The 114,791-nt window shown below is 70.2% G+C and carries 103 protein-coding genes, 5 tRNA genes, 1 other RNA gene and 1 pseudogene (2 of these 110 running past the window's edge); 43 read left to right on the top strand and 67 right to left on the bottom strand.

Features of this window, described 5'->3' with window-relative positions; translation table 11 throughout:
• Together OG700_RS20945 and OG700_RS20940 are read left to right on the top strand one after the other, a co-directional pair.
• On the top strand, nt 1-576 hold the 3' portion of the coding sequence (locus tag OG700_RS20945; RefSeq protein ID WP_405615781.1) for a Leu/Phe/Val dehydrogenase. The gene continues 534 nt to the left of window position 1, outside the view; the window shows 576 of its 1,110 coding nt (coding positions 535-1,110); the start codon falls outside the window, past its left edge; the stop codon is at nt 574-576.
• A 311-nt stretch (nt 577-887) separates the two neighbouring features.
• A complete protein-coding gene (locus OG700_RS20940; RefSeq protein WP_189111161.1) occupies nt 888-1,136 on the top strand; it encodes a DUF3073 domain-containing protein in 249 nt (82 codons plus the stop codon).
• Nucleotides 1,137-1,231: 95 nt separating this feature from the next.
• Here OG700_RS20940 and purM read toward each other — a convergent pair whose 3' ends face one another.
• The 9 genes from purM to purS all read right to left on the bottom strand — a co-directional run bounded on the left by purM (nt 1,232) and on the right by purS (nt 10,573).
• Entirely contained in the window at nt 1,232-2,302 is a 1,071-nt protein-coding gene (purM, locus tag OG700_RS20935) for a phosphoribosylformylglycinamidine cyclo-ligase (protein ID WP_405615779.1), read from the bottom strand.
• Between the two features lie 157 nt (nt 2,303-2,459).
• The gene (purF, locus tag OG700_RS20930; protein ID WP_405615777.1) at nt 2,460-3,977 is read right to left on the bottom strand and encodes an amidophosphoribosyltransferase; all 1,518 of its coding nucleotides are present in this window, start codon (nt 3,975-3,977) and stop codon (nt 2,460-2,462) included.
• Nucleotides 3,978-4,121: 144 nt separating this feature from the next.
• Nucleotides 4,122-4,949 carry an META domain-containing protein gene (locus tag OG700_RS20925; RefSeq protein WP_405615775.1) on the bottom strand — a complete coding sequence of 276 codons (828 nt, stop codon included), beginning with the start codon at nt 4,947-4,949 and terminating at the stop codon, nt 4,122-4,124.
• Between the two features lie 87 nt (nt 4,950-5,036).
• Nucleotides 5,037-5,831: a sterol carrier family protein gene (locus tag OG700_RS20920; RefSeq protein ID WP_405615773.1), complete on the bottom strand. Its 795-nt coding sequence runs from the start codon at nt 5,829-5,831 to the stop codon at nt 5,037-5,039.
• Between the two features lie 10 nt (nt 5,832-5,841).
• Nucleotides 5,842-6,693 (bottom strand): M23 family metallopeptidase, encoded by an 852-nt coding sequence (locus OG700_RS20915; protein ID WP_405615771.1) that lies wholly within the window; start codon nt 6,691-6,693, stop codon nt 5,842-5,844.
• Nucleotides 6,694-6,736: 43 nt separating this feature from the next.
• Entirely contained in the window at nt 6,737-7,267 is a 531-nt protein-coding gene (locus OG700_RS20910) for an ArsR/SmtB family transcription factor (protein WP_405615768.1), read from the bottom strand.
• 125 nt (nt 7,268-7,392) lie between these two features.
• A complete protein-coding gene (gene purL, locus OG700_RS20905; protein ID WP_405615766.1) occupies nt 7,393-9,651 on the bottom strand; it encodes a phosphoribosylformylglycinamidine synthase subunit PurL in 2,259 nt (752 codons plus the stop codon).
• Nucleotides 9,651-10,331: a phosphoribosylformylglycinamidine synthase subunit PurQ gene (purQ, locus tag OG700_RS20900; protein ID WP_405615764.1), complete on the bottom strand. Its 681-nt coding sequence runs from the start codon at nt 10,329-10,331 to the stop codon at nt 9,651-9,653. The genes purL and purQ overlap by 1 nt, the downstream gene beginning before the upstream one ends.
• A complete protein-coding gene (gene purS, locus OG700_RS20895; RefSeq protein WP_078076409.1) occupies nt 10,328-10,573 on the bottom strand; it encodes a phosphoribosylformylglycinamidine synthase subunit PurS in 246 nt (81 codons plus the stop codon). Before purS ends, purQ begins: the two co-directional genes overlap by 4 nt.
• Before the next feature lie 410 nt (nt 10,574-10,983).
• Between purS and OG700_RS20890 the strand changes: the two genes are divergently transcribed.
• From OG700_RS20890 to OG700_RS20855, 8 genes are all read left to right on the top strand, one after another.
• A complete protein-coding gene (locus OG700_RS20890; RefSeq protein ID WP_405615762.1) occupies nt 10,984-11,310 on the top strand; it encodes an Lsr2 family protein in 327 nt (108 codons plus the stop codon).
• 128 nt (nt 11,311-11,438) lie between these two features.
• A tRNA-Gly gene (locus OG700_RS20885) sits at nt 11,439-11,510 on the top strand.
• 40 nt (nt 11,511-11,550) lie between these two features.
• Nucleotides 11,551-11,623: transfer RNA gene (locus OG700_RS20880), tRNA-Gly, on the top strand.
• Between the two features lie 133 nt (nt 11,624-11,756).
• On the top strand, nt 11,757-12,734 hold the full coding sequence (locus OG700_RS20875) for an ABC transporter ATP-binding protein (protein ID WP_405615760.1): 978 nt from the start codon (nt 11,757-11,759) through the stop codon (nt 12,732-12,734).
• Nucleotides 12,731-13,543 (top strand): ABC transporter permease, encoded by an 813-nt coding sequence (locus tag OG700_RS20870; RefSeq protein WP_405615758.1) that lies wholly within the window; start codon nt 12,731-12,733, stop codon nt 13,541-13,543. The genes OG700_RS20875 and OG700_RS20870 overlap by 4 nt, the downstream gene beginning before the upstream one ends.
• Before the next feature lie 136 nt (nt 13,544-13,679).
• A complete protein-coding gene (locus tag OG700_RS20865) occupies nt 13,680-15,104 on the top strand; it encodes a sensor histidine kinase (RefSeq protein ID WP_405615756.1) in 1,425 nt (474 codons plus the stop codon).
• Nucleotides 15,101-15,745, top strand: a complete 645-nt coding sequence (locus OG700_RS20860) for a response regulator (RefSeq protein WP_405615754.1) — start codon at nt 15,101-15,103, stop codon at nt 15,743-15,745. The genes OG700_RS20865 and OG700_RS20860 overlap by 4 nt, the downstream gene beginning before the upstream one ends.
• A gap of 22 nt (nt 15,746-15,767) precedes the next feature.
• Nucleotides 15,768-15,840 (top strand) — tRNA-Gly (locus OG700_RS20855).
• 60 nt (nt 15,841-15,900) lie between these two features.
• Here the strand turns inward: OG700_RS20855 and OG700_RS20850 are convergent.
• The 6 genes from OG700_RS20850 to ffs form a co-directional block, all read right to left on the bottom strand.
• Nucleotides 15,901-16,800: a phosphoribosylaminoimidazolesuccinocarboxamide synthase gene (locus OG700_RS20850; RefSeq protein ID WP_405615752.1), complete on the bottom strand. Its 900-nt coding sequence runs from the start codon at nt 16,798-16,800 to the stop codon at nt 15,901-15,903.
• Between the two features lie 90 nt (nt 16,801-16,890).
• Nucleotides 16,891-18,348, bottom strand: a complete 1,458-nt coding sequence (locus tag OG700_RS20845) for a N,N-dimethylformamidase beta subunit family domain-containing protein (RefSeq protein WP_405615751.1) — start codon at nt 18,346-18,348, stop codon at nt 16,891-16,893.
• A gap of 379 nt (nt 18,349-18,727) precedes the next feature.
• On the bottom strand, nt 18,728-20,518 hold the full coding sequence (locus OG700_RS20840) for a hypothetical protein (protein ID WP_405615749.1): 1,791 nt from the start codon (nt 20,516-20,518) through the stop codon (nt 18,728-18,730).
• A gap of 339 nt (nt 20,519-20,857) precedes the next feature.
• Nucleotides 20,858-22,126: a phosphoribosylamine--glycine ligase gene (purD, locus tag OG700_RS20835; RefSeq protein WP_405615747.1), complete on the bottom strand. Its 1,269-nt coding sequence runs from the start codon at nt 22,124-22,126 to the stop codon at nt 20,858-20,860.
• A gap of 156 nt (nt 22,127-22,282) precedes the next feature.
• Nucleotides 22,283-24,565, bottom strand: a complete 2,283-nt coding sequence (locus OG700_RS20830) for a DNA polymerase III subunit gamma and tau (protein ID WP_405615745.1) — start codon at nt 24,563-24,565, stop codon at nt 22,283-22,285.
• Between the two features lie 42 nt (nt 24,566-24,607).
• An RNA gene (ffs, locus tag OG700_RS20825) (signal recognition particle sRNA small type) lies at nt 24,608-24,706 on the bottom strand.
• Between the two features lie 72 nt (nt 24,707-24,778).
• On the opposite strand from ffs, the gene OG700_RS20820 reads away from it, so the two are divergent.
• Nucleotides 24,779-24,866, top strand: a tRNA-Ser gene (locus tag OG700_RS20820).
• A gap of 80 nt (nt 24,867-24,946) precedes the next feature.
• Here OG700_RS20820 and OG700_RS20815 read toward each other — a convergent pair.
• The 11 genes from OG700_RS20815 to OG700_RS20765 form a co-directional block, all read right to left on the bottom strand.
• On the bottom strand, nt 24,947-26,188 hold the full coding sequence (locus OG700_RS20815) for a tyrosine-type recombinase/integrase (RefSeq protein WP_405615743.1): 1,242 nt from the start codon (nt 26,186-26,188) through the stop codon (nt 24,947-24,949).
• A gap of 8 nt (nt 26,189-26,196) precedes the next feature.
• Entirely contained in the window at nt 26,197-26,436 is a 240-nt protein-coding gene (locus tag OG700_RS20810) for an excisionase family DNA-binding protein (RefSeq protein WP_405615741.1), read from the bottom strand.
• Nucleotides 26,429-27,748 (bottom strand): replication initiator, encoded by a 1,320-nt coding sequence (locus tag OG700_RS20805; RefSeq protein WP_405615739.1) that lies wholly within the window; start codon nt 27,746-27,748, stop codon nt 26,429-26,431. The genes OG700_RS20810 and OG700_RS20805 overlap by 8 nt, the downstream gene beginning before the upstream one ends.
• Before the next feature lie 153 nt (nt 27,749-27,901).
• The gene (locus tag OG700_RS20800) at nt 27,902-28,204 is read right to left on the bottom strand and encodes a SpdD protein (protein WP_405615737.1); all 303 of its coding nucleotides are present in this window, start codon (nt 28,202-28,204) and stop codon (nt 27,902-27,904) included.
• Between the two features lie 13 nt (nt 28,205-28,217).
• Entirely contained in the window at nt 28,218-28,412 is a 195-nt protein-coding gene (locus OG700_RS20795; RefSeq protein ID WP_405615735.1) for a hypothetical protein, read from the bottom strand.
• A gap of 12 nt (nt 28,413-28,424) precedes the next feature.
• Nucleotides 28,425-28,616, bottom strand: a complete 192-nt coding sequence (locus tag OG700_RS20790; protein ID WP_405615733.1) for a mobile element transfer protein — start codon at nt 28,614-28,616, stop codon at nt 28,425-28,427.
• Nucleotides 28,616-28,801, bottom strand: a complete 186-nt coding sequence (locus tag OG700_RS20785; RefSeq protein ID WP_405615731.1) for a hypothetical protein — start codon at nt 28,799-28,801, stop codon at nt 28,616-28,618. The genes OG700_RS20790 and OG700_RS20785 overlap by 1 nt, the downstream gene beginning before the upstream one ends.
• A gap of 17 nt (nt 28,802-28,818) precedes the next feature.
• On the bottom strand, nt 28,819-29,436 hold the full coding sequence (locus OG700_RS20780) for a DUF2637 domain-containing protein (RefSeq protein ID WP_405615729.1): 618 nt from the start codon (nt 29,434-29,436) through the stop codon (nt 28,819-28,821).
• Nucleotides 29,437-29,441: 5 nt separating this feature from the next.
• Complete coding sequence (locus tag OG700_RS20775; protein ID WP_329077704.1) at nt 29,442-29,645, bottom strand: hypothetical protein; 204 nt, start codon at nt 29,643-29,645, stop codon at nt 29,442-29,444.
• Nucleotides 29,646-29,733: 88 nt separating this feature from the next.
• A complete protein-coding gene (locus OG700_RS20770; RefSeq protein WP_405615727.1) occupies nt 29,734-31,107 on the bottom strand; it encodes an FtsK/SpoIIIE domain-containing protein in 1,374 nt (457 codons plus the stop codon).
• 5 nt (nt 31,108-31,112) lie between these two features.
• Nucleotides 31,113-31,463, bottom strand: coding sequence for a hypothetical protein (locus OG700_RS20765; protein WP_329077702.1), 351 nt, complete (start codon nt 31,461-31,463; stop codon nt 31,113-31,115).
• A gap of 193 nt (nt 31,464-31,656) precedes the next feature.
• On the opposite strand from OG700_RS20765, the gene OG700_RS20760 reads away from it, so the two are divergent.
• Nucleotides 31,657-32,175: a proline dehydrogenase gene (locus tag OG700_RS20760; RefSeq protein WP_329077701.1), complete on the top strand. Its 519-nt coding sequence runs from the start codon at nt 31,657-31,659 to the stop codon at nt 32,173-32,175.
• Nucleotides 32,176-32,213: 38 nt separating this feature from the next.
• Here the strand turns inward: OG700_RS20760 and OG700_RS20755 are convergent, their stop codons facing one another.
• The 3 genes from OG700_RS20755 to OG700_RS20745 all read right to left on the bottom strand — a co-directional run bounded on the left by OG700_RS20755 (nt 32,214) and on the right by OG700_RS20745 (nt 34,508).
• Nucleotides 32,214-32,942, bottom strand: a complete 729-nt coding sequence (locus OG700_RS20755) for a GntR family transcriptional regulator (RefSeq protein ID WP_405615724.1) — start codon at nt 32,940-32,942, stop codon at nt 32,214-32,216.
• A gap of 90 nt (nt 32,943-33,032) precedes the next feature.
• Nucleotides 33,033-33,416, bottom strand: coding sequence for an ATP-binding protein (locus OG700_RS20750; protein WP_405621840.1), 384 nt, complete (start codon nt 33,414-33,416; stop codon nt 33,033-33,035).
• A 351-nt stretch (nt 33,417-33,767) separates the two neighbouring features.
• A complete protein-coding gene (locus OG700_RS20745) occupies nt 33,768-34,508 on the bottom strand; it encodes a GntR family transcriptional regulator (RefSeq protein WP_023540501.1) in 741 nt (246 codons plus the stop codon).
• Nucleotides 34,509-34,595: 87 nt separating this feature from the next.
• Here OG700_RS20745 and OG700_RS20740 point away from each other — a divergent pair, with 87 nt between their 5' ends.
• Entirely contained in the window at nt 34,596-35,690 is a 1,095-nt protein-coding gene (locus tag OG700_RS20740; RefSeq protein WP_405615721.1) for a DUF1152 domain-containing protein, read from the top strand.
• 349 nt (nt 35,691-36,039) lie between these two features.
• On the opposite strand, the gene OG700_RS20735 is transcribed toward OG700_RS20740, so the two are convergent.
• From OG700_RS20735 to OG700_RS20725, 3 genes and pseudogenes are all read right to left on the bottom strand, one after another.
• Nucleotides 36,040-38,430 (bottom strand): hypothetical protein, encoded by a 2,391-nt coding sequence (locus tag OG700_RS20735; RefSeq protein ID WP_405615719.1) that lies wholly within the window; start codon nt 38,428-38,430, stop codon nt 36,040-36,042.
• Complete coding sequence (locus tag OG700_RS20730; RefSeq protein ID WP_405615717.1) at nt 38,427-39,737, bottom strand: esterase/lipase family protein; 1,311 nt, start codon at nt 39,735-39,737, stop codon at nt 38,427-38,429. Before OG700_RS20730 ends, OG700_RS20735 begins: the two co-directional genes overlap by 4 nt.
• Nucleotides 39,738-40,558: 821 nt before the next feature.
• Nucleotides 40,559-40,711, bottom strand: a pseudogene (locus tag OG700_RS20725) (site-specific integrase); the annotation flags it as partial.
• 684 nt (nt 40,712-41,395) lie between these two features.
• Between OG700_RS20725 and OG700_RS20720 the strand changes: the two are divergent.
• Nucleotides 41,396-42,187: an alpha/beta fold hydrolase gene (locus OG700_RS20720; protein WP_405615715.1), complete on the top strand. Its 792-nt coding sequence runs from the start codon at nt 41,396-41,398 to the stop codon at nt 42,185-42,187.
• Nucleotides 42,188-42,268: 81 nt separating this feature from the next.
• Here OG700_RS20720 and OG700_RS20715 read toward each other — a convergent pair whose 3' ends face one another.
• Nucleotides 42,269-43,804: an alanine/glycine:cation symporter family protein gene (locus tag OG700_RS20715; RefSeq protein WP_405615713.1), complete on the bottom strand. Its 1,536-nt coding sequence runs from the start codon at nt 43,802-43,804 to the stop codon at nt 42,269-42,271.
• A gap of 502 nt (nt 43,805-44,306) precedes the next feature.
• A complete protein-coding gene (locus tag OG700_RS20710; RefSeq protein WP_405615711.1) occupies nt 44,307-45,464 on the bottom strand; it encodes a Dyp-type peroxidase in 1,158 nt (385 codons plus the stop codon).
• A gap of 87 nt (nt 45,465-45,551) precedes the next feature.
• Between OG700_RS20710 and OG700_RS20705 the strand changes: the two genes are divergently transcribed.
• The gene (locus tag OG700_RS20705; RefSeq protein WP_405615708.1) at nt 45,552-46,907 is read left to right on the top strand and encodes a right-handed parallel beta-helix repeat-containing protein; all 1,356 of its coding nucleotides are present in this window, start codon (nt 45,552-45,554) and stop codon (nt 46,905-46,907) included.
• A gap of 48 nt (nt 46,908-46,955) precedes the next feature.
• Here the strand turns inward: OG700_RS20705 and OG700_RS20700 are convergent, their stop codons facing one another.
• Nucleotides 46,956-47,699, bottom strand: coding sequence for a hypothetical protein (locus tag OG700_RS20700; protein ID WP_405615706.1), 744 nt, complete (start codon nt 47,697-47,699; stop codon nt 46,956-46,958).
• A 229-nt stretch (nt 47,700-47,928) separates the two neighbouring features.
• Between OG700_RS20700 and OG700_RS20695 the strand changes: the two genes are divergently transcribed.
• On the top strand, nt 47,929-50,454 hold the full coding sequence (locus OG700_RS20695) for an SdrD B-like domain-containing protein (protein ID WP_405615704.1): 2,526 nt from the start codon (nt 47,929-47,931) through the stop codon (nt 50,452-50,454).
• A gap of 199 nt (nt 50,455-50,653) precedes the next feature.
• On the opposite strand, the gene OG700_RS20690 is transcribed toward OG700_RS20695, so the two are convergent.
• Nucleotides 50,654-51,109, bottom strand: a complete 456-nt coding sequence (locus OG700_RS20690) for a DUF1801 domain-containing protein (RefSeq protein WP_405615702.1) — start codon at nt 51,107-51,109, stop codon at nt 50,654-50,656.
• Between the two features lie 243 nt (nt 51,110-51,352).
• On the opposite strand from OG700_RS20690, the gene OG700_RS20685 reads away from it, so the two are divergent.
• On the top strand, nt 51,353-52,165 hold the full coding sequence (locus OG700_RS20685; RefSeq protein ID WP_405615700.1) for a VOC family protein: 813 nt from the start codon (nt 51,353-51,355) through the stop codon (nt 52,163-52,165).
• A gap of 196 nt (nt 52,166-52,361) precedes the next feature.
• Here OG700_RS20685 and OG700_RS20680 read toward each other — a convergent pair whose 3' ends face one another.
• Entirely contained in the window at nt 52,362-52,772 is a 411-nt protein-coding gene (locus tag OG700_RS20680) for a Fur family transcriptional regulator (RefSeq protein WP_405615698.1), read from the bottom strand.
• A gap of 318 nt (nt 52,773-53,090) precedes the next feature.
• Here OG700_RS20680 and katG point away from each other — a divergent pair, with 318 nt between their 5' ends.
• Nucleotides 53,091-55,322, top strand: coding sequence for a catalase/peroxidase HPI (katG, locus tag OG700_RS20675; protein WP_405615696.1), 2,232 nt, complete (start codon nt 53,091-53,093; stop codon nt 55,320-55,322).
• 150 nt (nt 55,323-55,472) lie between these two features.
• On the opposite strand, the gene OG700_RS20670 is transcribed toward katG, so the two are convergent.
• The gene (locus OG700_RS20670) at nt 55,473-56,123 is read right to left on the bottom strand and encodes a response regulator (protein ID WP_405615694.1); all 651 of its coding nucleotides are present in this window, start codon (nt 56,121-56,123) and stop codon (nt 55,473-55,475) included.
• Nucleotides 56,120-57,313 (bottom strand): sensor histidine kinase, encoded by a 1,194-nt coding sequence (locus OG700_RS20665; protein ID WP_405621838.1) that lies wholly within the window; start codon nt 57,311-57,313, stop codon nt 56,120-56,122. Before OG700_RS20665 ends, OG700_RS20670 begins: the two co-directional genes overlap by 4 nt.
• A gap of 398 nt (nt 57,314-57,711) precedes the next feature.
• Between OG700_RS20665 and OG700_RS20660 the strand changes: the two genes are divergently transcribed.
• Nucleotides 57,712-58,494: a class I SAM-dependent methyltransferase gene (locus tag OG700_RS20660; protein ID WP_405615692.1), complete on the top strand. Its 783-nt coding sequence runs from the start codon at nt 57,712-57,714 to the stop codon at nt 58,492-58,494.
• Here the strand turns inward: OG700_RS20660 and OG700_RS20655 are convergent.
• Nucleotides 58,472-58,891, bottom strand: coding sequence for a winged helix-turn-helix transcriptional regulator (locus tag OG700_RS20655; protein WP_405615690.1), 420 nt, complete (start codon nt 58,889-58,891; stop codon nt 58,472-58,474). The two genes, OG700_RS20660 and OG700_RS20655, sit on opposite strands and share 23 nt — an antisense overlap.
• A 111-nt stretch (nt 58,892-59,002) precedes the next feature.
• Here OG700_RS20655 and OG700_RS20650 point away from each other — a divergent pair, with 111 nt between their 5' ends.
• From OG700_RS20650 to OG700_RS20635, 4 genes are all read left to right on the top strand, one after another.
• Nucleotides 59,003-59,665 (top strand): NAD(P)-dependent oxidoreductase, encoded by a 663-nt coding sequence (locus tag OG700_RS20650; protein WP_405615688.1) that lies wholly within the window; start codon nt 59,003-59,005, stop codon nt 59,663-59,665.
• Between the two features lie 75 nt (nt 59,666-59,740).
• Nucleotides 59,741-60,712, top strand: a complete 972-nt coding sequence (locus OG700_RS20645; RefSeq protein WP_405621836.1) for a LysR substrate-binding domain-containing protein — start codon at nt 59,741-59,743, stop codon at nt 60,710-60,712.
• Nucleotides 60,713-60,826: 114 nt separating this feature from the next.
• On the top strand, nt 60,827-61,993 hold the full coding sequence (locus OG700_RS20640) for an NAD-dependent formate dehydrogenase (protein WP_405615686.1): 1,167 nt from the start codon (nt 60,827-60,829) through the stop codon (nt 61,991-61,993).
• Between the two features lie 45 nt (nt 61,994-62,038).
• A complete protein-coding gene (locus tag OG700_RS20635) occupies nt 62,039-62,692 on the top strand; it encodes a hypothetical protein (RefSeq protein ID WP_405615684.1) in 654 nt (217 codons plus the stop codon).
• Between the two features lie 6 nt (nt 62,693-62,698).
• Here OG700_RS20635 and OG700_RS20630 read toward each other — a convergent pair whose 3' ends face one another.
• The 7 genes from OG700_RS20630 to OG700_RS20600 all read right to left on the bottom strand — a co-directional run bounded on the left by OG700_RS20630 (nt 62,699) and on the right by OG700_RS20600 (nt 72,648).
• On the bottom strand, nt 62,699-64,984 hold the full coding sequence (locus tag OG700_RS20630) for a bifunctional serine/threonine-protein kinase/ABC transporter substrate-binding protein (RefSeq protein WP_405615682.1): 2,286 nt from the start codon (nt 64,982-64,984) through the stop codon (nt 62,699-62,701).
• Nucleotides 64,985-64,987: 3 nt separating this feature from the next.
• Nucleotides 64,988-67,294, bottom strand: coding sequence for a bifunctional serine/threonine-protein kinase/ABC transporter substrate-binding protein (locus tag OG700_RS20625; protein WP_405615680.1), 2,307 nt, complete (start codon nt 67,292-67,294; stop codon nt 64,988-64,990).
• Entirely contained in the window at nt 67,291-68,151 is an 861-nt protein-coding gene (locus tag OG700_RS20620; RefSeq protein WP_405615678.1) for a hypothetical protein, read from the bottom strand. Before OG700_RS20620 ends, OG700_RS20625 begins: the two co-directional genes overlap by 4 nt.
• A 162-nt stretch (nt 68,152-68,313) precedes the next feature.
• Nucleotides 68,314-70,062, bottom strand: a complete 1,749-nt coding sequence (locus OG700_RS20615) for an asparagine synthetase B family protein (protein ID WP_405615676.1) — start codon at nt 70,060-70,062, stop codon at nt 68,314-68,316.
• Nucleotides 70,063-70,139: 77 nt separating this feature from the next.
• Nucleotides 70,140-70,655 (bottom strand): hypothetical protein, encoded by a 516-nt coding sequence (locus tag OG700_RS20610; RefSeq protein ID WP_405615674.1) that lies wholly within the window; start codon nt 70,653-70,655, stop codon nt 70,140-70,142.
• An 11-nt stretch (nt 70,656-70,666) separates the two neighbouring features.
• Nucleotides 70,667-71,482, bottom strand: a complete 816-nt coding sequence (locus OG700_RS20605; protein WP_405615672.1) for a hypothetical protein — start codon at nt 71,480-71,482, stop codon at nt 70,667-70,669.
• 53 nt (nt 71,483-71,535) lie between these two features.
• Nucleotides 71,536-72,648, bottom strand: a complete 1,113-nt coding sequence (locus tag OG700_RS20600; RefSeq protein ID WP_405615670.1) for a hypothetical protein — start codon at nt 72,646-72,648, stop codon at nt 71,536-71,538.
• Nucleotides 72,649-72,719: 71 nt separating this feature from the next.
• On the opposite strand from OG700_RS20600, the gene OG700_RS20595 reads away from it, so the two are divergent.
• The gene (locus tag OG700_RS20595; RefSeq protein WP_405615668.1) at nt 72,720-73,439 is read left to right on the top strand and encodes a hypothetical protein; all 720 of its coding nucleotides are present in this window, start codon (nt 72,720-72,722) and stop codon (nt 73,437-73,439) included.
• Nucleotides 73,440-73,453: 14 nt separating this feature from the next.
• Here OG700_RS20595 and OG700_RS20590 read toward each other — a convergent pair whose 3' ends face one another.
• Together OG700_RS20590 and OG700_RS20585 are read right to left on the bottom strand one after the other, a co-directional pair.
• Nucleotides 73,454-74,215 carry a TetR/AcrR family transcriptional regulator gene (locus tag OG700_RS20590; RefSeq protein ID WP_405615666.1) on the bottom strand — a complete coding sequence of 254 codons (762 nt, stop codon included), beginning with the start codon at nt 74,213-74,215 and terminating at the stop codon, nt 73,454-73,456.
• A 243-nt stretch (nt 74,216-74,458) separates the two neighbouring features.
• Nucleotides 74,459-75,208 (bottom strand): SDR family oxidoreductase, encoded by a 750-nt coding sequence (locus tag OG700_RS20585; protein WP_405615664.1) that lies wholly within the window; start codon nt 75,206-75,208, stop codon nt 74,459-74,461.
• Between the two features lie 298 nt (nt 75,209-75,506).
• Between OG700_RS20585 and OG700_RS20580 the strand changes: the two genes are divergently transcribed.
• Nucleotides 75,507-75,923 carry a YciI family protein gene (locus OG700_RS20580; RefSeq protein WP_405615662.1) on the top strand — a complete coding sequence of 139 codons (417 nt, stop codon included), beginning with the start codon at nt 75,507-75,509 and terminating at the stop codon, nt 75,921-75,923.
• A gap of 42 nt (nt 75,924-75,965) precedes the next feature.
• Nucleotides 75,966-77,237: an RNA polymerase sigma factor gene (locus OG700_RS20575; protein ID WP_405615660.1), complete on the top strand. Its 1,272-nt coding sequence runs from the start codon at nt 75,966-75,968 to the stop codon at nt 77,235-77,237.
• 41 nt (nt 77,238-77,278) lie between these two features.
• Here OG700_RS20575 and OG700_RS20570 read toward each other — a convergent pair whose 3' ends face one another.
• The 4 genes from OG700_RS20570 to OG700_RS20555 form a co-directional block, all read right to left on the bottom strand.
• The gene (locus OG700_RS20570) at nt 77,279-78,199 is read right to left on the bottom strand and encodes an SDR family oxidoreductase (protein ID WP_405615658.1); all 921 of its coding nucleotides are present in this window, start codon (nt 78,197-78,199) and stop codon (nt 77,279-77,281) included.
• The gene (locus OG700_RS20565) at nt 78,196-78,846 is read right to left on the bottom strand and encodes a TetR/AcrR family transcriptional regulator (RefSeq protein WP_405615656.1); all 651 of its coding nucleotides are present in this window, start codon (nt 78,844-78,846) and stop codon (nt 78,196-78,198) included. The genes OG700_RS20570 and OG700_RS20565 overlap by 4 nt, the downstream gene beginning before the upstream one ends.
• Before the next feature lie 80 nt (nt 78,847-78,926).
• On the bottom strand, nt 78,927-81,305 hold the full coding sequence (locus tag OG700_RS20560) for a protein kinase domain-containing protein (protein ID WP_405615654.1): 2,379 nt from the start codon (nt 81,303-81,305) through the stop codon (nt 78,927-78,929).
• Between the two features lie 102 nt (nt 81,306-81,407).
• Nucleotides 81,408-83,696: a germacradienol/geosmin synthase gene (locus OG700_RS20555; protein WP_405615652.1), complete on the bottom strand. Its 2,289-nt coding sequence runs from the start codon at nt 83,694-83,696 to the stop codon at nt 81,408-81,410.
• 165 nt (nt 83,697-83,861) lie between these two features.
• On the opposite strand from OG700_RS20555, the gene OG700_RS20550 reads away from it, so the two are divergent.
• The 4 genes from OG700_RS20550 to OG700_RS20535 all read left to right on the top strand — a co-directional run bounded on the left by OG700_RS20550 (nt 83,862) and on the right by OG700_RS20535 (nt 87,583).
• A complete protein-coding gene (locus OG700_RS20550; RefSeq protein WP_405615650.1) occupies nt 83,862-84,455 on the top strand; it encodes an HhH-GPD-type base excision DNA repair protein in 594 nt (197 codons plus the stop codon).
• Between the two features lie 208 nt (nt 84,456-84,663).
• Nucleotides 84,664-86,214, top strand: coding sequence for a M28 family metallopeptidase (locus OG700_RS20545; protein ID WP_405615648.1), 1,551 nt, complete (start codon nt 84,664-84,666; stop codon nt 86,212-86,214).
• A 265-nt stretch (nt 86,215-86,479) separates the two neighbouring features.
• Nucleotides 86,480-86,782 (top strand): type II toxin-antitoxin system VapB family antitoxin, encoded by a 303-nt coding sequence (locus OG700_RS20540; RefSeq protein ID WP_041987019.1) that lies wholly within the window; start codon nt 86,480-86,482, stop codon nt 86,780-86,782.
• 165 nt (nt 86,783-86,947) lie between these two features.
• A complete protein-coding gene (locus OG700_RS20535) occupies nt 86,948-87,583 on the top strand; it encodes a LytR C-terminal domain-containing protein (RefSeq protein WP_405615646.1) in 636 nt (211 codons plus the stop codon).
• A gap of 16 nt (nt 87,584-87,599) precedes the next feature.
• Here OG700_RS20535 and upp read toward each other — a convergent pair whose 3' ends face one another.
• Nucleotides 87,600-88,232 (bottom strand): uracil phosphoribosyltransferase, encoded by a 633-nt coding sequence (gene upp / locus OG700_RS20530; protein ID WP_405615644.1) that lies wholly within the window; start codon nt 88,230-88,232, stop codon nt 87,600-87,602.
• A gap of 125 nt (nt 88,233-88,357) precedes the next feature.
• On the opposite strand from upp, the gene OG700_RS20525 reads away from it, so the two are divergent.
• The 4 genes from OG700_RS20525 to OG700_RS20510 all read left to right on the top strand — a co-directional run bounded on the left by OG700_RS20525 (nt 88,358) and on the right by OG700_RS20510 (nt 90,131).
• On the top strand, nt 88,358-88,687 hold the full coding sequence (locus OG700_RS20525; protein WP_405615642.1) for a hypothetical protein: 330 nt from the start codon (nt 88,358-88,360) through the stop codon (nt 88,685-88,687).
• A 252-nt stretch (nt 88,688-88,939) separates the two neighbouring features.
• Complete coding sequence (locus OG700_RS20520; protein WP_405615640.1) at nt 88,940-89,503, top strand: hypothetical protein; 564 nt, start codon at nt 88,940-88,942, stop codon at nt 89,501-89,503.
• A gap of 65 nt (nt 89,504-89,568) precedes the next feature.
• The gene (gene tadA / locus OG700_RS20515; protein WP_405621834.1) at nt 89,569-90,012 is read left to right on the top strand and encodes a tRNA adenosine(34) deaminase TadA; all 444 of its coding nucleotides are present in this window, start codon (nt 89,569-89,571) and stop codon (nt 90,010-90,012) included.
• 31 nt (nt 90,013-90,043) lie between these two features.
• A tRNA-Ser gene (locus tag OG700_RS20510) sits at nt 90,044-90,131 on the top strand.
• 76 nt (nt 90,132-90,207) lie between these two features.
• Here the strand turns inward: OG700_RS20510 and OG700_RS20505 are convergent.
• Together OG700_RS20505 and OG700_RS20500 are read right to left on the bottom strand one after the other, a co-directional pair.
• Nucleotides 90,208-91,077: a TIGR03621 family F420-dependent LLM class oxidoreductase gene (locus tag OG700_RS20505; protein WP_405615638.1), complete on the bottom strand. Its 870-nt coding sequence runs from the start codon at nt 91,075-91,077 to the stop codon at nt 90,208-90,210.
• A gap of 122 nt (nt 91,078-91,199) precedes the next feature.
• The gene (locus OG700_RS20500) at nt 91,200-93,284 is read right to left on the bottom strand and encodes a discoidin domain-containing protein (protein WP_405621832.1); all 2,085 of its coding nucleotides are present in this window, start codon (nt 93,282-93,284) and stop codon (nt 91,200-91,202) included.
• A 523-nt stretch (nt 93,285-93,807) separates the two neighbouring features.
• On the opposite strand from OG700_RS20500, the gene OG700_RS20495 reads away from it, so the two are divergent.
• The 4 genes from OG700_RS20495 to OG700_RS20480 all read left to right on the top strand — a co-directional run bounded on the left by OG700_RS20495 (nt 93,808) and on the right by OG700_RS20480 (nt 96,638).
• Nucleotides 93,808-93,972, top strand: a complete 165-nt coding sequence (locus OG700_RS20495) for a hypothetical protein (protein WP_405615636.1) — start codon at nt 93,808-93,810, stop codon at nt 93,970-93,972.
• 100 nt (nt 93,973-94,072) lie between these two features.
• Entirely contained in the window at nt 94,073-94,366 is a 294-nt protein-coding gene (locus tag OG700_RS20490; RefSeq protein ID WP_405615633.1) for a Dabb family protein, read from the top strand.
• Between the two features lie 266 nt (nt 94,367-94,632).
• Nucleotides 94,633-95,541, top strand: coding sequence for an RNA polymerase sigma factor SigF (locus OG700_RS20485; RefSeq protein WP_405615631.1), 909 nt, complete (start codon nt 94,633-94,635; stop codon nt 95,539-95,541).
• 221 nt (nt 95,542-95,762) lie between these two features.
• Complete coding sequence (locus tag OG700_RS20480) at nt 95,763-96,638, top strand: RNA polymerase sigma factor SigF (protein WP_405615629.1); 876 nt, start codon at nt 95,763-95,765, stop codon at nt 96,636-96,638.
• Nucleotides 96,639-96,790: 152 nt separating this feature from the next.
• On the opposite strand, the gene OG700_RS20475 is transcribed toward OG700_RS20480, so the two are convergent.
• Entirely contained in the window at nt 96,791-96,997 is a 207-nt protein-coding gene (locus tag OG700_RS20475) for a hypothetical protein (protein WP_405615627.1), read from the bottom strand.
• Nucleotides 96,998-97,311: 314 nt separating this feature from the next.
• Here OG700_RS20475 and OG700_RS20470 point away from each other — a divergent pair, with 314 nt between their 5' ends.
• The 4 genes from OG700_RS20470 (at nt 97,312) to OG700_RS20455 (ending at nt 101,967) form a co-directional block, all read left to right on the top strand.
• Nucleotides 97,312-97,875, top strand: coding sequence for a MarR family winged helix-turn-helix transcriptional regulator (locus OG700_RS20470; RefSeq protein ID WP_405615625.1), 564 nt, complete (start codon nt 97,312-97,314; stop codon nt 97,873-97,875).
• A 14-nt stretch (nt 97,876-97,889) separates the two neighbouring features.
• The gene (locus tag OG700_RS20465; RefSeq protein ID WP_405615623.1) at nt 97,890-100,391 is read left to right on the top strand and encodes an MFS transporter; all 2,502 of its coding nucleotides are present in this window, start codon (nt 97,890-97,892) and stop codon (nt 100,389-100,391) included.
• A 267-nt stretch (nt 100,392-100,658) separates the two neighbouring features.
• A complete protein-coding gene (locus OG700_RS20460) occupies nt 100,659-101,486 on the top strand; it encodes a YceI family protein (RefSeq protein ID WP_405615620.1) in 828 nt (275 codons plus the stop codon).
• 10 nt (nt 101,487-101,496) lie between these two features.
• Nucleotides 101,497-101,967, top strand: coding sequence for a PPOX class F420-dependent oxidoreductase (locus tag OG700_RS20455; protein ID WP_405615618.1), 471 nt, complete (start codon nt 101,497-101,499; stop codon nt 101,965-101,967).
• Between the two features lie 16 nt (nt 101,968-101,983).
• On the opposite strand, the gene OG700_RS20450 is transcribed toward OG700_RS20455, so the two are convergent.
• The 10 genes from OG700_RS20450 to OG700_RS20405 form a co-directional block, all read right to left on the bottom strand.
• A complete protein-coding gene (locus OG700_RS20450; protein ID WP_405615616.1) occupies nt 101,984-102,847 on the bottom strand; it encodes a TetR/AcrR family transcriptional regulator in 864 nt (287 codons plus the stop codon).
• Nucleotides 102,848-102,892: 45 nt separating this feature from the next.
• Nucleotides 102,893-104,428 carry an MFS transporter gene (locus OG700_RS20445; RefSeq protein ID WP_405615614.1) on the bottom strand — a complete coding sequence of 512 codons (1,536 nt, stop codon included), beginning with the start codon at nt 104,426-104,428 and terminating at the stop codon, nt 102,893-102,895.
• A gap of 74 nt (nt 104,429-104,502) precedes the next feature.
• Nucleotides 104,503-106,590 carry a glycosyltransferase family 39 protein gene (locus OG700_RS20440; protein ID WP_405615612.1) on the bottom strand — a complete coding sequence of 696 codons (2,088 nt, stop codon included), beginning with the start codon at nt 106,588-106,590 and terminating at the stop codon, nt 104,503-104,505.
• Nucleotides 106,587-108,056 (bottom strand): glycosyltransferase, encoded by a 1,470-nt coding sequence (locus tag OG700_RS20435; protein ID WP_405615609.1) that lies wholly within the window; start codon nt 108,054-108,056, stop codon nt 106,587-106,589. Before OG700_RS20435 ends, OG700_RS20440 begins: the two co-directional genes overlap by 4 nt.
• 26 nt (nt 108,057-108,082) lie before the next feature.
• Nucleotides 108,083-109,771 (bottom strand): sensor histidine kinase, encoded by a 1,689-nt coding sequence (locus OG700_RS20430; protein ID WP_405621830.1) that lies wholly within the window; start codon nt 109,769-109,771, stop codon nt 108,083-108,085.
• A 29-nt stretch (nt 109,772-109,800) separates the two neighbouring features.
• A complete protein-coding gene (locus tag OG700_RS20425; RefSeq protein WP_405615607.1) occupies nt 109,801-110,538 on the bottom strand; it encodes a response regulator transcription factor in 738 nt (245 codons plus the stop codon).
• A 121-nt stretch (nt 110,539-110,659) separates the two neighbouring features.
• Entirely contained in the window at nt 110,660-111,592 is a 933-nt protein-coding gene (locus OG700_RS20420; protein ID WP_405615605.1) for an amidohydrolase family protein, read from the bottom strand.
• 45 nt (nt 111,593-111,637) lie between these two features.
• Complete coding sequence (locus OG700_RS20415; RefSeq protein ID WP_405615603.1) at nt 111,638-112,537, bottom strand: DUF2797 domain-containing protein; 900 nt, start codon at nt 112,535-112,537, stop codon at nt 111,638-111,640.
• A 230-nt stretch (nt 112,538-112,767) separates the two neighbouring features.
• Nucleotides 112,768-113,373, bottom strand: a complete 606-nt coding sequence (locus OG700_RS20410; RefSeq protein ID WP_405615601.1) for an isochorismatase family protein — start codon at nt 113,371-113,373, stop codon at nt 112,768-112,770.
• Nucleotides 113,374-113,548: 175 nt separating this feature from the next.
• On the bottom strand, nt 113,549-113,788 hold the full coding sequence (locus OG700_RS20405; protein ID WP_405612958.1) for a hypothetical protein: 240 nt from the start codon (nt 113,786-113,788) through the stop codon (nt 113,549-113,551).
• A gap of 441 nt (nt 113,789-114,229) precedes the next feature.
• Between OG700_RS20405 and OG700_RS20400 the strand changes: the two genes are divergently transcribed.
• Nucleotides 114,230-114,791 carry the 5' portion of an IS110 family transposase gene (locus OG700_RS20400; RefSeq protein ID WP_405610842.1) on the top strand. Its footprint extends 641 nt past the window's final position, so 562 of the gene's 1,203 nt are visible here — the first part of the coding sequence; it begins with the start codon at nt 114,230-114,232; its stop codon lies off the right edge, out of view.

Raw genomic sequence — 114,791 nt, 5'->3', positions numbered from 1 at the left:
GCCCAGCACCTGTGGGGCGACCCGTCACTGCGGGGCCGCAAGGTCGGCGTCGCGGGCGTCGGCAAGGTCGGGCACCACCTGGTCGAGCATCTGCTCCAGGACGGCGCGTCCGTCGTGATCACGGACGTACGGGACGAGTCCGTGCTCCGGATCACCGACCGGCACCCCGAGGTGGCCGTGGCCGCCGACACCGACGCGCTGATCCGCGTCGAGGGTCTGGACGTCTACGCGCCGTGCGCGCTCGGCGGGGCGCTGAACGACGACTCCGTGCCCGTGCTGACCGCGAAGGTGGTGTGCGGGGCGGCCAACAACCAGCTCTCGCACCCCGGCGTCGAGAAGGATCTCGCCGACCGCGGCATCCTCTACGCGCCGGACTACGTGGTGAACGCGGGCGGCGTGATCCAGGTCGCCGACGAGCTGCACGGATTCGACTTCGAGCGGTGCCGGGCGAAGGCCGCGAAGATCTTCGACACCACGCTTTCAATCTTCGCACGTGCGAAGGACGACGGGATTCCGCCGGCCGCGGCGGCCGACAGGATCGCCGAACAGCGCATCTCGGAGGCCCGCGTCCGCTGACGCCGGGAGGGGGCGATCGGCCACCGCGGAGCCGACCCGGAGCCGCCGTGCGGTTCCGGGGGAGACGAGACTCACCCCGGTCGGCGGGTCGCCCCTCAGGAAGAGGTTAAAATCGCAGCTGACCAGCGGGGACAGCCGTTCTCGCCGGTCCCGCGCCGAGGCGCGTCATGCGGGCGGCGTACCGTATGGCCGCGGAAGCAGGTACCGTTGAAGTCCTAAGGACGGGTCTCTCCACGGAGAGCTCGTTCTGAAACATGAACGCGTGTCAAGACTCTGGGGCCGTGGAGCCCCGTCACCGAGGGGGTCGAGCCATGGGGCGCGGCCGGGCCAAGGCCAAGCAGACAAAGGTCGCCCGCCAGCTGAAGTACAACAGCGGCGGGACAGACCTGTCGCGTCTGGCCAATGAGCTGGGCGCATCGCCTTCGAGTCAACCGCCGAACGCTGAGCCGTTCGAGGATGACGACGAGGAAGATGACCCGTACGCACAGTACGCGGAGCTGTACAACGACGACGAAGAGGACGAGGAGTCCGGCCCGTCGTCACAGCGTCGCGGTGCTTGACGTACGTACACCTCAAGAAGTAATCACTCATGTGACCCGGTCCGGGCTCCCCGGACCGGGTTTCACCATGACACCAGTGCCCCTCGGGCACGGCCTCAGGCCGCATGGTCCCCGGTGAGCGTCGCGCCCGTGGTGTGGTGCCCCCGGTCCTCGACGGCGCCGGCCACCCACGCGTCCACACCCCGGTCGGCGAGGGTGGTGAGCGTCGCGTCCACCGATGTCTCCGGGACGACGGCGATCATGCCGACGCCCATGTTGAGCGTCTTCTCCAGCTCCGTACGCTCCACCTGACCCGCCTCGCCGATCAGGTCGAAGACCGCGCCGGGCGCCCAGGTCGAACGGTCCACCGTGGCGTGCAGATGGTCCGGGACGATCCGCGCCAGGTTGTTGGCGAGGCCGCCGCCGGTGATGTGGCTGAAAGCGTGCACCTCGGTGGTCCTGGTCAGCGCCAGGCAGTCCAGCGAGTAGATCTTGGTGGGCTCCAGCAGCTCCGCGCCGAGCGTGCGGCCGAACTCCGCGACCTCGCGCTCCAGCGACCAGCCGAGCCGGTCGAACACGACATGCCGGACGAGTGAGTACCCGTTGGAGTGAAGCCCGGAGGACGCCATGGCGATCACGACGTCACCCGTACGGATACGATCCGCGCCCAGCAGCCGGTCGGCCTCGACCACGCCCGTACCGGCGCCGGCGACGTCGAAGTCGTCCTCGCCGAGGAGGCCGGGGTGCTCGGCGGTCTCGCCGCCCACAAGGGCGCAGCCGGCCAGCACACAGCCCTCGGCGATGCCCTTGACAATGGCGGCGACGCGCTCGGGGAACACCTTGCCGACGCAGATGTAGTCGGTCATGAAGAGCGGTTCGGCGCCGCACACCACCAGGTCGTCCACGACCATGCCCACGAGGTCGTGGCCGATCGTGTCGTAGACGCCCATCTTGTGGGCCAGATCGACCTTCGTACCCACGCCGTCGGTGGCCGAGGCGAGCAGCGGGCGCTCGTAGCGCTTGAGCGCGGAGGCGTCGAAGAGCCCGGCGAAGCCGCCGAGACCGCCGACGGTCTCGGGGCGCTGGGTCTTCTTCACCCACTCCTTCATCAGCGCGACGGCGCGGTCGCCGGCCTCGATGTCGACGCCCGCGGCGGCGTAGGAGGCACCGGAGGATTCAGCTGGCATGGCGGGGAACTTTCGTGTCGGTGCTGCGGAGGTTTGGTTCGGGGACGGGATCCGTGCCGTGGGGGCCGTGGGTTCGGGACGTGGCTGCGGGCCGCCGCGACCGGGTGGGGGGCGCGGCGGGCTTGAGGGGCACGTTCACGGGCGCTCACGGCCGCTGTCAGGGCCGCCTGAGCGCGTCGGCGGCATCGGCGCCGCCCGCCAGCTCGGTCTCCAGCAGCTGCTTGCCGAGGAGTTCCGGATCGGGCAGGTCCATCGGGTACTCGCCGTCGAAGCAGGCGCGGCAGAGATTCGGCTTGGCGATGGTGGTCGCCTCGATCATGCCGTCGATGGAGATGTACGAGAGCGAGTCGGCGCCCAGGGACTTGCCGATCTCGTCGATGGACATGCCGTTGGCGATCAGCTCCGCGCGGGTGGCGAAGTCGATGCCGAAGAAGCACGGCCACTTCACCGGCGGGGACGAGATCCGGATGTGGATCTCGGCGGCGCCGGCCTCACGGAGCATCTTGACCAGGGCGCGCTGGGTGTTGCCGCGGACGATCGAGTCGTCCACGACCACCAGGCGCTTGCCCCTGATGACCTCTTTAAGAGGATTGAGCTTGAGACGGATACCGAGCTGGCGGATGGTCTGCGAGGGCTGGATGAAGGTCCGGCCCACGTACGCGTTCTTCACCAGTCCCGAGCCGTACGGGATGCCGCTCGCCTCCGCGTAACCGATCGCGGCGGGGGTGCCGGACTCCGGTGTCGCTATGACGAGATCGGCGTCGGCGGGTGCTTCCGCGGCGAGTTTCCGGCCCATCTCCACACGGGAGAGGTAGACGTTCCGGCCGGCGATGTCGGTGTCGGGGCGGGCCAGGTACACGTACTCGAAGACACAGCCCTTGGGCTTCGCTTCAGCGAATCGGGAGGTGCGGAGGCCGTTCTCGTCGATGGCGATCAGCTCGCCGGGCTCGATCTCCCGGACGTAGGCGGCGCCGCAGATGTCGAGAGCGGCGCTCTCGGAGGCCACGACCCAGCCGCGTTCGAGCCGGCCGAGGACCAGCGGGCGGATGCCCTGCGGGTCACGGGCCGCGTACAGGGTGTGCTCGTCCATGAAGACGAGCGAGAAGGCGCCCTTGGTGTGCCGCAGGACCTGCGGGGCGGCCTGTTCGACGGTGAGGGGCTTGCCGTCGTCGCCCGTCTGTCCGGCGAGGAGCGCCGTGATCAGATCGGTGTCGTTGGTGGCGGCGACGCGCGTCGTGCGGCCGTTCTCCTTGGGGAGGTCGGCGACCAGCTCGGCCAGCTCGGCCGTGTTGACCAGATTGCCGTTGTGGCCGAGCGCGATGGAGCCGTGGGCGGTGGCCCTGAAGGTCGGCTGCGCGTTCTCCCACACCGAGGCTCCGGTGGTGGAGTAGCGGGCGTGACCCACGGCGATATGGCCTTGGAGGGAGCCGAGGGAAGTTTCGTCGAAGACCTGTGAGACAAGGCCCATGTCCTTGAAGACAAGGATCTGGGAGCCGTTGCTCACTGCGATGCCCGCGGACTCCTGTCCGCGGTGTTGCAGTGCATACAGTCCGAAGTAGGTGAGCTTGGCGACCTCTTCACCGGGGGCCCAGACTCCGAAGACGCCGCAAGCGTCCTGAGGGCCCTTCTCGCCGGGGAGCAGGTCGTGGTTGAGTCGTCCATCACCACGAGGCACGGCACCGAGTGTAGGCGAGAACGACCGCTGGTCCGAATGCGGTACGGAAGTGGGCCGTGAGGTGGACGGCGAAGCGGGCCGGCGGCGTGTCGCCACCGGCCCACCCCGACAGCCCCTCCCTCACCAGGGAGAACCGTGCCGGTACTACTTCGCGGGGGCGTCGGCGACGGCCCCGAAACCGGTGCCGTCGGCCGCCTTGAGGGTCAGCTCACGGTGGTGCACCTCATACGTCACCTTCCCGTCGAGCGCCTTCAGGAGCTTGCGCTCCAGGGACATTCCCGGCTCCGGGCAGAGCTTCCTGGTGGACCTGACCGGTCCGAAGGTGATCGTGGAGTCCGTGGTCTTCGCGGACGCCGAGAAGGTGTTGCAGCCGAGGCTGCCGCTCACGGTGCCGCCCTTGCCGAAGGTGAGCGTCGCCTTCCCGCTCTCGCCCTTCTTGTCCGTGGGCAGCGAGCTGACCGTCTCCCCGGAGAGGAGACTGCTGACCGTCCACTCGGTGCCCACGAGCGGGGCGGGCTGCTCGGCGGACATGGCGATGGAGTCTCCCCCGGCGGTGGTGAGGGTGAGCCTCTTGTCCTCGATCTTGGCCGTGAGCTTGCCCGAGAAGGCCCCGTTGAGCGCCTTCTCGAAGGCCTGAAGCTCCTCCGGGCAGCCGATCAGCGTCATTTCCTTCTCACCGACGGTGACCGTGTCGCCGTCGACGGTGACCTGTGCGCCGATGGAGTTGCATCCGGTGTTCGCGCTGGCCCTGCCCTTGGAGTCGATCTCCACACTGGCTCCGGCGGGCGCCGCGGTCTTCTTGCCGTCGACGCTGAGGCTGTCGATGCCCCAGCGCACGTCGGTCAGGGGCAGATCGGTGCGCACCGCGTCGCCGGCCTCGGCCGCCCCGTCGGCGCCTCTGCCGGATTCCGTGCCGCAGCCGGCGAGGGCGAGGAGGGCCAGGGTCGTGAGGGCGGTGACGGTGGTGGTCACTGACTGTTTCGGCATACCGGTGGGACGAGGCAGGCCCGGGTCCGGTTCCGTACGGGTGCCGGGCGGGGGCGGCCGGGTGGGCCTCGGTCAGCTCATGACCGGCAGCGCGGCGGCCAGGTCCGCGCGTTCGCCGCCGGCGCTGACCTGGGCCGATGCCAGCGCCTCGGACCAGGTCGTACGCCCGGTGGCCAGCCGCAGCCAGGTCAGCGGGTCCGTCTCCACGACGTTCGGCGGGGTGCCCCGGGTGTGCCGGGGGCCCTCCACGCACTGGACGACGGCGTACGGCGGGATCCGCACCTCCGTCGAAGCGCCGGGTGCCTTCTCCGCGAGCGCGTCGGCGAGCAGCCGGGTACAGGCGGCGAGCGCCCGCGGGTCGAAGGGGATGTCGAGCCCGGCCGCGCGGTTCAGGTCGTCGGTGTGGACGACCAGCTCGACGGTCCGGGTCACCAGGAAGTCGCCGAGGCGCATCGCGCCGACCCGGACACCGACCAGCCGGTCGGCCGGGGCGTCGGGCAGCAGCGCGGTGATCCGGCCTGCCGTGCGCTCGAACAGCTCGGCGGGTTCGGCGGAGGCCGCGTACGTCTTGACGTCGTCCGAGATCGGGGTGGCCAGCGCGGCCGTCGCGAACGCCCAGCCGGGCAGCCCCACCTCAGCGACGGGCGGCGCCGGCTGCTCCAGCGCGCGGCTGACCGACTCGACGCCGAAACACACGTGGGCGGCCAGCTCGCGCACGGTCCACTCGCCGAGGGCGGCGGGCCGGGCGAGCTGCTCGGGGGTGAGGGCGGCGACCGCTTCGCGCACGTGCGCGAACTGGGTGAGGACGGCGGTACGGGTCTTGTCGGAGTCGTAACCGCGTTGTCTGCGCTTCTTGGCCGGTGGCATAGCCGGGAGGCTAATCGAGTTGCCGGTCGGGCCGCCCGGCCGGGGTGGCTTCCTCTTCCGGGGTGAACGACTCGCCGTTGGCCGGGACCCCGACCCCGCGCCAGGTGAAGGGGATGCCGCGCGCCGTGTCCAGGTCGGGGCCGTCCATCAGCTGGAAGTGCAGGTGCGGCTCGGTGGAGTTGCCGGTGTTGCCGCAGTCGGCGATCCGCTGTCCCGTGCGCACCGTGTCGCCCACGGCGACGGTCACCGAGCCCTGCTTGAGGTGCGCGTACGCGGCGTACGTGCCGTCGCCGAGGTCCAGGATCACGTGATTGCCCAAGATCCACGAAGGGCCTGTGGCTTCGCGCACCATGCCCTCGATCAGCATCATCCAGACGAGCGCGGGTATCGAGGTGCGGGTCAGATGGTCGCGCCGCCCGTTCAGCACACGCACGACCGTCGCGTCGGCCACGGCCAGCACGGGGGCACCGAAGGCCGGATAGGCGCTGTTCCCCCGCGCGAGCGGCCACAGCTTCGCGAACGGCGGGCGGGTGTCGGGGTCCGGGGCGGCCAGGATGTCGATGGCGTACGTCTGGCCGTAGCCGTGGAGGCCGTGGCTGGGCACCTTGTCCGCCGGGCTGTTGTGCGCGAGCCAGCGCCCGGACACCGGCGCCGCCACCTCGACGGGCGCGCGTTCGGTCCGCTTCAGCGCGGCGGCGCTCAGCCTCCCCAGGGTCACGAATGTCACGATCGGGAACAGGGCCAGGCCGCCTGCCGCCCAGGGCGGCAGGCGCAGATCGGCGAAGATCATGCACAGGACGAGCACGGGGACGGCCAGGAAGCAGCAGCGGGCCAGGACCATGGCGAGTTTTCGGACGGACATGACGGGAGTCACCTCGGTGGGAGTGTCGGGTGTGCTGTCACGCTCAGTTCCTGGCGGCGGAGAGCATGACCAGCAGCGGTACGACACGGGCGGCGGGCACCTCGTGGCGGCCCTGCCCCGTCACCCGGAGCCAGCCCGCGCCGGTCAGTTGGCGCAGGTGGTGGTAGATCTGGCCGCTGGTGCCGATGTCGTCCAGCGCGGTCAGTTCGGCGGCGGTACGCAGACCGCTGAGGATCTCGCGCAGCATCCGCAGCCGTACGGCGTGTCCGAGCGCCGCGAAGTGCTCGGCGGTTACCGACCAGTCGGCGTCGAGCAGGTCGTCGGTCAGTTCGGTGATCTGCCACCGGTAGGGCTCCCCGGTCGGTAGCCGTACCGAGCCCGTGTACGTCACACCACCGGCGTCCGCCCCCGCCGCCGTCAACTGCTCCTCCAGGAACTCCAGCGGCCTCAGTGTGTCGTCCGCCGGCTGTCCCGGTCGCTCCCCTCGCGGCGGCCGGGAGGGCGCCTCCGCTCCCGTACGCTCCAGCGCCGCGAGACGGCGCTCCACCTCCGCGACGCGCTCTTCGAGATCCATGTGGGGAATTTACGTAATTACGCAATCAAATGCAAGTCGCGGCCTCGTGTGCGGCCCGTCACACGGAAAATCGCCGGCCGGGCTGCGTCCGCAGCCCGGCCGGCGATTGAGGAAAGAAGAAGGGCTCAGGCCAGCAGCGCCTCGATCGTCCCCTCGTGCGCCGCCCGCAGCTCGCTCAGCGCGATGCTGAACTCGCCCTGCACCTCGACCTCTTCGCCGTCCACCACACCGATCCGGGTCGCGGGTAGCCCGCGCGCACCGCACATGTCGGTGAAGCGCAACTCCTCGCTGCGCGGCACGGCGACAACCGCGCGCCCGGCCGACTCGCTGAACAGCGCCGTGAACGCGTCGAGCCCGTCCGGCACGACCAGCCGCGCGCCCTTGCCGCCCCGCAGGCACGACTCGGTGACGGCCTGGATCAGACCGCCGTCGCTCAGGTCGTGCGCGGCGTCGATCATGCCGTCGCGTGATCCCGAGATCAGGATCTCGCCGAGCAGCTTCTCCCGGTCCAGGTCCACCTTCGGCGGCAGTCCGCCCAGGTGGTCGTGGATCACCTGCGACCAGGCAGAGCCGCCGAACTCCTCGCGGGTGTCGCCGAGCAGATAGAGGAGCTGGCCCTCTTCCCCAAAGGCGATCGGGGTGCGGCGCGTGACATCGTCGATCACACCGAGCACGGCCACGACCGGCGTCGGGTGGATCGCCGTCTCACCGGTCTGGTTGTAGAGCGAGACGTTGCCGCCGGTGACCGGGGTGCCCAGCTGGAGGCAGCCGTCCGCGAGACCGCGCGTGGCCTCGGCGAACTGCCACATGACGGCCGGGTCCTCGGGCGAACCGAAGTTCAGGCAGTCGGAGATGGCGAGCGGCTTGGCGCCGGAGGCGGCGACGTTGCGGTACGCCTCCGCCAGCGCGAGCTGCGCGCCCGCGTACGGGTCGAGCTTGGCGAACCGGCCGTTGCCGTCCGTCGCCATCGCCACACCGAGGTTGGTCGACGCGTCGATCCGGACCATGCCCGCGTCCTCGGGCTGCGCGAGCACCGTGTTGCCCTGGACGAAGCGGTCGTACTGGTCGGTGATCCACGCCTTCGACGCCTGGTTCGGCGAACCGACCAGCTTCAGCACCTGCTCGCGCAGCTCCGCCGAACTCGCGGGCCGGGCAAGCTTGTTGGCGTCGTCGGCCTGGAGCGCGTCCTGCCAGTCGGGGCGGGCGTAGGGGCGCTCGTACACCGGGCCGTCGTGCGCGACGGAGCGCGGCGGGACGTCCACGATCTGCTCGCCGTGCCAGAAGATCTCCAGCCGGGTGCCCTCGGTGACCTCACCGATGACCGTCGCGATGACGTCCCACTTCTCGCAGATCTCCATGAACCGGTCGACCTTGTCGGGCTCGACCACCGCGCACATGCGTTCCTGCGACTCGCTCATGAGGATTTCCTCGGGCGAGAGCGACGAGTCGCGCAGCGGGACGGTGTCCAGCTCGACCCGCATCCCGCCGGATCCGGCCGACGCCAGCTCGCTCGTCGCGCAGGACAGACCGGCGCCGCCGAGATCCTGGATACCGGCGACCAGCTTCTCGGCGAAGATCTCCAGGGTGCACTCGATGAGGAGCTTCTCCTGGAACGGGTCGCCCACCTGGACGGCCGGGCGCTTGGTCGGCTTGGCGTCGTCGAAGGTCTCCGACGCCAGCACCGAGACGCCGCCGATGCCGTCGCCGCCGGTCCGGGCGCCGTACAGGATCACCTTGTTGCCGGGGCCCGACGCCTGCGCGAGGTGGATGTCCTCGTGCCTCATCACGCCGATGCAGCCCGCGTTGACCAGCGGGTTGCCCTGGTAGCAGGGGTCGAAGACGACCTCGCCGCCGATGTTCGGCAGGCCCAGGCAGTTGCCGTAACCGCCGATGCCGGCGACGACACCGGGCAGCACGCGCCGGGTGTCGGGGTGGTCCGCCGCGCCGAAGCGCAGCGGGTCCACGACGGCGACCGGGCGGGCGCCCATGGCGAGGATGTCGCGGACGATGCCGCCGACGCCGGTGGCCGCGCCCTGGTAGGGCTCGATGTACGAGGGGTGGTTGTGCGACTCGACCTTGAAGGTGACCGCGTACCCCTGGCCGACGTCCACGACGCCCGCGTTCTCGCCGATGCCGACCAGCATCGCGTCGCTGGCGGGGGCCTTGTCGCCGAACTGCTTGAGGTGCACCTTGCTGCTCTTGTACGAGCAGTGCTCGGACCACATCACGGAGTACATGGCCAGCTCGGCGCCGGTCGGCCGGCGCCGAAGGATCTCGCGGATCCGGGTGTACTCGTCCTCCTTGAGGCCGAGTTCCTTCCAGGGCTGGTCGACGTCGGGCGTCCCGGTCGCGTTCTTGACGGTATCGAGGTTCTTGATCGTCATCAGGCGCTTACCAGCTTCTTCAGGATCGAGGTGAAGAATCCGAGCCCGTCGGTACGGCCCGTACCGATCAGCGGTTCCACGGCGTGCTCGGGGTGCGGCATCAGGCCGACGACGTTGCCCGCCGCGTTGGTGATGCCCGCGATGTCGCGGAGCGAGCCGTTCGGATTGCCGTCCAGATAGCGGAAGGCGACCCGGCCCTCGGCCTCCAGCTCGTCCAGGACCGGCTCGGCGGCCACGTACCGGCCGTCGATGTTCTTCAGCGGTACGGAGATGGACTGGCCCGCCGTGTAGTCGGAGGTCCACGCGCTCGAAGCGTTCTCCACGCGCAGCTTCTGGTCGCGGCAGATGAAGTGCAGATGGTTGTTGCGCAGCATCGCGCCCGGCAGCAGATGCGATTCGGTCAGGATCTGGAAGCCGTTGCAGATCCCCAGGACCGGCATGCCGCCCTTCGCCTGCTCGATGACCGTCTCCATCACCGGCGAAAATCGCGAAATGGCCCCGGCGCGCAGATAGTCGCCGTAGCTGAATCCGCCCGCCAGGACGACGGCGTCCACCTGCTTGATGTCCTTGTCGCGGTGCCAGAGCGAGACGGGCTCGGCGCCGGCGATCCCGATCGCGCGCAGACTGTCACGGTCGTCGAGCGTGCCGGGGAATGTGACGACTCCGATACGAGTGGTCACGACTCCACCTTTACGACGAAGTCCTCGATGACGGTGTTGGCGAGGAACGTCTCGGCCATCTCATGGATGCGGGCGAGGGCGGCCTCGTCGACCGGACCCTCCACCTCCAGCTCGAAACGCTTTCCCTGTCGGACGTCCGCGATCCCGTCGAAACCCAGCCGGGGCAGTGCGCGCTGCACTGCTTGTCCTTGCGGGTCGAGGATCTCCGGCTTGAGCATGACGTCGACTACGACGCGTGCCACTGGCACTCCCGGTGGTGTGGTGCGGCTGTGTGATGCGGCTGTGCGCGGCTGTCCGCGGCTGTGGTTCCGCCGGGGAATCCCCCGACCCCCCGAGTGCCTTCAGCGTACCCGTACGCAAAATCTACGCGAGTAGATATCCACACAGTGCCGGACTCTCCACCGATCTCCGTCGATTTCGTACCGCGCGGCCACCGGGAAAAATCCCGGAAAAATACTTGCTCCCGCCATTGCCGTCGGACACGCTGATGCAATTGGCTGGGCTTCACAATGCGGCGCGGTTCGCTGTACAAAGGAATAGCGCGACAAGTCGCATTGCCCCTAAACAGCCGGAAGGCCGGTATCGCCGCACGTCAGCCATGTTTCGAAGCATGCGCGGGACGCGGCGGTGCCGCACGAAAGGACCGATATCCGTGGCGCAGCGCGTAGTGGTCACGCTCTCCGACGACATCAGCGGCGGAGAAGCGGCGGAAACGGTCACGTTCGGCCTCGACGGGAAGTCGTACGAGATCGACCTCAATCCCGCCAACGCAAAGAAACTACGCAAGGCCCTGGCCCCGTACCTGGAAGCGGGCCGACGGCAGACCCATGCCGGAAAGAACCGTAAGTCGTACCGGCACACGGCCCTCGCGCCCGACCCGGCGGCTGTACGCGCCTGGGCACTCTCGCACCGGATGGAGGTGCCGGCCCGCGGCCGGATCCCCAAGCGGGTCTACGAGGCGTTCCGCGAGGCGAGTTGAGGAAGCGTCCGGTCGACGACGGACGGCCGGGCTCGCCGGGGAACGGAGTTGCACAGCACCCCCGGCGATCGGCTAGAGTCTGGAGCACGCCGAAGGGCAAGGCCGAAAAGCCGAACCTGACGCAGCGTGCGGGTGTAGTTCAGTAGTAGAACGCCCCCTTTCCAAGGGGGAGGCGCAGTGTGCGATCCCTGTCACCCGCTCTGCATCACATCGAAGCTTGTTGTTGGTGAACGATGCACTGCGGACGTAGCTCAGTTGGTAGAGCGCAACCTTGCCAAGGTTGAGGTCGCCAGTTCGAACCTGGTCGTCCGCTCCGTATCGAAGGCCCCGGTCACTTGTGACCGGGGCCTTCGACGTGTCTCACGCGTACGGCGATGACATTTGTCATGAGCACTGGTGACAGCGCGCACTGCTGCCGGGCCCGGTCCGCCGGGAGCCTTGTACTCATGACAAGAACTCGGGGAGACAACGCGGCTCGGCCCACGGATGTGGACGGGAACGTCATCGAGGTGGACCGGCTCCGGCGCACCTATGCCGGAGGGTTCCAGGCGGTGAACGAGATCTCGTTCACCGTCGGAGAGGGAGAGGTCTTCGCGCTGCTCGGTACGAACGGGGCGGGCAAGACCTCCACCGTGGAGATGCTGGAGGGCCTTGCCCGGCCCAGCGGCGGCACGGTACGGGTGCTCGGACGGGACCCGTTCACGGAGCGGGCGGCGGTACGGCCGCGGACGGGGGTGATGCTCCAGGAGGGCGGCTTCCCGACCGATCTGACGGTAGAGGAGACCGTACGGATGTGGTCGGGCTGCACGAGCGGGGCCCGGCCCGTCGGCGAGGCGCTGGATCTCGTGGGAATGACCGCGCGGGCCGGTGTGCGGGTCAAGCAGCTGTCCGGCGGCGAGAGGCGGCGGCTCGATCTGGCGCTCGCGCTGCTCGGACGGCCCGAGGTGCTGTTCCTCGACGAGCCGACGACCGGCCTGGACGCGGAGGGGCGGCGGGACACCTGGGACCTGGTGGCCGCGCTGCGCGACGGAGGGACGACGGTGCTGCTGACCACCCACTACCTGGAGGAGGCCGAGTCCCTCGCGGACCGGCTGGCGATCATGCACGGCGGCCGGATCGAGGTGGCGGGAACGCCCTCGGAGGTGACGGCGACCAGGCCGGCCCGGATCCGGTTCAAACTGCCCGAGGGGATGGCGCCGGGGCAGCTGCCGCTCACGCTGCGGGCGGCGGCGGACGGCCGGCAGATCGAGATCCGCACCCAGCAGCTCCAGCGGGACCTCGCCGAACTGCTGCGCTGGGCCGAGGAGTTCGCCGTACATCTGGAAGCGCTCGACGCCCGGTCGGCCTCGCTCGAAGAGGCGTTCCTCGACATCGCGGCACAGCGCACGGACACGGCGAAGGCCGGAACGGGGGTCGCCGCATGAGCGCGACAGTCACACGGAAGCGGGAGACCGCCGCGGGCGGCGGGACGACGACCAGGACGGGACGGCTGGGCGCGCTCGCGCGGGCCGAGCTGACACTGCTGGTACGCAACAGGACGACGCTCTTCGTGGCCCTGTTCGTGCCCATCGGGCTGATCGCCTCGGTCCAGGTCTCGCTGAAGAACGTCGATCTGGACGACACCGGGATGAGCGTCCTGGAGATCGCCCTGACGGGCGGCATCGGCATGGTGCTGCTGATGGTGGTGTACTCGAACCTCACCTCCGCGTTCACCGCCAGGCGCGAGGAACTGGTGCTCAAGCGGCTCCGTACGGGCGAGGTGTCCGATCCGGAGATCCTGACCGGGACCGCGCTGCCGGCCGCCATGCTGGCGTTCGCGCAGTGTGTGCTGCTGGTCGTGGTCGGGGTCGCGTTCCTGGACGTGAGCGCCCCGCGGCGGCCCGAGCTGCTGGTGCTGGGTGTGCTGGTGGGTATCGGGCTGATGGCGGCGCTGGCCGCCGCGACGGCGTCGTACACCCGCACCGTGGAGAGCGCGCAGATCACCACCATGCCGCTGTTCCTGCTCTCGGCCATGGGATCGGGCCTGTTCGTGCCGCTGGAGGCGCTGCCCGACAAGGTCGCCTCGGTCTGCGAGCTGCTGCCGATGACCGGGATCGTGACCCTGGTGCGGGCGGGGTGGCTGGGCGACGCGGTGACCGGGGACCTGCTCGCGGCGGGGCTGAATACCCTGGCCTGGTCGGTGCTGGCCGTGTTTGCTGTGAAGCGGTGGTTCCGCTGGGAGCCGCGGCGCTGAGTGCCGCGCTCAGTACCGCGCTCAGTACCGCGCTGAGTACGGCTCCGAGTGCGGCTCGGGGCACGGCTCCGGGCACGGGGCGCGACGGACGGGCGGGAGCAGGTCGATACGGGCGGGTGGGAGTGGGATGGACGGCATGGCGAGGGTGACGAGCAGGGCGCGACCGTGGGCCGGGAAGAGCAAACCGGCCAAGGTGGAGATCTACACCCGCTGGTCCTTCCACCTCTTCGTCGTCGGCGAGGTGGTGGTCATGCTGGTCGGCACCGTCAGGCGCGCCGAATCGCCGATCAGCGGGTGGCTCCTGCTGATCGGCTTCGCCCACGCGCTCGCGGTCGGCGCCTACATCTCCTACGCCCTCGACTGGGGGCTCGGCAGGCGGGAGCGGCCGATCCGTCTCATGGTCGCGACGGCCGTGCTCTCCGTCGTCGGCACCGTGGCGACCATGGGGCTCATCGCCGCTCACCCGCCCTCGAGCGAGGGCCAGATCCAGAGCATCGGCTACATACTGGTCGCCTTCGCCGGATTCGGCGTCGGCTCGCTGGTCGTCGGCGTGCGGCGGGTGAAGAACATGCTGCTGATCATGCTGGCCTCCGTCGCGGTCGTGGTGCTGTCCGGGCTGGCGTTCGGCATGCCGCTCGGCGGTGTCCTCGGCGCCGCGCTCGGGGTACTGATCGCGGGTCTGATCCTGACCTTCACCAGCGGCTTCTCGGTCTGGCTGGCCAAGGCCGTATGGGACCTGGACAGCGCCCGCGAACTCCAGTCCCGGCTCGCCGTCGCGGAGGAGCGGCTGCGCTTCGGGCGTGACCTGCACGACGTCATGGGCCGCAATCTGGCGGTGATCGCACTCAAGAGCGAACTCGCCGTGGAGCTGGCGCAGCGTGGTGGTATGGAACAGGCCGCCGCGCAGATGACCGAGGTGCAGCGGATCGCGCGGGAGTCGCAGCGGGAGGTGCGGGCGGTCGTGCGGGGGTACCGGGAAGTGGATCTCCGCACCGAACTGGAAGGCGCGCGGGGCGTGTTGGAGGCCGCGGGGATCGGATTCCGGCTGCACGGCGCGGACACGAGGGACCTGACGAGCGGTGATGGGGGCGGCGGTGCGGGTGGTGGTGCCGGTGCGGGCGGCGGTACGGGCGGCGGGATCGGCGGCGGTACGGGCCTGGCGGCCGACGTGCAGTCGGCCCTCGGGTGGGTGGTCCGTGAGGCCGCCACGAACGTGCTGCGGCACGGGGACGCGCGGCAGTGCACGGTGCGGCTGACGGTGGAGGAGGGGCGCGACGCGGTGCTGGTCGTGGAGAACGACGGGCTGCCCGGCCAGGCACCCCCGGACCGGGCGGGCGCGGAGAGCCCGCCGAAGCCGGCGGGGGCCGGGCTCGCGGGGTTGCGCGAGCGGCTGGCCACGCTCGGCGGCACGCTCGACGCGGGCCCGGTGGACGGCACCCACTTCCGGCTCACGGCCCGGGTGCCGCTGACGGCGATGTCGGGGACGCCGGTGTCGGTGTCCGTGACGCGAGAAACGAACGGGGCCACCACGGCGGCCGAGGCGACCGAGGTGACCGCGTGAGTCAGGTGCCACCCCCCGTCCCCGCCCCGGTCGCTCCCGTACGCGTCCTGCTGGCCGACGACGAGCATCTGATCCGGGGCGCGCTCGCCGCGCTCCTCGGTCTTGAGGACGATCTGACCGTGGTCGCCGAGGCCGCCTCCGGGCCCGAGGCGCTGGCGATGGCGCTGACGCACCGCCCCGACGTCGCCGTGCTCGACCTTCAGATGCCGGGCGCCGACGGTGTGAAGGTCGCCACATCCCTGCGTACCGAACTGCCCGGCTGCCGCACGATGATCGTCACCAGCCACGGCCGGCCCGGCCATCTCAAGCGGGCCTTGGCGGCGGGGGTGCGCGGCTTCGTACCGAAGACCGTCAGCGCCCGGCAGCTCGCCGAGATCATCCGTACCGTGCACGCCGGAAACCGGCACGTGGACCCGGAGTTGGCCGCCGACGCGATCTCCGCCGGGGACTCGCCGCTGACCGCTCGCGAGGCCGAGGTGCTGGAGTTGGCCGCCGACGGGGCGCCGATCGCCGACATCGCGGCATGGGCCTCGCTGTCGCAGGGCACCGTGCGGAACTATCTGTCGTCGGCCGCGACCAAACTGGGGGCTTCGAGCCGGCATACGGCGGTGCGTCTCGCCCGCGAGCGAGGTTGGGTATAGTGGGCTGCGCGCCCCGGCGCACGCGGACGTAGCTCAGTTGGTAGAGCGCAACCTTGCCAAGGTTGAGGTCGCCAGTTCGAACCTGGTCGTCCGCTCAGTGCGAGAACCCCCGGCCGGATCACCGGCCGGGGGTTCTTCGTTGTCTCACCTGTGGGTTACCAGCGGGTGCCGGTGAGGAGTTCGTACGCCTCCAGGTACTTGGCGCGCGTCGCGTCCACGACCTCCGGCGGCAGCTCCGGCGGCGGCTGGTCGCTCGCGCGGTCCCAGCCGGACGCGGACGACGTCAGCCAGTCGCGTACGTACTGCTTGTCGTACGACGGCTGGGCGTGGCCCGGCTCCCAGGTCGCCGCGGGCCAGAAGCGCGAGGAGTCCGGGGTCAGCACCTCGTCGGCGAGCACCAGCCGGTCGTCGGTGTCGAAGCCGAACTCGAACTTCGTGTCGGCGAGGACGATGCCGCGGGCGCGGGCGATGTCGCGGGCGCGGCCGTAGATGTCGAGCGTCGTGCGGCGCAGCAGCGCGGCGGTCTCCGCGCCGACCTGGCGGGCGACCTCCTCGTACGACACGTTCTCGTCGTGGTCGCCGACCGCGGCCTTCGTGGCGGGTGTGAAGATCGGCCCCGGCAGCTCGGAGCCGTCGACCAGCCCCTCGGGGAGGGCGAGTCCGCAGACGGTGCGGGTCTGCTCGTACTCGGCGAGGCCGGAGCCGGTGAGATAGCCGCGGGCGACGCACTCGACCGGGGTCATCCGCAGCGGCTCGCAGATGAGTGTGCGGCCGGCCCAGTGCGCGGGGGCGCCGTCCGGGAGGTCGGTGGAGATGACGTGATTCGGCGCGAGATCGGTGAGCTTGTCGAACCACCAGAGCGAGAGCTGGGTCAACACCCGGCCCTTGTCGGGGATTTCGGTGGGCAGGACCCAGTCGTAGGCGGAGATGCGGTCGCTGGCGACCATCACGAGATCGCCCGCCTCGTTCCGGTACAGGTCGCGCACCTTGCCGGTGTGCAGATGCACCAGGCCCGGGACCTGAAGCGGCTCGGGCTTTTCTACGAATCCGGACACGGTTCCTCGTTCCTCGCCGCGGGTGCTTTCCGGTGCCGATTCTCCCGTATGCGCGCGGGTGGGCGTGCGCGGGGGCGCGGCGCCAGGCTGTCAGTCGCGCTTGCAGATGCGGTCGAGGAGATTCGCGGTCGCCCGCTGGACGCGCGGGTCGACATGGCCGGGCCGGTCCAGCGCGGGTGACCACGCGAAGGTCCCCGAGGCGAAGACCAGGGCGCCGGAAGGGGCGCGGTAGAGCGAAGTCTCCTGATGGCGCAGGGCGTTGGCGACGTCCCGGTACGGCGAGTGGGCGAGCAGCATCCGCTCGTCGTGCTCGGGCAGCGCCGTACGCGGGAAGTAGCGGTCGGCCTCGCCGGCGACCAGGCCCGGGATCTCGTCGCCCTCACCGGCGCCGGTGGCGTCCCAGAACCAGTGCTCCGCGTTCCGTACGACCATCGGGCGCGGCTCGGGGACCCGGCCCGCGTACTGGATGCCGAGCAGCTGCTGCTCCGGCTTGTCCACCTCCCGCCAGAGGGCCGGGCGGCCGGGGCCGTGGCGCTTGCGGCAGGTGAGGAGGCGGTCCGGGACGCCGGACGGGGACGGGCCCAACTCCACCTGCCAGTACATGGTGTTGGCGGAGAGGAAGACCAGCGAGGTGCCGTGGTCGCGGGCCCGCTCGACGGTGCGGCGCATGGGCAGCGACCAGTACTCGTCGTGGCCTGGGAAGACCAGCCCCCGGTAGCGGGTCGGGTCGATCAGGCCGGCGTGCAGATCGCGGGCGTCCGCGTAGGCGATGTCGTAGCCGTAACGCTCGGCCCAGCGGATGAAGTCGTAGGCGTGGCCCACGTGGATGGGCAGACCGGCGCCCGCGTACGGGCGGTCGAAGGAGACGGTGATCGCCGCGTCCTCCTCGCCGAGGAGCCGGCCCCGCTCGTCCCAGGCGTGGTAGAGGCTGGCGCCGATGTGGCCGTCCTCCGGGTAGAGGTTGTACGCCTGCCAGGTGATGTCGGGGAGCAGGAGCAGCAGGTCGGCGGGGTGGCTGTCGCGGACCGTGAAGGGGATGTGGGAGCGGTGGCCGTCGGTGGTGGTGAGGACGGCGACGTACGCGCCCAGCGACCAGTACGACGGGATCTGGAGCCGCCAGGAGAGCCACCAGTGGTGGCAGGAGACCGTGCGCTCGGCGACGAGCGGGGCGTGCTGGACGATGCCGGAGAGACGGGGGCTGGTGGTGATCTTGCGGGCGCCCTCGCCGCCGTAGTGCCCGATCCGGTAGATGTCCACGGCGAACGGCTGGGGCGGGTCGACGGTGATGTGGAAGTCGATCGACTCGCCGGGCGCGGCGGCGCCGGTGGAGGCGAAGCCCTTGATCTGGCGGTGGACGTCGTCGGCGGTGTGCGGGCCGCCCCGGTCGCGCCCGAGCGTCGGGTCCGCGTACCAGGGGACGATGTGGCCGGTGTCGTCGAAGTAGTTCTCGCTGCCGCGCAGCCAGGGCACCGGTCCCTGGCCGAAGGGGTCGGAGACGGCGTGGGCGAGCGCTCCCGACTCCCACCGTCGAATGTGATCGGCGCACATTGGCGCGCCCCTCCCTGGAAGCCCCGTACGGGTCTTGGTGGTTGACCGACTGCCGGTGGGCGGACCGCCGTTGGGGCGGACCGTGTCAGCGTCGGTCTCCAGCACATCACATAACGCACGCACTCCGTCACCGTTCGTCGCGAAAGGGCGTGTACGGGCGTGTACGGAACACCCCGCTCCGGATGGGAGGTTGGGCGGCGCGGCGGCCGGGGTGGGGGTGAGGCGGGGCCGGGGTGGGGGTGAGGTCGGGGCTTACGGGCCGTTCAACAGGCCCTCGTCCGGGTGGTCACCGGGCGGGTCACCGTGTCCCGCGACATGCGCCGCGCGCTCCCGCGCGGTGCCGTTCGCCTCGACCGCGCGAGGTCGGTGGTGACCGACCTCACACCAGACGGACCGGCTTCTCCGGCCGTACACCCGTCGAGGCCAGCCACATCCGCAGCGGCTCCACGTCGCCGTCCTCCACCAGGCTCAGCACCCCGCCCGCCAGGTCCGTGCGGCGCTTGCCGTCCATCAGCAGAGCCGGGCCGTCGAGCCAGTCGAGCCCCGGGGCCGCACCCGCCGTGTCCACGGCGGCGCAGCAGACCATGGCCGTGACGTGGTCGGCGAGCAGCTCACGGCCCGTACGCGGCGGCATGAGGGGGAACAGCGGCAGCGGGTCCGTCCCCCGGAGCGCCAGGGCGTCGCCCGCGGCGTCCACGGGCGGGGCGGGCGCCGGGACGGTCGGCACCGCGTCGGCCTCCTCGCGCGCCACCTCGGCGCTGATCCCGGCGGCCAGCGCGTCGCCCGCCTCCTCGCCCTGCCCGGCGAGATGGTCCATGACCCGTTCCAGCGTGGGGCCGGGCACGGCCGAGGGGTCGGCCGTGGAGCCGCCGGGACGCGCGGAGCGGCGTACGCCCATGTCGTCGAGGACGCGGTGCAGCCTGGCCGCTTCCGTACGCCACTTACGGTCGACCACCTCTTCCGGATACTGCTGCCAGTCGACCGGGGACCAGTCGGGGCCGGACGCGGCCGGGCCGCCGTGGAAGAGGCGCGCGGCCAGCAGGGACGCGGCCTCGTCCACCGCGCCGGGCTCTTCGAGCAGATCGCAGGCGGGGCGCTCGCCCAGCCGGGAGGTGAAGCCCTCGGCCAGCCGGTCGCGCCGCGACAGCTCGGTCAGCGCCGATACGACCCCGACGTCGAGCCGGGACGGCCAGCGGCCCATCCGCCAGGCGGGCAGGGCGACGCGGGTCAGCAGCCGGTCCCAGCCCGCGTAGGCGAGGCCGACCTGCTCCTGGGCGACGATCCGCACGCCGTAGTCCACACCCTGGGCGCGCTCGGACGCGGCGGACGCGACACCGCGCTCCATCAGCGCGGCGTGCTCGCCGCAGGCGCGCAGCAGCAGGCGGGCGATCCGGCCGACGAAGCCGAGCGCGGCCCGGCGCACCAGGCCCAGGCCCGGCCGGCCCGGGAGGGCCACCGCCGCGTCCAGGCCCCGCACGAAGCGACGGGCGGCGGCTATGTCGGGGTGCGCCGCCGGTCCCGTACCGGCCACGACCGGGGCCAGCACGGCGCGCAGCTCGGCGACCCGCATCCACCACAGGAAGGGGGAGCCGATCACGAGGACGGGGGCGGCCGTCGCGCGACCGCGTCCGGCGCCGGGGGCGCTCGCGGGGGTGCGTGCGGTGCCGTTCCCGGGGGTGGTGCGGGTGCCGGGGGTGGTGCGGGTGCCGGTGGCGGTTCCCGGCCGGTCGGTCGGAGCGGCGGCGAGGGCGTGCGCGGGGTGCGTACGGTCCTCCAGCCAGCTGTCGCAGTCGGGCGTCAGGACTATGGAGGAGGGCGCGGGCACATCCATGCGGTCGGCCAGATCCCGCACCAGGCGATACAGGTCGGGGGCGGACCGCTCGGCGATCTCCACGGTGGGGCTGAGGGCGGGCCTGGCCCTGACGATCACGGCGGCGACGGCCGCCGCGCACAGCAGCACGACCACGGCGACACCCGTCACGACCCAGCGCGCGGTGTCCCAACTCCCGCCGGTCAGACGGCCCGTGGCACCGCCCGCGAGCAGGACGACCGCCGCCGCGGCGGGCAGCAGCGCGACGGCCGACGCCCTGCCGCGCACGCGCAGCACAGCGAGAGCCCTGGACCTGGCGCCCTGGGCGCCGATCTCCTCACCGACACCGGAACCGGACACGTCCGGATCTCACCCCCTCTGCCAGCACTGCGGTGGATTTGCTCACTCCCCCACTGTGGCACCCGCCACTGACATCGCAATGCCGGTGGGCCAAGTGCCCGAACGCTTGCGCCGCACCATAGTTGGGACCCCTGCGAGGATCATCCGGATGGGCTAACCGTCACTCGATGGAATGGCTTTGGGCAAAGGTGCTGACGCGCCGGTGTTCTGGGGTCCGGTGTCCGGGGACCGGGACGCGGGACACGAACAGGACCGGCCGGGGAGTCCGCACCCGGGCTCAGGACCAGGGTGGATACCGCGCTCGGATTCGGGATTCGGGATTCGGGGTGGGTCCCGGGCTCAGGCCTCGGCCTCGGCCTCGGCGGCCTTGCGGGCGATGTCCGTACGGTGCTGGGAACCGTCCAGCCGGATCCGGTCCACGGCCGCGTACGCCCGCTCCCGCGCCTGCGCGAGATCCTTGCCGGTCGCCGTGACGGACAGCACACGGCCACCGGCGCTCAGGACCGTGCTGCCGTCGTCGGCCAGCCGGGTCCCGGCGTGCAGGACGTACGCGTCGGGCGCATCCTGCGCGACGACGTCGGCCAGGCCCTCGATCGGGTCGCCGGTCCGCGGCGTACCGGGATAGTTGTGCGACGCCACGACGACGGTGACCGCCGCGTCGTCGTGCCAGACCAGGCTCGGCTGATCGGCGAGCCGGCCCTCGGCGGCGGCCAGCAGGACACCTGCGAGCGGGGTCCTCAGCCGGGCCAGGACCACCTGCGTCTCGGGATCGCCGAAACGGGCGTTGAACTCGATGACCCGCACACCCCGACCGGTGATCGCCAGGCCCGCGTACAGCAGCCCGGAGAAGGGCGTGCCACGGCGGCGCAGTTCGTCGACGGTGGGCTGGAGGACCGTCTCCATGACCTCGTCGACCAGCTTGGGATCGGCCCACGGGAGCGGGGAGTACGCGCCCATGCCGCCGGTGTTGGGGCCCGCGTCGCCGTCGAGCGCCCGCTTGAAGTCCTGGGCGGGGCGCAGCGGGAGCACCGTACGGCCGTCGGTGATGGCGAAGAGGGAGACCTCCGGACCGTCGAGGAACTCCTCGATGACGACGCGGCCACAGGCGAGCGCGTGCTCGCGGGCGGCGGCGAGGTCGTCGGTCACGACGACGCCCTTACCGGCGGCCAGACCGTCGTCCTTGACGACGAAGGGGGCGCCGAAGGCGTCGAGGGCCTTGTCGATCTCCTCGGGGGTCGTGCAGACGTAGCTACGCCCCGTGGGGACGCTCGCCGCGGCCATCACGTCCTTGGCGAAAGCCTTGGAACCCTCCAGCCGCGCCGCCTCGGCGGACGGGCCGAAGCAGGCGATGCCCGCGTCCCGTACGGCGTCGGCGACCCCGGCGACGAGCGGCGCCTCGGGTCCGACGACGACGAGCCGGGCCTCCAGCTCGGTGGCGAGCCGGGCGACGGCCGCACCGTCCATGGCGTCGACCGGGTGCAGCTCGGCGACTTCGGCGATACCGGCGTTGCCGGGCGCGCAGTGCAGAGCGGTGACGTCGGGATCGAGGGACAGAGAGCGGCACAGGGCGTGTTCGCGGGCACCGCCGCCGATGACAAGGACCTTCACGGGGGCAGCCTAGCGGGGACGGGTTGGCGGCGGACGTGGTGTCCGGTCGCCGGACCGCGGACCGTCCGGCGGTCGAGGCCAGGTCCGGTCCGGCGAACCGCGCGATCCGGTCGGCGTGCCCCGCCGGCGCCTCAGGTCCTGTCCGGCGGACGGAACCTAGTCGTTCGGGTACTCCTCGACGACCGTGGCGCCCAGTTCGCGGACGATCAGGTCGTGCCCGGAGAGCGCGGAGTCGACGAGGTCGGCGTCGTCCTCTTCAGGAGTGTCGTCCTCGGGGGCGACGTGGCGAGGAGCCGCCATGGCGGGGCCGTCCGACGGGCGGCGCTGTTCGGGCGTCGTGGGGCCGGGGACGGCGGGCGCGGGCGCGGCGGGCGCGTAGGCGCCGGACATCGCGGAGCCGGAACCAGGACCGGGGCCGGGGGAGGACTGGGCGGGCGGCGCGGGTCTGTGGGAGGGGGCGGGCGCCGGGGGTCTGGCGCCGCCGCCCCCTCCGTCCCCGCCACCGAAGCCGCCCGCGCCGCCGCCGTAACCGCCGCCTCCACCGGGGTTGTTGCCGCCGCTACCGCCGCCACCGCCGGGGGCGGGCGGCTGCGGGGTGCCGCCCGAGGGATCGATGATCGCCTCGACCTTCCACTGCACGTGGAACTGCTCGGAGAGCGCCTGCTTGAGCACTTCCTCGCTGCCGCTGCTCGCGAAGTTGTCGCGGGCGCCCGCGTTGAGGAAGCCGAGTTGGAGGGTCGTCCCGTCGAAGCCCGCGACCTGTGCGTTCTGGCTGAGCAGGATCCAGGTGAAGCGACGGCGGTTCTTCACCGCCTCCAGGATGTCCGGCCACATGTTCCGCACCTGTCCGGCGCCCTGGGTCATGACGGGACCGGCCGGACCGGCGGAACCGGCGGACTCGTGCGCCGGTGGGGACGGTGCGGGGGCCGGCTCGGTGGTCTGCGGGCCGCGCCCGGGGGTCGACGCGGTGGGCCACCCACCGGGCTTGCGGGCGGCTTCCGGAGCGGGCGCGGGCGCGGCGGGGGTGGGCACGGCCGCACCGGGCCAGGCGCCGGGCCGGTTGCCGCCCGGGGGCGCCGGGGCCGTGGGCTCGGGGGTGGGAGCGGGGGCCGGAGCCGGAGTGGACGGTACGGCGGCGGGAGGCGCCGGGGGCGGCGTACCGCCACCCTGCACGGCGGCCCGCGCCGCGGCGGGTCCGTTGCCCGGCCCCACCGCGTGGGCCTCGGGTCCGGGGACGTACCCCATGGCGGGGCCGCCCCCGGTCGAGAACGCCGCCGCCGAAGCCCCCCGCTCCAGCCGGTCGAGCCGCGTCTGCACGGACCGCTCGTCGTCGAAGGCCGCGGGCAACAGCACGCGGGCGCAGATCAGTTCGAGCTGGAGCCTGGGCGAGGTGGCGCCCCGCATCTCGGTGAGCCCGGTGTTGACGAGGTCGGCGGCCCGGCTCAGCTCGGCGGCCCCGAAGACCGACGCCTGGTCCCGCATCCGCTGGACCACGTCGTCGGGGGCGTCGATGAGCCCCTTCGTACCGGCGTCCGGAACGGCCGCCAGGATGACCAGGTCCCGCAGCCGCTCCAGCAGGTCGGCGACGAACCGCCGGGGGTCGTTGCCGCCCTCGATGACCCGGTCCACGACCTCGAAGGCCGCCGCGCCGTCGCCGGCCGCGAAGGCGTCGATCGCCGAATCGAGCAGCGAACTGTCCGTATAACCAAGGAGGGCCGTCGCCATGGCGTACGTCACACCGTCCTCGGCGGCGCCCGCGAGAAGCTGGTCCATCACGGACATCGAGTCCCGCACGGACCCCGCACCGGACCGCACCACGAGCGGCAACACCCCTTCGGCGACCGGGATCCGCTCCTTGGCGCACACCTCGCCGAGATAGTCGCGCAGCGTCCCGGGCGGCACCAGCCGGAACGGATAGTGGTGCGTACGCGACCGGATCGTGCCGATGACCTTCTCCGGCTCGGTGGTCGCGAAGATGAACTTGAGATGCTCCGGCGGCTCCTCGACGACCTTCAGCAGGGCGTTGAACCCCGCCGGCGTGACCATGTGCGCCTCGTCGATGATGTAGATCTTGTAACGACTGCCGGCCGGCCCGAAGAAGGCCTTCTCCCGCAGATCACGGGCGTCGTCCACACCACCGTGCGAAGCGGCGTCGATCTCGATGACATCGATCGACCCCGGGCCGGTCCTGGCCAGGTCCTGACAGGACTGGCAGACCCCGCAGGGGGTCGGCGTGGGCCCCTGCTCACAGTTCAGACAGCGCGCCAGGATGCGCGCACTGGTCGTCTTCCCACAGCCCCGCGGCCCGCTGAACAGATACGCGTGATTGACCCGGTTGTTGCGCAGGGCCTGCTGCAGCGGGTCAGTGACATGCTCCTGCCCGATGACCTCGGCGAACGACTCGGGGCGGTAACGGCGGTACAGCGCTAGGGACGACACACCTACGACGATATCGGCCCGCTACGACATCCCACCCCCGCCAACGCGAACGCCCCCCACGTACCCGCCAGAGCCAACCTACCCTTGCTGCCTTCCGGCCCTGGGGGAGTTCAGTCAGATAGCGCCACGTGAGGGGCTGCGCCCACAGTACCCGATCCCCACCCCCGGCAACGAGTTCGCGAGCACCACTCCACGTCTTGTATGGTTCGTCGCGGAGGATTCGCCTAGTGGCCTAGGGCGCACGCTTGGAAAGCGTGTTGGGGGCAACCCCTCACGAGTTCGAATCTCGTATCCTCCGCCATTGCTCTCACCGGGCAATAGTCGAAGGCCCGCCGTCGCTAGCGATGGCGGGCCTTCGACGTGTCCGTCTCAGTTTCCGTCTCATTCGCCCTGCGGCGGCTCCCAGAGCATGTCGCCGACCTGCTGCGCGACCTTCCGGAGCATCGGCCCGGTGATGTGCATGTACCGGGCGCGCATCCTTGCCGCTCCCCCAGGCTCCCAGCCCATGATCGAGTCGACCACGACGTCAGGGACTCCCAGGAGAAGCAGGACGGTCGCGGCAGTGTGGCGAGCGTCATGCAGCCGGCCGTCCCGTACACCCGCGTCCCGCAACAGCCGCTTCCACACGTGGTAGTCGGTGTTCGGGCTCAGCGGACCGCCGAGGGGCGAGGCGAAGACGTACCCCTTCTCCTCCCAGTCGGCTCCAGCTGACAGGCGCTCCCCCGCCTGTACGTCCTGGTGGTGCCGAAGGAGCTTGATCAGCGGATCGGGCAGACCGACTGTGCGCCGTCCGGCCCTGGACTTGGTGGACTTGTGTTCCCGCCGGGTCTGCTCCCGCCGAGGGCAGTAGCCGGCCTTCCTGCCGCACGGCTCGCCCTCCCCGCAGCCGTGCCGGTACTTGGGCCGGAGCCGGTTCTTGCGGATACGCACGTAGCCCGCATCGAGATCCACGTCTTCCCAGTGGAGTCCGAGCGCTTTTCCCTGCCGAAGTCCCAGAGCCAGGGCGACGACCCAACGGGCACTGTTGCGCAGCTTGGAGGCCTGGAGCAGCAGGCTTTGCACCTCTTCGATGCCGTAAGGCTCGATGTCCTCCTCTTCCAACCGAGGAGCCTTGGCGATCTCTGCTGGATTCGTGGGGACATGCCCACGTCGTACGGCCTCGCCCAGGGCGACACGGATCGTGCGGTGCACGTGGTGAGCGGTCCCGGCCGAACTGCCGTTGCCCTGCATCTTTCGGTAGAAGCTCTCCAGGTGCTCGGGCTCCAGCCGGTCGAGCCGGTGAGCACCCAAGCCGGGGACGAGGTGAACGCGAACGTCGACCTCGTACCCGTCGTAGGTGTTCTCGGAGACGTACGGCCTGGCGATGTTCTCCACCCAATGCTCAAGCCAACTCCCCACCGTCCAGCCCTTCCCCGGCTTCCGGAGCTTCTTGTCGTCACGAGCCCGCTCCATCTCCCGGACGGCCTTCGTCACTTCGGCCTTGGACTTCCGCTCGATGTGACGCCGATCGGGCTTTCCGTCGTCCCGCACACCGACCGTCACGCGGCCGTGCCACTTTCCGTCCTTACCGAAGTAGATCGATGAAGCGCCGTTGGGCTGGCGGGTACGCCTCTGCTCTCCCATGGCCGCCCTCACGCTGCTTCGGCAGGGTGACGGAGCTTGGCCACGTACGCGGGGAACGCGTCAGGTGGAACACGGCGCAGCCGCCCGACGGTCACGGACTCGATCTCACCAGTGATCACGAGCTTGAAGCACGTCGTACGCCCGATGCGGAGTCGCCGCGCGGCCTCTTCGACGGTCAGCAGCGCCAGCGCCGGATCGAGGGCGATCAGGAGGTCATCGGATGGGTTCGTGGCCGGCGGCTCAGCCATGGGTGGGTTCTCCTTCCGTTCCGAGGGCGGGCGCGAGTGAGGCGGACAGCCACTCCTCGCCGCGTGTAAGTCCGATGCCGGCGAAGACCCAGTGCGCGAGGACGTACGTCGTCTCCTCGCCCGGGTCGTGCTCTGCGGGAAATTGGTCGTCGGGCAGAACGCCGAGGGCTTGGGCGCGGCGCCACTCGGCTCGGGCGTCGCGGAGCGCGCCGAGGGTGGTGGAGTAGCGGCGGGTCTTGGTGGAGAAGTGGCCGCGGAAGCCGAGCATGTGCGCCCAGGCCCTCAGCCTCAGTTCGGCCAGGTCCTTGCGGGCGCCGAGCCGCCAGGCGGTGCGGATCATGTGCCGGGCGTGATCGGTAATGCGCGCGTACGCCAGCTCAGCGAGAAATCTGATCGGCCGGTCCAGGGTGCCGGTCGCGGCCTCAGCGCCCTTCGTCGCGTACTTGGCGATGTACGCGGCTACCGCGCGGTCGGTCAGCTCGGTCGCACCATCGAAGTCCGCGGAACGGATGGGGCGTACGTCGAGCTGTCGGCCGAAGGCGAAGGTGTGCTCACGGCTGTCGAGGACGGGACCGGTCACGGTCGCTTTGGCAGCGGCGGATCCGATCGCGTCCGTCAACAGTTCGGCCGAGGCCCAGGCCGGGGGCGAGTCGTGGGCGCCGTCGGGCCCGTCGATGCGTATCACGGCGTGGAAGTGGACCGCGCCGCGCTTCTGGTACTCGGCGACCTTGGCGAAGGAGACTCGCGCGAAGTGCGGGAGGCCCCGTTGCGTGAGTCCGGCGCGCTTGGCGACTTCGCGGCGGAGGTAGATGGAAAAGCGCCGCCAGAGCATTCCCGCGTGCGCGTTCCAGAGCACGGCCGCTTCGTAGTCGTAGGAGTCGGGGTCGAGCGGAGTGCCGAGTTCGGGGGCGTCTTCGTCATGCCGGGCACCGCAACGGCACTTCCTCGAACCGTCTTTGGTCGTCGGCCGGTTGTGGACCGGACCGAAGCCGGGTGCGGTGAAGGTGGCGAACACCCGAGGGTGGGCGGCCACCGACTCGGGGTTGCCCTTGCCGCCTCGCAGCCCGGCGGTGATCAGTTGATAGGTGTCTCGGCGGTAGACCTCCGCGCAGGCGGCGCAACGGGTGGCCCGGCGGTTGTTACAGCGCACGAGGAGGTGACCGGCCGGGAGCGCGGTTGAGTCGAGGTGATGGAGGGCGCGGCCGATCTCGCCCGTACGCGGGGCGAGTTGGTGTTCCGTGCGGTGTCCGTCGAGGCGTACGGGGCGGGTGCAGCCGCCCAGGCCGCGGAGCTGCCGTACGAGAGCGGGCATGTTGCCCAAGGAGACGAGCGCGCCCAGATCCTTGAGCGGAGGCGGAGCGTGTCCGGTAGTAATGGAGCTGTCCTTTCGACTGTGATCGGGAGGTTCCGTGCCTGCCGGGGCGGCGGGATGCTTGGCGGTATCGAGGCCGCCCCGGCAGGCCGGTCAGCGCGTGCGAGCGCCGTTGAGCAGGGAGCGCAGCACCAGGGCCGCGATGGAGACGGAGACGGCCGTGACCGCGACGGTGGCCAGAAGCGCCGTCAGCACCACGCCGACGACGAGCACGGCGACGACGGCCCCGACTCCGAGCCCGACGTACGGGGCGACGGAACGGCCGGCGGAGGACGCCGGAACGTGCGGGCACGAGCAGCTCGCCGGAGCGTGATGAGGCCGGGAGGAAACGGCCGATGTGATCACGGGTGTCGTGGGGGTGGGCGCGATCTCGGGCAGTTTCGGACGGAGCAGCATGGCGGTTGTCCTCTCAGTCGTTGGTGTCGTTGACGACGTCGACTCCGGTGCGTGTGCCGGATTCGATCGCCGGGGCGAGGAAGGTTTCCGAGAGCCAGAAGCCGAAGAGGGCGATGACGACGGCCACCCAGAGGCGGATGCCGAGGAACTTGATCGCGGCCCAGGCGACGACGCCCAGGACGAATACGAGGGGCAGGGAAACGGTCACGGTCGGCTCCTGTCAGCGGACGGAACAGCGGTGGGTGCGGGCGGCCAGCTCGGCGGCGCTGCGTGCGTCGTACTCCGTGGAGAAGCCGCAGCGCGGAGCGGTACAGGCAGTGGTGTGCTTCTCGCGGCCCCGGTCGTCGTAGTACGTGGCGACCTGGACGAGCCCGATACGGGTCACACGGCGGAAGCGCGGTTGCGCGGGCATCAGTTGGTCCCCTTCTCTCCCGTGAAGTCGGCGGTGTGCTCGATGAGCCAGATACGGATCTCGGCGCCCTCCTGGTCGTCGGCGGTGAGAATCACCGGCTCGGCGACAAGCAGGGCCTCCGTGAAGTGGTTCTGGCGGGTCAGTTCGGCAGCGCGCTGGAGGGCGCGGAGGGTGGACGGTCGCAAGAGGCTTTCCTTGTCGGTCAGTTGAGGCGGGCGGCGATGGCGGCGGCGAGCGGTGCCGGGACGCCGAGTCGGGCGCGGAGGGTGTCGGTGTCGATGGGCGTTCCGGTGCGGGTGCGGTGTTCCGCGGCGACCTTTCGGGCGTGGTCGACCAGGGCTGCCGGGACCCGGTCGGCAGGCTGGGCAGCGGGTTCAGGGGCCTGATCGAGGGCGGGTGGCAGCTCAGGGGCCTTGTCCGCCGGGGTTTCGTCCGGGGCGGCTTCCGCCTGTGCCGTAGCCGGGCCGTGGGCGAGCAGCGTGCCGCCGAGGAAGGCGACTGCCGGCCAACCCGCCACGGTGATGCGCAGCCAGGCCGGGACGTTGTCGAGGTCGAGCAGTCCGGCGGTGGCGACGTTCGCGCCGAGACTGGCGGCGAGGGCGATAAAGAACCAGGACCACCCGGCGGCTTTGGACTGTCCGGAACGCAGCCGCTTCCAGGCCGCCACCAAGAGGAGGTCGACACTGATCGGGTAGGCCCAGGCTTTCCAGCCGTCCTGTCCGGCGGCCACCGCCAGGTCATGAAGGTGCGCGAAGGACAGGGCGGCGGCGATGACCGCTTGGATCAGTACGGCGTCAACGGACAGGTTCCAGATGCGCATCGCGCTCACTGGCCCCGCGCCAGATCGGCGGCCCGCCGGGCAACACGGGCGACCTCAGCAGCCTCTATGTCGTCCGGCGAAGCCGCTGCGATCCGCTCCAGCAGCTCGGCCTTACGGACGGCCAGTGCAGCAGGGTCGCCGACACCAGTTCGGACGGCCCTGAGATCAGTCAGGAAAGCGGCGATCTCACTGATCGAGGGTTTGGACACCTCTGATCACTTCCTCTCGGCATCAGACATGGAGGGGGTAGGGACGTGGCGCGATGCGGTCGCGCCGACCGGTGTGCTGCGGGAGTTGTCAGCCGGTAGCTGGACGAGGCTTCGTCAACGGAACCGGTGTCGCGACAGGCAAGAACGGTACGTACGGCTGGAAGGGCTTCAGCGCCGGTACGTCGGGGATCAGTTCGGCTGTCCCACGGCAGAGGGTCGCAGCGTCTGAGAGCGACAGGTACGGGGTCCGGATGCGGGTCCAGCCGCCCGAGGAGTCGCCGACGACGGCGAGGCCGGGCAGGTCGGGAGCGATGGCAGCGGCGACGTAGACCGCTTCAGGGGCGATGTCGCCGAGGGCCATTTTGGCGGACGCCTCGTCATTGACCCGGTGGCAGACACGGCCGGTCAACTGGGCCCGGAGCATGGTCGCGCCCTTCCCCAGTTCGGCGCCGAAGCGCTGCCCGCAGACCTCCAGATAGATGCCGGCCGCCCGGCCGAGCTGTGCGAGTCGGATCAGCTGAGTCACCATCTCGTCGCGCCGGTCTTCGTCCTTGCGTGTGGCGACAAGGAACAGCTCGGCGACCTCGTCCACGAACAGCACGATCGGGGCCGGGCGTACCTCTTCCGGCAGACCCCAGATGTCCGAGGTGATCTCTGCGTCCGGGACACCAGGACCACCCCCTTGATGGGCCTTGATCAGGTCGTATCGGTCCTCCATCTCCTTGACGAGGACCGGCAGCAGAGCCGCCGCCTCACTCGGCTCCGTGGCCAGGGCCGAGAGCCGTGGAGCGAACGGAGCAAGCTCAACACCACGCTTGCAGTCGATGCCGACGATGGCGACAGGTTGCGCCGCCAGACCCGTCAGCAGGTTGCGCAGGAACATGGACTTGCCGGACAACGTGGCGCCGAGCACCAGTTGGTGAGGCACGGTCCGGTAGTCCCGAACGAACGCGGTCGCGTCCTCGCGAAGCGCCACCGGAACAGCCAGGAGGCCACGCTCGACCCGGCGGGGCATTCTCACGCTCCGCAGCACATCGAAGCCGACCAGCCTCAGCTCGACCACGCCCGGCTTGACGCTCACGACGTGCACCGCATGAACGCCCCAAGCGTGTCGGAGCCGTTCGGATGCGGCGGCCACGTCTGCCGGTTCCTGGCCGGGAGCGAGTCGAAGCCGGACCCGCAGCCCCGTCGAGGTCGGCCGCAGCAGACCCCGGCGGGGAGGCACCGGGCGTACTTCTCGCCGCGTCATGGCCCTGACGGCCACGGCACGGAACCGAGACGGCTGGACGGTCAGCCCACAGGCATCCATGGTCGAGCCGTACGAGGCCATCAGCCGGACCACCGACAGCGGCAGCCCGATGAAGACCCAGTACACCGCCGGGTACGCCTTCCTGTCGTAGAGCAGCCCGGCTATGGCTGCGAGCACCCCGCCCAGCTCGACCACGGTCAGAACGTCGGACACGGAGATCAGCTCTCCCGTCCGGCCGGGAAGGCACCCGGAGTCACAGCAGCCGCGCGGTAGGCGATGCCATGCCGCGCCTGGCCGTTGAAGACGCTCTCCCACGGCCGTGCGACGAGCCCAGGCAGAGCGACCGGCGCACCGACCACCAGGCCGTCAATCACACCGCTCTGAGGAACGGTCACGGCGATGAGCGAGGACTCCCCCTCATCGATGTAGACGACGCCAACCTTCATCAGCGCCTCACCACTGACCGCGTCCTTGGCGATCTCCCCCGTCTGCCGGTCCTTGACCTTCGGCTCAGGAGCTTCGGTCATCAAGATCGTCGCGGACGAGGTCTCGACACGGATCACACGCACGGAACTTCTCCTTCGTTGAGGGCCCGCCAGATGACCTGACAGGTTGACTTAGCAAGTTCAAACTTAGAGATGCCAGGTTGACTTGTCAAGCGATTCCCGTCTGCTCAACTCGATCTGGAAGCAACTCGGTTCGTGTTGTCGGTTCACGCAGGGGCGACACGAACCGGTCCGAAGGATCAGCGAGACTTCCACCATGGACGCAGGAATCGCCGCACTTCTCGGCGCTGGCATCGGCTCTGTCGCCACCCTCGGGGCAACAATTCTGAGCGGCCGTGCGCAGGCGAGGGCACAACACGAACAGTGGCGGCGCCAGCATCGCCGCGATGCCTACGCCGGCTACCTCAGCGCGCTCCATGATCGCGACATAGCCATGGACAGCATCCTCGACGCCCTACGGCAGAGCGAGTCCGAGCTCAGCAACGTCGACGAGAACGTACAGCGCTTCGTCACCCTCGCCCGCGAGGTCCATCGCCGTGCGGAAGTCGTCATCCTCGAAGGACCGCACACCCTCGCCGAAGCAGCCGGACGCATCACCCACGCTTCCGAGGAGCTCTCCCAAGTCATGCGCCGCATGGTCGAGGACGCCCGGACCAGCCAAGTCTCACGGCAGGCCCAGGACCGCGCTCTCGCAGCCGAGCGCGAACGAGACCTCTACCAAACGATCAAGGACTTCCGCTTGACCGCCCGCACGGTCCTGGGAAACACGGACTGAAGTCGCGCAACTGTCGGCCTAGCGGCTAAGAGGCAGCGTCAGCCCAGTCGATACGTGTCTTCCAACTCTTGCCGGTCACCGGGCAGCACCACATCCGTGACCTGCAAAGCCTGCCCTGACACGTCACAAGCGACGACGAGCACACTGAGCACCGGATCCGCGGTGGACATGCCTAGGTGCTCCGCTTCCTCCGCACTGGGCAGCCGGGCGGACACGCGCTCGGTCACATGGTCAAAGCGGACCTTCTTACGGGCCTCCAGATGCGCGCGAAGACTCCCGTCGAGCGGCGCCGAGTCGCCGAGATCCGTGCCGTCCAAGAGGCCGGCGGGGAAGTACGACGAGGAGAGTTCGACAGCTTCTCCCTCATCTTCGATCAGCAGCCGCCGCACAAGGACCTTGGCTCGCTTGGGCACTCCGAGGATCGAAGCCACGCGCGGTGGTACGGGCGCCTGCCCTACGTGGACCAGCCGACCGGACGCACGGGATTCATCCCGCTCCAGCGCCTCACGGCCGCGCTGGTCCTTCTGCTCGACCGCTTCCGGGCGCCCGCGGACGATCGTGCCGTACCCCTGCCGGGACTCCAGCCAGCCGTCCCGCTTCAGGAGCTCCAGAGCCCGAACAACAGTCGGCCGGGACATGCCGAAGGCTTGGACCAGTTGATTCTCACTGGGCAGGAGCGTGCCGGGCGGGTACGTACCGTCCTTGATCCGACCCTGGAGCGTCTGCGCCAGCCGCACGTACTTCGGTGCGGCCACTTCGTACGCCATAGTCCCGCCTAGTCGGAATCCGCCAAGTCAACTTGTCAAGGAGCCTACCCCTGTGACGTCATGCCGTCACGAGCCCCTGGCGTCACCAGGTCAGCGCTTCCAAGCACCGTCGATCCGGAACGAGACCCGCGTGCCGCCGAACCGGCTCGGGCCGGCGCTCCACGAGTCCGACAGGGCGTCGACCAGGAGGAGCCCCCGCCCGTGCGCATCGTTGGCATCGGGTCGCCTTATCCTCACCTGGGCCGGAAATCCTGGGTTGTGCACGTCCACGAGCAGGGACTCCCCCACCCGCCAACACTCGACGCGCACCCGCCAGGAGTCCTCAGCCTCCCCGTACAAGACCGCGTTCGTGACGAGTTCCGAGATCATCAGCACACAGTCATCGATCGAGCAGGCCGGCGTGTACGGGCTGATGAACTTCCGGAACCAACGTCGGGCGCGTGCCACCGACTCAGGCACCGGATACAGCGTCATGCTCCCGACCAGCGCCAACTCCTTGCCGCTCTCCTCAGGACCATCCACCACCTCGTTCACTCGCACCGCTCCTCTCTGCCGGTGCCACCGCAATCCAGGCAGCGCCGTTTCGATGTGACACGGGCGCGAGCGTCAGCGACAGAGAGCGCCAAGGAGGCACGCGTGCCGACGCGCTTCCAGCCCCAACCCCTGCATCGCACGGCACGCCGCCTCTTGCGTCACGTGCCGTGGCTCCGCATGTCCCTGACTCACGAGCCGCGCCCCCTTCAGTAAGTGGCCTTAGCCACTTACTGGATAGTGGCATTAGCCACTTGGAGTCGCAAGCGTTTCACGCAAAGAGACACCGCCCAACTACACGATCGGGTAGCCCTGTTCGAACGCCCAACGCTCCGGCGGGTACGTGGCTTCGGCGAACTCCAGCGGTCGATCCTGCAGGTCGTAGACGACGTGATGGACGATCAACACGGCTGCACCGGGGGCCAAATCAAGATCAGCGGCTTCATCATCCGTCGACGAGCGGGCGCACATCCGATCCTCGGCATAGCTGCCCTGCCGACCCGTCACGCTCTCCACGTACATGAGCGTGCCTTCCCGAATCCGGTCAGGGTCCCGGAGCTTCGGCGCCCGCTCGCCGACATCAGGCCCGAACCAAGAGGTGGAAAGAGTGATGGGCCCCGAGTCGTTGTTGGTCACACGCCGACGGTGAACAGCTCGGGCACCTACCGCCAAGCCCAGGGCCTCAGCCACGTAATCGGGCGCCTCCAGCCAGCCGGCCGAGGTGATTACCGCATACTCACCGGGCGTGTAGATCTTCCCTGTCTGCTTGGCTCGGCCGTACAACTCACGGGCTCGGCGGTTCACTTCCAGGCTCCGGACGTACGTGCCCGAGCCCTGCCGCTTCTCGACCAGGCCCTGATGACTCAGAGCTTCCAGCGAACGCGCGGCCGTCGGCCGGGACACCTTCCAGGAGGCCGCGAGTTGGCGCTCCGACGGAACCTCATCACCAGGCCGCAAGTCACCCCGCAGGATCTGATCACGGATGTGGTGCGCGATCTGCAAGTACTTGGGCTGGGCTTCCTCGATCTTCGGCATGCGACCCCCTCCCCGCTCTCCAGGTGGCTATTACCAGTGGCCACTATAGAGTGAGTGGCTAGCCCGGTTCCCCGTACGCTGGCGCGCGTGACCCGCTTGATCGTGGCAGCAGGAGGAGGGGGCGACGCAGTCGCCGCCTCGATGCTCGACGCCGCTCTCTACGGCGATACGGACCCGGCGGTGATCTTCACGTACGCGTGGGACCGCCTGCTGATCGATCCGCTACCGGGACCACGAGGGCCGGCCGATTTCACCGGACTGCGCCCGCTCACCAGAAGCGTCCAGGCTGTGCCTGCGGGCGCCCGGCCAGTAGCCCCCGCAGGATCGACACTCCCCCGGCTGGCAGCCGAACTGCCCCAGACACTCGCCCTGATCGACCCGCACCACGGCGCCGAGGGCATCACGCGCCAGCTCGAAGAACTCATCGAGCGCCTTGCGCCTGAGTCGATCGACCTTCTGGACGTCGGCGGCGACATCCTCGCCCACGGCGACGAGCCCACACTCCGCAGCCCGTTGGCCGACGCGCTGCCCCTCGCTGCCTGCTGCCAAGTCAACGCACCCGTACGGCTTCTGGTCGCCGGCCCCGGCCTGGACGGCGAACTCCCCGCCGACCTCCTGCACGACCGCATGGGCCCAACCGTCCTCACCCTCACCGCCGAACACGTCGAGCCCATCAGCTCCGTACTGGAATGGCATCCCTCCGAAGCAACAGGGATGCTCGCAGCCACAGCACGAGGGCTCCGCGGCCTGTGCGAAGTCAGAGATGCCGGCCTGCCAATTCCGCTGACCGACGAGGGCGCCACTGTCCACGAAGCCGACCTGGACGACACTCTCAACCGCAACCAGCTCGCCCGAGCCATCCTCGCCACACAGACACTCGAAGAGGCAGAGCAGCACAGCCGAGAAATCTGCGGCTACTCCGAGATCGACTACGAGCGCAACAAGGCCAGTTGGCTCGGCACCCGGCAAGAGCAGAAGCTCGACCCGGAGACGACGCTCCACCAACTCGACCAGTTCGAGGCCAAGGCACGCAGCCGCGGAATCACCCACACGACATTCCGCCACCTCACAGAAGCCCTCGACCTCAACGGCAACCAACGCCAGGACCTCAGGAACCTCCTGCTCAACAACCACCCAGAGCAGTACCAACCCCCGCTCTGGCGCATCCGCCCCGAAGCCTGAGTAACAACTTTCTCTACGGTTTCAAGGCGCCTCGCTCCGCTCGCCGCGCGCTCCCCGGCTCCCCGCCGGGCCCCGCCGCTCCTGTCTCCGCCCCGCTCCGGGCCCCGGCTACGCCGGTCGCGCAGCTGAAGAGCGAACGCCAGTGGCGGGCCAAAGCCCGCTGTGGCTGGGGCAGTCGGCTCCACGGCTTTACGGAGCCACTTTGGCGCGAGCCTCGAAGATCATGGCCCCAACGTCGTGCTTTATCGGGCAGGTCCACAAACTGCCCGACGCGCCGGAAGCTTACGGGGCCATGATCACTCGCGCCAAAGCAGCGCCACCCCAAAGCCGCTCCGCCGACCTCGTATCTTCATCGAACTTCGCCCAGCAATGCACCAGCCTCCCTCCGCACCGTCACCGACGGATGATCTACCATAAGGGAGCTAATTGCCTCCTTTACCGAGTCAGGAATACTACGGTTTTGACTCATCTGGCGAATAACGAGAAGAGGAACCAGAATCCCCTCATCCGCAATCATTTCAACAAGGCGGCCCTCCGCGCTTTCCCTGAATTCTGATGAAGTCGCAGCAAAAAAAGATAGTGCTCTAGCTGCATGACCTCGTACTGCGGGTTCTGGATCGTGGCTGAATTGCATGGATTGCGCTAGCAGCCATGGACTAGCAACCGACGATGTAATTGTGGCTACTGTACGTGCTGCCTCCTCGCGCGACTCTGCTTCTCCACTCCCGGACATTCGGGAGATTAGAGAGAATGTCTCAGGCTCGCCGATGATTCCTCTAGAGGCAAGGAATCGCAGGGCCGCAGGGAAGGGAATCACCACATGACCATCGAACGCTCCACCAGGCGCTTGAAGCAAAACCTCAGATTTGAGACGGAAGGTTTCCGCTACCTCGGGCGGGAGTTCCGTCGACAGGTAGGCCAGCCTGTCAAACGCTCCACTCTTATCCGATCTCTGCACTTTTTGGTCGGCAAGGAATTCGGAAAGTGCGTGCCAAAGCACTGTCGCATCAGCATAGATAATCAGAGCCGCAGCAACGTCTGCCGGATCAAGCGCGCGGAATGCGCGCATCCCTTTGGAAGCTTCTGACCTGATGCCAGCTAGCGACTGCTTCACAATCTCAACCGAGGCAGAGATTTCCAAAGCGCTCATAGAAGCGCCACTCATGGCAGAATTTACGCGATTAGCAACGTCCTCTAGATCTTCCAGGGCTACCTGTTCCGGAAACGCCTGACTACTCGTCAAGGCCTCGAAAACACTACGACTTGCTGTCATGCGTGAGCTGTCCGATTGAAAGAAGTCATTCCAACGCGATTGTGTTTGGAGTGAGACGTTCTCCCAATTCAGATTTCGCAACGAGCGACCAACCGCCTTGTCCCATAGCTCATCGCCTGGGCGTCCCTGTTTTGCAGCCCGAAGCAGAAGAAGTGCGATTTGGTCATCTTCTTCAGCGATGTTCGCTAGACGTGCAGCTGTCAGCCAAGCAGCCTCAAGCCGCACGACGTCCAGTTGCGATGACCCCGGTGCTGGCTGAGCTCCCCCTGCTTCAATTGCTTGGCAGGTGAGTGACAGAGCGTTCTGAGCGTCTCTTTGCGTCATCAGGTCTGCCGCACCCCGTAGAATGCGCAACTCTGATGCTCGCAGCATGCGCGGCTCTGCGCGATTCTGCAAAATCTGCATTGAGTCCTTAGTCAAAGCATCCAGAGGGCCAGAAGCACGAATACGCTCAACCGCGAGATCGATTTCAGACTTCACATTGGCATGCCTCAAAAGCCGCAGTGCGTCGGCAACTTCATCTGAGTTCGGACGCACAGCACCCATGCATTGCACTAGTTTCATTAGCGCGTTTTCTTTGCGGAGTCGATAGACTGCCACATCACCTAGCAGCTCATAATTCAAGGCTGCATGAAAGAGCGTAGGAGCGCCCCTGCCGCCAATCACACGAGTCTGATTGCGGAACATTCGATTGAATGAGACTTCAACGAACTTAGAATACTCAGATGCGCGCAACTGGTCAATCTTGAGCGCTTGATTCGACTTCTGAGTGCGCACCATCTGCTGCCAAGTAGGAAGCGACGGCGGAAGTTCGTCGGTCCCATCGACGACAAGCCGCATGGGGACAAGACTCCAAGCGGCATGCCGGAGGGCTGTGATCACATGCTGGAGGGACTCGGCGTGGCTGACTGAAACGCCAGGACTCATCGAAAACTCTGAAAACTGAGAGTCCTCAATTTCGTCAAGCAGACTCAAGATCTCTGTCGTCTGGGAAATGTGATCCATGCCAGAGTCGCGGAACCTAAGGCATTGCTGCTGCAACAGAGCGGATCGGATTAGCTTGTCCTCTGGCGTCTCTACGCTTGTTTTGTTGAGGAGAGCTTGCAGAATGCTGTTACATTTATCGTACTCGTCTAGCTCAGCGGCCGCACAACAGGCGAGAAGGCCGAGGGCACACGATCGAGCAAGGTCAATTGATGCTTCAGATTGGACCTCTCGGACCAGTCCGTCGAGACCTGTTCGAATTCCTTGGGTGGTCAAGCTCATTTCGGCAGAACGCACGCCCGGGTCAACACTGACAGTCCCTTCTGCACCCTCCGTTGAGTTATGAGACCAGCGGCTGGGATCGCCCGACACGATCCCGGCCAGCTGTGCGTAGGGTTCAGCATCGTACTCGGGGTTTCTGAAGTTAGGATGGGGAGCAATGTCAAGCGGGCGCAGCACTCCGATAATCCACGCCAGATTCATAGCAGTTTCCTCCCTGGAATTTCATAGGGGTCTGGCGCGAGGTCCAGTACACGGTCAATCCGTGAACCGTCCCGCATGTGTACTGAATTGCGATTAATGGCAGCCTGAATCCAGGTGGTCATGATTGAGTAGAGCTGAACGGCGTCCGGCACTCCTTCAACATAGAAGGATCCCTCAGTGTCTGCTGGAAGCCACTCGATGATGACGGTTTTGGCATCTGGCCAGCTTGCACCTACAGCGCAGATGCCGACGAATATTTTTCCGCCGCTGCTCACGTGCTCGGCGTACACTTTTAGCGCCGCGCCCCGAGCAGAAGAGTTTTCCTGCAGGACTGCTTCTGCGGACCTCACAGTGATGAGCACGTCGACAGGAGCGTCTGGATAACTCCACTTATCAACGACTGCCATCGATGCCGAACTCAGTTGCTCTCGCACGTCATGATAGACGCTTTCCCACCGAGTTCCGTGAAAATCGGTGCGCAACTCCGAAACAATGACAGTGGATGGAGTTTTTTGACGTGGGGGCCGGTACACCTGGTCATCAATTTGAGTACTGACAATGACAGCTGCTTGGGCGGGCGGATCACTATCGGCTGATGTTTCCAGGAGCAGCCGGCGCAACGTCGTGTACGACCAATGATCGCGAGAAGCAGGCTTGATTATGCTGAAGTGGTCTCCTGGGAGCGCCCCGACCTCTGGAAAGGAACCCTGAGCGGACGCTCTGGGCACAATGTTATCTTCAGCTCCTGCGTAGACGGAGAACGGGATCGGACATGTCCTCTCTCCGACCGATCTAGCATTGATTACGTCTCGGATGACTGCAGCGTGCGTGTCTCGAATTTCCTCATTCAATGTGCGCAAATCTCGCTCCTGCGGGTGACGGGAACCCAATAGATCCCCACGCATTTTGCGCGCAAAATCCGAGCCTGCATTTGGAGTAGCGAACAACACCACCCGCCGGATTCGCTCTAATTCGGCGCCTCGCCCCTGATTAAGCATACGCTGGAGATAGCGCTGTACCACTAGGCCGCCCATGCTGTGGCATACGAGGACCAGGCGGCGATAATTGGCTGCTTCTGTCTCCAGAAAAGTTTGCAGGACGTCTGCAATAGTGCTCAGCGTCGGTAGGCGACGGTCTGGGCGCCAGAAAAATGAACGGGGTAAGTGAGTGGAGTACTCCAAATGCAGCACATCGACTGACCTCAGTTCGTCATCTTCGGAGATCCTTTCGTCGAAACTCCTCCACGTCTTCGCCTTCGAAGCGAACCCGTGTACGAACACGGCAGCCAGCTGCTCTTGATCACCCACCGCACACGCCCCCCATGCACATCCGTCAAACAGGAAACATACTCCCCACTGAGACCGCTCAAGAGGGCCTGGGCCGTGTGCGGGCGCAGTTTCGTCGTGGCGCCCGGAGCCTGCTGGACGGTCCATTCAAGTCTGGGGAGGTGGTCGGCGAGCGCGTTACGGGGCACCAGCGCAAGGGTGTGAAGCCGGCGGACTGGTCGAGATGAATCGCGGACCCCGGAGCGGTCGGAGTCCAGCCCTCACGCAGTGCATGCAGAACAGCCGCGGCAACATCGGACGGCCGTACCATCTCAGCTTCGCGATCGATCCAGTTGCTCGGATGCGGCTGGTCGGTGGTGACCAGGAGCGTTATGCCCAGGGTGTCCGCATGCTCGACCGCGTACGTGCGCGGCGACCAGGCCAGCCCCTGAGAGTACGTTGGTCGGCCTCGCGGCCGCCACCGGTAGGCCGTACCGTCGACAACGATCCGTCGTGATCCCCTGCGGACCAGAGCCATGACACCCCTTCAAACAGCGAAGATGCTAGCGAGCCCGTCCCCACCGTCCGTCTCAGTTTCCGTCTCATTCAGCACCTTTCACGACGGTTCAGACGAGACCGCAGGTGGTGACCGCTCAGACGACCGGCCACCCATGAACGCAGGTGGACGCCCCCGCACGCACCCCAAGTCCCCACCACCACAGTTGGAAAGCGTGTTGGGGGCAACCCCTCACGAGTTCGAATCTCGTATCCTCCGCCATTGCTCTCACCGGGCAATAGTTGAAGGCCCCCGCTGCTCGCAGCGGGGGCCTTCGACGTTGTTCTCACCCGCGTTGCGCTTCGGCGATCTTCCGGGCCGGGACTCCGAGCAGCATGAGCACGGTTGCCGCCGTGTGCCGTGCGTCGTGAAGGCGACCGTCCCGAACCCCCGCGTCTTCGAGCAGCCGCTTCCAGTCGTGGTAGTCCGTGTTCGGGCTCAGCGGACCACCCAGCGGCTTGCGCAGCGGCACGTACGAGCAGTCGCCGCTTCTCCAGCGCGAGCGCCGGATGCGCTCCATGCGGGCGCCGGTGGCGACGCCGATACGGACGGCGTAGACGTGGCAGGGACGACCGGGAAGACCACCGGCACCTTGGAGAAGTGGCGGGAGCCGCACCGCGTCGCCTTCCGCGAGATAAACGAGTTCCACGAGGCGGCCCGGGTCGACCTCGGGGTGCGGGGGAAGGTGTCTGGCGAGCGCCACCCGGAGCGGGACCTCCTTCTGCCCTCGGCCCGTCGGCAGGGGGACAACACCTCGGGCTGACCCAGAGCGTCCGTATTCTCCGGTGCGCTCTCCCCGAGATGTCCCCCAACAGGGTTCCGGGCAGCGGAACGGGTCGGTGCCCGGAATATCACGGCGTGGCTGTGCGAGCGTGCAGCCGAGGGCGCCACCCTGCGCGAGCTCGCGGCAGCCACCGGCCGGAGCGTCCCGTGGGTGGCAGCCCGCGTCGGCCCCCGCTGAGCCACGCACCTGTGCGTCCTGCCTGGTGACGGTGGCGGAGGGAGCCGTGGCTCCGCACCGCAAAGGACCGTCTGGGACAGTGGCACGGTGGCCTCCCTCTACCGAAGTGCCGAAGCCCGTCAAAGGATCCGCGACTGGTGCACCACCCGTATCGGTCAGTGGCCGACGGTGCACCGCACGGCGATGCTCAGCACCCGAGCCGGTCCGACCCACCTCGTCGTGGCGAACGAGGACGCCCGACGGCCCTCCGGCGCACCGGCGGTGGTCCTGTTGCCCGGCACGAACTTCAACGCCGCGACCAGTCTGGTCCTGGCGACCGAACTCGCCCGGCACTGGACCACCTACCTCCTCGATGTGCCCGGGCAGCCCGGTCTCAGCGGCCCGGACCGGCCGTCCCGGCACCGCCTCGCCTTCTACGGACAGTGGCTCGGCGAAGTCCTGGACAACGCCGTGGGCCGGCCCGCCATCCTGCTCGGGCACTCACTCGGCGGCGGTATCGCCCTGGCCTGCGACTCCCCGCTGATCAGCGGCAGAGTCCTGATATCCCCCGCCGGAGTGACACGGCTTTCAGTCGGCCGGAGCGTCCTGTCGGCAACCCTGCCCTGGCTGCTGCGCCCCACCGACACACGCTCCACGCGCCTGCTGCGGATGATGTCCGGGCCGCACGGCACTCCGGGAGCGGAACTCGCCGCATGGATGACCCTGGTCGCGGGCAACTGCCGCTCCAGCCTTGCCCCCGCACCACTGCCGCCCAGTGCCTTCGCACGGGCCAGGAACACGGCGGTCAACCTCGTCGCCACCGGAGAACACGACATCTTCCTGCCGCCCGACCGCCTGCGTACCCCCACTGCCCGCGGCCTTCGCACCCGCGTGCACGTGTTGCCGGGCGCCGGACACCTGGCAACGGAGGAGGCCCCTGAGCGCATCAGCACCCTGGTGGCCGAAGCCGTCCGCCGCGGTGCCACCGGCCGGTAGGTGCCAGGGTGGCTGCTGGAGAACGGACGGGCGCGGCCGGCTCCGGGATCGGAGCCGGCCGCGCCGGAGAACGGTGAGGCGTCAGGATTCGGAAACGGCCGGAGCCTTCTCCGCGGCCGGGTCCTGGGCTTCGCCGCTGTCGTGCCGGCGTACGTAGGCCAGGAACGTCTCAAGTTCCCGCTTGACGACCGGGGCCAGGAAGTACAGGCCGATGATGTTGATGACGGCCAGCGTGAACAGCACGGCGTCCGCCATGTCGATCAGGGTCTGGAGGGTGAGCAGCGAGCCGGCGACGGCGAACAGGGTGTAGATCACCTTGTACGTGATCTCGCTGGCCCTGCTGCGGCCGAAGAGGTACGACCACGCCTTGAGACCGTAGTAGCCCCAGGTCAGGACGGTGGAGATGGCGAAGAGCAGCACCGCGACGGTGAGGATGTAAGGGAACCAGGGCAGTACGGTCTCGAAGGCGTCGGAGGTGATCGTCACGCCGCCGATGTCCTGTCCGGTCCGTGCCTCGGCCCAGCTCGCGGGGTTGGCGATCACGATGGTGAGCGCCGTCATGGTGCAGATGATCACCGTGTCGATGAACGGTTCCAGGAGGGCCACCAGGCCCTCACTGGCGGGGTGCTTCGTCTTGACGGCCGAGTGCGCGATCGGCGCCGATCCGAGCCCGGCCTCGTTGGAGAACGCGGCGCGCCTGAAGCCGATGATGAGCGCGCCGAGCACACCGCCCGCGACACCCTCCGGGTTGAAGGCACCCTCGACGATGGTGACGACGGCGGAGGGCAACTCGCCCACGTTGACGAGAATGACGGTCAGGCAGGCCCCGATGTAGATCACGGCCATCGCGGGCACCAGGCGGCTGGTCACTGAAGCGATCGAGCGGATGCCGCCGAGCAGGACGACACCGACAAGAGCCGCGACCAGCAGACCGAACAGCAGCGCGCCGGCCGAGGAGCCCATGGCGCCGTCCTCGCCGCCGGTGACCGAGACGAGCTGCGCGTAACTCTGGTTGACCTGGAGGAGGTTGCCGCCGAAGAGGCCGAAGAAGAGGATCATCGCCGAGGCGAGCACGGCGAGGATCTTTCCGAAGGACGCGCCTCGGCTGCCGAATCGTTCGGCCAGGCCCTTGGGGAGGTAGTGCATGGGGCCGCCGGAGACGGTGCCGTCGGCGTGCACCTCCCGGTACTTCACGCCGAGGGTGACCTCGACGAACTTGGTGGCCATGCCGAGCAGCCCGCAGAGGATCATCCAGAACGTCGCGCCGGGCCCGCCGATACTGACCGCGACCGCGACGCCGGCTATGTTCCCCAGACCCACGGTGCCGGAGACCGCCGCCGTGAGCGCCTGGAAGTGGTTCACCTCACCGGCGGCCGACTTGTCGTCGTACTTGCCGCGCACCACAGCGACGGCCAGCCGGAACCGGCGGAACTGCACGAACCCGAACCAGCCGGTGAAGACGAGGCCCGCGATCACCAACCAGGCCACGATCAGGGGAAGTTCCGTGTTCCCGATGGGAACGGCGTAGAACACCACCTCCCCGAGCCAGGAGGCGATCGGTTCGAAGAATCCGCTGACGGATTCGTCGACCGACTCGGTGAGTGAATCAAGTGACATCTGGCTACCTCGGGAGCGCAGGCCGACGCGCAAGGGTGCGCCGGGTGGGGGCAGGCATGGGGAGACAGCCATGTCCGGGACCGTCAAGGGCGACCCCGATCCGCGGACCCGGACCGGACTCACCCCGGTGTGTGTACCGGTTTCACCGGTGCGCACCGGTGAAATCGCCGCCGGAAAGTGAGCGTCCGGCAAACGGATTTGTGCAGTCCTACCATGCCCTTTACGCACTCTTTGGTGACGCACGTCACAAGAACGGACCCATTCACGAGGCCCACGGACCCACCGGGCGTGATCGTTACACGGATCTGAGCCCCAGTTGAGAAAGGACCGCACACGCGCGAACGGGGCCGCGTCCCGCCGGACCACCCCATCGCGGCTGGGATCCGATCGGCTCGGCACCCGTCACACCCCAGATCAGGACGTTCCAGGACCCCGCAGAACCTCCGGGCGAACATAGCGTGCGTGGCCGCGGTTGCGCCGTGGGTCCCGGCACCGCGCGGGATCAGCCGAACAGGGTGGAGCCGAGCGGGTGTTGCCTGTCGAAGCCGGGGAGGATCAGGAAGGACGCGCCGGCGGTCGTGGTGGTGAAGGGCAGCAGTGCGTCGGAGGTGTCCATGCGGGTGAGCGTCGCCGTGAAGGTCCGCAGGTCGTTCTGGAAGCTGATGAAGAGCAGGCCGGGGGCGGGCTCGTCGGTGCTGTAGGAGCGGCGGAGCATGTGGCCGACGCCGACCGCGGTGGGGTTCGCCCTGCGTACGTGGGCGTCCACGGGGACGAGATAGCGGCCGTCGGGCGTCTTGGCGCCGAGTTCGGGGGCCGAGGCGGGGGTGCCGCCGGAGAGGGGTACGCCGCTGGCACGGCGCCGCCCGAAGACCGCCTCCTGCTCGGCGACGGGCAGGGCGGCGAACCGTGTCAGGTCGAGTTCCATGCGCCGCAGTACGGCCAGGGTGCCGCCGGCGACCTCGGGGGGCCCGGCCAGCCAGAGGTCACGTTCCTGCTCGGCGGTCGTGTGCGGGCCCACGATGCCGTCGATGAAACCGAGCAGGTTGCGCGGTGCGGTGAGGCCCTTGGCGACGGACACGTCCGTACCGCGGCGTCCGGACTGCCGCCAGCGTTCGCGGACGCGGTCGCCTGCCTGAGCCAGCAGTGCGGCGGCGGCGACCGGTACGACCGGCGCGTCGTCGGCGCAGATCTGCAACAGCAGATCACCGCCGCGGGCCCGGGAGGCGATCCGCTCGCGGGAGAACCGCGGGAGGTCGGTCGCGCCGGGCAGTGCGGCACCGGCCGTCCGTACCAGTCGCGGACCCGCGCCGACGGTCACGGTCAGGTCGCCCGGGGACAGGCCCAGCAACCGCGGGTCGGACCCGGCGGTCAGGGTGCGGATGGCCTCGCCGAGTTCGGCCAGCAGCGGGCCTGGCGCCACCTCGGGACCGAGGTCGGCCACCAGGGCCAGCAGGTTGCGCTGGGCCGACCGGGGAAGCGTGACGCCCGCCTGATGCCGGCCCGCGGCCGGAACCGGCTTGGGCGTGGGCGCCGTGGAAGGGACGGGCCGGTCCGGCTGGGGGGAGTCCGACGAGCACCCGGTGATGAGACCGGCGGCCAACGCGCCGCCGGTGACATCGAGGAACGCGCGGCGTGACGGGTGGCGGTCGTCGCGGGGCATGAGGTGCACAGTGCCACAGCCGCCTCGTGTCCGCCGCTCAACTTCCCTTTCCCGGCGGGGATTTCGCCGTCGTGCCAGACTGAGATCATGTCTCGATCAGCACTTCGGGTGATGGCGGCGATACTGGGCGTACTGACGCTGGTGACCGGCTGTAGCGGTGGCGATGGCGATGGTGGCGACGACGACGGATCGGGCGAGGGCCGGCGGCCGGACGGTGCGCGGGTGACGATCCGGGTGCCCGGCGACGCCCCGACGATCTCGGACGCGGTGTCCCTGGCCCGGCCCGGCGACCTGGTGCTGGTGGCCGCGGGTGTGTACCACGAGTCGGTGAAGATCGACACGGCCCGCGTCACGCTGCGGGGCGAGTCCCGGGACAAGGTGGTTGTCGACGGGCAGTTGCGTCGCCCGAACGGGGTGGTCGTCACCGCGCCCGGGGTGGCCGTGGAGAACCTGACCGTGCGGAAGAACACGCAGAACGGGGTGCTGGTCACCGGTTCGGCGGCGGCGGTCGCCGGGCTGCCGGGGAGCGGCGGCTACGACACCGGTGACGAACCCGTCAGCTTCCTGAAGTCGTTCGTGGTCTCGCACGTGACCGCGACCCGTAACGGTCTGTACGGCATCTACGCGTTCTCCGCGCAGAACGGTGTCATCGAGCACTCCTACACATCGGGCGCGGCGGACTCGGGAATCTATGTCGGCCAGTGCAAGCCGTGCCGGATCGTGGTGCGGGACAACGTCTCCGAACTCAACGCGGTCGGCTACGAAGGCACCAACGCCGGCGGCGACATGTACGTGGTCGGCAACCGGCTGGCCGGCAACCGCGTCGGACTGACCACCAACTCCGACCACCAGGAGAAGCTGCTCCCGCAACGCGAAGCCGTCGTCGCCGGCAACCTGATCGCGGACAACCAGCAGACGCGGACCCCCGAACAGGCCGACGGCGGCTGGGGCATCGGTATCGGCGTCGACGGCGGCAGCGACAACCAGTTCATCCGCAACCGGATCACCGGCAACACCAACGCCGGGCTCATGATCACCGCGACCGCCGACCTGACGGCGGACCGCAACCGGATCACGGACAACACCTTCGCCGCCAACGGCGTCGACGTCGGCTGGACGTTCCCCACCGCCACCCGTGGACAGGGCAACTGCCTGCGGGGGAACGCGCTTCGCAAGACCGTACCCGCCGGGCTCGCGGAGTCCGCGTCCTGCCCGGTTCCCGCCAAGTCGCCCACACCCTCCGGCAGTTGGGCGAGTCCGACGGCGCCTGCGGGCATCGCGTTCACCGACGTGGCCGCGCCCGGCCCGCAGCCGCAGTTCCCGCAGGCCACCAGCGCCGGTGCCACCGTCGTGCCGGACGTTCCGGCGCTGCCGGACATCGGGGACGTCGCGCTGCCGTCGCCGTCGCTGCTCGCCGCCGGTGCGCGGGTGCGAGCCCCGTAAGGCGGACCCCGTAAGACGGACCCTGTGGAAGGGACCCCGTGAGGGCGGCTACGGCGCCGGTTTGGTTCCGGGGACCGGCTGGACGGGGACGTACTTCTGGGTGTCGAAGTCGTAGACCACCGGCTGCGGCTCGGAGGCGATGGTGGCCTGAACCCGGTGCATGGTGCCGTCCGAGTCGATCCAGTAGCGCACGTTGCCTGACGTACTGGCCTCGCTGCCCGCCGTACCGGCCTCGCTGTCGGCGTCCGGCCCGTTCATGATGTCCGTCCGATGGCCGCGCACCCGGTCCCGCCCGGCCCACGAGGCGCCGCTCTGCGACAGCAGTACGGAGTTGTCCGGCCGGTCGTTGCCGAGGCGGAGCGCGATGGCCAGCGAGCTGTCCAGGGTCATGCCGGACGTCCGCAGCGGACGGCTGTGCCAACCGGACGCGGGCGGCGACGCCGGTGCGGCCGCCGGGGGGTCTGTCATGGGGTGGACGAGGACGGTGGTGGCCGTCCACCGGATCAGCCCGTCGCTGGACGTGTCGCGCCCGGTCCCGCGCACCACCCCGTAACCGGTATGGGTGCGGTAGTCGACGGATCCGGTGACGACCAGCCCGCCGGCGGGATTCGGCACGGTTATCCTCACCGCCCGGCCTCCCGCCTGGTAGTTGAGGAACCGCGTGATCGCCAGCCGGTTCACCTCGTCCGAGGTCAGCGCACGCGGGGCGGCGGGGCCGTCGCTGTCGCTGTCGCCGAGGAGGACGAAGGTGGTGGTCACGGCGGCGGTGACACCGATGACGGCGGCTGCCACCCAGCGTAACTTCGGCCACCGGCGGCGCCGGCCCGTCTCGCGCCCCGGGCGACTCTGCTTGCTGTTGACGCTCCGCGTTCTGATGCTCCGCACGCGGCGGGACTGTAACAGGTCTCCGGCGGGCCACCCCCAAACTCTGCGTTTACGAGACATGACTCACGGTCAACTCATATGCTCACCCCTGCATTTGCCGAGTCGGCATCAGCGTAGGACGAGGTAGAGGAGTGCCATGTCATTACGTGGAGTGGTGCGGTTGGGGCTGTCCGGCCTCTTACTGGTGGGGGGCGGCGCGGGCACGATTCTGACCGGCGCCGGGCAGGCCGACGCTTCGGCCTCCGACGGCACCCTCACCGTCCAGGTACTACGGGACTTCTTCGGCACCGGCGTGATCAACTCGACCATGGACGTGCCGCAGCGGGGCATGAAGGTCGAGGTCGCCGACTCCGCCGGCAACCAGATCACCGGTGTCACGGATGTCACCGGAAGGGTCATCGTGCCGCCGTCGAACGAGCTGGCCGGCGGCCGGTACCGGGTCGATGTCACCGTCCCGGCGCCCTACAGCGACTATCTGCGGGCGGCGCCCGCCTCGACCGCGCCGAACCACTTCGACAGCTTCACCACGTTCGTCGACGTCTCGGACGGCCAGGACGACTCGGTGATCACCGGCGTCTGGGACCCGGCCGACTACGCACTGCCCGACTCCCGCTACTTCGTGCCGATCCAGAGCGGCGCCACCGGTACGGAGACCCGGGCCCTGGTGGCGTTCGGGACGGACGCCCGCGGCAACTGCCCCGACCCGCAGGCATGCCCGGAGGTGATCAACACCCAGGACCAGGTGGGCACGACCTACGGGCTGGCCTACGACAGGTACCGCGAGCAGCTTTTCCAGTCGTCCTTCGCCCGGCGGTACACGGAGTACGGGCCGGACGGCGGTAACGCGATCTACACCGTGGCGGCCGACGGAAGCGCCACGAAGCTGTTCGCGAAGGTGCCGGGCGCCACCAAGACGGCGCACGACACCGGCAACCTGATCAAGGACGCCGGGTTCACCGACGCACCGGGCAAGGAGAGCGTCGGCGGCCTTGCCCTGTCGGACGACGGCTCGACCCTGTACGCGGTGAACCTGCTCACCCGCAGCCTGGTCAGCTTCGACGCGACCAAGCCCACGGCCTCGGCGCCCGAGGCGACCGTGCCGATCCCCGACCCGGGCTGCGCGTCGGCGGACGACTGGCGTCCGTTCAGCGTGGCCGTCAACAACAACACCCTGCATGTCGGGGGTGTGTGCAGCGCGGAGAGCACCCAGAAACGCGCGGACCTGAAGGCCGTCGTCGCCACCTACGACGGCGAGAAGTTCACCACCGTGCTGTCCCAGCCGCTGGCCTTCGAGCGCGGAGCCGTACTCACCGGCACCTCCGGCAACGACCAGGTCAACCACTGGAACCCGTGGAACACCGACCTCGCGGACTGGGACGGCCACACCGTGAGCGGCTGGATCATGGATCCGCAGCCGGAGCTGGCCAGTCTGGCCTTCGCCCGCGACGGCTCGCTGATCCTCGGCTTCCGCGACCGGTTCATGGACGTCGTGGGCTGGGGCGGGCTGGATCCGAGGCCGGGCAACGACACCCCGCAGAGCGGCATGGCCGGCGGCGACATCAACATGGCCTGCGCAACACCCACCGGCGGGTACGAGTGGGAAGGCACCGGTGACTGCGCCGACCACGCCACGGACCCCACCCTCGACGGTGTCCAGCCCCCCGGCGTCGTCGAGTACTTCCCGGGTGACTTCTTCCCGAACGGCGGCTCCGCGACCCAGCCCGGGCCGCACCAGGAGTCGTCGCTGGGATCGGTCGCCTACATCCCGCAGCAGCAGTGGGTCGTCAGCACGCAGATGGACCCGACCGGCCGGGTCGCCACCAGCGGAACCGGCTACTACGACGTCGCCACCGGCCTCGGCCCCGGCAACGACCCGGTCAACAACGCGTACGAGTTCGTGGGTCCGAACCAGAACGGGTTCGGCAAGGCCGGTGGTCTCGGCGACATCGCGTACGCCGCGGCGAACGCACCGATCCAGATCGGCAACGTGGTGTGGTTCGACGGCGACCACAACGGCATCCAGGACCCCGGGCAGGTGCTGCTGCCGGGTGCGACGATCAACCTGCTGGACGCCGACGGCGAGAAGGTCGCCACGACCACGACCGATGCCGCCGGTGAGTACTACTTCGGTGGTGTCGGCGCGGAGTACGAGCTGACGCCGGGCGGCAAATACACCGTGCAGTTCGATGTGTGCACCGCGGACACCAGCGACGTGCCGGGGCAGCCTGCCGCCACCGACCTGCGGTTCACCCTGCCGCGGACCGGTGACGACCGGGTACATGACTCCAATGTCACCCCGCCGACCACCGGGCGGCTGTGCGACGGGTCCGCCCCGGTCACCGCGCCGACCACAGCGGGAGGGGTCGATCACACGATCGACGCCGGCGTGTACATCCCGGAGGCGGAACCGCCGTCCCCGTCCCCGTCACCCACACCGCCCGAGTCCCCGTCCCCGACACCCACGCCTCCCGGGTCCCCGACACCGGTGCCCCCGACCGGCGTGGTGCCCAACGACCCGACACCGGCCGGCGGGCCACCGGGTTCACTCGCGAACACCGGCACGTCCGGCATGGGAGAGATCCTCGCCCTCGTCGCACTGCTGCTCGGTGCGGGTGCGACAGTCGTCCTCGTCAGCCGCAAGCGGCGCGCCAGGCACCACTGACACCCGAAATCCCCGACGGGCCGGTGCGCCGCACCGGCCCGTCGGCATGACCGGCTCGATCACCGTCCGCGGTGGGGCGGCCCTTCCACGTGCGTCGGCAACCTCGTACGGCGGTTTCCAGGGGGTCTTCACCGTGCGCGGTCGCGGTCGCGGTCGGCGACGCGGATCCCCGGAAGGGTCGGGCGGCACTCGCGTGGTGTCAGCTCACGGCCTTCTTGACGAGGGCGGTGATCGCCTTCTCGGCCCGGTCGCTCAGCTCGGTCACGGCGTACGACGTGGGCCACAGGCCGCTGTCGTCGTCGAGGTTCGCCTCGGGGGTGAAGCCGAAGGTCGAGTAGCGCTCTTTGTCGACGTGCCCGCTGCGGAAGAAGCACACGACCTTCCCCTTCCTTGCGTAGGCCGGCTGTCCGTACCACAGCTTCGGCGACAGCTCAGGGGCGTTGGTGGTGACGATGACGTGGATGCGTTCGGCGACCGCGCGGTCCGGGGGCTCCATCTCCGCGATCTTCGACAGCACGTCGAGTTCCGCGGCGGCCGCCTTGTTGCCACGGCCGCCGCTCGCCTCCTTCCTCAGTTCGGCGGCGCGCTGCTTGATGGCGGCACGTTCCTCGTCGGAGAAGCCGTCCGTGTTCTTCTCGCTGGTGTTCGCGCTCATCGCCGTCACCCTCCAGGTTGTGATCGGTGTGCAGTGTTTCCGACGCTAGCCGTGCCGAGAGACCTGGCGCTTCTTGAATCCTGACCGATGCTCGCCGGGTCCGGCCGATCGGGTGACCGACCGGATCGGTCAGGAATCAAGAAGCCCGCGACCGGTGGTTCTCCCTAGCGTGACAGCCATGACCCCGAACGGCTCCCAACGCCGGATCGGCCGACGCCCGACCGTATGAAGGAGACACACCCGATGGCACTCTCGCTCGACATCATCACTCTCGGTGTACCGCAGGTAGAAGCCGCACGCGCCTTCTACACGTCCGCGTTCTCATCGACAGCCACTCCCACTGCCACCGCCGGCGACCGGACCGCCGGCCTGGACCTGCACGGCACCGGACAGCTCGCCCTCCACCAGATCGACGCGCTCGCCACCGACTCCGGCACGGACCCGGCGACCTCGGGCTTCCGCGGCCACGTCCTGTCCTCCATCGTCAGCCGGCCCGCCGAGGTCAAGGCCCTCCTCGACGCCGCCACCGCCCATGGCGCGACGGTCGTCAAGCCGGCGAAGAAGGAGTTCTTCGGCGAGTTCAGCGCCGTCTGCCGGACACCGGACGGGGTCGTCTGGAAGCTGGCCGCCGCCGCCAAGAAGGACACGGGTCTCGTCCCCGGCCCGCCGAAGCCGACCGAGACCGCCCTCTACCTCGGCGTCGCCAGCCCGAACGTGTCCAAGGAGTTCTACGAGGCGCTGGGTATGAGCGTCGACCGCGACTACGGCGACAAGTTCATCGACTTCACCATCGCCGAGGGCGTGTGCCGGCTGGGCCTGCTGACACGCAAGGCCCTCGCCAAGGACGCCGGTGTCGACGAGCGGGGCGACGGCTTCTCCGCGCTCGTCCTCACCCACACCGCCGCTTCCCGTGACGACGTCGACGCGCTTCTCGCCGCCGCGGGCTCCGCCGGCGGCCGGGTCACCGGCGCGGCGGCCCGGACCGAACAGGGCGAGTACGCAGGGCAGTTCACCGACCCCGACGGCAACCGGTGGAGGATCACCACGCACGCGTGACCGGCCTGCCCGACAGACCCTAGGGCGTGTTTCGAAAGTCCCGCCTGGCCGACGACGCCTGGCACGCGCACTCGCCGCGTTGTCGGAATCATCCAAGTACGTCCAGTACGAGAACGATCCTCCGCCTTGCGATCGCACGCACCAGACGCCGTCGGCCCCGCCCTTCGGGCGGACGGCGCTACTTTCGCAACACGCCCTAGTCGCAGGACGGGCACAGGCCCCGGTAGGTGACCTCGACCTCGGAGACCGTGAAGCCGAACCGTTCCGCCGCCGGGAGGCCGGCCAGTGGGTCGCCGGCCGGGTGGACGTCGCGGATCGTGCCGCAGCTGGAGCACACCAGGTGCTGGTGCGGGTGGTGGGCGTTGGGGTCGTAGCGTTTGGCGCGGCCCTCGGTGGACAGCTCCATCACCTCGCCGAGGGAGACCAGTTCGCCCAGGGTGTTGTAGACGGTCGCCCGGGAGATCTCGGGCAGCCGCCGGGTCGCGAGGGCGTGCACCTCGTCGGCCGTGAGGTGCACGTGGTCGCCGTCGAGGACCTGTGCCACGACACGGCGCTGGGAGGTCATCCGCCAGCCGCGCTCGCGCAGTCGCTCCAGCAGGTCGCTCATGTCGGTTCACCTGTTCACGTTGGCGAGAAACCCCGAGTGCACCCGGAGCACATCCGGAGCACATCCGAGGTACATCCGGGGACACACGTATTATGGCTGGCCATACGTTTAGTGCACTTCTTGACTTGGACTCCGTCCATCGTAGGATCGGTTCCGGCGAATAGCCAAGGAACGTCGCGGGTGGGGCTCCCCACGCGCTCACGCGGCAGAGCCCGTACGCCGCGTCAAGCCGGTCGGCGGGGGCAGCCCTGCCCGGCCGCGTCCGACGGCCACACCCTCACCTGAGCACAGTGCTCCGCCCGGTCCGGAAGGATTCCCATGTCTGAGAACCATGATGCAATCGTCGTAGACGCGAAGTCGGAGGACGCGGGGGGCTGCCCGGTCGCACACGGGCGGGCCCCGCATCCGACCCAGGGCGGCGGAAACCGCGAGTGGTGGCCCGAGCGGCTCAACCTGAAGATCCTCGCCAAGAACCCCGCCGTGGCGAACCCCCTCGGCGAGGAGTTCGACTACGCCGCGGCGTTCACGTCCCTCGACCTCCCCACCGTGAAGCAGGACATCGCGGAGGTCCTGACGACGTCGCAGGACTGGTGGCCGGCCGACTTCGGCCACTACGGCCCGTTCATGATCCGGATGGCGTGGCACAGCGCGGGCACCTACCGCATCAGCGACGGCCGCGGCGGCGCCGGGGCCGGCCAGCAGCGCTTCGCCCCCCTCAACAGCTGGCCGGACAACGGGAATCTCGACAAGGCCCGTCGCCTGCTCTGGCCGGTCAAGAAGAAGTACGGCCAGAACCTGTCCTGGGCCGACCTCATGATCCTCGCCGGCAACGTCGCCCTGGAGACGATGGGCTTCGACACCTTCGGCTTCGCCGGCGGTCGCGCGGACGTCTGGGAGCCCGAGGAGGACGTCTACTGGGGTCCCGAGAAGGTCTGGCTCGACGACAAGCGCTACAGCGGTGACCGGAATCTGGAAAGCCCCCTCGGCGCGGTCCAGATGGGCCTCATCTACGTCAACCCGGAGGGCCCGAACGGCACTCCGGACCCGCTCGCCTCGGCTCGCGACATCCGTGAGACGTTCCGCCGGATGGCGATGAACGACGAGGAGACGGTCGCGCTCATCGCGGGCGGCCACACCTTCGGCAAGACCCACGGCGCGGGCCCGGCGGACAGTGTCGGCGACGACCCCGAGGCAGCCCCGATCGAGCAGCAGGGCTTCGGCTGGAAGAACAGCCACGGCACCGGCAAGGGTGGCGACACGATCACCAGCGGTCTTGAGGGCATCTGGACGAACACCCCGATCACCTGGGACAACAGCTTCCTGGAGATCCTGTACGGCCACGAGTGGGAGCTGTTCCAGAGCCCGGCGGGCGCCAACCAGTGGCGGCCGAAGGGCGGCGCCGGGGCCGGCACCGTCCCCGACGCCCACGACGCGTCGAAGAGCCACGCCCCGACGATGCTGACGACCGACCTCGCGCTGCGCGTCGACCCGGCGTACGAGCAGATCTCGCGGCGCTTCCTCGCCAACCCCGCGGAGTTCGCGGACGCCTTCGCCCGCGCCTGGTTCAAGCTGACCCACCGCGACATGGGCCCGGTCTCGCAGTACCTCGGCCCGGAGGTCCCGGCCGAGACGCTGGTGTGGCAGGACCCCCTGCCCGAGGTGACCCACGAGCTGGTCGACGCCGAGGACATCGACACCCTCAAGGAGCAGATCCTCGCCTCGGGCCTGCCGGTGTCCCAACTCGTCTCCACCGCCTGGGCGTCGGCCTCGTCCTTCCGCGGCAGCGACAAGCGCGGCGGCGCCAACGGCGCGCGTATCCGCCTCGAACCGCAGAGCGGGTGGGAGGCCAACGACCCCGACGAGCTGGCCACGGTGCTCCGTACGCTCGCAGGCATCCAGGAGAGCTTCAACACCGCCGACAACGGCGGCAAGCGGGTTTCGCTCGCCGACCTGATCGTGCTCGCCGGATCCGCGGCCGTCGAGCGGGCCGCCAAGACCGCCGGCTTCGACGTCGAGGTCCCGTTCACGCCGGGCCGCGCGGACGCGTCGCAGGAGCAGACCGACGTGGAGTCGTTCGCCGCGCTGGAGCCGGTCGCCGACGGATTCCGCAACTACCTCGGCAAGGGCCACCGGCTGCCCGCCGAGTACCTGCTGCTCGACCGGGCGAACCTGCTGACCCTGAGCGCCCCCGAGATGACCGTCCTCGTCGGTGGCCTCCGCGTCCTGGGCGCGACCCACCAGCAGTCGTCGCTCGGCGTCCTGACCGCGACCCCCGGATCGCTGACCAACGACTTCTTCGTCAACCTGCTCGACCTGGGTACGGAGTGGAAGTCGACGTCCGAGGACCAGAACACGTTCGAGGGCCGCGACACCGCCACCGGCGAGGTCAAGTGGACCGGCAGCCGCGCCGACCTGGTCTTCGGGTCCAACTCGGAGCTGCGCGCGGTGGCGGAGGTCTACGCGAGCGACGACGCGAAGGAGAAGTTCGTCAGCGACTTCGTCGCGGCGTGGACCAAGGTCACGAACCTCGACCGGTTCGACCTCGTCTGACGTCGTCCGACGACGGCTGACGTCCGGTGACGTCGTCCGACCTCTGATCCTTCGGACTCCTCCTGACCTTTCGGACTTCGACTGATCATGACGGCCGGGGCGGCCCGTACTCGCGGGCCGGCCCGGCCGTCTTCCGTGTGCGGGCGGGCATCAGGGCAACAGGCGCTGTTCCTTCGCCAGTGCCACCGCGCCCGAGCGGGTGTCGACCCCCAACTTGGCGTAGATACGGCCCAGATGGGTCTTCACCGTCGCCTCGCTGATGAACAGCGCACGGGCGATGTCGCGGTTGCCCAGGCCGCGTGCCAGTTGCTGGAGAATTTCCCGCTCCCGTTCGGACAACGTCGGGCGCGGGCTGCGCAGTTGGGCCAGGACGCGGTCCGCGATCGGGGGCGAGAGGGTGGCGCGGCCCGACGCCGCGCCGCGGATGGCGGCGAACAGCTCCTCCGGCTGTTCCGCCTTGAGCAGGTAGCCCGTGGCGCCCGCCTCGATGGCGCGGGTGATGTCGGCGTCCGTGTCGAACATCGTGAGCACCAGTACGCGGGGTCCGCCCGTGGCCGCGGAGCCGTACGCGTCGCCCGTGAGCAGCTGCCTGGTGGCCGCCACGCCGTCCATGCCGTCGCCGAGTTGGAGGTCCATCAGGACGACGTCGGGCCGTACGCGCGCCGCCACCGCCAGCGCCTCCTCGCCGCTGCCCGCCTCGCCGACCACCTCGATGCCGTCGGTACTGGACAGGAGCGCGCGCAGGCCGGCGCGTACCACCGCGTGGTCGTCGCACAGCAGGAGCCGTACGGGAGTTGTCATGTTGCGGCCTTTCCCGACGTGTTGGGTGCGAGAGGTACGGCCGCCGACACCACCGTGCCCTCGCCCGGCTCGGACTCCACGGTGAGCGTGCCGCCCAACTGCCGGGTTCTGACCCGCATGGCCGGCAGCCCGTGCCCGCGCCCGGGGCGGCCTGTCGGGGCAGCGGGCGTGGCAGCGGGCGTGCCGTCCGCCGTGACGGCGAAACCGCGGCCGTCGTCGGCGATGTCCAGGGAGATCTGATCGTCCAGGCAGGTCAGGGTCAGCGCGGCGCGCGTCGCCCCGGCGTGCTCGCGCACGTTCGCCAGCGCGCCCTGCGCGATGCGCAGCAGCGCCGCCTCGACCCGTTCCGGCAGTGGGCCCGGGGCGCCGTCAAGGCGGAAGACCACCGTCAGCCCGGCGCCGTTCTCGCGGTCGGCGAGCGCGCCCAGGGCCGGGGCCAGCGTGTGCTCGGCGAGGTCGGGCGGGGCCAGGTCGTGGACGAACCGGCGCGCCTCGGCGAGGCCGCGGGACGCGATCCCGGCCGCGTCCCGCACATGTCCACGCGCCGCGTCCGGGTCGCTCCGCCAGACGCGTGCGGCGGCCTGGAGCAGCATCTGCTGGCTGGACAGGCCCTGCGCGAGGGTGTCGTGGATCTCCGTGGACAGCCGCTGCCGCTCCGCCAGGATGCCCGCCCGGCGTTCGGTGGCGGCGAGGTCGCGGCGGGTACGGACCAGGTCGTCGATCAGCGCGCGCTGCCGGGCCGCCTGGCGTTTGAGATGGATCAGTACGGCGGTGCCGACGGCGGCGACGGCCGGCGGGGCGAGCACCGCGTTGGGGTCGAACTCGCCCTGCGCGAAGCGCAGTTTGGACGCCACGACCAGCAGTGTCAGTACGGCGGCGAGCGATACGGCGGTCCGCGTCGACAGGGTGTGCAGGCCGGTGAAGAAGAGCGGCATCGCGCACCACGCGGCGCTCGGCGCGAGCGCGAGCAGCACGACCCAGACCGCCAGCACGGCGCCCACCCAGACCAGATAGCGGGTGTCGGGGCGCGTACCGGAGTGCGGCGGGGGCGCCAGGAACCGTCCGAGGAGATAGAGCAGCCCGAACACGGCGAACAGCGCGACGACTTGGCCGGTGTGCGCCCCGCCCTCGTGCCGGATCAGATAGCGGGCGAGCGAGGCGCCCAGGAGCAGCAGGAACGCGGCGTGCATGACGGCCGTGAGCCACCGCCGGTCGGGGTCGGCCCGCTCGGGCGGACCCGCGCCGAGGCCTACGGCCGTGCCCGCGCGCTCGGGCGGGTGCGGGTGCTGCGTCGTCGCTGTCGCTGTCGCTGTCGCCGTCGTCATCGCCGTAGCCGTAGCCGTAGCTCTAGCCGCCTTCGTACGCCCCACTGGTGCCCCCTCCGTCGCGCGGCTCGCCGTCGCCCTCCTGGCAAGTCCTGACCCCGCCCGCCAACGCCTCGCATCAGCCGATCGGTTGACACGGCTGTCGCCCGTACCGCCCGCGAACCGGAGCCGCTACGCCGTACCGCCGTGCCCGCACCGGCCCGAGGCTGGTGACAACACCCCCGTCGCCGCCCCATCCTCGCCCGCACACAAGGGAATCGCACATGCCCGCCAAGAACGTCACCGTCAACCGTGCCGCCCTCGGCCACCGCGTCGCCTACGCCCTGCGCCACCCGGACCGGGCGCCGCGCTACCTGGCCCGCGCGGCCCGCGACACCTGGCTGCGCTACCGCTGGCCGGACCACATCTCGTACTACCGCGCCGTGATGCGCTCCGACACCCGCGCCGACCCGGACGCGGCGGTCGGCAGCCGCAGCCACGAGCGCTGGCTGGCCCTCGGCTCGATGCAGTTCGACTACCTCCTCGGCCACGGCCTGCGCCCCGAACACCGGATGCTGGAGATCGGCTGCGGCAACCTCCGCGCGGGCTGGCGGTTCATCGGCCACCTGGAGCCGGGGCACTACTACGGCGTCGACATCTCCCCCGACATACTCGCCGCCGCCCAGGACACACTGGTGCACCGGGGCCTGCAGGACCGGCTCCCCACCCTCACCCCGGTCCGCGACCTGAAGTTGAGGTTCCTCCCCGACGCCCACTTCGACGTGATCCACGCGCACAGCGTCTTCTCGCACTCACCGCTCCCGGTGATCGACGAGTGCCTGGCCCACATCGGCCGGGTGCTGGCACCGGGCGGCTGGTTCGACTTCACCTTCGACCGTACGGAGGGCAAGGAACACCAGGTGCTGCGGGAGGACTTCTACTACCGCACCGAGACGCTGATCACCCTGGCCGAACAGCACGGCCTGACGGCCCGCTTCATGGCCGACTGGGAGGAACTGCCGCACGGCCAGTCGAAGATCCGCGTCACCCACGGCCGACAGGGCTGACAACGGCCGACGAACGCGGCGATGCCCCCACCGTCTCCGCCGTGAACGCCTCGCGGGCGTCCAGCAGTTCCTCCCAGTGCTCCCCCGTCCACGCGCACGCCGCGTCCATCGGGACGAGGAGGCTACGGCCCAGGGGCGTGAGCGTGTAGTCGACGCGGCGCACCGGTTCGGGGTGGGGCGTGCGGGCGATCAGGCCGTCGCGTTCCAGGGCGCGGAGCGACTGCGTGAGCACCTTCGCGGTGATGCCGCGCAGCGGGATCCGCAGCTCCGAGAAGCGGCGCGGGCCCCGTTCGAGGCAGCGGATGATCAGGCCGGCCCATTTGTCGCCGAAGCGGATCGGGGAGAGCGTGGACGGGCAGACCGGGTCGAACATGTCGGGATCCAGGGGCTCGGTCACCGTTCCAGGGTAGCCGCGGCCCGCCCGGTACCCCTTCGGTAACCGGGGCCTTGCCTATCGTCCGGGAACAGCGGCCGGCATCGGGACCGGCCATCGGACTCAGGGGAACCCATGAGCCAGATCATTGTCTTCGGTGCGGGCGGCAGGGGCGGGCGGGCCGCCGTCGCGGAGGCCGTGGGGCGCGGTCACCAGGTCACCGCGGTCGTACGGGACGCGGCCAGGCACGCCGGTCTCGAAGAGGCGTACAGCGGTGACGGCGGCAAATACACCGTCCGGATCGTCGAGGGCGACGTCACCGACGCCGACACCGTCGCGACGCTCGCGCAGGGCCACACCGCCGCGATCAGCAGCGTCTACGACCCCGCCGCCGAGCCCGGTCTCCTCTACCCCGCCGCCTCCCGCGCCCTCCTCGACGGCCTCGCCCGCGCCGGTGTCCGCCGGCTCGTGGGAGTCGGCCTGGCCTCGAACCTGGAGACCGCGTCCGGCACGCTCCTGCTGGACACCCCCGGCTACCCCCAGGAACACCGCGGCTTCCTCCTGGGCCACGCCGCCGGGACGGACGTCCTGCGCGCCTCCCCGGCCGACGCGTGCGACTGGGTGGTCCTCAGCCCCTCGGGCGACTTCGACCACGACGGCGCCCGCACCGGTGCGTACCGTACGGCCCCCGGCGACGCCGCCTCCCGCATCTCGTACGCCGACTTCGCGATCGCGCTGATCGACGAGATCGACAGCCCCCGCCACCACCGCACGCACATCGGCGTCGAGACGACCTGAGCCCGTTCCGTACCGCAACCGCCCCCGATGCGTGAGGATGGCCTGGCAGGTACGAGGAAGGAGGCGCGGGTCGTCGTGCTTCTGCGGCAACTGGAGTATCTGGTCGCGCTCGCCCGCGAGCGGCACTTCGCGCGGGCCGCCGACGCCTGCTTCGTGTCGCAGCCCTCGCTCTCCGCCGCGATCCGCAAGCTGGAGCACGAACTGGGCGTGCCCATCGTGCGCCGCGGCCGGCGCTTCGAGGGACTGACGCCCGAGGGCGAGCGGGTGCTGCTGTGGGCGCACCGGATCCTCGCCGAACGCGACGCGCTGCGACACGAGTTGTCCGTCATGCGCGGCGGCCTCACCGGCACGCTGCGCCTCGGCGCCATCCCCACCGCCCTGACCGCCGCGTCCCTGCTGACCACTCCGTTCTGCGAGCAGCACCCGCTCGTCCGCGTCTCGCTGGAGTCGCTGTCGTCGCGCGACATCACGCGGCGGCTGACCTCCTTCGAGCTGGACATCGCGCTCACGTATCTGGACGACGAAAGCCTGCGCCAGGTCCGCAGGACGCCGCTTTACGAGGAGCGGTATCTGCTCCTCACCCCGCACGACGGCCCGCTCGCCGAACAGCGTTCGGTGCGCTGGGCCGAGGTGGCCGGGCTGCCGCTGTGCCTGTTGTCGCCGCAGATGCGCAACCGCCGCATCATGGACGAGTACTTCGCCGCCGAGGGCGCGACCGTCACCCCGTCCATCGAGACCGACACCGTCGCGGGCCTCTACACGCACATGGCGGCGGGGCGGTGGTCGAGCGTCATCTCGCACGCCTGGCTGCACATGTTCGGCGTGCCCGCCGCGATGCGCGTGGTCCCGCTGGAGCACCCGGCGCACGGGCCGCGCGTGGGACTGGTCATCGCCGACCGCAGTCCCGAACCGGTGCTGGCGAAGGCGCTGTTGGAGACGGCGCGCCGGGTGAGCCTGCGCGAGGTGCTGGACGGCCTGCTCGACACGTACCTCACACCTCAGGAGCCGGACCGGCCGCCGGAGCCGCCGTTGCCGCCGTTGCGATAGCCCGCGTCTATCCCGGCATAGAAAGGATCGCTTTGACCAGGGTCGACGCCAGGACACACCGTGGGAGGCACCTTCCGAAGCATTCCGCAGCAACGGACGAGGAGCCGCAACGTCATGGCCAAGATCCTGTGTGTGCTGTACGACGACCCGACCGACGGCCGGCCCACCACCTACGCCCGCGACGACCTCCCGGTCATCGACCACTACCCGGGCGGCCAGACCACCCCCACCCCCGAGGGCACCGACTTCACCCCCGGTCATCTGCTGGGCAGCGTCTCCGGTGAACTCGGCCTCCGCTCCTTCCTGGAGAGCCGCGGCCACACCCTCGTCGTCACGTCCGACAAGGAAGGCGCCGGATCGGTCTTCGACCGCGAGCTGGTCGACGCGGACATCGTGATCTCCCAGCCGTTCTGGCCGGCCTATCTGACGGCGGAGCGCATCGCCACCGCCAAGAACCTCAAGCTCGCCGTCACCGCCGGCATCGGCTCCGACCACGTGGACCTCGACGCCGCCATCTCGCACGGCGTCACCGTCGCCGAGGTGACGTACTGCAACAGCATCAGCGTCGCCGAGCACGTGGTGATGACGGTGCTCGGCCTCGTACGCGACTTCATCCCCTCGCACCAGATCGTGCTCGACGGCGGCTGGAACATCGCGGACGCCGTCTCACGCTCGTACGACCTGGAGGGCATGCACGTCGGTACGGTCGCGGCCGGCCGCATCGGACTCGCCGTCCTGCGCCGCCTCGCCCCCTTCGACGTACAGCTCCACTACACCGACCGCCACCGGCTCCCGAAGGCGGCCGAGCGGGAGCTGAACCTCACCTGGCACGAGTCGACCGCCGACATGGTGCCGCACTGCGACGTCGTCACCATCAACGCGCCGCTGCACCCGGAGACCGAGGGCCTGTTCGACGACAAGCTCATCGGCACCATGAAGCGCGGCGCGTACCTCATCAACACCGCCCGCGCGAAGATCGTGGACCGCGACGCCGTCGACCGCGCGCTGCGGAGCGGGCAGCTCGCGGGGTACGGCGGCGACGTCTGGTACCCGCAGCCCGCGCCGGCCGACCACCCGTGGCGCACCATGCCGCACCACGCGATGACGCCGCACATCTCGGGCTCGTCGCTCTCCGCGCAGGCGCGGTACGCGGCCGGCACGCGGGAGATCCTGAAGTCGTACTTCGCCGGGAATCCCATCCGTGACGAGTATCTGATCGTGGAGGGCGGGGCGCTCGCCGGTACGGGCGCGCACTCGTACTCCACCACGAAGCAGGTCTGAAACCCGGCGCGTTCCGGTCTTCCGCCGTATGGGATCGTGCGCCTCATGACAGCCTTCCAGGAGCACACGCGGCGGGTGGGTGAGCGGACACTGGAGGCGCTTCCGGTGCCGCTCAGGGGCGAGATCTACGTGATCTCCTTCCGGATCTGGCGGCACGACTCGTTCGACCGGCGGCACCCGTACCTCGCGATCGGTTACAACACCGAGAGCGAGGTACGGCGCGTGCTGGGCGGTGGTGGGGGCGGGAGCCCTGACCCGGGCGACGTGCGCTGGAGTTACGCGTACTGGCCGCTGGACGAGACGACGGGCATCGTCGGTCACGGTCCCGAACCGGCGACGGACGATCCGGCCGGAGCGGCCCCGCACCTCGCGGAGATCAAGGAACTCGGCCTCTGGTATGAGGAGTTGGACCCGGAAGACGGGAACGGGAACGAGAACGGGGCGCGGGAGGAGCGGGAGGCGCGGGACAAACTGCTCGTCGCGCACTTCGACGACGCCTGCGTCGACCTCGCCCGCCATCTGCACACGAGCGGAAAGCTCACGGAAGTCCTCGGCCGCCCCGTGCCGATTGTGCCGTTCGACATGTACCGGGCCGGATACGAGCCGGACCTCGCCGAGGCGGCCAACCCGCCCGAGGTGGTGGCCGACTACCTCGCCTGGGCGAGGGCGAGGGCGAGGGCGCGGGCGCGGGAGGAGTGAGGAGGGCTACGTCGTCTCACCGACGCGGCCGAGGAAGTGCGCCTCGCCGTCCTCCACCTGGTGCAGAAAGAGACCGTTGGTGTGGACGAACGCGCCTGTCGAGTCCTCGAACTCGATCGTCCGCGACAGACCCTTGAAGGTGAGACCGCGAAGCCGGCGCACCATCGCGCCCCGCTCCACGCCGGTGGCGGCCAGCTCACGCATCCCGCGTGCGACGAAGTTCAGCGCGTCGTACGCCTCCAGGGCGTACGGCTCGACCGCGAACAGCCCACGCGTGGGCGCCTGTTGTCCCCCGCGCGGGCCATAACGCCGCTCGTACGACGCCACGAACCCTTTCGCGGCGGCCAGTTCAGCCGGGCCGACATACGTCGTGACGAACACCCACCCCTCGGCCGCCGCGCCCGCCCCGGCGACGAACTCCGCCCCGAGCGCCGACTCCGGCGCCATCCCCACGCCCCGGAAGCCCGCGTCCGCCAGCGCGCGGGCGCAGAGAGCCGCCCGGCGCGGTGACGTCCCGCCGTACACCACCGAGTCGGCGCCCGCGGCGCTCACGGCGGCGGCAACCGGCCCGAAGTCGTCGCTGTCGGCGGGCACGGCGCGGGTGACGGTCGTGCCGTCCTGGTCGGCCAGGAAGCCGGACAGGTCGAGGGCCAGCAACTCGCTGACCCGGCCCGCCGCCCGGTCGTCGACGAGCACGGTCCTGCGGGCGTCCCGGACGCGCACGAGGTAGTCGACGAATGCCGCGTCCAGCGCGTTCCCGTCCGGTCTCAGTTCGAAGAACGCCCGCTCGGACGACGCGCTGAACGACGCCGTGTCGCAGGAGACGGTCACGAGTGGCAGCAGTGCCTTCTGGTAGCGGGCGACGGTCGCCTCGGCCCCGGCGGTGCCGGTCGGGCCGATCACCGCGCGCACGGCACGGTCGGCGGCGAACGTCCCCGCCACCTCCACCGCCCGCTTCGGCTCCCCGCCGTCGTCCAGCACCCTCAGCGCCAGGTCGAAGGGGCGGTCCGCACGGGAGTTGTGGTCGGCGACCGCCAGCCGGGCGCCCCGTTCCTGCGCGCGGCCCGCCGCCTTGTCCCGGCCGGACAGGTCGGCCTGGAGCCCGACGACGTGGCGCGGCAGGGAGCCAGTGCCTCCCGAAGTGCCTTTGCCGGTGCCGCCGTTCGCCGGCCGGAACGCCGCCCAGGCCGCCACTCCACCGCCGACCGCGACGACCCCGGCCGCAGAGGCGAGGGTGAGCAGCCGGCGGCGCGAAAGCCCCTCGGAGGCGGCGGGTGCGGGTGCGGGTGCGGGTGCGGCCGTGATGGTGGCGGCTTCCGGGTCCGGCGTGGGTTCGGGGTCCGGTGCCGGTGCCGGTGCCGGGTCCGGGTCCGGGTCCGGCAGGGCCAGTACGGCGGCGGAGCGCTCGGCGACCAGCCGGGTCAGCGCGGCCGGCAACCAACCCCCGCCCGCCGCGTCCCCCACGTCCCCCGCGTCCGCCAGCGCCTCCCGTACCTCCCCCGAACCCGGCCTGTCCCCCGGGTCCTTGGCGAGACAGGCCGTCAACAGGTCGAGCAGTTCGCGCGGTACGCCGTCGAGGTCCGGCTCCTCGTGGACCGTACGGAACAGAACGGCCGCCGACGAGCCCGTACCGAACGGTCTGCGGCCCGTCAGCGCGTACGCCAGCACACACCCCAGCGAGAACACGTCGCTCGGCGGGCCGAGTTCACCGACCCGCGCCCGCGCCTGCTCGGGCGACAGATAGCCGGGCGACCCGATCACCACATCGCTCGCGGTGAGCGCGGTGGCACCGGTGGAGCGGGCGATCCCGAAGTCGATGAGCCGGGGGCCGTCCAGGGCCAGCAGGACATTGCCCGGCTTGACGTCGCGGTGCACGAGCCCCGCCTCGTGCACCTCGGTGAGCGCTTCGGCCAGCCGGGCGCCGAGGACACGTACGGTCCGCGTGGCCAGCGGCCCGTACGACGTGACGGCCTCCGCCAGCGAGGGACCGGGCACGAAGGCCGTGGCCAGCCAGGGCTCGCGCGCCTCGGCCGCCGCCGCGACGACCGGCACCACCCAGCGCCCGGCGAGCCGCCCCGCCGCCTCCGCCTCGCGCCGGAAGCGGACCCGGAAGCCGTGGTCGGCGGCGTACTCGGCGCGGATCACCTTCAGCGCGACCAGCACGCCGCCCGCCGAACGCGCCAGATACACCACGCCCATGCCGCCCGCGCCGAGCCGGCCGAGCAGCCGGTAGCCGCCGACGGCGGGCGGGTCGGCCGCCTTCAGCGGCCCGAACGGCCCACTGCCAGCCATGCGTTACGCGCCCGTGGGCGCGGGCCCCAGGAAGCGGAACGCCCCGTCCTTGACCTCGTACAGGAACACGCCCTGGCCGGCGAAGCCGCCCTCCTCCGGATCGAAGGCGAACGTCTTCGTGATCCCCGCGTACGTGCTCTTGCGCAGCAGCCCCACCAACTCCGCCCGCTTCGGCGGCGTCCGCTCGCCCTTCCCGCCCGGCGCCTCCTTCGTGGCCTCCTTCGTGGCCTTCGCGCCCTTCACCAGTTCCCGGATGACGAGGTTCACGGCGTCGTACGCCTCGGCCGCGTAGTACGGGGGCGCGCCGCCGAAGCGCTCGCGGAAGGCGGCGCTGAAGTCCGCCGCCTTGGGGGTGTCGGCGGCGGAGACGAAGGACGAGGTAAGCAGCCAGCCCTCGGCCGCGTCCCCCGCCAGTTCCAGGAACTCCGGGTCGAGCACCGCCTGCGACGCGAGTCGGGGTCCGTCGAATCCGGCCGCCGCCAACTCGCGCGCCACCTTCGCCGCCCCCGGCGCGTATCCGGCGTAGACGAACGAGCCCGTACCGGCCTTCAGGATGTCGGTGACGACGGGCTTCATGTCCTCGACATTCGCCGGGATCACGCGCGGGTAGACAGGCATACCGGAGTCGCGCAGCAGGAGGGAGGTGATCGTGGCGGACTCCCAGGCGTACGTCTGCGCCGTACGGTCCTGGAGCAGTCCCGGTCTGCCCATCTCCTTGTCCTTCGCGGCCAGTTCGGCGAGATGGACGGCGATCGGGAGGGACAGCGCGGCGTCGCCCGGCCGGCAGTGCACGAGGGACCGGGGCTTCCCCGACGTCATCGTCATTCCGCCGGCCGAGACGGTCAGCAGCGGCAGCAGCACCTCGTCGTACGCGCCGACGACCTTCTCCGCCGTGGCGTCGGTGGTGGGGCCGAGCACGGCGAGCACGTCGGCGTCCTCGATGAGCTTCTTGGCGGCGGCCGGGGCCCGTTGGGCGCTGCCGCCGTCGTCGGCGGTCTTCAGCGCGAGTTCGAAGGGCTTGTCCTTGCCGGGCCTACGGGCGTTGTACTGCTCGATCGCCAGCCGCGCGCCCCGCTCCTGCGCCCGGCCGGCCGACCTGCCCGCTCCGGAGAGGTCGGCCTGGACGCCGATGGCCCAGCGCGGGCCCGGCGTGCCCGCCGTGGGTGACTCGTCGTCCCGCAGGACGGCCCAGGCTCCGCCGCCGCCCGCGACGGCGAGCAGCGCGGCGCCGGAAAGGACGAACAGCCGCCGCCGGGAGGGCGGTCGGCGGTCTTCGGGGGCAGTCGATTCCTCCCCGTCCTCCCCGTCCTCCGAGTCCACCGGGGCCACCGGGTCCTCGGCGTCCGGTGCTTCCGGTGCTTCCGGTGCGCCCGCGACGGTCGGCTCGATGTCGGGCAGCGCCAGCATCTCGGCCGCGCGGTCGGCGATGCCCCGTACGACCTCCTCTGGCAGCCAGTCGGACGTATCCGCCGGTCCGGCCCGATCGGCCCCACTCAACTCCGTCGCGATCCGCTCCGCCGTGGGCCGGTCGGCCGGGTCCTTCGCCAGGCAGGAGAGCAGCAGCCGGCGCAGCGCCGGATCGTCGTCGCCCCACGCGCCGTCCGGGTCGATGTCCGGCTCGTCGTGGACCGTGCGGTAGAGCAGCGCGTCCACCGGACCGCCGCCGAACGGCGGCCGTCCCGTCAGCGCGTACGCGAGCAGGCAGCCCAGCGAGAACACGTCGCTGGCCGGCCCCACCTCGGCGCCCCGCGCCTCGGCCTGCTCGGGCGCGAGGTAGCCCGGCGTACCCACGACCACGTCGGGGGAGGTGAGCGCGGTCTCGTCGGTCGCGCGGGCGATACCGAAGTCGATCAGACGCGGGCCGTCCACGGCGAGCAGGACGTTGCCCGGCTTGACGTCCCGGTGCACCAGCCCCGCGTCATGGACCGCGCCCAGCGCCCCGGCGAGCATCCTGGCCAGGGCCCGCACCCCTCGCACGGGGAGCGGTCCGTGCCGGGTGACCGCCTCACCGAGAGACGGGCCGGGCACGAACGCGGTGGCCAGCCAGGGCCGCGCCGCGTCCGGCGCCGCGCCGGTGACGGGCACCGCCCACGGGCTGGACACCCGGCGGGCCAGGTCGACCTCGCGGCGGAAGCGGGCACGGAAGCCGGGATCGTCCGCGTACTCGGCCTGGATGACCTTGACGGCGGCCAGCGCCCCCGTCTCCGTACGGCCGAGATACACCACGCCCATGCCGCCGGCGCCGAGTCGGGCCAGCAGCCGGTGGCCGCCGATCGAGGCGGGGTCGGTGGGGAGCAGGGGCTCGCTCATTCCGACGCCTCCAGTTCGGCCTGGATGTCGACGAGCATGGCACCCGTTCCCTCGTGGACTGCGGTGTCGATCTCTTCCTGGGTATGGCCCTTGGAGCCCTTGCCGACCACCGAGACGGTGATTTGGCCCAGGCGGTTCTGGCCCCAGACGTAGTAGTGCGGGCCGCCGAGTTCGTCGCTGTGATACTCGCCGTGCTCGGAGATCACATCGTCGCTGGCGGAATTCCCGACACCGAGCGGCAGGCCCGCAGACAGCAGTCCGGTGATCCGCTCGCTGCCGCTGAGGCGCTGTTCGGGGCAGCGCAGCGCCTCTTCGAGCGTGCGCGCCATCTCCCAGTCCGCGTCGGCCGCTTCGCGGTGCACGACGACGGTGGCGGCTATCCGGATCGGGCCTCTGCCACCCTTGGCGGGCAGTTCGCTGTAGCGGGTGAAGCTGGTCAGTACGGACGGCGGAAGCGGTTCGCGCTGCCAGACGCAGTCCTCGTCGAGGACGGCCAGGGAGTCGGGGTCGCTCTCGTACGGGCTCCGCTTGACGTAACCGCTTCCCCATCGCCGGGGCTCGGCGGCGACTTCGCGGGCCAGCCGCAGGGCCTGGGCGCGGGTCCGGGGCAGCCGGCTGTCGTCGGGCGTCCAGTCGAGACCGGGGGTGGCGGACGGACTCCGCACCGGACCTCCGTCGCCCTTGGCCTCCGCGCCGGACTCGGCCGCACCAGGTTTCGCCGGGTCCGTGCCGGAGGCGTCACCGCCCCCGGAACAGCCGACCAGCAGCACTCCCACCGCGAGGCCGACGACGACGGCGCCGCGCCGCAATCGACCGGAACCGCCACACACCGTGAACTCCCCTGCCGCACCACGCACTTGTGTCCCCCGTCTTGAGCGTATCGAGTGGGACGCACAACAACCACGGCCCAGTTCTCCGCAACGGCCACCACAACGGCCACCGCTGCGATCCGGCCTCGGTCCGGTCCCGGTCCGGTCCCGGCACGATCCCCGCAAGGTCTCCGCAAGGTCCGGCGTCCCTCAGGCCCCCACCTCGAACGAACGCAGCCACAGCTCCAGCGTCAGCACCAGCCACAACTTGCCTCCCTGGCGCGGCAGCAGCGTCCCCTCCCTCCGCAGCCACGACCGGACCGTGTCCTCGCGGAACAGGCCCCGGGCGCGCGCCGACCCGCCGAGCAGCAGGTCGTGGCCCAGCTCGCGCAGGGGTCCGTCCAGCCACTGCTGGACCGGCACCCGCATCCCGCTCTTGGGCCGGTCCACGATCGTCGGCGGCAGCAGGTCCCGTACGGCCTCCTTGAGAATCCACTTCTCGCCCGTACCGGCGAGCTTCAGCCGGGGCGGCACCCGGAACGCGTGGTCGACCACCGCCCGGTCGAACAGCGGGGCGCGGCCCTCCAGCCCTTGGGACGCGGTGATGCGCTCGACCTTGGTGAGGATGTGGTGGGCGCCCTTCGTCCGCAGGTTGGTGTGCAGCAACTGGTTGAGCAGGCTGGTCATCCGACCTTGCGTCAGATAGGGCGCCAGCAGATCCGTCACGGGCGGCGCCTGCGCCAGCTCGGCGAGCACACCGGGCGTCAGCAGCACCGGCAGGTCGGGGTGGCACTTGCGGTACGAGTCCACGTAGGCCCGCGCCCGGGAGCCCACGCCCGCCTCGTCGCGGTGCAGTTCGTGGATGAGCATCGGCAGGTTCTTGGGGCCGCCGAACACCGGATCGCCGCCCTCCCCGTTGAGCACCACGCTCATGCCGTCCGCCGCGACGGCCTCGGCGAGCAGCAGGTTGGGCACGGTGAGCGGGTCGCCGACCGGACTGTCCAGCAGCGCGACGGTCTCCGGGAGCCGTGCCGCGACCGCCTCGCCCGGCACGGTGAGCACCCGGTGCTCGGTGTGGCAGTGGGCGGCGACCAGTCCGGAGTAGGCGAGTTCGTTCGGGGCGTCGGCGCCGAAGCTGATCGAGTACGACCGGACGGCCTGGTCGTGCAGCTTGGCGGCGAGCGCGGTGACCAGACTGCTGTCCACACCGCCGGAGAGCAGCACACCGACCGGTTCGGCGACCGGCAACCGCCGCGCGGTCGCGGACTCCAGCAACTCGCGCAGCTCACGGGCGTGTTCGGCGGCCGGGCGCTCGTCGGCCACCTCGGCCGGCTCCCAGTACGTCTCCTCCACCGAGGAACCGTCGGACCGCAGCCGTACGCACCGCCCCGGCAGCACCTCGTGGATCCCGCGCAACAGGGTCTCCCTGCCCGGGAGATACGCGAAGGTGAGGAACGACCGCACGGCCGGCAGATGCAGTCCGGTGTCCAGCGCGGGCCATCGCCGGAGAGCCCGCAGGGAGGTGGAGGCCGCCCAGGCGGCCCGGTCACCCGTGCCGGCGCGGGCGTGGAAGAGGGTGCGGGCGCCCATGTGGTCGCGTACGAGGACGAGTTCGTCGCGTTCGGCGATGACGAGGGCGAACATGCCGTCAGCGGCGGCCAGTCCGGCGGTGCCGAACCTGACGTAGGCGCGCAGGAGCAGTTCACCGTCGGAGCAGTCGCCGGGGTCGCGGTCCGCGCCGTCCGCACCGAGCCGGGCGCGGAGTTCGGGCGCGTTGTGGAGCGTGACCTCGCCGATCGCGTACACGTCGCCCACCCGGTACGGCCCGGCGGCGGCGCCGGGTCCGTCGAGAAGACCGAGCGCGTGACGCCCCGCCCGCGTCGGCACGCCCCGGCCGCCCATGGCCGCCACCTGCCCGGCCGGGTCGTCGGCGGTCAGACACGCACACCAGCGGGACATCGCGCCCCCTCTCTCTCGTCTCTCTCAACTCCGCTGTTCCGAAGGCCGTGGACCGGCCCTGTCCAACCCGGTCCCGCTCAGCCGAAGTCGTCGTCGGTGTCGCCGGACCCGTCGCCCCAGTGCCCGTAACCGTCGTCGCCCCCGCCGCCACCGCCCGACCCGCTCGCCTCGGCCTGTCGGCGCAGTTCCTCCTCCTCTTCCGGGGAGAGGAAGGCGGGCGGCATGGTCAGCGCCGCGCCTACGACGGCACCAGCGGTGACCGCGCCGAGGACGGTGCCCAGCCGACCCCCGAACGATGTCCGGTTCACCGTCAGCACCCCGTCGCTCCACAGCGTCCGGCCGTAACCGGCCTCCTTGCCGTAGAGAGCCCGGCGCCCATCGGCGTACACGCGCTTGACGATCCGCCGCCCCAGCAACTCGTCCGTGCCCGAACCACCACGCTCGTCCCGCCACTGAACGACGCGCCGTCCCCCGCCACCGACCGCGCCGCGCCACTCCTGGCCGCCGTCCGAGTAACGCCGGTGGACCGTACGGTCGGCGAGCAGTTCGTCGGTGTAGGTGATCTCCCGCCTCGGTGGCTGCGGCTGCGGCACTGTGGTTCCTCTCATGCGGTGGGCCAGCTCAGGAAACCCGCCCGGCGGACCTGTCGAAGTTCGGTCAACTGCGAGCGCGGCGTGCGCACTTCCCGTACGAGGCGGTGCACCGTACGCAGCAGTGACGCCGGGTGCACGGCGGCGACCTCCGCGAATCTGCCGCGCCGCAGCCAGTCGCGCTCCCAGGGGCTGAGCGCGACACCGACAACCCCGGAACGGGCGGCGGGAAGCGCCGCGGGAACAGCCGCGTACGCCGGTCCACGGCCATGGACCAGATGCAGCGCGCCCGCCTGCCGGGGCCGCAGCCCCAGCGGAACGACCCGCACCCCGTCCGGCACATCGACGGACCGGGCGAACCGGGCTGGGAAGGTGAGCCCCCGCGCGCTCGCGTCGTGCAGCAGATAGACCGTCGCCCGCTCGGCCAGTGCCAGCATCCTCAACACACCTGGATCGAGAGGGATTTCGGAGGCCCCGTACACGGGGCACGCCGACTCCATCGGCACCCCGTTGGCCCGCAGCATGGCGGCGATACCGTCGGACTCGCACACCAGCAGCCTCGGCAGGCCGTAGTCGAACAGGTCGGGCTCCGGGGTGTGCCGCCCGGCCGCCTGCCGGGGCTTCGGCACGAAGGGCGGCAGCAGGCCGTCCACCGGGCCGGGACCGTGGCGGCGCAGCGCGGCCCGGTACGCGCCGTACGTCACCACGGGGGCCGAGGTGAACCGCGTACGCCGGGGCGCCCGGTGCCACGGCATCAGCACCCGGCACACCTCGTAGTACAACTGCCGCTCAGTGAACCGCAGTTGACCGGGCACTGCGGCCCTCTCCACCGCCGCACGCACAGCGCGGTCAAGCATCGCGTGCCGGACATGCCCCGCGTCCCTCATGACGCCGCCGGCCAGGTGAGGAACCCGACCTGCTGCGCGCGGCCCCTGTCGGGGTCGGCCACCCCCTCCGCCCGCTCCACCGCCCGCGCGACCACGGCCAGCAGCTTCGCCGGCGGCACCGCCGCGAGCGGGGACCACCAGCCACGGGTAAGCCACTCGGCCTCCGCGGCGGTCAGCGCCGACAACGACGTACGGATGGCCTCCAGGTCCCTAGGATCCAGCGGCTTCCGCAGCCGTACGGCGTTGTCCTTGTCCATCACGGTGCGCGGCAGCATCCCGGCGACCACCACCCGGCCACCGAGCGCGGCCCTGGCCGCGGACGCGAAGGCGAGCCCCGCCGGGCTGGCGTCGTGCAGGACTATCCCCACAACTCCCGCTCCGCCGGGCGCGGATGGGGCGGATAGCTGCCCGAGCTGGTCCACCGACAGCACCAGCGCCAGCGAGTGCGTCCTGTGCGCGCCGTTCAGCACGAGGCAGTCCAGCACGCTTCGGTCCTGGCAGAGGACGGCCAGCCTCGGTATGCCGCCATCGCGCTTCACGGGGTTCACGGGGTACTGGGTGCGCCCTTCCTCCATCAGCCCGGCCGGCGGCGCGCCGTGGACAGCGGCCCAGCGGTCGATGATCGCGGTCCGGAAGAGGTCGAGCGACATCGGCACGTGAACCGTGCCCGTCCGCTTCGCGTGACGCGACCCATGCGCCGCCAACAGGAGCAGCAGCACCAGGACGACCATCCCCACCACGGCGGCGGGCCGCACCACGTCAGGATCGAACTCGGAGATGCCACTGACCAGCAGCACGACAAAGGCTGTCATGACGACGAGAATCGTGGCGACGCATCCGTAGCCAAGAGCCTCGGGGGGTGTGCGGTTGCGCGCGGCGGCGTACCAGAGCTGGGTGGGCGTGTAGCGCAGGCCTTCACCGTTGCCGAGCTTCTCGATGAGCTTGCGCATCCGGATGTCGTGCAGCCGGAGCGTGTTGTCCGTCGGTTCGAGCGCGAACACGCGCTTGCAGACCGAGCAGGCCCTGCCCCCTCGCTCCTTGTAGCGAAGGCTCTTCTCACAGTGCGGGCAGATCACGGCGGCCCCCTCCAACTGTCCCGACAAGCGCATGGTTTCGTTATGTCGACCGGACAGATCCTAGACGACGGAGCTTGATTCATATGTCCAATTCCCGTACACGAATGAAACGCGAGGCGAACGCGGAGAACGAGGTTCACGACGTCGCCGAATTCACTGACGCGGCAAGGAACGTCGTCACACCTGTCCTCCAACTCCCCGAAGACATCGCCCTGGCCGTGGTGAACGCCTTCACGAAGGTCGTGAGAGACGCGAAACGAAGCGAAGCGGCCACAACGCCGAACACTGACGGGATAACGCGTTTCCAGACTTTCGAGGAGGGCGACGTCTATATGCTCGAAGCACCTTTCGACGACTTCTTCGCCGATCGCTATCTGATGGATTTCTACAATGTGGAGGAGCGCGGCGTCTGCTCCCGTATGCATCTGCACACCGGTCTGCGATTCGTGCGGATGATGACAGGCCCCGAGACATGTATCCGGGTGAGCAGTCTCTCCCCGTTCGACATCACCGGCGTCTCCGGAGTAACTCCCTTCACATTGCGGTCCTTCGAGGACACGTTGCCCGACACCCCGCCGGGTGTGGTGCGAACGCGGTACAACCTGGTCGTACCGCCCTGCTCCTTCGTGGACATGCAGATCCCGCGCGGAGTGAGCCACCAGTTCAATGCCGTCGGCGAGCACGCCGTGATCGATTCCGTGCATCCCGAGGAATCCGTGGAGACCTTCCGCGAAAAGATGTCCGGGTTCAAGATGATGGCGCAGACGGTATTCCTGGCGGACGAACTCCCCACGTCGGACACGTGCGCGGATCTGCCCACCTGACCGAGGACGAACGACTACTCGTCATCCTGGGAGGCCGTGGATGTCTCGGCAGCCTCGGAGGCCGTGATGGCCTCAGAGGTCGTGGAGAGCCGGCGCAGCCATTCCGTCATCAGGGCCACCTCGGCGGTACTGAGCCCCGACTCCGCCGACCGCCCCAGCAGGACGTTCAACTGAGCCGCCGCCGCAGGCAGTTGTGTCCTGGTCGTGACCCGCGTGGTGCTCTCCGCCGTCACTTCCGGGGTGAAGACGGTGGCGTGCACGGAATCACGGACCCGCCGGGAGGTGTCCCTGTCGGTGAAGGTCGAGGGACGGGCGACGAGCATCAGCGCCACTCCCACGTTGGCCGACATGACCACCTGGGCAGCCGCCTCGGGCGCCAGCCGCAACTTCCCGTCCGCCGCCGCCCGTCGTAGATCCCTGGTGAGGATCTCGTGGGACTCCAGGGCCGCCGCCGGGGGCGTACGCATCGCGGGGGAGTACATCAGCCGGTACAGATTCGGGTTGTCCAGCGCGAACTCCACGTGACTGTCCCAGCCCTTGCGCAGATCCTCTATCGGGTCGTCCTCCGGGGCGCCCTGCCGCTTCGTCTCCAGGTACTTGTCGAAGCCGAAGTCCACGACGGCGGACAACAGCCCTTCCTTGTCCCCGAAGTGCCGGTAGAGCGCCGGGGCACCCACCTGCGCGGCGTCACACACGGCGCGCGTGGAGACGTCACCGTTGGGCGACTCGGCGACCAGCCGGGCCGCGACTTCCAGGATCCGCGCTCGTGTGCTCATGGCGGACGACCGTATCAAGGGCTCCGTAGCGCCGTTACGCATGAGGAGCCACACAAGGAGCGGCACGAGGAGCGGCGTCGGCGGTGGCGCCGTACGGGGCGAAGCCGGAACCGGCTCCCGTGATCACAACGGTCTTCGCGGTGTCACCCATGACGGAACTCCTTGATCAATCGCAAGAGACAACAGACGACAGACAGCGGACAGCGGACAGGAGACAGGCGACAGGACGAAGACCGGCCGGTGTCAGACGATGCCGCCGTTGGCGCGCAGCACCTGGCCGTTGACCCAGCGCCCCGGACCGGCGAGGAAGGAGACGACCTCTGCTATGTCCTCCGGGCGGGCGAGCCGCTCCAGCGGCGCCTGGGCGGCCAGCTTCGAAACGGTCTCCTCGTCCTTGCCGTCCAGGAACAGGGCGGTGGCGGTCGGTCCTGGCGCCACCGCGTTGACGGTGATGTCCCGTCCGCGCAGCTCCCTGGCCAGGATCAGTGTCATCGCCTCGACGGCGCCCTTGCTCGCCGCGTACGCCGTGTAACCCGGGAAGGACAGGCCCAGAACGGAGCTGGAGAAGTTGATGATCGCCCCGCCGCTCCGCAGCCGGCGCGCGGCCTGCTGGTCGACCACGAACGTGCCGCGGATGTTGGTGCGGTGCATACGGTCCAGCGCGTCCAGCTCGGTCTCGACCAGCGGCGCGAGCGACATGACACCCGCCGCGTGCACAAGAACATCGACGCCACCGCCGAATGCCTCCTCCGCCGCGTCGAATAGCGCCGACACCGCGACCTCGTCGGCCACATCGGCGCGGAACTCCATCGCCGTCCCGCCCGCGTCGGTGATGGCGGCCACCGCCGCCTCCGCCTCGGTCCGATTCCCCGCGTAGTTGACGACGACGGCATGTCCGTCCGCCGCCAGGCGCTCCGCGCTCTCCCGGCCGATCCCCCGGGACCCTCCGGTGACGATCGCTACACGACGCGCCGCGCTCGGCTGCTCGCTCATGACGTTGCTCCCTGTATCGATGGGGGATCTCAGCCGGGGGTAGCGGTCTCCACTTCCCGACAACAACAACGCTAACATGTTCGAGTTAGCATCGCTACCCCATTCCGTAACATCGCTACGCCCAGCCCCGACAGAGCGATTCGAAGGATTCGAAAGAAGTCCCGCAAGCTGTCGAGATCCCGTCATCGGCTCCGACGTCCCCTGTGAGAGTCGCCCACAAGGGGTGGCAACGCACCACACGGCAGACCAGCAGACCAGCAGATCAACAAACCAACAGAGCAGCAGAAGGAGCGACGTCATGAAGTATCTGGTGATGGTCCAGGGTTCGCAGGCCGACTACGACGCGATGAGCGGCAAGGCGTCCGAGCACAGCGCGGCCTGGAACGAGAAGGACCTGCACGCGATGTTCGCGTTCATGGGAGCGGTCAACAACGACCTCGCCGAGTCCGGTGAGCTGGTGGACGCGAACGGTCTGAGCGAGCCCTCACAGACCCGTTTCGTCGGCGCGGACAAGGATGGCAAGCCGGTGATCACGGACGGTCCGTACGGTGAGACGAAGGAGCTGCTCGCCGGCTACTGGGTGCTCGACTGCGCGAGCCTGGAGCGGGTCACCGAGATCGCCGCGCGCATCGCGGCGTGCCCCCAGCCCGAGGGCGTCCCGTCGCACCCGGTGGTCATCCGGCCCATCCCGAACGCCCCGGGGATCGATGGCTGAGACACCGTGCGCGCCCCGGCACGACGGGGTGTACTAGGCGGTGTGGACAACGGCACGAACAACAGCCCGAACAACGGCACGAGCCCCACCACGACCGAGGACCTGCTGCGCCTGCACGCGCCGCAGGTCCTCGGCGCGCTCGTCCGCCGCTACGGCCACTTCGACCTCGCCGAGGACGCCGTCCAGGAAGCCCTCATCGCCGCCGCCCAGCAGTGGCCGACCGCCGGGCCGCCCGACAACCCCCGCGGCTGGCTGATCAAGACCGCCTCCCGCCGCCTCGTGGACCAGCTCCGCAGCGAGAGTGCCCGGCGCGTACGTGAGGAGAACGCCGCCGCGCTGAACCCCAGGGACGCCCACACCGCGCCACCGCCCGACGAGAGCCGCGCCCCCTCGGAGGACGACACCCTCACCCTGCTCTTCCTCTGCTGCCATCCCGAACTGCCCGCCGCCGCCCGGACCGCACTCACCCTGCGCGCCGTCGGCGGTCTGACCACCGCCGAGATCGCCCGCGCGCATCTGGTGCCCGAGGCCACGATGGCGCAGCGCATCAGCAGGGCGAAGCACAAGGTCAAGGGTGTGCCCTTCCGGCAGCCGGGCCCCGAGGACCGCGACCGCCGGCTCGCCACCGTGCTCCAGGTGCTCTATCTGATCTTCAACGAGGGTCATACGGCGACCTCAGGCGCCGAGTTGCACCGCGCGGACCTCGCGCGGGAGGCGATCCGGCTGACCCGGGCGGTACGGCGGCTGCTGCCGACAGAGGGCACGGTGACGGGCCTGCTCGCGCTGATGCTGCTCACGGAGGCGCGGAGCGCCGCACGCACGGGACCGCACGGCGAACTCGTTCCGCTGGACGAGCAGGACCGCACCCGCTGGGACCGCGCCGCGATCGCCGAAGGTACGGCGCTGGTCGAGGAGGCGCTGTCCCAAGGACCGGCCGGTGCCTACCAGTTGCAGGCGGCGATCGCCGCGCTGCACGACGAGGCGGCGAGCGCCGAGGACACGGACTGGCTCCAGATCGTGGCTCTGTACGACGAGTTGGTACGGCGCGCCCCCGGGCCCGAGCCGATGGCCGAGCTGAGCAGGGCGGTGGCCGTGGCGATGGCACACGGCCCGGAGGCCGGACTGGCGGAACTCAAAGGTCTTGAGGGGGAGTTGGCCGGCCACCACCGGCTCGACGCGGTGCGCGCCCATCTGCTGGAGCGGGCGGGCGATACGGAAGGCGCCCTGGCCGCGTACCAGTTGGCGGCGAGCCGCACGCTCAGCGCCCCGGAGAGAAGCTACTTGATGACGCGGGCGGCCCGCCTGCGCGCCTGAGAGCCGTGGCGCCCACAGCGGTCCGGTCCACAACGGATCGCCTACAGCGGCTCGCCGAGCGGCCCGTACTCCTCGGCCAGCGACCTGGCCCAGTGCGCGGCGAAGTCCGGCCGCGTACCGTCCGCGTCCGTGAAGCCGTACTCCTCGTAGAGCCCCCAAGTCGCCAGCGCACGCCCCGACTTGGTCATGATGTCCGGATCGGCGGCCAGCGCGGCGACCGCGCGCCCCAGATACGCCGGGCTCTCCGAGTGTGCGAAGTCCGGGTCCTTGGCCACCGCGTCCCGCCAGGTCTCCTCGGTGACGCCGAAGCCCTCCAGCATCGCCTCGGAACGCAGAAACCCGGGCGTGATCGCGACAGCGGCGACCCCGTACGGCCTCAACTCGGCCGCCTGTGCGACCGCGAGGCGGATCACCGATGACTTCACCAGGTCGTAGAAGAAGGTCCCCCGGTAGCGGGCGGTGTTCCCGTCCGTCACCTCCACAACCAGGCCGCTCCCACGGGCGATCAGCAGCGGCAGCGCGTAACGACTGGTGATCACATGGGTGTCGACCGCCTGCCGCAGCAGCCGGAACCCGGCGTCCAGGTCCTGCTCCCACAGCGGATGCTCCCAGTCGGTCAACGGGTCCCCGCCCCATACCGAGTTGACGAGGATGTCCAGCCGCCCGTCCTGCTCGGCGGCGATCCGGTCGACCAGGGCGCGTACGTCGTCGGGACTGCTGTGGTCGGTACGGACGGCGATGCCATGTCCGCCTGCTACGGTGACGCGGTCGGCCGTCCCCTCGACGGTCTCGGGGCGGTCCAGGTCGGAGCGCCCGGCGGCGCTGCTGCGGCCGGTGACGTACACCGTCGCGCCGGCCGCGCCGAGTTCCACCGCGATGCCGCGCCCGCCGCCCCGGGTGCCGCCCGCGACGAGCGCGACCTTGCCGGCCAGCGGTCCCGACGTCCTCGCCGTGTCGTTCATGATTCCTCCCGGTCGGCCGGTACGGGCGGGTCGTCGTCCGGTACGGGCAGGGCCACGTACCGCGCCAGCACCTCGCCGATCCCCTCCCGCGTCCGCTGCGCGAGAGTCCCCTCGCGGTCGAGTGCCCAGATCAGCCCGGCACCGGCGGACATCGCCTGTACGGAACGGGCCAGCGGGCGTACGTCCGTCCCGGCCCGCAGCTCCCCGGCGGCGACGGCGGCGGTCAGCAGCTCCTCGACGGCCCGCCGCTCGGCCCGGTGAAACGCGAGCGCGTGCCCGTGGAACTCCGGTTCGGCGAGGTCGAGGCAGAGGAACGCCAGATGGTTGGCGTACGTCTCCGGATCCGTCATCGGCTCCATGGACTCCACGAGCAGCGCGGTCAGCGCGGCGAGCGCCGAACCGTGCTCGCGTCGCAGCCGCTCCGGCGCCTTGCGGGCCTCGGCCTCCGCCTGCCCGGCGGACCGCTCGGCCAGTGCCAGCAGCAGGCCGCGCTTGGACCCGAAGCGCTGCATGAGCGTGCCCGGTACGAGACCCACCTCTCGGGCCACCGCCGCGAGCGTGAGCCCGGCGGGCCCGACGCGCCCGACGACGTCGGCGGTGGCGCGCAGGATCGCGGCGTCGTCGACACCGCGGGGACGTCCGACCACAGCGACGACTCCCTCATTTAATAAATGCACGTTCATTCATTAAGCAGGACGCCCGAGGAAACGGCAAGGAACCGCTCACCTCAGCCGGTCAGGCTCCGCACCGTCCCCAGCTGCTTCCACTTGCCCTTCTCACGGACATCGACCCACACCGGCCGGCTCCCGCTCAGCACCTGATGGTCCTTGAAGCGGTACCGGCCCAGCAGCCCCTCGACATCGACACCGCCCACGGCCTCCCGGAGCGCGGCCCGCGCGGGCTCGGGATCCGCGCCCGGCGCGTCCAGTTCCGGCATGTCGCCGTCGTCCACGACCTGCCCGATCCCGGCGGCGAGCACGAGCGCGCCGTCGTACAGCTCGGTCCCGCCCCGCGCCTCGAACATCTTCCGCAGCGGGGCCGGGCTCGCGCAGGCCTTCGGGAACAGCTCGCAGTCGGCCTTCGGCTGCCGCTCGTCGCGGAAGGAACGGAAGCGCAGCACGCCGCTCGGCACCAACTCGTCTTCCTTGTCGGTGTACTCGTGGTCGGCCTCGGTCTCGCAGGACGCCCTGAACTTCTCCTGCACGACCATCAACTGCCCGGACTTCTTCAGCGCGTCGACCCAGCCCTCGCGCTGCCGGGCGTTGGGCAGCGTGACGGCGTCCGGCCGCTGCTTGGCGACGTCCCGCGCGACGTCCTCGTCGTCCATCTCCTCCGGGTAGCCCACGGACTCGACGGCGTCTACACCGGCTTCGCGCAGCCCGTGCCCGAGCGTGCGATAGTTCGGATCGTCCTCCAAGTTGGGGTTGTCCCAGTGGTAGTCGGAACCGATGATCACCTTCTTCACGCCGTACGCGCCGGTCAGATAGCGCCCTTCCTGCGCGCCCTTGTCGAACGCCGTCGGCATCATGCCGAAGGCGAAGTCCGGACCCGAGCTCGATTTGCAGGTGTCGATCGCGGCCATGCGACGGTCGAGGTCGGTCTCGACACCGACGATGCTGTCGGTGTCACCGATCAGCGCGATCAGGCCCGGGTACTCCGCCAGCAACTCGCTCGCCGGGGTCCGCTGGTCGTCCTTGACCGGAACGACGCGCACCGGCAGCTTCTCGCCCGACGCGCGCTCGGCGTCCTTGAACGCGGCCTCGACGATCGCGACGCGCTCCCGCGGGTACTGCTCGTCGGAGGACCCTTCGTACGCGACACCGACGACGTACTCGTCCACCTCGTCCACCACCGTCGCACTGGGCCCGGACCCGCCGACCGGCGCGGACCCGCCGGACGACGAGGAGACCAAGAGGCCGGTCGGTACGCCGAGCACGACGAGGGCCACGGCGGCCCCGACGAGGGTGTTGCGCCGGCGGCTGTGCGGGACAGGCCCAGGCGGGGGAGGCGCGGGGACTTTGGCGACGAAGTGCGGACGAACGGCAGGACGAACGGCAGGACGAACGGCAGGACGAACGGCAGGACGAACGGCAGGACGAGCGGCAGGCCGCGCGTCCTCGGGCTCGCTTCCCGGCCCCGGCCCGGAAGCGGCCACGGGCGCCGGAACATCCGCAGCCGCAGCCTCGGCCTTGGTCTCAGCCACAGCCACAACCTCGGTCTCGGGCTCGGCCTCCGGCTCCCGCCCCCCGTCAGCCTCAACACCCGCCGACGCCCGCGCCCGCACCCGCTCCAACTCCACCCGCGCCGCGTGCGCGTCCGACGGCCGGTCGTCGGGGGCCTTGGCCATCAGCGAGAGGATCAACCGGTCCATGTCGGGACCGAGTTCGGCACGGGCGCGGCTCGGCCGCAGCGGCTCGTCGTTCAGGTGGTTGTACATGATCCCGGCCGCGTGGCCGACGAACGGCGGTCGCCCGACGAGGAGTTCGTACAGGACACAGCCCAGCGCGTAGAGATCCGTACGCCCGTCACCGTTCCGCTGCTGAAAACGCTCGGGCGCCATGTACAGCACGCTGCCGAACGGCGCCTGTCCGGTCTGGGTGAGCTGCGGATCGCTCGACCGGGCCTCGGTGTACTTGGCGATGCCGAAGTCCACCACCTTGGCGACGCCCTCGCCGGTGACCATGATGTTGGCCGGCTTGATGTCGCGGTGCACGATGCCCGCCGCGTGCGCGACCTCCAGCCCCCGGCACACGTCGATCGCCCAGCCCAGCGCGTCCGCCACGGTCGCGCGCCCGCTGTCGGCGAGAACGTCGTGCAGCGTACGGCCGTCCACCAGCGCCATCACCAGGTACGGGCTGTCGCCGTCCGTACCGTGATCGTGTACGGCGACGATGTGCGGGCTGTCCAACGAGGCCACGGCCCGCGCCTCCCGCCGGAACCGCGCCAGTTGCTCCCGCCGCTCCCCGTCACCCCCGGGCGCGAGCAGCAGCTTGACGGCGACCTCCCGCCCCAACTCCCGGTCCCGCGCCCGCCAGACCTCCCCCATCCCGCCGGCGCCGAGCAACTCCCCCAACTCGTACCGCCCGCTCAGCAACCGCCCCCGCACGATGCCCCTCCCCCTCCACCAAAGACGTGAAGCCGAGGGTATCTCCCGCCCCCGACCCAGGCCCGGGACGGGCCGCGCCTTTGCAGGAGGGGGTCAGGGATGTCAGGGCGCCAGCGCGTCCGTCAGCTCGCCCGCCTGCGGCACCTGCGACGGGAGGTGGATTCGTGTCGCCGAGGTGCCGGGTCCCCTTGGGGTCGGGGGGAGCCAGCGGGTGATGCCCGCGCGGTCGTGGAGCAGGTCCGCCTCCTTGTAACGGTGGCAGCCGTGGTGCCAGACGAGGATGCCGGAGAGCCAGTTCTCCAGCTCCTTCACATAGCCGTCGAGCACGCCGCGCACCGTGTCGTCCAGGCCGAAGTCGTCGTACAGGACGGGCAGTTCGTTGGCCGCGACGTGCTGGAACTGGCGCATGCGGCCCTTCATCAGGTCGTGGATGATGGCGACGCCCGTCGGGTAGTCGCAGTTGAAGAAGTTCTGCACCACCAGTACGCCGTTGTGGACCTCGCCCTCGAACTCGATCTCCTTCTGGTACGAGAAGAGGTCGTTCATCAGGCAGGCGTAGTCCTGCGCCGCGTTCTCCAGGGACTTCATCGGGCCGCTGCGGTAGATCTCCGGCGGCACGACATTGCCGTGGCCGATGCGGGACAGGCTCATCGTCATGTTGGAGCCGAAGGTCGCGCGGCGCATCTCGATGTAGTCGACGGGGTCCGGGATGCGGTTCTGGATCTGGTTGGCAAGTTCCCAGACCCAGCTGGCCGTCATGTCCTCGACGGACACGCGGAAGGCGGTGCGGGCGTCCGCGTCCATCGGGCCGGCCGTGCGGACCCACAGGTCGGCCAGGCCGCGTTCCAGCGCGCTGAGCGGTGTCGGGGTGTCGAGCGTGTCGATCGGCATGAACAGCGACAGGCGTTCGTTGCAGACCTTCGCCGCCGCCAGATTGCGGGTGTTGCCGTAGACGACGGGGAAGAAGTCGTCGCCGTACGTCCCCCAGGCCAGCCAGTCCGAGGTCAGGTCGAGCCCCTCGGGCGTGGCGTCGGGGTGGATGCCGGCCGCGCAGAGCGGGAGGTCGATGCGGCGGATCCGGTCCTCGTCCCAGACGTCCGAGCCGGGGATGCCGGGCTGCCCCTCCAGGATGCCCATCCGGTGGGCCCACTCCACGACGTGCTCGCGCGACGCGTCCAGGTGCGGGCTGAGCGTCGCCTCGAACGGCATCTCGAACTCGGGCAGGATCGACGGCCCCACCCGCTGGTACGGGACGTGGCTGTGTCCGCGCGCCCTGGCGGGGGAGCCGTTGGTGAGCGTCTTGAGGTAGTCCGAGGCCGCCGTCCCGCGCCCGACCGGGGTCAGTGAGAACAGCGGACCCGCCGTCTCCCCCGCGCCCGTCCCCGCGCCACCGTCCGCCCCCGCGCCGTTCATGTACCGGCTGGAACGCATGTGCCACTCGTGGCCGCCCGACTGCCAGTCCTGGAGGCCCTTCACATACGCCAGGGTCCCGGCCGCCGCGACCGGATCGATCCCCTTCTCCACGAAGAGCGGTCCCAGTTCCGTGAGCGCCGTGTTCTCGAACTGATGGAGACGGGAGGTCAGCAGGTCGTTGACCGCGTCGGCCGCTTCCTGGGTCGTGCATTCGAGGAACGTCTCCAGGACGAGCACACCATTGCTCAGCTCGCCCTCCTCCTCGATCTCCCGCTGGTACGAGAACAGGTCGTTCCGCAGGTGGACCCCGTCGGAGAACGTGTCGCGCAGGACCCGCATCGGGCGGGACTCGGCGATCTCGGCCGGCACCTCCGCGCCCGCCGCGTACTCGATGAGCCCGGCCGACCACGGCGCCCCGCCGACCTTGCGGCGCATCTCGATGTACTCGACGGGGTTCGAGATCCGCTCGGCGTTGATGTTGGCGAGCTCCCAGAGGGATTCGTTGAGCAGGTTCTCCGTGCTCTCGGCGAACCGCGCCCGCCAGTCCAGGGACATCGACGGGACGGTGCGCTCCCAGAGGTCGGCGAGCCCCGCCTCCACCGGATTCGTCGGCTCGGGAAAACCGTCGGCGAGATCCATCGGCATGAAGGCGGCGAGCCGGTCCAGATACGCCTTGCCGCCCTCGCGGTCCTGCGTCCTCTTGAAGATCTCCAGGAAGTGGTCGTCGAAGAAGAAGACCCACACATACCAGTCCGTGACCAGCGACAACTGCGGCCCTGTGCAGTCGGGGTGGGTGTACGAGCACAGGAGCGCGTAGTCGTGGGCGTCGAGATCGCTCTGCTCCCAGATCCCGGAGCCCTCCAGCATTCCCCTGTCCCGGGCCCACGTCCGGGAGTGCTCCCGGGCCTCCTCCAGGTGCGGATTGATCCGCGCCGGATACGGCATGTAGAAATCCGGCAGTTCAAAGGGCTGTGTCACTGGTGCGCGGCCTTTCCCGAGGATTCCGGAGGTCTCCGGCAGTGGTCCGTGTCCAGCTCTACCCCTCGCCACGTACCGCCATCCGCGCCACAAAACAGTCATATGAACACACCGCCAGGGCGTGGCCTCCCTGACATTTCCCGCCTCCCGGTCCACCATCGGCCCATGAGCACGACGATTCGAATCGCGCAGCAGCCCGAGGCCGACGAACTTCTCGGCCGCAGCCCGTTGGCCGCGCTGGTCGGCATGCTGCTGGACCAGCAGGTGCCCATGGAGTGGGCCTTCTCGGGGCCGTACACCATCGCCGTACGCATGGGGGGTGACGATCTGGACGCGCACGCGATCGCCGCCTACGACCCCGAGGCCTTCGCCGCGCTGCTCTCGGAGAAGCCCGCCGTGCACCGCTACCCGGGGTCCATGGCCAAGCGCGTGCAGCAGCTCTGCCAGTTCCTGGTCGCGCACTACGACGGCGACGCCGCCGGGGTGTGGCACGAAGTCGCCACCGGCGCCCAGCTGTTCAAGCGGCTGACCGAACTCCCGGGCTACGGCAAGCAGAAGTCGCAGATCTTCCTCGCACTGCTCGGCAAGCAGTACGGCGTACGGCCCGAGGGCTGGCGCGAGGCGGCCGGCGCGTACGGCGACGAGGGCGCGTACCGCTCGGCGGCGGACATCACGGGGCCCGAGACCCTCGCCAAGGTCCGCGCGCACAAGCAGGAGGCCAAGCGCGCCGCCAAGGCGGCGAAGGGCGCGGAGGGCTGAGCGGACACCGAGCGGGACGCCGAGCGGAAGTACATGACTTGTGGCACATCTGTTCCCCTAGGACACCTCAGGTCGCTAGCTTTCCTTAGCTTCACTCCACAGCGTTCGCGCTCGTTCCAGCTCGTTCCAGTTCGCTCGTCCTCGTTCGCACTCGTTCGCACTCGTTCGCATCGGAAGGACCCCTGTGAACGCAACGTCCCGCAGACTCATGGCAGTCGCAGCCGCCACCGCGCTCGCCGCCCCGCTTCTGCTGTCCGCATCCTCCGCCTCCGCGCACAACAGGCCCGACCCGGCGAGGGACGCGGCGAAGCTCTCCAAGAAGCTCGTCAAGGAGGCGTCCGGCAAGGACGCCTACAAGCACCTGAAGAAGTTCCAGGACATCGCCGACTCCGCCGGCGGCCACCGCGCGGCCGGCTCGCTCGGCCACGACGCCTCCGCCGCGTATGTGTACAGCCTTCTCAAGAAGGCCGGTTACGACGTCTCGTACGAGACCTTCGATTTCGCGTACATCGAGACGCAGGCCGAGACGCTGAAGGTCACCGCGCCGACACCGCGCGACTCCGAGATCAAGGCCATGTCGTACACGAAGTCGACGCCCAAGGGCGGCGTCGAGGCCGGCCTCGCCGTCGTACCGGTCGACGCCACCACCGGCTGCGAGGCCACCGACTACGCCGCCGGTGCCTTCACCGGCAAGATCGCGCTCATCCAGCGCGGCGGCTGCGACTTCGCCACGAAGCAGCAGATGGCGGCCGGCGCGGGCGCGGTCGCCGCGATCATCTCGAACAACACCGAGGGCGCCCTCAGCGGCACCCTGGGCGACCCGGCAGCGGCCAGGATCCCCACCGGCGGTGTCACCCAGGCCGAGGGCGTGAAGCTCGCCGCCGAGGCCGCGGCGGGCCCCGTGACGGTCTCCGCGGACATCCGCCAGCTCCAGGAGACCCGCACCACCCGCAACGTCATCGCCGAGACCAAGGGCGGCAAGGCGGCCAACACGGTGATGCTCGGCTCCCACCTGGACTCCGTCACCGCGGGCGCGGGCATCAACGACAACGCGTCGGGCTCCGCCGGTCTGCTCGAAGTCGCCCTGGATCTCGCCAAGTCCCGTGAGAAGCCCGCCAACAAGGTGCGCTTCGCCTGGTGGTCGGCCGAGGAGCTGGGCCTGCTCGGCGCCGAGGACTACGTCAAGGGCCTCAGCCCCGAGCAGGCCGAACAGATCAAGCTCTACCTGAACTTCGACATGATCGCCTCGCCGAACTTCGGCCAGTTCGTCTACGACGGCGACGACTCGGACGGCGTCGGCGAGGGCCCGGGACCGGAGGGCTCGGCGCAGTTGGAGAAGGGCATCACCGACTTCCTCGACAGCGAGGACCACCCGCACGAGGGCACCGACTTCACCGGCCGCTCCGACTACGGGCCGTTCATCGAGGTCGGCATCCCCTCCGGGGGAACCTTCACCGGCGCCGAGGGCATCAAGACCGAGGAGCAGGCGGCGAAGTTCGGCGGCGAGGCCGGGGTGGCGTACGACCCCTGCTACCACGCGGCCTGCGACGACCTGGCCAACATCGACAAGGAGGCGTTCGACGTCAACATCGACGTCATCGCCGACGCCGTGGGCCACTACGCCCACGACCTGGGCCCGCTCACCGCGACGGCCGGGGCGCAGGCCACGGCCAAGGCGGAGCGCACCACGGGCGGCGACACCGGCGTGGGCGCGTCGAACGCCCACGACCACGAGCACGGGCAGGAGACGCGGGCCTGACGGCCCGGCAGCCCGACTGACGGACAGCGACGCACGGCGGGCGTCGAGGGAGCCGGCTCCCTCGACGCCCGCCGTGCGTGCTCCGGCTTCCGCCCCCAGGGCTTCCGCGTGCTTCCCCGGAGGGCGATATGGACGGCGACGTCACCGGACGGGGCGGTTCCGCTCATCCGCTGCTCCCGCTTTGACCTGTTTAGATCCATTTAGATCTGTTTGCACCACCGCGCCATGGCTGCGCCCGGAGGCGCTCGCCCGGTAGGCTTTCCGTGTGATCTTCAAGCGCATCGGAAATGGGCGGCCGTACCCCGACCACGGCCGGGAAAGCACCCGGCAGTGGGCGGACGTCGCGCCGCGCCCGGTCCGCCTCGACCAGCTCGTCACCACCAAGGGGCAACTGGATCTGGAGACGCTGCTCGCCGAGGACTCGACCTTCTACGGAGACCTCTTCGCGCACGTCGTGAAGTGGCAGGGCGACCTGTATCTGGAGGACGGACTGCACCGTGCCGTCCGCGCGGCACTCCAGCAGCGGCAGGTGCTGCACGCCCGGGTGCTCGAACTGGACCGGGGCTGAGCGGCCCACGGGCGACCGACCGGCCGACACTGGCCGGCCCACTGATGGGCTGACGCCCCCTCAATCGGACCGGCACTGAGCCTTTCGGGGTCTTTCCGACCTCTTGAGGCCCAACCTATTGATCATTTAGTAGGAATCACTACCGTCGCGCACTACGCTGCGGCCATGAGCATGCTCACCCCCCCTGGCATGGGCGGCAAATATCGCATTACGGGTGCCAAGTACCCCCGCATGCGTCCCCCCCGCCACCGCCGCAGGATCGTGCTCGCGGCCATCGCCGCAGTCGTCGCCCTCAGCCTTGTCTGCTGGGGGACCGTACAGCTCATCGACGTGTTCACAGCTGACGACGGATCGAAGAAGACGACCACGACCGCCTCGGCCCGCGAGTCCGACTGCAAGCCCTCCCCGTCCCCGTCGACGGTGGCCGCCAAGGCGCTGCCCAAGCCGGCCCAGATCAAGGTCAACGTCTACAACGCGACGCCCCGCGCCGGACTCGCCAAGACCACCGCCGACGAACTCAAGAAGCGCGGCTTCGCCATCGGCAAGGTCGGCAACGCGCCCGCGGCGTTCGACAAGAAGATCCCCGGCACCGGGATACTGCTCGGCGCCCCGGCCGCGGCCGACGGGTCATTCACCGTACTCGGCGCCCAGCTGAAGGGCGCGAAGCCCCAGCACGACGCGCGAAAGACGAAGGACGTCGACCTGCTGCTCGGCACGGCCTTCAAGACCCTGAACGTGCAGAAGGACGCCGACCAGGCCCTGGCCACCCTCACCAGGCCCGCACCCGGCCGCCCCTGCTGACACGCCGCGACAGACCCTAGGCCGTCCCGTACATGCGGTCACCCGCGTCGCCCAGCCCCGGCACGATGTACCCGCGTTCGTTCAGCCGCTCGTCGACCGCCGCCGTGACGACCGTGACCGGCGTGCCCGCCAGCTCGCGCTCCATCACCTCGACGCCCTCGGGCGCCGCGAGCAGCACCACGGCCGTCACGTCGTCGGCGCCGCGCTTGATGAGTTCACGGATCGCCGCCACCAGCGTGCCGCCGGTGGCCAGCATCGGGTCCAGGACGTACACCTGCCGGCCCGAGAGATCCTCGGGCATCCGGCTCGCGTACGTAGACGCCTGAAGCGTCTCCTCGTTACGGATCATCCCGAGGAAACCGACCTCGGCGGTCGGGAGCAGCCGCACCATGCCGTCGAGCATGCCGAGACCGGCCCGCAGGATCGGCACCACGAGAGGCCGCGGGTGGGACAGCTTCACACCCGTGGTCGGCGTCACCGGAGTCTCGATGTCGACCTGCTCGGTGCGCACGTCCCTGGTGGCCTCGTACGCGAGCAGGGTGACCAGCTCGTCGGCGAGGCGTCGGAAGGTAGGGGAGTCGGTGCGCTTGTCGCGCAGCGTGGTGAGTTTGTGCGCGACCAGCGGGTGGTCGACGACGTGAATCCGCATGCCTCCACAGTAACCGTGGCCCGGCCGGCGGCCCCGGCTGGCATCAATTCCCTGCTCGCAGGGAAGGTGGATGGACACGCGTACAGGGGACAGAGCCAACCGAGTCGTGGGGTGGTGAGGCGGCGATGCCGGACCGGCAGGGGCGCAATCCGCGGGAGCGGGGCGACGGGGACGGGGCGGCCGGCGCCGCACCGGACGACCCGCACCCGCACCCGGAGCCGGACGCCGCGCCCGTACCGGGGTCCGATCCCGCCTCCGATCCCGCCTCCGAACCCACCGCTGACCCCACCTCCGACCTCACCGCCGACGAGAACGGCGCGGCACGCCGGCGTCGGCGTGCGCAGTTCCTGCGCGAGTTGAACGAGGCCAAGGCCCTGCGCGAGCGGGTGAAACCGCGCCAGGCCCGCGCGGCCCGGATGCGCCAGCAGATGCGGATGCGGACCTTCCGCTGGTAGTCACGCACAGGTCACCCAGCGGCCCTCCGGCCGCTGCGCGACGGCCACTTGGGCGTCGGGCGGCGCCCGCCCCCCGCGCCCCTCGCACCCCGGTCCCGGCGTGCGTCCGGCCCCGCCCAAAAAAATGCCTCCACGACGCAACGGCGGAAGACCTCTCGCAATCGCCCGCTTTCTGCCACGATTCCGAGTAATGGGCGGGGCAGAGCGCAGCGCACCGCCGAATCGTCACCTCTGACCAGTGGGAGAGTCACGGTGTACTTCGCCGCACTGCTCGCGCGCACCGAAGACGGGTGGGAAGCGAGCGACACAGAGCTCGACGACGTGGAGACCTTGTCGGATCTGACCGACCTGGCCCGCGAAGCCTCGGTGGACGAGGACACGGTGCTCGTCTTCATCGAGCAGGAGGACGCCTGGTTCGGCGTGCTCCGCGTGGAGGGCGAGGAGGATCCTCGCATCTACGTCTCCGACGCGGCCATGGCCGCACGCTCCTCTTACGGGGAGATCCTCACGGACGAATTGCTCGGCGGGGACGATGACGACCTCGCCGACGCCTTGGACACGCTGGACCTCGACGGTACCGAGGACGGCGAGACTGAAGAGCAGGAGGACACGCAGGACACGGACGGTACGGACGACAGCTCCGGCCCCGCCGCCGCGGCCGGACCCGGAGCGGTACCCGCGGGACCGGCGGGCGACCGCGCGATCCTCGCCGACCTGGGCCTGCCGGAGGCGGAGTTGCTGGCGCTGGAGACCGACGCCATGTCCGAGATCGCGGACGCGCTGGGCGCCTCCGAGGTGCTGGAGACCGCGCGCTAGTGACCGAGCGCGACCCGGTGGACGGACCGGAGACAGACCCGGTGCGTGAGCCGTGGCGGGCACCGATGCGCCTCGCCCTGGAACAGGCCGCGCGCACGGCGCCGGCCGGCGATGTGCCGGTCGGTGCCGTCGTGCTGTCCCCCGACGGCTCCGTCCTGTCCACCGGCCACAACGAACGCGAGCTGACGGGCGACCCCACCGCGCACGCGGAGATCCTGGCCATCCGCCGGGCGGCGGCGGAGCTCGGCGCCTGGCGGCTGACCGACTGCACGCTCGTGGTGACCCTGGAGCCGTGCACGATGTGCGCGGGCGCGCTCGTGCAGTCGCGGGTGGCGCGGATCGTGTACGGGGCGCTCGACGAGAAGGCGGGCGCGGCGGGCTCGCTCTGGGACGTCGTACGGGACCGCCGCCTGAACCACCGCCCGGAAGTGATCCACGGAGTGCTCGCCGACGAGTGCTCACGGCTGCTGACGGACTTCTTCCGGGACCGCCGGATTATCGATTTCTGAGCACGGGCCACCTTGGGCTAAGCTCTCTCTCGGTAGCGTGTCCGAGCGGCCGAAGGAGCTCGCCTCGAAAGCGAGTGTGGCGTAACCCGTCACCGTGGGTTCAAATCCCACCGCTACCGCTTGTACGACGAAGGGGCGGACCTCACGGGGTCCGCCCCTTCGCGTTGCCGGGACCGGTCCCGGGCTCGGTGGCGCTCAGCGCAGGTGGGCGATGACCTTCGCGAAGTCGGTCATGTGCGGTTCGCGGACGGAGAAGTAGCTCAGGCCGTACGTCTCCCGGTAGCGGTGCAGCGTCTCGGCGATCCGCGGGACCGGGCCCGCCAGTACGTTGGGGAGGCGCAGGACCTGGTCCTCGGTCAGGTTCGGGGCCCGCCGGCGGACCCGGGTCAGGGCCTCGGCCGTGGGGGTCGGGATCACCGCCGCCACGAACAGGTTCAGCTCCAGGGCGCCGAAGCGCGCGCCCGCCTCGGCGCGGACGTGGGCGACCCGGTCGGCGAGGATCTGCTGCGGGTCCGCCCCCGGCGGGGTCGTCAGTGCCATGACCGGGAAGCCGACGATGTCGGCCTCGCGGGCCGCCAGCCGCAGCGCGCGGTCGCCGAGGCCGGCCAGCAGCAGCGGTGGGACGGTGCGGCCGTGGAGCGTGGGCGGCTGGTCCGGGGTGGCGAACATGCGGCGCAGTTCGGCGACCGTGTGCGCCAGGTTGTCGACGCGTTCGGCGGCGGCGGGGTACGGCAGCTCCGCCGCCCGGAACTCGGCCGCCGCGTGTCCGGCGCCGAGGCCGACCTCCAGTCGGCCGTCGGTGAGCAGATCGGTGTCCGCGATGTCCCTGGCCAGCAGCGCGGGGCGGTAGAAGGCGGCGTTGAGGACGAGGGTGCCGAGCCGCAGGGTGGTGGTGGCGTCGGCGGCGGAGACCAGTGCGGGGAACGGTGCCGGCGCGTCCAGGTGGTCGGGGACCTGGAGTACGTCGTAACCGAGGCCCTCGGCCTGCCGGGCCTTGGCCTGCCAGGCGGAGCGCGATCCGGTGGCCGGCATGCTGACGCCGAAACGGAAAGGCCGGGTGGGCATGGCTTCCTCCGATGAGAGCGATGTCCCAGGAAGGGTACGCCAGAGGCTTTTGCCGGAAATGCCCACGACGCGAGCAGGGGCCGGCCTCTTCGCGAAGAGGCCGGCCCCGTGGTGCTGAGCGGCTACGGGAAGTTGACCACGTTCGACGGGACCGTCGAGGTGCCCGAGGTCGGTGACCCGGTGCTGTTGATCACGTGGTTGTACTGGCCCATACCGCCGAGTGAGACGACCAGGATGTTGCGGAACTTCACTCCTGGCTTCACCGGCGCCTGGAATCCGTGTTCCTGACGGATGTTCGGATCCGATGTGTAGTTGCAGTAGCTGCCCATCGCCCAGCCCTCGTGGTTGACGACCGAGTCGTCGACCTTGTAGGCGGCGTAGCCCTGGATGGCGCCGTTCTGGATGGCGGCCTGGTTGGGGGCGTCGTACGCCTTCTCGTTCTGGAAGAAGATCGTCCGGCCGTTCTCGCCGCTCCACCGCACGTCGTACTTGTTGAAGTGTTCGACGAACAGCCCGGTGGCGAGCACGTTGTCGCCGTTCACCTGAAGGCCGTAGTCGGCGCGGTTGGTCTCCCAGCCCACGCCCGCACCGTGGTCGGCCCGCCAGATCCAGGTGTGGTCGATGATCGTGTCGTCGCTGTTGACCTCCATGCTGGTGGTGGCCTTGCCGGGGCCGGCGCCGCCGATGCGGATGAAGACGTCCTGGACGGTCGTCGGGTTGGCGGCGTGCGAGGCCGACGAGTTCTGCGGGCCGACCTGGAGCAGCGTCGGGGAGTTCATCGGTCCGGCGTCGATGAGGAAGCCGGCCAGTTTGACGCCGTCGACGTCGGCGACCTTCATCGCCGTCACGCCGTTGTCCGGGATGATCGTGGCGTAGCCGAGGCCGAGGACCACGGTGTTCGCCCGGTTGACGTTGATCGACTGGTCGACGTGGTAGATGCCCGGCGTGAAGAGCAGGTGCAGGCCCTGGGCGAGTGCCGCGTTGATCGTGGCCGCGGTGGCGCCCGGTTTGACCACGTAGAACTGGTCGAGCGGCAGGGACTCGCCCTGCGGGGTGCCGTTCCAGGAGACGCCGCGGGCATTGGTGCGCTTGGCCGGTACGAAGACCTTGTACGTGTTGCCGTCCAGGTAGAGGAACGGCTTCTCGCGGGAGACCGGGGTGTTGTTCAGCGTCGTGTACGGCGGGTTCGGGAAGGACTGCGCGGGCGCGCCCTCGACCCCGGAGAACGCCATGTTCCACACGCCGTTGCCCCAGCCGCCGATGGCGCTGTCGCGGGTGTACCACTGCTGCTGGGAGTAGGGCGTGATCTGGCCGTCGACCTTGCTGTCGGCGATGTAGCCGCCGCTGGCCCAGCCGTATCCGTTCGGCGCGAGGTTGAGCCCGCCCTTGACGTGCATACGGCGGAACGGGGCCGCCTGCGCGACCGCCCAGCGGTTGCTGCCGCTGACCGGGTTGAGGGCGAGGTTCTCGGCCGAACGCCAGAAGTTCTGGGTGGCGTTGCCGTTGAACCAGCCGGCGTCGACGGTCACGTCACCGTTGATGTTCGTGTCGTCGGGCTTGAGGCCGAGACCGGAGATCGAGGTGTAGAACCCGAGTTGGGCGTTGAGGTTGTTGTACGTGCCCGGCTTGAAGAGCAGTTGGTAGCGGCCGGTGCCGAACTGGGCCGACTCCTGCTGCGCGAAGATCTGGTCGAGCGTGCCCTGGATGTTGGGCGTCGACGGGTCGAAGACCTTGACGTTGGGGCCGAGGTCACCGCCGCCCTGGATCGGGCCGCCGGGGCCGCCGCTCTCGCCGTACACCTGGAACTCCCAGAGCGAGTAGCCGTACTGGGTGGCGCGGGTGGTGCCGGTCAGCCGTACGTAGCGGGCGTCGCCGGAGACGTTCAGCGTCTCGTTGCCACCGGGTCCTGTGGTGGTGGAGTACGCGCTCGTCCAGCTGGTGCCGTTCGTGGACAGCTCGATCTTGTACGCCTTGGCGTACGCGGTCTCCCAGCGCAGCACGACCTGGTTGACCGCGACCGTGGAGCCGAGGTCGATCCGGATCCACTGCGGGTCGGCGGCGGCGCTCGACCAGCGGGTGCCGTTGTCGCCGTCGACGGCGGCGCCGGCGGGGGTGCCGCCGTTCTCCGTGCTGGAGACCGTCACCGGCTTGCCCTGGGAGAGCAGGGTGGGTGCGGCGCTCGCGGCGGTGGTGCCGGGGATGAGCATCAGCAGGGAGGCGACCAGGGTGGCGGCGACGGACGCGGCGATGCCGCGGCGGCGCACCGAAGCGGGTCTCCTGAACACCGGTACAACGGACAGCGGAGCGTGCATGGGCAGGTCTCCTGAAGTCTCGGACGACGGGGGGAGTTCGGGACGCGCACACGGAGAGATCCGGCGGAAATCCGGAGAGCGCTCTCTCGTCACGCAGATGGTTCTCCCGCGTTTCCCACACGTCAAGAGTTGTGCACGCACCGGCCGCCACCGGTCGCTTTTCGATCAACAACTAACCGACCTGGCGGGGCATTTACTCCGTTTCACGCGGTGTCTTGCGGAGTGTGTGTTCAGGTTCTGACGGCGCGGGGCGGGTGCCTGCCGCGTACGTCGCCCCCGATCGGGCGGCGAGGACCACGCACCGACGCGGTGTGGCCAGAAGCGGTCACGCGGGTGATCGAAATCGACCTCGGAAGCGGCCCATTCGTACGGTTAGACTCACGCGATCGCACTGAGGACGGCAGGGGAGGCAGCGCTGATGGTGCAAACGAAGAAGGTCTTGCTCTATCTGATCATTGTCTTCGTGCTGTATACGATCATCACCTCGCCCGACCGGTCCGCCGAACTTGTCCAGGTGGGGTTCGAGGGCATAGCCAGTGCGGCGGAGGGTGTCGGCGACTTCATGACCGAACTCGTGAAGTAGCCGCCGTCGCGGCGGCCGAAGGCGCCGTATCCGCGCCATCCGCCATCCGCCAACCTCGCCCCCACCCGCGCCCGCGCCCGCGCTCCCGTCAGGAGAACCCTTGATCCGCCACCTGGTCCTCTTCAAGCTCGACGAGGGCGTCTCGCGCGACGAGCCCAGGGTCGCCGCCGGCGCGCGGGCCTTCGCGGAGCTCGGTGGCAAGATCCCGGAGCTGGAGTTCTGGGAGTGCGGCTGGAACATCAGCGACCGGCCGATCGCCCACGACTTCGCCATCAACTCGGCGGTCGCCGACGCCGACGCGCTGACCCGCTATCTGGAGCACCCCGACCACCAGGCGGGCGTCGGACAATGGCGAGAATTCGCCACCTGGGTGATCGCCGACTACGAGTTCTGATCGGTTCCGACCGGTTTTCCGACCCTCGGCTCTCCCGGCGCACCGTCGCCCCGCCCCTGGCGTACCCCCTGGCTCACCCCAGCCGACCTCGCGGCCCCACACCTCACCGGCGTGGGGCTTTTCGCGTACGGGCGGAGCGTGAGCAGCGAATTCTTCGCCAACACGGAGTTTTCTGGTGCTTGCACACAGTGGGCATGTCTTGTGATGCTATGACCGCTTTTGACGGATGAGTTGACCGTAGTTGACCGCAAAGGGGTGGCGTGACCGTGCCGGCCAGTACAACGCCTCAAATGCCGCCCCAGATCGAACCCCGAGCCGAGGCCCGAGCCGAACCGCGAGCCGAACCGCGAACCGAGGCCCCCCTCGTCGAGACCCCGAGCGAGACCGGCACCCGGCCGTCGACGCCGCAGACCCGGGGCGCCGACACCAGGGCGCTGACACAGCTGCTCTTCTCCCAGATCAAGGATCTGGAGCGCGGCAGCCCGGAGCACACCCGCGTCCGCAGCGCGCTCATCGAGGCGAATCTGCCGCTCGTGCGTTACGCGGCGGCCCGGTTCCGCAGCCGTAACGAGCCGATGGAGGATGTCGTCCAGGTCGGCACGATCGGTCTGATCAACGCGATCGACCGGTTCGACCCGGACCGCGGCGTGCAGTTCCCGACCTTCGCGATGCCGACCGTCGTCGGCGAGATCAAACGCTACTTCCGAGACAACGTACGGACCGTCCATGTGCCGCGCCGGCTGCACGAACTGTGGGTCCAGGTCACCGGCGCCACCGAGGATCTGACGACGGCTCACGGCCGCTCCCCCACCACCGCCGAGATCGCCGAGCGGCTGAAGATCTCCGAGGACGAGGTTCTGGCCTGCATCGAGGCGGGCCGGTCGTACCACGCGACATCGCTGGAGGCGGCGCAGGAGGGCGACGGGCTGCCGGGGCTGCTCGACCGGCTCGGCTACGAGGACCCGGCGCTGGCCGGTGTCGAACACCGCGATCTGGTCCGGCATCTGCTCGTCCAGCTGCCCGAGCGGGAACAGCGCATCCTGATGCTGCGCTACTACAACAACCTGACGCAGTCACAGATCAGCCAGGAGCTCGGCGTCTCCCAGATGCATGTGTCGAGACTCCTCGCGCGAAGCTTCGCGCGTTTGCGATCCGCAAATAGGATCGAGGCATAGCTCTTCCGGGTAGTAACCCCGCAGCCGTCTCACCGGCAGCAAATTCGCATACCCCCTTATTCCGGTGCAGATATGTCGACTTGGCGCTACAGCGTGTTGACGACATGTGACATTCTGCTGGAACCGCGTTTGCCGCAGTCCCACCGCCGGTATTCAGGTGGAGGCTGCGTTCCTTCGACGGGAGCGGCCACCGCGACCGTCAGCGACCTCAAGGGGGTGGCATGTCCGTAGAACAGGGCAGCTCGAAGGTGCTCACGCTCAACAAGAGCGACCAGGCACCGGACGCACCGGATGCTCTCGACCGTGTGGCCGAACCGCGCGTGTCCCAGCCGGAAGTCATCGACACCCGCACTCTGTCCCGCTCCCTGTTCCTGCGGCTCGCCGTGCTCGACCAGGACAGCCCGGAGCGCACCTACGTACGTGACACCCTCATCGAGCTGAATCTGCCACTGGTGCGTTACGCGGCGGCCCGGTTCCGCAGCCGTAACGAGCCGATGGAGGACATCGTCCAGGTCGGCACGATCGGCCTGATCAAGGCGATCGACCGGTTCGACTGCGAACGGGGCGTGGAATTCCCCACGTTCGCGATGCCGACCGTCGTCGGCGAGATCAAGCGCTTCTTCCGCGACACGTCGTGGTCCGTGCGCGTCCCCCGCCGGCTCCAGGAGCTGCGGCTGGCGCTCACGAAGGCCAGCGACGAGCTGGCGCAGAAGCTGGACCGCTCGCCGACCGTGCCCGAACTCGCCCTGGTGTTGGGGGTGTCGGAGGAGGACGTGGTCGACGGCCTCGCGGTCGGGAACGCGTACACGGCCTCCTCGCTGGACTCCCCGTCCCCCGAGGACGACGGCGGCGAGGGCTCGCTCGCGGACCGGCTGGGGTACGAGGACACGGCCCTGGAGGGGGTGGAGTACCGCGAGTCGCTGAAGCCGCTGCTGGCCAAACTCCCGCCCCGGGAGCGGCAGATCATCATGCTGCGCTTCTTCGCGAACATGACGCAGTCCCAGATCGGCGAGGAGGTCGGCATCTCGCAGATGCATGTCTCACGCCTGCTGACCCGCACGCTCGCGCAGCTGCGGGAAGGGCTGATCGCGGACTGATCGCGGACTGATCGCGGACTGTCGCGAACTGTCGCGAACTGTCGCGAACTGTCGCGAACTGTCGCGGACCGAGTCCGGTGCCGCGGCGGTGCCCCGCTCCGTGCGGAGCGGGGCACCACCGGCAGGCAGGAGTCAGGGCCTGTCCGGCGGGGTCAGCCGAGCGCGAGCCAGGCGACCGCGCCCAGGATCACGATCACGGCCACGACGCCGACGATCAGTCCGGTCTTCGATCCGCTCTGCTGTGGCGCCTGTCGACGCTGTGGCTCACCCTCGTCGACAAAGGCGCGGAACATCTGGGTGTTGCCCGCGGGGTCGGGATTTCCCTCGGGGCCCTGCGGGGCATGGGGGTTGTGTGCCATGGGCCAGGACCCTAGCGAACACCGTGACCCCGCCCAACCCCCGGGGCCGTCCCAAGCCCCTGCGACAGCCGCTCCGGAGGCCGTACGACAGCTTCTCCGGAGGCCGGCCGGGGGCTTTTCGGAGCCGTAACGGGGGCCTCGTCCGTCCCCTGCGTACCTCCCCGCGTGCCATTGACCTCGCACATGCGAAGCCTTTTGGGTTCCTTTACCGCTGATGCCCTCTTTTCGTTTGCCTTCAGCAACCAACCGCTTCTATGGTTGCCCTAAGCAACAACATATGCGCGACAGTGGCGAGGGAACTTCTCGGAGGGGTCATGGCCGCCAAGAGTCAGTACGCGGAACTGGCCCGTCAACTCAGCGCCATCGGCGCCGTGAAAAGGGGACTCTCCCGCGTCCTTCCACCCGACTGTCCGGGCGGCTCGGCCGCCGTACTCACCCTGCTGGAGCGGCGCGGCGAGATGCGGATGAGCCGCCTCGCCGAGTTGATGGCCGTGGACATGTCCGTGACCAGCAGGCATGTGGCCCACGCGGTCGAGCGCGGCTGGGTCGAGCGCGCGCCCGACCTCGCCGACCGGCGGTCCCGCATCCTGCGGCTCACCCCGGCGGGCCGGGACCTGCTTGACGAGCTCGCGCGACGGACGACGGAGATCTTCGCCCACGCGCTGTCCGACTGGACCGACGACGAGGTCGGACAGCTGAACACCATGCTGGCGCGGCTGCGCGAGAACTTCGGCGACTGCCGGCCGGGCCGTTACGACGACAGCCCCGGTTCGTACGCCCGTACGCCCGCCGCGGCAGTCGCACCCGCGGTCGCACCCGCACACGCACCCGTATCTGAGTCCGCACAGCGAGAAACACCCGCGCGGCAACAGACGTAAGACAAAGGAACTCAATGGCTACGACCACCACACCAACGGGTGTACGGGGCGGCCACGCCAAGCACGGAGGCGGTTCCTCCGCCCCCGCCGCACCCGGCACGCCGATGACACACCGTCAGATCATGGAGGCGCTCTCCGGGTTGCTGCTCGGCATGTTCGTGGCGATCCTCTCCTCGACGGTCGTCACCAACGCCCTGCCCGAGATCATCTCCGACCTCGGCGGCGGACAGAGCGCGTACACCTGGGTGGTGACCGCGTCGCTCCTGGCGATGACGGCGACCACTCCCCTGTGGGGCAAGCTCGCCGACCTGTTCAGCAAGAAGCTGCTGGTCCAGATAGCACTGACCCTCTATGTGGTCGCCTCGGCGGCGGCCGGGCTGTCGCAGAGCGCGGGGGTGCTGATCGTCTTCCGCGTCATTCAGGGCATCGGCGTCGGCGGTCTCACCGCGCTCGCCCAGATCATCATGGCCGCGATGATCGCCCCGCGTGAGCGCGGGCGCTACAGCGGCTACCTCGGCGCGACCTTCGCCGTCGCCACCGTCGGCGGCCCGCTCATCGGCGGTGTCATCACCGACACGTCGTGGCTCGGCTGGCGCTGGTGCTTCTACGTCGGCGTCCCCTTCGCCGTCATCGCGCTGATCGTGCTTCAGAAGACCCTCAAGCTCCCGGTGGTCAAGCGCAAGGTCAAGATCGACTGGACCGGCGCGTTCCTCATCAGCGCGGCCGTCTCGCTGCTGCTGCTCTGGGTCACCTTCGCCGGTGACAAGTACGACTGGGTCTCCTGGCAGACGTACGCGATGCTCGCCGGCACGGTCGTGCTCGGCGCGCTCTTCCTCTTCACCGAGTCACGGGCCAGCGAGCCGATCATCCCGCTGCGCCTCTTCCGCAACCGCACCATCACCCTCGCCTCGCTGGCCTCGCTGTTCGTCGGCATCGCGATGTTCGCGGGCACGGTCTTCTTCAGCCAGTACTTCCAGCTCGCGCGTGACAAGTCGCCCACGATGTCCGGGGTGATGACGATCCCGATGATCGGCGGGCTCTTCCTCTCGTCGACGGTCTCGGGCCTGATCATCACCAAGACGGGGCGCTGGAAGGCGTGGCTGGTCAGCGGTGGTGTGCTGGTGACGGCCGGCCTGGGACTGCTGGGGACCATCCGGTACGACACCGAGTACTGGCACATCGCGGTCTTCATGGCGATCATGGGTCTCGGCATCGGCATGATGATGCAGAACCTGGTCCTGTGCACACAGAACCAGGTCTCCCCGCAGGACTTGGGCGCCGCGAGTTCCGTCGTCACCTTCTTCCGCTCCCTCGGCGGCGCGATCGGCGTCTCCGCGCTGGGCGCGGTGCTGGGCAACCGGGTCGCCGGTTACGTCAAGGACGGTCTCGCCGACCTCGGCCCGCAGGCCGCGGCGGCCGGTCACGCCGGTACGGGCGGCGGGGGCATCCCGAATCTGGACACGCTGCCCGCGCCGGTGCGGACCGTCGTGGAGGCGGCGTACGGGCACGGTGTCGCCGATGTCTTCCTCTTCTCGGCGCCGGCCGCGCTGCTCGCGTTCTTCGTGACGCTGTTCATCAAGGAGGTCGCGTTGAAGTCGCGGGCCGCGGGTGACGCGGTGGAGAGCCCGGAGAGCGCGCCGACCACGCCGGACGTGCCCGTCGCCCCTGTGACTGTCGGTGTCGGTGTCGGTGTCGGTGTCGGTGTCGAGGCGCCGGTCGCCGTGGCACCCGCACCCGCGCCCGCGACCACCGGCATCCCGGTGCACGGCGTCGTACGCGGCGGCGAGGGCGGGGCCGTGCCACGGGCGGCCGTCACCCTCATCTCCCCGGCCGGGCGGCAGTTGGGCCGCGCGGTCGCCGGGGACGACGGCGGTTACGTCGTGGACGCGCCCGGGTCCGGCTCGTACGTCCTCATCGCCGCGGCCGACGGCTACCAGCCGCAGGCCGCCACGGTGGCCGTCGGCACGGAGCCGCTGGCGTACGACATCCTGCTCGCCGGTACGAGCGGTCTGACCGGCGCCGTACGGAGCGTGGCGGGCGATACGCCCATCGAGGGCGCGATGGTCGTCGTGACCGACGTGCGCGGCGATGTGCTGGCGACCGGCAAATCCGCCGAGGGGGGCGAGTTCGCCTTCGCGGAGCTGCTGCCCGGCGCCGTGACCGTCGCCGTGAACGCGGCCGGCTTCCGGCCGCTGGCCCTGCCGGTGGAGATCGGCGCCCAGGGGGTGACCCGCGTCGAGGCCGCGCTGAAGTCGGGCGCGCTCGTCCAGGGCACGGTCCGGGCGGGAGCCGACCGGCGTCCGCTGCCGGACGCCCGTGTCACGCTGATCGACGCGGCCGGGAACGTGGTCACCACGGCGACGACCGGGGACGACGGGGCTTACGGCTTCGCGGACCTGGACGCGGGCGAGTACACGGTCATCGCGACCGGCTATCCGCCGGTGGCCGGTGGTCTGACGGTGGCCGGGCACGGTATCGACGGGCACGACATCGAGCTGACGCACCCGGGCGAGTAGGGCGGCCTGTCAAAGCCCCCGGACGGGGCGCGTTCCCGAGCAGAGGCGCGCCCAGGTCCGGTGGAAGGGGCCCCGGTGGTGGTGGCGGCAGCCAGGGGACGGCGTGCCGGCACCGCACCGGGGCCCGATTCTTGGCCGGACCGGTGCCGGTGCGGTGCCGGTGCGGTGCCGTGACAGTGCCGGTGCGGTGCCGGTGTCAGTGCGGTGCCGGTGCCGGGCCGGTGTGGACGGGCTCATGAGAACAGCGAACGAGGAGAGAGAAACGGGATGGGACTTCGCGCACAGGTACGGACACCGGACGGCTGGGCCGTCGGGCACGCCGTCGTGACCCTGACCGACCGGACCGGCGCGCAGGTGGTGCGCGCCGACGCGGACGCCGACGGAGCGGTGACCTCCGACGTACCGCTGACGCCGGGGCCGTACACCGTGATCGTGACGGCCATCGGCCACGCGCCCGCCGCCGCCACCGCGTTCGTCACCTCCAGCGGTGTCGCCGACGCCGGGACGGTCGTCCTGACCCGGCAGGGCGGCATCGAACTGCCGCCGCCCGGTGGGTGGAACATCGACCCCGCGCACTCGTCGGTGGCCACGGTCGCCCAGCACCTCGGGATCTCCAGCGTGCGGGGCCGTTTCGCCGAGTTCGGCGGCCGGGTCGAGATCGCGTCGGCGCCCGAGCACTCGCGCGTCGACGCGGTCATCGACGCGACGAGTATCGACACCGGCAACGCGGTGCGGGACAAGCACCTCAGGTCGCCGGACTTCCTGGACACGGAGCGGTACCCGGAGATCACATACCACAGCACGGGCGTCAGCCGGTCGGGGCCGGACCGCTGGACGGTACGGGGCGACCTGTCGCTGCACGGAGTCGTACGGAAGGTGGCGCTGGACCTCACGTACCTCGGGACCGGGCCCGATCCGTGGGGCGGCGAGCGGGCGGCCTTCCGAGCGACGACGGAGCTGCGACGCGCCGACTTCGCGATGAACTACAACCAGGTGGTGCGGGCGGGGATGTCGGCGATCGGCACGACGCTGCGGGTGGAGATCGACATCCAGGCGGTGCGGGAGGTCGATCCGGCGGACGCGGTCGCGTCGTAGGCTGCGCGGCATGGCACCCGACATCGCGACCAACACCACCGTGGCGCTCGCCGAGTTGCTGGAGTTCGTCCGGCCCAGGCACCACGCGATCCTGCTGACGACCCGTTCCGACGGCCGCCCCCAGGGCTCCCCGCTGACCTGCGGGGTCGACGGCTCGGGGCGGATCGTCGTCTCCACCTACCCGGAGCGCGCGAAGACGCGGAACGCGAAGCGGGACCCGCGGGCGAGCGTCATCGTCCTGTCGGACACGTGGGACGGGCCGTGGGTGCAGATCGACGGTACGGCGGAGGTGCTGGACGTACCGGAGTCGGTGGAGCCGCTGGTCGAGTACTTCCGCGACATCTCGGGGGAGCACCCGGACTGGGACGAGTACCGCGAGGCGATGGTGCGGCAGGGGAAGTCGATCATCCGCATCACGCCGGAGCGCTGGAGCCCGATCGCGACGGGCGGATTCCCGGCGCGGCTGGCTCCGCCCGAGTAGCCGGGCCGGGACGGGCTCAGCCCCGGGCCCGCATCGCCTCGATGCCCGCGACGAGGAGTTCGAGCGCGAACGTGAAGTCCCGTTCGCGCATCTCCTCGGCCGTGTCGCCGCCGCGCGCCGCCATCAGCTCCTCGGCCCGGTCGAAGCGGCCCCGGTACTCCGGCCGTTCGTTGATCCTTCCCATGGCTTCCCGGTAGTACTGCTCCTGGGTCATCCCCGCCTCGGCGCACCGCTGGACGAAGTGGCCCTCGATCGTGCCGAATCCGTACACGAACTGGAAGACTGCGGCCAGTGCACCCATCTGGCCGTGCGCGGGCAGGCCCGTACGGCCCATGACCCGCTGCACGGCGGCGGAGAACTCCATCGAGTGCGGGCCGATGTTGAGGAACTTGCCGGCGAGCGGTGAGACCCAGGGGTGGCGGACCAGCAGGGCACGGTAGTTGACGGCGAGGGCGCGCAGGTCGTCGCGCCAGTCGGAGTCCGAGTCCGTGTCGGAGTCCGTGCCCGAGTCCGTGCCCGAGTCCGGGTCCGTGCCCGAGTCCGGGTCCGTGCCCGAGTCCGCTTCGTCGTCCGCCGGGCCGACCGTGTCGATCTCCGAGAAGACGGAGTCCAGGGCGAGTTCGAGTAGGTCGTCCTTGGTGTCCACGTACCAGTACAGGGACATCGCCGTCACACCCAGCTCGGCGGCCAGCCGGCGCATGGACAGCTTGGCCGGACCCTCCGCGTCGAGCAGCCGCACCGAGACCGCGATGATCCGGTCCCTGCCGAGCCCGGTGGGATGGTCGGAGCGCTCACTCCTACGGCCGCGTGCCGCGGGCTTCCCCTCCAGCCATACGCTGGTCCGCAGGGGCTGCTTGGCGTTGTCGGCTGCCGACTCCATGGTTGAGCCTCCTCGGTTCCTCGGCCCGTTCGTGCGGCTCCGATGCTATGCCGCTGACGCCTCGGGCCGGTCCGCCCGCTCCGCTCGGCGCAGCAGCAGCGCGGCGAGCAGGCCACCCGCCAGTACCGCCACCGCGCCCACCAACTGGCTGGTCTCCAGGCCGGAGGCGAACGCGTCGGAGATCGCGGCGCGCTCCGCGTCCCCGCCCGGCCCCGCGTCGACGGCCGCGAGCGCGGCGGGCAGCGAGGACGCGCCCACGGCGGCGGGGACGAGCGCGGCGAACCGGGAGTTGAGTACGGCTCCGAGTACGGCGACCCCGAGACCGTTGCCGAACTCGGCGAGCGTGCCGTTGACGCCCGCGCCGACGCCCGCCTTCTCCGGCGGGATCGCGCTCATGATGGCGTTGGCCATGGCGGGCATCGACAGCGCGACGCCCGCGCCCATCACGACGAGTCCGAGCAGCATGCCGCTGTAGCCGCCGGCACCCAGGACCGCGATGGCCGCGAGACCGGCGGAGACCAGGGACATGCCGAGGGCGATGGTGGTGGGCGTGCCCAACTTCCGTACGAGCCAGGCTCCTACGCCCACGAGGTTGAGCAGGACGACGGTGACGGCGAGCGGTGCCGTCCGCAGACCGGCGTCCAACGGGCCGTATCCCATGACGAATTGCAGATGCTGCGTGAGCAGGTACAGCGAGCCCGTCATGCCGAAGGCGACGAGGAGCGCGCCCGCGACGGCGCCGACGAAGCGCTGGTTCCGGAAGAAGTGCATGTCCAGCATCGGGTACGGGACACGCACTTCCCAGTACGCGAACGCGCCCATGACGAGCACGCCGACGCCCGCCGGGAGCAGCACGTGGACGGAGGTCCAGCCGTGGTCGGGGCCGGAGATGATCGCGTACACGACGGAGGTCATGCCGATGACGGAGAGCAGCGCGCCCAGCAGGTCGGGGCGGGCGCCCTGTTTGGTCCGGGACTCCGGTACGAGCGCGATGACGGCGACCAGGCCGAGTGCGACGACCGGGATGTTGATGAGGAAGATCGCGCCCCACCAGAAGTGGTCGAGGACGGCGCCGCCGAGCAGGGGTCCGGCCGCGAAGCCGAGCGAATTGACCGTCGCCCACAGGCCGATGGCCCGTACCCGCTCCTCGTCGTCGAAGATCGTGACGACGACGGCGAGCGTGGTGGTGATCAACAGCGCCCCGCCGACGCCCATTCCGGCGCGGGCGGCGATCAACTGGCCCGAGGACTGCGCGAGTCCGGCGGCCAGGGAGCCGATGCCGAACAGCGCGAGGCCGGCGACGAGCATCCTCTTGCGGCCGTAGCGGTCGGCGGCGTTGCCCGCGGTGAGCAGGAGGCCGGACTGGACGAGTGAGTAGGCGTTGATCATCCACTGGACGTCGGCGGTCGACGCGTCGAGTTCGGTGGTGAGGGAGGGGATCGCGACGCTGAGGACGGTGTTGTCGATGAGCACGGTGAGCTGGGCGAGACAGATGACGCCGAGGATCAGCCAGCGCTGGGGGTGGCGGCCGGGAACCGGCGAGTCGGGAGTGGTAGTGGTGTCGGCGGCCGACGCCTTCATACGGAGAGTCCTTTACGGTGTACGGGACCAATCGGCCCCGTACACCGTACAAGAAACTCTCTTACGCCGTATAGCTACTTGGTGGCGGTCAGATCGTAGAGGGTCGTGCCGCCCACGGTGACCTCCTTGTACGTGGACTGCACCCAGGTGGAGATGGCCGAGGCCGAACCCTCCTGACCGCCGCCCGCCCCGCCAGCCCCGCCTCCGCCGCCGACCCCGCCGCCTCCGAAGAAGTAGTGGATCTCGCCGTCCGCGACATGGCGCTTGAACTGGTCGAGCGTCGGGGACGGGTCGCTGCCGTTGAAGCCGCCGATCGCCATCACCGCTTCCCTGGTGGCGAGTTGGTTGGTCGCGGCGTTCTGGGAGCCGGTCGTCGCGGCGACCCACGTGTAGTCACCGGCGTCCTTCTTCAGCGCCGCTGCCACCTCGGCGCTGACGGCCTGGCCGTCGAGCAGACCGGCCATCCCGCCGCCACCTCCGCCGCCCTGCGGGGTCTGGCCGCCGGCGGGGCGTGGGGGCCGGGCACCGGCAGCACCGCCGCCGTCGTCGTCGCCACCACCGCCCGGATCACCCGCACCGCCACCACCGCCCGGACCACCCGCACCGCCACCGCCACCGCGCGCCGCCGCCGGGCCCGCCGTCACGATCGACCCCGAGTGCGGGGTGCTGACCGTGGACAGCGTGTACGCGAGCGGCGCCGCCAGCGACGCGGCGACCGCCAGCACGACGGCGCCCACCGCCATCCGGGGCCCGAGGGTGCGGAACCGCCCCTCCCGGCCGATCCGGCCCACGACCGTCAGCGCCACCGCCGCGGTCAGCCCGCCGGCCAGCACAGCCCAGCGCAGCCACGGCACGAAGTCCGGCGTACGGCCGAGCAGCACGAACGCCCAGACCGCCGTCCCCGCCACGGTCACACCCAGCGCGGCCGACGCGAGGAACGTGGCGCGCTCCTCCCACAGCACCGTCACGCCCATGCCGACCAGGGCGGCGATGTACGGCGCGAGCGCCACCGTGTAGTACTCGTGGAAGATCCCCGCCATGAAGGAGAAGACCCCCGCCGTCGTCAGCAGCGCACCGCCCCAGACCAGGAACGAGGAGCGTGCGAGATTCGTGCGGCCGGGGCTCGTCCTGGCCCGCCAGGTCAGCACCAGACCGGCGACCAGCAGGAACAGCGCGGCGGGCAGCAGCCAGGAGATCTGACCGCCGATGCTGTCGCTGAACATCCGGCCGATGCCGGTCTCACCGCCACGGCGCCCGCCTCCCCCGCCCCCACCGCCGACGCTGCCGGGCTCGTCACCGCTGATACGGCCAAGTCCGTTGTAGCCAAGGGTGAGTTCGAGGAAGGAGTTGGTCTGCGAGCCGCCGATGTACGGGCGGGACGCGGCCGGCCACAGCTCGACGATCGCGACCCACCAGCCACCTGCGACCACCAACGCAAGCCCGGCGGCGGCCAGTTGGCCGATTCGGCGCCGTACGGACGTGGGCGCGCACACCGCGTACACGAGCGCGAGCGGCGGCAGGATCAGGAACGCCTGGAGCGTCTTCGTCAGGAACGCGAAGCCCATCGCGACACCCGCCCACACCAGCCAGCGCGTCCGGGCCCCTTCCAGCGCGCGCAGCACGCAGTAGACCGTGACCGTCATCAGCAACGCCAGCAGCGCGTCCGGGTTGTTGAAGCGGAACATCAGCGCGGCGACGGGCGTCAGCGCGAACACCGCGCCCGCGATGAGCCCCGCCGATGCGCTGAAGCGGCGGCGGACCGCCGCGTACAGCGCGGCGATCGTGCCGACACCCATCAGCGCCTCGGGCACCAGGATCTGCCACGACCCGAGACCGAAGAGCCGTACGGACAGGGCCATCGGCCACAGGGCGGCCGGGGGTTTGTCGACGGTGATGGAGTTCCCCGCGTCGGACGAGCCGAAGAAGAACGCCTTCCAGCTCTCGCCACCCGCCTGAACGGCCGCGGAGTAGAAGGAGTTGGCGTATCCGGAGTCGCCGAGGCTCCACAGGTTGAGGACCAGCGCCGCGAGCAGCAGGGCGAGGAAGGCGGGGCGTACCCAGGGCGCGTCCTCGGGCCTGCCGCGGCGCAGCCGCGCGAGAAGGGGGACGGCGCGGTGGGCGGGTCCGGCGGTCGGTGCGCCGGTGGCGAGGGCGTGGGTCATCGGGCGCTCCGTTCCGGGGTCCTGTGGGTCTGCTGGGCTTCCTGGGCCTGCTGGGCTTCCTGGGTCGTGGGCTGTTCGCCGACGCCGCGCCGGTCGGGGAAGACCCACGCGCGGAAGAGGAGGAAGCGCAGCACCGTCGCCGCGAGGTTGGCGGAGATCAGGACGGCCAGTTCCGTGCCGTGGGCGGGGTTCCCGGAAGCCGCGTCGAGCGCGGCCAGCGAGCCGCTGGTCAGCGCGAGACCGATACCGAAGACGACCAGACCCTGGGCCTGATGGCGTACGGCGCGCTCCCGGCCCCGTACGCCGAACGTCAGCCGGCGATTGGCCGCGGTGTTCGCGACCGCCGAGACCAACAGGGCGGCAGCATTGGCCGCTTGAGCCCCGGAGGCCGTACGGAAAAGGGAGTAGAGCAACAGATAGAAGAGGGTCGACAGCGCGCCGACGACGCAGAAGCCGACCAACTGGCGGGCGAGGCCGCCGGGGACGCCGCCGATCGCGCGGTCCCGCGGGTCGTCGCCGAAGGGCCGGGCGAGCCGGTCGAGCGGCAGCGCGCCGACCGCGAGCGCGCGCCCGACCCGCCAGACGCCCTTGAGGTCGTCGATCGCCGTGCTCACGATGTGCACACGGCTGTCCGGGTCGTCGACCCAGTCGACCGGCACCTCGTGGATCCGCAGCCCGGCCCGTTCGGCGAGCACCAGCATCTCGGTGTCGAAGAACCACCCGGTGTCCTCGACCATCGGCAGCAGCCGCTCGGCGACCTCGCCCCGTATCGCCTTGAAGCCGCACTGCGCGTCGCTGAAGCGCGCGGAGAGCGACGACTTGAGGATCAGGTTGTAGGCGCGCGAGATGAACTCCCGCTTGGGGCCGCGTACGACGCGCGACGAGCGCGCGAGGCGTGAGCCGATCGCCAGGTCCGAGTGGCCCGAGATCAGCGGCGCGACGAGCGGCAGCAGCGCGTTGAGGTCGGTGGACAGGTCGACGTCCATGTAGGCGAGGACGGGGGAGTCGGAGTGCGACCAGACGGTACGCAGCGCCCGCCCGCGCCCCTTCTCCTCCAGCCGGTACGCGGTCACCTCGGGGATCGACGCCGCGAGCCGGGCCGCCACGGCGGGCGTGCGGTCGGTGCTGGCGTTGTCCGCGACGGTGATGCGGAAGCGGTACGGGAAGGTGCGGGCGAGGTGGTCGTGGAGCCGCCGTACGCACGACTCCAGGTCCTGCTCCTCGTTGTGGACGGGGATGGTCACGTCGAGCACGGGGGCGCCGGGGGCGCTTTTGGGGCCGGTGGGGCCGGTGGGGCCGGTCGTACTGCGGACGCCGGTGGGGCCGGTGGGGCCGGTCGTACTGCGGACGCCGGTGGGGCCGGTGGGGCCGGGGACGCCGGTGGGGGGCCTCGCGTCGAGCGCTTCGACCGGGAGGTGTTCCCTGGCCGGGAGGCTGCCCCACGGGCTGTCGGTGTCGGTTCGCATACGACCGACACTCGGCGGTCAGGCTGTCACGGCAGTGTGCTGAGCCTGTGGTGCGGCTGTGAGTCCACAACGGTCGTGGGGGTGGTGGGGGACGCGGTGGTGGGGGACGCGGTGGCGTCGGCCGGGAGGCGCACCGTGAAGACGGTGCGGCCGGGCTCGCTCTCGACATGGACGCCGCCGCCGTGCGCGGTGACGACGGCCTGCACGATGGCGAGGCCGAGACCGGTGGAGTAGGCGGCGGCGCCCGCCGTCCGGGAGCGGGACGCGTCGCCGCGTGCGAAGCGTTCGAAGACGTGCGGCAGGAGCGCGGGCGGGATGCCTGGCCCGTCGTCCATCACATCGACCCGGACGTCGGCGGCAGCGGCATCGGCGCGCACGCGCGCCGTGACGGTCGTCCCCGGCGGGGTGTGCGTCCGGGCGTTGGCCAGCAGGTTGACGAGCACCTGCTGGAGCCTGGGGGCGTCGCCGCGCACGTTCGCGGGCTCGTCCGGCAGCTCCAGCCGCCAGTGGTGCCCCTGCCCGGCGGCCCGCGCGTCGCCGACCGCGTCCACGACGAGCGGGGAAAGGTCCGTCGTCCCGTACGCGAGCGGCCGGCCGGCGTCGAGCCGTGCCAGCAGCAGCAGATCGTCCACCAGCCCGGTCATCCGCTCCGCCTCGGCCTCGATGCGGCCGAGCGCGTGCCGGGTGTCGGGACCGGTCTTCTCTGGTCCGCGCCGGGTGAGTTCGGCGTAACCGCGGATGGAGGCGAGCGGTGTCCGCAGCTCGTGGCTCGCGTCGGCGACGAAGCGCCGTACCCGCGTCTCGCTCTCCTGCCGCGCGGCGAGCGCCGAACCGACGTGCCCCAGCATCCGGTTGAGCGCGGCGCCGACCTGACCGACCTCCGTACGCGGATCGGCCTCGGTGTCCGGCAGCCGCGTCAGAGGCGCCACCTCGCCGCTGTGCAGGGGGAGTTCGGCGACGAGGGTGGCGGTCGCCGCGACGCGCCGCAACGGCCGCAGGGCCACCCCGACCAGCACCCCGCCCGCGATCCCGGCGGCGACCAGGCCCGCGACGGTGACGCAGATCTCGACCACGATGAGCGTGGCGAGGGTGTCCTGGACGTCGCTGAGCGGCACGCCGACGAGGAACGAGCCGTTGACGCCGGAGACGTACTCGGCGCGGTAGTCGCCCAGGTCGGCGAGGGTCACGCTGTGCGCGTCGCCGTCGCGCGGGACCGTGGCCAGGGCGGCCGTCTCGGAGTCGGTGAGCGCGTGCCCGGTGACCTGCTGGCCCCGGTCGTCGTCGCTCGTCTGGGCGCTGATCAGGCCCCGGCCGACGTCGCCCGGGCCGGTGCCGGTCAGTTCGAGGCCGACCGTTCCGATCGGGGCGCCACCGCCGGTGATGGTCCTGAGCGGTTCCTTCACATCCGCCGGCCGGGGCTGCAGGACCTCGCCCGGCGGCCGGTCGGCCCGCTTGTGCGGTCCGGCGGCCCGTTCGGCGATCGCGTGGACCTGGGCGTCGAGCTGGTCGTACTGGTACGAGCGGAACGCGATCGTCGTCACCGCGCCGATCACGGCGGCCACGACGGCGATCAGCGAGACCGCCGACACGACGAGGCGCGTACGCAGCGACCAGCGCTTGGGCGCCCGCCTCGGAGTCGTACGTGCGCGCCCACCTCGACCGCCCCGCCCGTACCGCCCGCCCCGCCCGCGTACTCGATCCCGCACCGCCGTCATCGCCACCGCCACCGCCACCGCCACCGCCGCTACTCTCCGGGCTTGATCAGATACCCCGCCCCGCGCCGGGTGTGGATCATCGGCTGCCGGCCCGCGTCGATCTTCCGTCGCAGGTACGAGATGTACAGCTCCACCACATTCGCCTGGCCGCCGAAGTCGTACGACCACACGCGGTCGAGGATCTGGGCCTTGCTCAGCACGCGCCGCGGGTTGCGCATCAGGAAGCGCAGCAGTTCGAACTCCGTCGCCGTGAGATGGATGGACCGCCCGCCCCGGCTGACGTCGTGACTGTCCTCGTCGAGGGTCAAGTCGCCCACGACCAGCACCGATTCGCTGCGTGCGGCGGCGGTCCCGGAGCGCCGTATCAGCCCGCGCAGGCGGGCCACGACCTCCTCCAGGCTGAAGGGCTTGGTGACGTAGTCGTCACCGCCCGCCGTGAGTCCCGCGATCCGGTCCTCCACGGCGTCCTTGGCGGTGAGGAAGAGAACCGGCACCTGGGGCAGCTCCTGGCGGAGCCGCCCGAGAACGGCGATGCCGTCCATGTCGGGCAGCATCACGTCCAGCACCACCGCGTCGGGCCGGAACTCCCGCGCCGAACGGACGGCGCCGGCGCCGTCACCCGCGCTACGGACCTCCCACCCCTCGTACCGCAGGGTCATGGACATCAGCTCGGCGAGCGAGGCTTCGTCGTCCACGACAAGGACCCGGACGGGGCTGCCGTCCGGCTTGATCATTTCGGTACGCCCCCGGGGCGCGGTGACGGTCATGGTGCCCACACTGGGGAAGCCGCCTGAGAACGCCCTTGCCGCTTTCTGTGAATTCCCTGAGAACGCGGAAACCGGGAGGGCGCGGAAACCGGGGCGCCTGAGCCGGGGCGCCCCGCGCGTCTCAGTCGGTGCCGGTGCCGGTGCCGGTTCCGGTGCCGGTGTCCTCCAGCCCGAAGAGGCGGGCGCCGTTCCCGTAACAGACGGCGCGTGTCCAGTCGTCGCCGAGCCCGAGCCGTTCGATGACCTCCAACTGGTGGAGGTACGGGTACGGAATGTTGGGAAAGTCCGAACCGAGCAGGATCCGGTCCCCCAGATCCGCCAGCCGGGCCTTGGCATCCGCCCCAGCCGGGAACGGCGCGAAAGCCTCGATGAAGTCGGTGAACGCCATCGTCGTGTCGAGCAGCACCCCGCCGTACCGGTCGGCCAGGTCCAGGAAGTCCGTGTACTCCGGCATCCCCATGTGCGCGACGACCAGCCGCAGTCGCGGATGGCGCGCGAGCAGCCGCCCCACGGGCTCGGGCCCGGTGAACTTGCCTGGCTGCGGGCCCGATCCGCAGTGCATCACCACCGGCACTCCGGCGTCGGCGAGCAACCCCCAGGCCGGGTCCAGGAGTTCGTCGTTGGGATCGTAACCCCCCACCTGGAGATGCGACTTGAAGATCCGCGCGCCGGACTCGACGGCCTCGCGTACGTACGTCTCCACGCCCTCCTCCGGGAAAAGGGTCGCGGTCCGGAGGCAGTCGGGCGTCCGCGCGGCGAATCCGGCGGCCCAGCCGTTGAGCCAGTCGGCCATGCCGGGCTTGTGGGGGTAGAGCATCGAGGTGTACGCGCGGACGCCGAACGCGCGCAGGAGCGCGACGCGTTGGTCCTCCTCGTGCCGGTAGGCGATGGGCCACTCCACACCGGTTTGGGGTCCGACGCTGTCAAAGTACGCCCACACCTTGCGCAGGACACGGTCGGGCATGAAGTGCGTGTGCACGTCGATGAGTCCGGGCAACGAGAGCTGGTCCCGGAACGCCCGCACGGCCTCGATCTCGGCTGCTTGATCATCCATCCCGCCAGCCTCCGATCCGGGCGGCGCGCTGTCCAGCGGTCTCGCTCAGAACAACCCTCCCTGTACATGTACCCGTACGGCGCGGTCGGCGCCCCCCACGTGTCGTACGGGCACGGTCACGCCCCCGGTTCCGGTGCCGGAACCGGCACTGGCGAGTTCCCACCCCCGTACGAGCCGGGTGTCGAGCACGAGCACCGCGCCGTCACCGCACTCCAGGTGCAGATCGGGCCCGGCGGCGGCCACGAGCCGCCCGGCGACGCGCCCTCCGTCGACCAGTTCGCCGATCACCCCCGTCACGGGCGGGGTCCCGGCCAGCCCGAACACGCCCACGTGATCGACCGGTTCGCACTCCGCGCGCTCCAACGACTCCGGCCACCCGGCAAGCGCGACGGCCCGACCGTACAACTCCCGTATCTCCGAGGCGCGTTCGGCCGGATCGACCGGCAACGCGGCGCGTACGGCGCGCTTCGCGGCGTACGGCACGCGGTCCGGCACCCCCAGCGCCGTACGCAGCAACTCCTCGGTCCGCCGCGCCGCCATCAGCGGCCCGCGCCCGAGCCTCGTGAACACCACGGCCCCCTGTTCGAGCAGCCGCGCCGACCCGCGCGCCTCGGCCGTGATCCCGACCTTGACCATGCCGGGGCCGAACCACGCCAGATAGACCGTGTACGGCTGCGGATCGTCCGCGACGGTGTCGGCGGCCACGGACCGCGACCGGTCGAGCCGCGCACACTCGGGACACTGCCCGCCGGTACTCCGCCCACCCACGACGGCGCCGAGCGGACAGACCTGCCCCCGCACCCCGGCGCAGTGCCGCTCCCCGACGGCCCGGAACCCGAGGTCCCGCCCGTACCCGAGCGCACTGCGCCGCTCACACCCGCCGTCCCGCCAGACCAGCTCACCCCCGTCGGGACGCCACCGCAGCCCACCGCACCGCCACCCCATCGCGCTTCCCCGATCTGCTGGAACTTCCGGATGCCCCTCCCACCCCCACCCTCCATTACATCCGTTTCCAGTCCCAGGCCGGGAGCCCGCGCGGCCACTCCCCAGGCATCTTCGCGCCGGCCAACGGCCTGGCGCGGGGCGGCAGGCCGACACCTGAGCAGTGCGGTGGCGCCCGGCAGGATCGTCTACGAGGACGCCAGCCGGATCGGTGGCGGTCCCGACCTGAACGGTCACTCCCGCCCCGCGAACCGCCCCTCGAAGCACTCCGCGAACCGCTCCTCGAACCGCACGTCGACGGCCCGCGCGACGATCTCCACCTCGTCCCCGAGTGCCCACTCGGCGACCCGCGACACCATCGCGGCGGGGACGGTGTCGCTGATGCCCTCGGCGGCCGGGACGTCGTACGTCGTGTGGGCGTCGTGCGGCAGTACGACCCGGTAGCCGCGCGCCAGCGCGGTCCGCGCGGTGGCCGACACGCACATCTCGGACATCACGCCGCACACGGCGATCCCCTTCACCCCGGCGGCCACCAACAGCCCGCCGAGGTCTGTCCCCGCGAACCCGTCGTCGTGCTCCTTGCGCACGACGACCTCGCGGTCCCCCGCCACGACGGGCAGGGCAAGCTCCCACCCCGCGGTACCCACCTCGTCGTCGGCGCCGGCGTCCCCGTCGTTCTGAAGGTGCACGACGAGCACCCCACGCTCCCGGGCCCGCCCGACCATCCCTTCAACCGCTTCCCGCACCTCCCGGGACCCGGGCGCGGCCCCCGCCCCGGTGAAGAAGGCGCGCTGCACATCGACAACAACCAAGGCCTGGACGGCCGCGACGTCACTCATCCCGCGATGATCGCCGCCTGCGGGCACCCCCACAAACGTTTAAAGCCCCACACCTGGCCGGGCCGGGCCGGCGAAACCGGACGTCGCGACAACGCGAGAGGGCAGGTCCGCCACCACCCTGGCCGGGGATGGATGCGGCCTGCCCTGTACTCACTCACTCAACGAGTCGGTCGGATCATCCCTCGCCGCTGAGGATCTCGGTGACCGTGTCCGACAGACCGGTGCCGATGTCCTCCGCGACACCCGAGCCCACGATCGCGGCGATGATCAGCGCCACCAGGACAATGACACCCACGTACTCGACCGCGCCCTGACCCTTGTCGCCGCGACGCTTCATCGCGGTGACAGCGGTGTTCGCCCACGTACCGACGTAGAGCCTGGCGTTGGTGGCGGCCTTCAGCGTGACGTTCGACATGAGATTCCCCTTTTGGTAGTCGGCCGGCCGACTACCGGCCGACTCGTACAAGTCTTTGGTGCCACTCGCGTCTCCGGGCTTCCTGCTGCTGCCCGGTCTCGCTGGCGACATGAGAAAAGTACGACGCCACCCCACCCCCCGACATGGGTCCCAAGGCCCAACCCCGGGCCCAACCCGCGACTTGGGCCCGCCGGCCCAGCCCCCCCATTACCTTTTTCGTGGCCCCGCAACGGGGCTCCCGGCCTCCGGGCCCGGCATGACTTCCCCCCCTTGTTAACCATGATCCGGGGGGTGGTGTCACCGGGCCCGGAGGCACTGACTGACCGCTGATTAGGGGCATGACCACCGACTCCTCCGGGAGCCAGGGAGGCTCTTCGTAATGTGGATGTGGCGGATCGGTGCCGTGGGTGAGGCCGGGCAGGGCACGACCAAAGGACGCACGTGATCGACACCGGCGACATCGACGTCTTTCTCGGCCTGGACGTCGGCAAGGGCGAACATCACGCCACCGCCGTCACACCGGCCGGGAAGAAGGCGTTCGACAAACGCCTGCCCAACACCGAGCCCAAGCTCCGGGAGTTGTTCGCGAAACTCCAGGCCAAGCACGGAACGGTGCTGGTCGTAGTCGACCAGCCCGCCTCGATCGGCGCCCTGCCGCTGGCCGTGGCCCGGGACATGGGCTGCCCGGTCGCCTATCTGCCGGGCCTGACGATGCGGCGGATCGCCGACCTCTACCCCGGCGAGGCCAAGACCGACGCCAAGGACGCGTTCATCATCGCCGACGCCGCCCGCGCGATGCCTCACACCCTGCGCTCGGTCGACCTCGAAGACGAGACGATCGCCGAGCTGGAGATGATCGTCGGCTTCGACGACGACCTGACGGGCGAGGCTACCCGGGTCGCGAACCGACTCCACGGACTGCTGACCCAGATCCACCCGTCCCTGGAACGGGTCCTGGGCCCGCGGTTGCAGCACCCGGCCGTCCTGGCCCTGCTGGAACGGT

Source organism: Streptomyces sp. NBC_01508 (genome assembly GCF_045040315.1).
In the GTDB taxonomy this organism is placed as follows: Bacteria; Actinomycetota; Actinomycetes; order Streptomycetales; family Streptomycetaceae; genus Streptomyces.
The sequence above is the reverse complement of the archived record's forward strand: the minus strand, read 5'-3'. Positions and strand labels throughout refer to the sequence as shown.

Coding starts and splice junctions, on each gene's coding strand:
- OG700_RS20940 (WP_189111161.1), top strand. CDS start 888: ATGGGGCGCGGCCGGGCCAAGGCCAAGCAGACAAAGGTCGCCCGCCAG.
- purM (WP_405615779.1), bottom strand. CDS start 2,302: ATGCCAGCTGAATCCTCCGGTGCCTCCTACGCCGCCGCGGGCGTCGAC.
- OG700_RS20920 (WP_405615773.1), bottom strand. CDS start 5,831: ATGCCACCGGCCAAGAAGCGCAGACAACGCGGTTACGACTCCGACAAG.
- OG700_RS20915 (WP_405615771.1), bottom strand. CDS start 6,693: ATGTCCGTCCGAAAACTCGCCATGGTCCTGGCCCGCTGCTGCTTCCTG.
- OG700_RS20910 (WP_405615768.1), bottom strand. CDS start 7,267: ATGGATCTCGAAGAGCGCGTCGCGGAGGTGGAGCGCCGTCTCGCGGCG.
- purL (WP_405615766.1), bottom strand. CDS start 9,651: ATGACGATCAAGAACCTCGATACCGTCAAGAACGCGACCGGGACGCCC.
- OG700_RS20875 (WP_405615760.1), top strand. CDS start 11,757: ATGACAAGAACTCGGGGAGACAACGCGGCTCGGCCCACGGATGTGGAC.
- OG700_RS20870 (WP_405615758.1), top strand. CDS start 12,731: ATGAGCGCGACAGTCACACGGAAGCGGGAGACCGCCGCGGGCGGCGGG.
- OG700_RS20865 (WP_405615756.1), top strand. CDS start 13,680: ATGGCGAGGGTGACGAGCAGGGCGCGACCGTGGGCCGGGAAGAGCAAA.
- OG700_RS20845 (WP_405615751.1), bottom strand. CDS start 18,348: ATGTGCGCCGATCACATTCGACGGTGGGAGTCGGGAGCGCTCGCCCAC.
- OG700_RS20815 (WP_405615743.1), bottom strand. CDS start 26,188: ATGGGAGAGCAGAGGCGTACCCGCCAGCCCAACGGCGCTTCATCGATC.
- OG700_RS20810 (WP_405615741.1), bottom strand. CDS start 26,436: ATGGCTGAGCCGCCGGCCACGAACCCATCCGATGACCTCCTGATCGCC.
- OG700_RS20805 (WP_405615739.1), bottom strand. CDS start 27,748: ATGCCCGCTCTCGTACGGCAGCTCCGCGGCCTGGGCGGCTGCACCCGC.
- OG700_RS20800 (WP_405615737.1), bottom strand. CDS start 28,204: ATGCTGCTCCGTCCGAAACTGCCCGAGATCGCGCCCACCCCCACGACA.
- OG700_RS20790 (WP_405615733.1), bottom strand. CDS start 28,616: ATGCCCGCGCAACCGCGCTTCCGCCGTGTGACCCGTATCGGGCTCGTC.
- OG700_RS20780 (WP_405615729.1), bottom strand. CDS start 29,436: ATGCGCATCTGGAACCTGTCCGTTGACGCCGTACTGATCCAAGCGGTC.
- OG700_RS20760 (WP_329077701.1), top strand. CDS start 31,657: ATGGACGCAGGAATCGCCGCACTTCTCGGCGCTGGCATCGGCTCTGTC.
- OG700_RS20755 (WP_405615724.1), bottom strand. CDS start 32,942: ATGGCGTACGAAGTGGCCGCACCGAAGTACGTGCGGCTGGCGCAGACG.
- OG700_RS20750 (WP_405621840.1), bottom strand. CDS start 33,416: ATGACGCTGTATCCGGTGCCTGAGTCGGTGGCACGCGCCCGACGTTGG.
- OG700_RS20745 (WP_023540501.1), bottom strand. CDS start 34,508: ATGCCGAAGATCGAGGAAGCCCAGCCCAAGTACTTGCAGATCGCGCAC.
- OG700_RS20735 (WP_405615719.1), bottom strand. CDS start 38,430: ATGAATCTGGCGTGGATTATCGGAGTGCTGCGCCCGCTTGACATTGCT.
- OG700_RS20720 (WP_405615715.1), top strand. CDS start 41,396: ATGCTCAGCACCCGAGCCGGTCCGACCCACCTCGTCGTGGCGAACGAG.
- OG700_RS20715 (WP_405615713.1), bottom strand. CDS start 43,804: ATGTCACTTGATTCACTCACCGAGTCGGTCGACGAATCCGTCAGCGGA.
- OG700_RS20710 (WP_405615711.1), bottom strand. CDS start 45,464: ATGCCCCGCGACGACCGCCACCCGTCACGCCGCGCGTTCCTCGATGTC.
- OG700_RS20705 (WP_405615708.1), top strand. CDS start 45,552: ATGTCTCGATCAGCACTTCGGGTGATGGCGGCGATACTGGGCGTACTG.
- OG700_RS20695 (WP_405615704.1), top strand. CDS start 47,929: ATGTCATTACGTGGAGTGGTGCGGTTGGGGCTGTCCGGCCTCTTACTG.
- OG700_RS20690 (WP_405615702.1), bottom strand. CDS start 51,109: ATGAGCGCGAACACCAGCGAGAAGAACACGGACGGCTTCTCCGACGAG.
- OG700_RS20685 (WP_405615700.1), top strand. CDS start 51,353: ATGGCACTCTCGCTCGACATCATCACTCTCGGTGTACCGCAGGTAGAA.
- OG700_RS20680 (WP_405615698.1), bottom strand. CDS start 52,772: ATGAGCGACCTGCTGGAGCGACTGCGCGAGCGCGGCTGGCGGATGACC.
- katG (WP_405615696.1), top strand. CDS start 53,091: ATGTCTGAGAACCATGATGCAATCGTCGTAGACGCGAAGTCGGAGGAC.
- OG700_RS20670 (WP_405615694.1), bottom strand. CDS start 56,123: ATGACAACTCCCGTACGGCTCCTGCTGTGCGACGACCACGCGGTGGTA.
- OG700_RS20665 (WP_405621838.1), bottom strand. CDS start 57,313: ATGCACGCCGCGTTCCTGCTGCTCCTGGGCGCCTCGCTCGCCCGCTAT.
- OG700_RS20660 (WP_405615692.1), top strand. CDS start 57,712: ATGCCCGCCAAGAACGTCACCGTCAACCGTGCCGCCCTCGGCCACCGC.
- OG700_RS20650 (WP_405615688.1), top strand. CDS start 59,003: ATGAGCCAGATCATTGTCTTCGGTGCGGGCGGCAGGGGCGGGCGGGCC.
- OG700_RS20640 (WP_405615686.1), top strand. CDS start 60,827: ATGGCCAAGATCCTGTGTGTGCTGTACGACGACCCGACCGACGGCCGG.
- OG700_RS20635 (WP_405615684.1), top strand. CDS start 62,039: ATGACAGCCTTCCAGGAGCACACGCGGCGGGTGGGTGAGCGGACACTG.
- OG700_RS20630 (WP_405615682.1), bottom strand. CDS start 64,984: ATGGCTGGCAGTGGGCCGTTCGGGCCGCTGAAGGCGGCCGACCCGCCC.
- OG700_RS20625 (WP_405615680.1), bottom strand. CDS start 67,294: ATGAGCGAGCCCCTGCTCCCCACCGACCCCGCCTCGATCGGCGGCCAC.
- OG700_RS20615 (WP_405615676.1), bottom strand. CDS start 70,062: ATGTCCCGCTGGTGTGCGTGTCTGACCGCCGACGACCCGGCCGGGCAG.
- OG700_RS20600 (WP_405615670.1), bottom strand. CDS start 72,648: ATGCGCTTGTCGGGACAGTTGGAGGGGGCCGCCGTGATCTGCCCGCAC.
- OG700_RS20595 (WP_405615668.1), top strand. CDS start 72,720: ATGAAACGCGAGGCGAACGCGGAGAACGAGGTTCACGACGTCGCCGAA.
- OG700_RS20590 (WP_405615666.1), bottom strand. CDS start 74,215: ATGAGCACACGAGCGCGGATCCTGGAAGTCGCGGCCCGGCTGGTCGCC.
- OG700_RS20585 (WP_405615664.1), bottom strand. CDS start 75,208: ATGAGCGAGCAGCCGAGCGCGGCGCGTCGTGTAGCGATCGTCACCGGA.
- OG700_RS20580 (WP_405615662.1), top strand. CDS start 75,507: ATGAAGTATCTGGTGATGGTCCAGGGTTCGCAGGCCGACTACGACGCG.
- OG700_RS20570 (WP_405615658.1), bottom strand. CDS start 78,199: ATGAACGACACGGCGAGGACGTCGGGACCGCTGGCCGGCAAGGTCGCG.
- OG700_RS20550 (WP_405615650.1), top strand. CDS start 83,862: ATGAGCACGACGATTCGAATCGCGCAGCAGCCCGAGGCCGACGAACTT.
- OG700_RS20545 (WP_405615648.1), top strand. CDS start 84,664: ATGGCAGTCGCAGCCGCCACCGCGCTCGCCGCCCCGCTTCTGCTGTCC.
- OG700_RS20535 (WP_405615646.1), top strand. CDS start 86,948: ATGAGCATGCTCACCCCCCCTGGCATGGGCGGCAAATATCGCATTACG.
- upp (WP_405615644.1), bottom strand. CDS start 88,232: ATGCGGATTCACGTCGTCGACCACCCGCTGGTCGCGCACAAACTCACC.
- OG700_RS20525 (WP_405615642.1), top strand. CDS start 88,358: ATGCCGGACCGGCAGGGGCGCAATCCGCGGGAGCGGGGCGACGGGGAC.
- tadA (WP_405621834.1), top strand. CDS start 89,569: ATGCGCCTCGCCCTGGAACAGGCCGCGCGCACGGCGCCGGCCGGCGAT.
- OG700_RS20505 (WP_405615638.1), bottom strand. CDS start 91,077: ATGCCCACCCGGCCTTTCCGTTTCGGCGTCAGCATGCCGGCCACCGGA.
- OG700_RS20500 (WP_405621832.1), bottom strand. CDS start 93,284: ATGCTCATCCCCGGCACCACCGCCGCGAGCGCCGCACCCACCCTGCTC.
- OG700_RS20495 (WP_405615636.1), top strand. CDS start 93,808: ATGGTGCAAACGAAGAAGGTCTTGCTCTATCTGATCATTGTCTTCGTG.
- OG700_RS20480 (WP_405615629.1), top strand. CDS start 95,763: ATGTCCGTAGAACAGGGCAGCTCGAAGGTGCTCACGCTCAACAAGAGC.
- OG700_RS20475 (WP_405615627.1), bottom strand. CDS start 96,997: ATGGCACACAACCCCCATGCCCCGCAGGGCCCCGAGGGAAATCCCGAC.
- OG700_RS20470 (WP_405615625.1), top strand. CDS start 97,312: ATGGCCGCCAAGAGTCAGTACGCGGAACTGGCCCGTCAACTCAGCGCC.
- OG700_RS20465 (WP_405615623.1), top strand. CDS start 97,890: ATGGCTACGACCACCACACCAACGGGTGTACGGGGCGGCCACGCCAAG.
- OG700_RS20460 (WP_405615620.1), top strand. CDS start 100,659: ATGGGACTTCGCGCACAGGTACGGACACCGGACGGCTGGGCCGTCGGG.
- OG700_RS20455 (WP_405615618.1), top strand. CDS start 101,497: ATGGCACCCGACATCGCGACCAACACCACCGTGGCGCTCGCCGAGTTG.
- OG700_RS20450 (WP_405615616.1), bottom strand. CDS start 102,847: ATGGAGTCGGCAGCCGACAACGCCAAGCAGCCCCTGCGGACCAGCGTA.
- OG700_RS20445 (WP_405615614.1), bottom strand. CDS start 104,428: ATGAAGGCGTCGGCCGCCGACACCACTACCACTCCCGACTCGCCGGTT.
- OG700_RS20440 (WP_405615612.1), bottom strand. CDS start 106,590: ATGACCCACGCCCTCGCCACCGGCGCACCGACCGCCGGACCCGCCCAC.
- OG700_RS20435 (WP_405615609.1), bottom strand. CDS start 108,056: ATGCGAACCGACACCGACAGCCCGTGGGGCAGCCTCCCGGCCAGGGAA.
- OG700_RS20430 (WP_405621830.1), bottom strand. CDS start 109,771: ATGACGGCGGTGCGGGATCGAGTACGCGGGCGGGGCGGGCGGTACGGG.
- OG700_RS20425 (WP_405615607.1), bottom strand. CDS start 110,538: ATGACCGTCACCGCGCCCCGGGGGCGTACCGAAATGATCAAGCCGGAC.
- OG700_RS20420 (WP_405615605.1), bottom strand. CDS start 111,592: ATGGATGATCAAGCAGCCGAGATCGAGGCCGTGCGGGCGTTCCGGGAC.
- OG700_RS20415 (WP_405615603.1), bottom strand. CDS start 112,537: ATGGGGTGGCGGTGCGGTGGGCTGCGGTGGCGTCCCGACGGGGGTGAG.
- OG700_RS20410 (WP_405615601.1), bottom strand. CDS start 113,373: ATGAGTGACGTCGCGGCCGTCCAGGCCTTGGTTGTTGTCGATGTGCAG.
- OG700_RS20405 (WP_405612958.1), bottom strand. CDS start 113,788: ATGTCGAACGTCACGCTGAAGGCCGCCACCAACGCCAGGCTCTACGTC.